Origin of the sequence: Rossellomorea sp. y25, from assembly GCF_038049935.1 — a bacterium.
In the GTDB taxonomy this organism is placed as follows: Bacteria; Bacillota; Bacilli; order Bacillales; family Bacillaceae_B; genus Rossellomorea.
Genome location: NZ_CP145886.1, coordinates 944,386 through 1,059,728, shown reverse-complemented (window position 1 = coordinate 1,059,728; position 115,343 = coordinate 944,386). Strand labels below are relative to the sequence as shown.

Genomic DNA, 115,343 nt, shown 5'->3' with positions numbered 1-115,343 from the left:
AGGTTTCATCCTATTGGGATTGATCATTGAACAGCAAACAGGGCAGTCTTTTACAGAATATATAGAATCTGAGATTTTCCATAAAGCAGGCATGGACCACTCTGGCTATTTTTCATTGGACTGCCTTCCTTCCAACACGGCAGTCGGATATATAGAGGAAGAGAATACATGGAGAACCAACCTCTATTCAATTCCTGTAAAAGGCGGGGCTGACGGCGGTGCGTTTATTACAGCATCAGACATGATGAGCCTTTGGGAAGCTTTATTTTCTTATAAACTGGTAAATGAAGAAACGACCGGGAAGCTGCTGACCCCTCATGTCCATGTGAATGGAGAAGTGCACTACGGGTATGGAATATGGATGAATCAAAGGAATGAGGAGATCTACAAGTTTCATGTGATGGGCTATGATCCCGGAGTCAGTTTCCGCGCCTCATTTTACCCTGCACTTGACTTGAAGCTGGCAATTCCATCTAATAGAGAATCTGGCCCGTTTGAAGTGACGAAATCGATTGAAGGTTATTTTGAAATCTGAGTGCATTAAAAATAGGGTTCCATCGTCCGGCTTTCCAGTAACAAAGAAGAACGATGGAGCCTCTTTTCTTCCAACAGCTTCAAGTGAAATATCTCATACCTCCCCATATTAAAATTATCGGAAATACGTATCCCGTGGTCTCAAGAAAAGGATGTAGTAATCCATAGGATACATGATGATCAGTACTGCATCAACTAACCCTAATAGGACCAACACCCGTTTTGTAAGGCTCATGGGTATTCCCCCTTCCCTCCTAATTATTTCAAATATTCAAGATTCCTTCAATTCTTTATTGCACAAAAAAGAGCTTATCCTTTTTTAGAATAAGCTCATGCATTAAGATTTACTAAACAACCTTTATTCAGCCGGTGACAACTCGCTCTCTGTCACCCATTTATGATTCTTTACCTCTTCCCCACCTGTTACTGGTGTGAAATCCACCATATACACCGTCGTCTCTTCAACGGAATCAATTGTCGCGGTCGCGCCTTCCATCCCTTTCATGTGATCGGCGTTTAGGACGACTTCATCCCCAGATGAATAACGTTCCTCACCATGATCGGCAATTTCTTCATGAATGATCCATTTATGATCTTCCACTTTTTCTCCGCCAGTGGTTGGTGTATAGGAAACGGTATAGACAAAGGTCTCGTAAGCACCTGTGATTGTGGCTTCGGCTCCCTTCATCCCTTCCATATGGTCATCTTGGATGATGGCTTTACTTCCTGCTGCATAGGTGGGATTCGCCGCTTCCTTCAAGCCTTCAGGTACTTCTCCTGAACTTGAGTGATCCATGTCATCATGGTCCATCCCGTCCATTTCTTCCTTCATCTCCTGGTCATTTCCGTCTTCATGTCCCATATCCTCTTCATTGTTGGAGCAGGCACCCAACAGGAGAAACAGTGCTGTAAAAAGTAATAGGATCGTTTTTTTACTATTTTGAGTCATGGTAGTCCTCCTCTCATTTATGAATTAAAGTTTATCCCGCAAAATTGCAAATTATATGGAGAAATGCGAGAAAATCATGAAAGATTTATGACAAATGCCTTCAGGCTTGAAGCATTGTGCATAGTTTTTTCATATTTTTTCGGTAAAATAAAGGAAATGACAAAATGAGGTTTTACTATGAAGAAAATTTCAACAAAGTTAGCCCTCTACTTCACGATTGCGGTTCTCGTGATGGAAGGGTTATTGATGCTCTATCTACATGACAATATCATCGATACACGGATCGAGGAAGAATTTCAATCGATTCTATCACGGGGGAACAGTCATCGTGATGTGTTAGAGGATCGTTATTCGGAAACGACGCTCCACCACATAGCCCTCATGGAATCCAAAACGGAAACGGAAGTTGTGATCACAGATCAAAACCATAACGTCATCATTGGTTCACGTGTATTAACGGATGGGATGCGTGAACTAATCCAAGTCACCCCTGAATCGTTGACCCGTGAAGGAAGGGTCATCGAATCAAATTGGAAGGATATGAATTATTTATCTACCGTTACATCCTTCGAAAGTGAACGGAACGAAGGATATGTCTATATGTTCAAAAGCGCCACACCGTTGCGGAACCTGATCAGCCAATTGAACAGCCATTTCCTTCTCGCAGGAATACTTAGTCTCATCATCTTAACGGGGATCCATTTTCTCCTATCGAAACTTCTGACGCGTCCCTTGTTAAAAATGAAGCAGGCGACGGAAAAATTGAGCAAAGGGAATTTTGAGGTGAAACTTCCGGAACTCGGTCAGGATGAACTTGGGGATCTATCGGATTCCATTCAGAGGCTGGCGACAGATCTAGAGACCATTCAACAGGAGCGTACTGAATTCCTAGCGAATATTTCTCATGAGCTCAGAACCCCCCTGACATATGTTCAAGGATATGCCAATGTGGCTCTTCGAGAGGACATCCCGGAATCTGAACGAAAAGAATATCTGAACATCATCCAAGAAGAATCCAAAACCATCCTGACGTTGATCGAAAATTTATTTGAGCTGGCAAAGATTGATGAAAACAATTTTTCCATTCAAACTGAAACCATCGATTCGGGCTCTTTTTATCAAAAAGTCATCAACAAGGTTGCTCCTGTTTTTAAAAGTAAGGGAATCGATCTCATTTTGACTGTGAAGGAGGATTTCCCGTTCCATGCCGATCCCATTCGACTTGAACAAATCGTCATGAACTTATTGGATAACGCCCTAAAACATTCGCCCCCGCATTCAACGACTGAAGTGACGGTTGAGCGAAACGAATCAGGGAATATGAACCTCCTAATTAACGACCAGGGAATGGGAATCCCACCGGATGAACTTCCACAGGTATTCAACAGGATGTACCGGGTGGAGAAATCACGTTCCAGGGAATTTGGCGGATCCGGTCTCGGGCTATCCATTGTCAAAGAACTGGTGGAAGCACACGGCGGTCAAATTTCAATACAAAGTCAACGAAATAAAGGAACATCGATCAACATTATTCTGTGATGCTTGGAGGTCAGTCTGGTGAATACCATTTTATTAATCGATGATGAAAGAAGGATGCTGAACCTGCTGGAGCTTTATCTGAAGCCTCACGGGTATGTATGCAAAAAGAAAAATAACGGCTATGACGCAATTCAGTCTGTTAAAAAACATTCCGTAGACCTGGTCATATTGGATATCATGATGCCTGAGCTCAGTGGCTTTCAAACCTGTGAAAAAATCAGGGAGTTTTCAAACGTCCCCATCATCATGTTAACGGCCAGGGGTGATAAGGATGACGTCATTAAAGGCTTAAACGCCGGGGCTGATGACTATATCACAAAACCCTTTGACGAAGGGGAACTGGTCGCACGTGTGAACGCTCAATTCAGAAGGATCAAACAGTATGACCAAGTAGAGGATCATCACTTGACCAGAGGGGCTTTTACGTTGGATGAAGACTCCTACACGTTAAAATATGAAAATGAAATCAGCCCTCTGACGTTAAAAGAATATAAAATCCTGCACTCCTTGATGAAGAACACTGAACGGGTATACACCCGGGAACAGCTCCTTCTCATGGTATGGGATATCCATTCCACGACCGATATCCGAACCGTGGATTCCCATATCAGGAATTTAAGGGAAAAGCTGAAAAAAGCAGGCTTCCCCATTGAACATCATTTGAAAACAATATGGGGCATCGGCTACCAGTGGAAAACATAAAAAAGATCAAAGGCTCCCTGTCCTTTGATCTTTTCTTATGTTCATTTCCTTTAGGCGATTTTCTTACATTCTTCTGCACATTTGAAGCAAGCATCGGCACATGCCTGACAATGATCATGATCATGCTTCTTGCATTCTTCCCCACATGCTTCACAAATCGCAGCACACACTCTGGCAAGCTCAGACGCAAATGGAGTCCCTCTTACTAAGGATTGTTCTAAGTATGCACACATATCCGCACATTCCCTATCGTACCGGATACATTCTTTCATCATGTTGAGATCTTCTTCCTTTAGACAAGAATCGTAACAATGATTACACGCCACCATACATTCATGGAGTGCGTTGATGGCCGATTGGTATTGTTCGTGTGACAATTTGAATTCCTCCTTTAAGATTAAGTATTTCCTACACGTTTACTATATCCCGTTCATTTTGCAATAAACGGATAAGGTACATTTTTTTATAAACAAAGAGGTTTATTTTTATTTGCATAACTTCTGCAAAAATAGGGGGTAAACAGGGGCATCTTGGAAGAACGCACCTTGTATTAGGTAAGGAACATACTTAATAAACAGGGACGGACCTCATGCTTTCTTATGAACGCACAAGGTCCGTCCCTTCTTTTGATTAACCGTCTTTTTTATGGAATAATGAATAAATGCTCGTTCCATTAATGCAAGTAACCAATGGAAGACCAGGTGGATGAGCTTGTTTAGTTCATCCCATACATATACTAGTTTTGATTTAAATCATGGAGGTATGGATGGTTGTTTGCACAAATCACTGAACGCAAAAACTTGAGTTCCAAACATCTTTTTATATACATCACCCTCACACTATGCGTGGCCGCTTCCCTCTATTTCGTCTACCACAATCATGAATGGTATGATCGACCGATTGCCGAAGTGATCAGTACGAAGATTGTGGAAACGACGGAAATGGAGGATATGAATGGAAATAAGGATAAGCTCTACTCCCAGCATGTCATAGCTGAATTGAAGAACGGGGTTCAAAAGGGAGAGATGATCACTTTAACCAATGAATATTCTTCCTCAGGGGCCACTGATCAGGAATATCACCCCGGGAACGAATTATTCGTAAGTATCGATTCATCTTCAGCAGGAACGACGGAGCTGGCCGGGAACATAGAAGACGTCAAGCGGGATACATACATGATGATCATCGGTTGGGTTTTTATCCTGCTCTTATTAGTGGTCGGGAAGAAGCAGGGGCTGTTCTCCCTGATCACCCTTGGAGTCAATGCCGTCATCCTGTCCTATGCCCTGGATATTTACCTGAACTCAGAGGATATAAGCCTGTTGGCAGTATGCAGCATCGGGGTGATTTTATTTACCGGTATATCCCTTTTATTCGTCAATGGCTTTAATGAAAAAACGTATGCAGCAGTTGTTGCGACCTTGATTGGAACGTTCATGACACTCTTGATTGCTTATGTTGTGGTCGGATTCACCTCCGGAAACGGTCTCCGTTACGAGGAGATGCAATTCCTTACCCGTCCATATGAAATGGTGTTCATGGCAGGGATACTCGTGGGGTGCTTGGGAGCGGTGATGGATGTCGCCATCACCCTATCGTCGTCCATCTTCGGACTGTACGAGAAGAATCCCGACATCTCCATCAAAGCGTTGAGGAAGTCGGGATTCGATATCGGCCAGGACATCATGGGAACGATGACGAATATTTTGTTCTTCGTCTATATCAGCGGGGCGATTCCCATGCTCATTCTTTTTTTCAAAAATGCTTCTCCACTCGGTTTCACCCTTTCCATGAATCTTTCACTGGAAATGGCGAGGGCACTGACCGGGGGAATCGGCATTGTACTAGCAATCCCGATCGCCATCTATACATCCATCTTTTTTGTTAACAGAAAGAAGGCTAGAGCATGACTGTACAACTGTATCTCGCAGCCATCCTTTTCATCTTAATGATCACGATTGGTGGAAAAAAAGGTGCACGCTCCTTTGTAGCTCTATTCCTGAACTTCGGCGTGCTTCTTTTCACCATCATTTTGATGAATGATCCAAATATGAATCCAATCATCCTCACGCTGATCGCCTGCACCCTGATCAGCTGCATATCCCTGTTTTTCATCAGTGAGATCAACATCAAGACGGGGACAGCCTTTCTTTCGACGATCATCACCACCGGCTTACTGCTCTTCTTCATCCTGATGTTGACGGATCAGGCGATGATCCAGGGATTCAGTGAAGAGGAAACCGAGGAAATCGGGGCGTTTTCCTTATTTGTCGGAGTGGACTTTGTGAAAATCGGGGCATCCATGATTATCATGAGTACGATCGGTGCCATCATTGATTTATCCATCTCGATTTCCTCGCCCATGCGTGAAATCGCCTATCACAACCCCACCATCAGCAGAAAAAATCTATTCTCCTCGGGGCTGAGCATTGGCAGGGATATCCTTGGAACCAGCACGAATACGCTGTTTTTTGCTTTCTTCGGAGGCTATATGGGGCTGCTGATCTGGTTCAAGGACTTATCCTACTCAATCGGGGAAATCGTGAATTCCAAAGTATTCAGTTCCGAAATGATCTTCATCGGTTCAGCGGGGATCGGTGTTGCCCTCGCGATTCCGGTCACTTCCTGGATCACGGCTTACTTTTTGGTGAAGCGGAGAAGCGAGTCGAATGACAGGATTGAACGGTGAGAATTTTTTCAGGATCGAAACTTCTACTAAAAAAGCAGATGCGAACCGATTCTTTCACGTCATCGAATAGATATGGTAAGATAGCACCTACACTGATAAGACTTTAGGAGAATGAGCATGAAAAAGACAATCGACCATATTGGAGTAGCTGTAAGAAACATAGAAGATACCATCCACTTTTACGAGAAGGTTCTAGGGGCCAAGCTGATCGACCGCTATCGAAGCGATGCCAAGGGTGTCGAAAGCGAAATTGCCATCATGGAGGTGGACGGTGCGAGAACCGAATTACTTGCGCCGACAAATAATGATACATCACCCATCGCACGGTTCATCAAGCAAAAAGGCAAGGGCGTCCATCACATCGCCTATCGTGTGGATGACCTCGATGCCGCTCTCGAAGAACTGAAGCATCAGGGGATCCGCACATTGGAGGATAGTCTTCGCATCAACAAGCATGGCAGGAGATTGATCTACTTGAACCCTGCTGATACGGAAGGCACGATCATTGAGTACTGTGATTATCCCGATGGGGAAAATATCTAGCCAAACAAAAACGCATTGGACTCCTCATGCGTTCAATGGGTTTTTTGTCACCTCAACGGCCACCGTCTGATATCGGGACATGGGGACAGGTTCCGTGTCCCAATTGTCTGTTTCACAGAACCTACTGCCTGGGACAACGAACCTGTCCCCATGTCCCTCTTAAAATGACTCTTAATTTTCGGGAATCCTACACGTCTCCCCTATTTCATCCTTTTCCCTCAAAATATTTTTACAATATTAGACAAAAACCATCAATAAAAGCAGACAGAAATGGAAGCATGTGTTAATACTTGTGTCTTTCTTTGTAGAATATTTATTGTTCTCAACTTTACATGCAATAGTTGTAGAAACTTGTAGGATAATTCAACTATTTGTTGACAGACTATTCTGATATATTTAATTTGTATCAAATATAAAGGAGTGGTGCTCTTGTTAAAAGTTCTATCTAAAGCTGGTTTATCTCTTGTTATAGCCGGGGGTGTTGCTGTGGCAGGCTTCCAAGCAGGTGATAGCCCTGCAAAGGAATCCAGCAAATATGATTTAAGTCTTGCCCATTATGTGGGTGCGTCTCCTGAACTGGCCGCAAAGGCGAAAGAGTTAGGGATTGATGTATCAAAAGCGGATCCCGCTGAAAAAATCGCTGGTCATGGTGCAAAGTTCCAACAAGCTGGGGATCATCATGTCGCTTATAAAGAGGCTACTGGTGATGTGCCAGTACTTGTTTTATTAGCCAAGTACAAAGATGGTGATGAGCCAATCGGTGACATGAAGGGTCAAGTTCCAGCGAAATACTATGAGGATTTAATTTTTGGAGATGAATATAATCCATATGAACTCGATGTATTTAAGCAATATGATAGCCAAGACGTACCGAAAGACCGTACAATGCAAAATGCTTACAAAGAATCCAGTTATGGGAAAGTTAACCTGGTACGTAAAGAAAATACTGATTTTGCATGGGTTGAGCTGCCAAAAGGTGCTTCCTACTATTTGGACCAGGAAGGTACATATGCTGAAAACGATGAATACGTAAATGGAAATGCTAATGGCGACGCCCACACAGGTGAATTCATCCGGGATCTTCTAAAGGCTGCAGACGATCAGATTGATTTCTCAAAGTATGCCGAAAATGGAGAAGTTCCAAATATCTTCGTTGTCCATGAAGGAACAGGGGCTGAATTCAGCCGTGACCCGGCACAGTTCTGGTCTCATAAATGGTCTCTATTAAGTGCCCTTTATTATGGGAAGTACTATGAAACGGGTAAAACTGCAGATGTCTATGCAGGTATGAGTCAAGGAGAATGGATAAATAAAACGGTTGTAGAAGATATGACGTACGATGGAGTTGTGGTTAATAACTATAACATCCAGCCAGGAATCGGCGGAAATGTTGCAGGATATGATATGGCCACGGACGGTTATAAAGATGAATTGAAACAAGGACCTTATCCTGCCCAAACCGGGGTATACGCCCATGAATTCGGACATGCCCTTGGCTTACCGGATTTCTATGACACTCTTTATACATCCGAAGGTGTTGGAAACTACTCCATGATGGCAGGCGGCTCGTGGATGCGTTTTCCAAATGCTCCAGCCTACTCTGGAAACTCACCGACACACTTTGATCCGTTCTCCAAGATTTTCTTAGGATGGGCAGAACCGAAAAATGTAGCACCTGAAGATGGTATTCAGAAAATCACCTTACCACCAATCAACAAAGCTTCTGCCGATAATGGAATCGTTAAAATGGAAGTACCGGGATCAAACGGTACTGAGTATTTCTTGTTCGAAAACGTTCAGCAAGACGGATTCAACAAAGGTCTAGTCCGTCAAGGTGAAGACTCACACGGTTTGGTAGCATGGCATGTGGATGAGAACATCATCAATCTTTATCAAACAGCGGGCTTCCGTCCAAACAATGTGGAGAACTGGATGAATAAGCGATTCCAGTATAATCAAACTCAAACAGCAAGTGACGGAACAGTTGTCACTCATTATGGTCTATCTGTTCTTCAATCGGATGGAAACTATGATCTCGAGAAAAACGTGAATCGTGGAGATTCCGGTGACTTCTTCAAAACCGGGGATAAACTGACACCAGTTTCCGGAAATGTTCACACGGGGTCGTATTATTTCTGGAAGGGCAATGGCTCAACGCCAGCTGATTCAGGAATTCATGTAACAGATATCGTAGAGAATGAAGATGGGTCCATTACTGCTAAATTCTACTACAGCACGAATGAAAAGAAGAGATAATAACGAAAGTTTTGAAACCTGAGCCCAAAATCAAGGGCTCAGGTTTTTTTAAGACAAAGTATCGTTCTTTTTGAAAGTAGAACCGTCCCTTATGACCATCAATACCCTGAGTAATAACGCCCATGTGCCGCTTCCTCAGCAGCCTCCGCATCCGCCTTCGTCACATGAACCGTCCCGAATGGATGCTGCGGTGGCGCATAAATCGAATACAGCTTAATCGGGGTATCACCCGTATTGATCAGATTATGCCACGTACCTGCAGGAATGACGATGGCAAAGTCCTCTTCTACTTCTCTCTCAAAATATAAATTATCCTGCCGATCTCCCATTCGAACGATCCCCTGCCCTTGTTCAAGGCGCAGGAACTGATCAAGATGAGGATGGATTTCGAGACCAATATCTTCGCCCGGATTGATGCTCATCAAGGTGAGCTGAAGATGTTTTCCCGTCCATAAGGCCGTTCGGAACGTATCATTCTGGACGGTGGCCTCGTCGATGTTCACCACAAACGGCGCAGGACCATAATCCTTCAATGTGAATCGCTGGTCCGCATCTGCCCCGAGATGACTCAATCGCTTCGCATGCTCCCATTCATCTTTACACGTATTCAGGAGAACTTCATACGCAGGTGAATGCTGCGCCTGCAGGCAGCCGATCCGAAACTGTTCATAGTCCTCTAATGCTGTTTGGTATCCTCTCTGCAGTCCCTCCCGGTAGGAACAAAATGGAATACTCTCGACCTGGTAAACAGGCTGACTTCCAGTAATGGAGGTATACAGATTGGTCAACTGCCACCAGTGTCGCTGTTCGTCTTCCATCATTTGAAGGAGGTTGTGCTGGTGATCCTGGTTCGGTGCAACACTCGCTAACCGGCCATAAAACTCCGCAGATGAAGCTTTTCCTTGGATTCCATTAAGGAGGACACCCACTAGCTGCTGGTGATTCTCCTGTCCGTTTCTCAGCATGGAGTCGTTATTATGAAACGTTGGATTCGCATAGGTATGATTTGGATAAGACATCGGAACATTGTACATACTGTTCATTCCTTTCAGGTTTTTACCACGTTATCATATGCGGTGCAGTAAGAGATGTGCTTCTACCCATGCCTACATTCCAGGTTAGTAATCCATCGATCGGGTATAGTACTATAACCTAGTTTGGAAAAATTAGTATTTTAAAAAATTTAAAATGAGGTGACAATCATGAATCATTGGTATTTTTCTTTCCTTGTTGGAATTGTCGTCTTCCTGGGATTGTATTTCATAGGAAAACAGGAGCTGTCCTTTATTCTTTTATATAGTTTTGGAGTATTTATTGGATTTTTTATTATGTACTTAATGAATAGGAGAAGAGAAAACAAGTAGCCGTTCAATCGTAAGCTACAGAAAAGGGTTCATCACGGCCCTAATTCTCGTTAGCATTTTTCGTGGCCAAAGCCTGCCCCATCACTATGTTATAATATTCTTACTATTCGTAACACATTAAGTAAGAGAAAGGAAGTTTGATTCCATGCTGCCATCTGAGCTAAGAACCAACATCAGGAACGGAAAGCACCAAACCCATACATCCGGTTTTTGCCAGGATTATGTCCAAACCAATCTCGTCGTTCTCCCTAAAGAATATGCTTTTGATTTTTTACTGTTCACCACCCGAAATTCTAAAGCCTGCCCCATCGTCGAAGTGCTGGAAGCAGGTCAATTCGAATCCAGATACGCGAAGGGTTCAGATATTCGAACGGATATACCCATGTATCATGTGTATGAGGATGGCCGGTTGGTTGAAAAGAAAACGAAAGTCGATGATGTCTGGAGAGATGATTTCGTCACCTTTCTCATCGGTTGCAGCTTTACATTTGAAAGTCAGCTGATCAAGGGTGAGATTCCTTTGCGTCATATCGAGGAGAATAAGAACGTCGCCATGTATACGACAAACATCCAGACGGAAAAAGCGGGTGTATTCCAAGGTCCGACGGTGGTTTCAATGAGACCGATTCCCGATCACCTCGTACAGAAAGCAACAGACATCACCTCGTTATTTCCTAAGATGCATGGGGCTCCTGTCCATATCGGCGACCCTGGTGAAATAGGCATTGGGGATATAACACAGCCAGACTATGGTGACTTTGTCGGGATCAAGGATGGGGAAACCCCTATGTTCTGGGCTTGCGGTGTGACGCCTCAAGCAGTAGCCCTCCACGCAAAGATTCCCTACATGATTACCCACGCTCCGGGATGTATGTTTGTATCGGACTGGAAGAATGAAGACTATTTGAATGAAGAGAAATAAGGTAGGGACGGACCTCTGGATAGAGGTCCGTCCCTTTGCTTATCCTGATGGGACACGGTGCCTGTCCCCCAGTCCCATGATGGCGCTAATGGCTCCCATTTTTGTACAGACTTCTGCCCCTACGCCATTGCTATTGCTGATGACTTTCTTTAGTTGTTCAATATCGTCCAAAAGGTCGAGGGGATTTTGGTGTTGATTGAATTGATGTAGGGTTGCCCCAACAAAGGCATCCCCCGCCCCTGTTGAGTCGATGGAATGAACGGGAACGCTTGGTACGACGGCTGATTGTTTTCCATTTGAAATCAGGGTCCCATCTTTCCCTAAGGTGACGGCTACCGCATGAGCCCCCACTCTATGGAGGCAGTTGACTCCGTCTGAAAGATTGGAGTATCCGGAAATGAGTTTACATTCCTCTTCACTTACTTTGACGAAGTCAGCATTTCTTACGCATGCCTCTGCCAGCTTAATAAAGGCACGCACGTTATCTTTCCATAAGTCTGCTCGAAAGTTCGGGTCAAAGGAGACGAATTTCCCTTCTTCTCTGACTTTCTGGATAAAGGATAAGTAAGCGGATTTAAAGGGATCATCCAGTAAAGCGGTGGCTGAGCCGAAGTGAATGATGGATGAGTCCCGCCAGCGGCTTTCATTCAGCTCTTCCTCTGTCAGATGGGCGTCTGCCCCTCTATTAAACACGAAATCTCTTTCTCCATCTTTTTTTAATGAGACGAAAGCAATCGTCGTTGGATGATTTCCATCTACGATAATCGAAGAATCATCCATGGTAAGATCCATCATGGTTTGTTTCAGGAAATGGCCAAATGGGTCATTTCCTACTTTGCTTAGGAATCGGGCCTTGCCACCAAGTGTGGTAATGGTCGCACACACATTGGCGGGAGCTCCTCCTGCTTGTTTAGAAAAGTGTTGTCCTTTAGTCAGGTCTGTATCAATGTCTGTACAAAAGAAATCGATGAGTAATTCTCCGATACACAGAATAGTGGGTTCATTCATTTTTCCAAGCTCCTTTAATCTCCTATTCCTTACTCCAGATAGAAGAGAGTTCAGTAAGGGATAGTTGTTCAACATTCGCCTTTCCTCCAATAGCCGTCAATGAAAGGGTCGTATCCGTTCCCTTCGGAAAGATAAGATTGGTGAAAGCGGAACGGCCTTCCTGTGCGAATACCTCTATAGAGGATGAATCCAGGAATAGCTGAAGAATGAGCTTATCCTCCATTAATTCCACATGCCCCTCCGAGATGCCGGAGAACGAATCCGAAAAGCCGTCTATTCCTGACTGCGTCCGATCGACAGATAACGTATTGGTGAACCTTTCATACCGAATACTCGTTTTCTCTTCTGCTGAATGATGGAGATCAAGGTTGATCTCCTTTGCATCATCCAGCTTTACAACCAGATTCAATTCCATTAATGCATGATCCACTTCAATCGAATGGCATTCCTCTTCCGAAAGCTTTATTTGCTCGCTGACCTTTGTTTCTTTTCTAATTTGCTTAAACTCTGTGACAGGTTTTTGCAAAAGACGGACTCCACTTAAAGTCGTAACCAGGGTCAGCTCTCTTGGAAGCGTCATGGCACCTCTCCACGTTTCAGTAGGAACCTGGTTTGCGTATCTCCAATTGTTCATCCATCCAAGGTAGATGCGCCTGCCGTCCTTTTCTTGAATATCGGACCAACTCACTCCTGCATAGTTGTCTCGTCCATAATCAAGCCAGAGAATGGTGTCCCCATCATGGCAGTTGGTAAACGTCTTTCCATCAAAGTCTCCTACAAAGTACTGGGTCCTTGACCCTTCCTTGTAATCGGGATTGTCGCCTATACTTACCAGCATCACCCATTTCATATGATCTGGATTTCCGTCCACCATGAGGGGAAACAGGTCCGGGCATTCCCATACTCCGAAATGTGCCCCTTCGTCCTGACCAAATTCACTTGCGAACTCCCAGTCGATCAAATTGGCGGATGTATACAGGGTAATGGTTTGACCGGTCGCGAGCACCATCACCCAACGTTCAGAGTCGTCATGCCAAAATACTTTGGGATCCCGGTAATCGGTGATGTCTTCATCAGACAAGACCGGATTCCCCCCGTATTTCTCCCACGTCCGGCCGTTGTCACGACTACAGGCAAGACTTTGCCTCTGCCTCGGGCGTTCGGAATCCGGATACGTATCAGCACTTGTATAAATGGCGACAAGTCCCCCACTCTCCCCTTCGAAGAACCCCGACGTATTCTTCCAGTCCACCACGGCACTTCCGGAGAAAATGGCACCGTGCCCGTCAGGATAAAGAGCAATCGGCAGTTCTTCCCAGTGAATTAAATCTTTACTGACTGCATGTCCCCAGTGCATCGGTCCCCACGTGGTTCCGTGTGGATGATATTGAAAGAACAGATGATATTCACCTTCAAAAAAGACCATCCCATTGGGATCATTCAGCCACTTTTCCTTTGGTGAAAAGTGAAATTGTGGCCGGTGTGCCTCTGAATATAGGTTTGTTTTTTCTCTAAACGGATTTGTCATAAGGATCCTCCTTTACCTTCGAAAGGCTGCACGCTTGCTCATGCAAGGTGCAGCCAGCAATTTGATTAAGATTGATTTCGGTCATACCCATCCTGCTTGATTTTCAGCCACTCTTGCAATCCGAGACGATCCAACTCTTTCAGGTAATCTGCCCATTCTTCATCGGCCTTCCCATTCGTGATCCATTCGGCCTTTTTCCGCTTCACATACGAAAGTAAATCGGTCTCGATCTTTGAAAGCTTATCTAATTCATCAAGGGAGAAGAATACTCGAGGATAGATATTTTCTGCCTTCATATCCGGTACCATGACATCCTTCATCAGCCCCAGTCTCCAGGCAGCATCATCCGGTTTCGTCGTAACAGCTCCATAGTATTCGTCCAGAATGGCCAGTGGCCCTCCAACAGACGTTTTTTCCCTTAACTCGACAGGCGCAGTGCCTTCCAAAGGTAGATGCTTCAATGAATTGGTTGCGGAATCCATTTCAAAGATGTTTTGCTGTTTATCATCTCCGTAGGTTCCCCAGTTATTTTGAACCGATTGAAGCGGATTATAGAACTGATCAATCCATTTCGCCGTCAATTCAAGGTTCTCGTTCGCACTAGTAATCACCATTCTGTTACGGTCGAATCCCATGCCGTTGGTTCTTGTCACATTCTTCGTTCCATCCGGTCCTTCAAGGGCAGGCATGAGGTCATACTTGTCATTCATCCCCGTGATATTGGCCTTATCCCATGTGAAGTACATTCCGTAGCGACCTTCTTTTCCCTTGGACAAGTAAGTATTCCAATCCTGTTCAAAGGCTTCTACGTCTATTAAGTCTTCTTTATATAGCTCATTCAAATAATTGATGGCATCCTTATACCCTTCATCCGCTGCCGTCAGCTTTACTTCTCCGTCATTCGTGACAACGGTGTGATCCCAGTTTTCCCCCAATCCGAACGAGCCGAATAAGAAGGACACATCTTCACCGCCATGATTGATGATGAATGACATCGGAATTTCATCTGCCTCTCCATTTCCGTTTGGATCCTGCGTCTTGAATGCTTTCAGGACTTGTTTTAGTTCATCGGTTGTTTTCGGCATCTCAAGCCCCAGTTTATTTAGCCACTCGACATTGATCCAAGGGAAGTCATCGACGGAGTGGATACTTTCTTTCCCTGAACCCAGCTCTTCAATCCAAGGGAAGGAATAGATATGTCCGTCCGGTGCCGTCATCATCGATCGATACTCAGGCGCATTGTCCAGGACCTTTTTCAGGTTGGGCATATGCTCATCTATTAGATCCTCAACCGGTACGATCGCCCCATCCTTTGCAAGCTTCAACAATTCGTAATCACTGTATCCCGCATTCATGATCGCGTCGGGAAGCTCGCCGCTTGCTATCGCCAAGTTCCGTTTTTCATTGAAGGTTTCTCCTGCTGTATAATTTGTCCAGTCGATCTTCACTCCGGTTTCTTCCTCCAGCCTTTTGAAAATCAGCTTTTCATTCGGATCATCCGGAGCGAGCGGTGAACTGGACGTCATCATCTTCAGTGTCACCTGTTCCTCCAACGGAAACTTCACATTTTCCAGTTCGTAATTCTCAGAAGAAGCACTTTCACTGTTGTTGCTGCATCCCGCTGCCAGGAGCATGCCTGACATCAGTAGTACCGACATTGTCTTCGTCTTTTTCCCCATTATTAAACCCCCATTGATAAAATATAGATTATTTTAAAGATCCCACCATAACACCTTTTTCAAAGTATTTCTGGAAGAATGGATACATAATGATCAGCGGCAAACTGGCCAATACGATGGATGAATACTTGATCATCTCAGAAATCCTTTGGAGTTCCGCTGCCGCCTGCTGGTCAGCGATCATTCCCGGCTGTACTTCATTCTGAATAAGGATGGAACGCAGGACGAGCTGAAGCGGGTACAGATCCCTGTCTTCAAGGTAGATCATCGCATCGAAATAGGAATTCCATTGTCCAATGAAAGCATAGAGGGCGATGACAAAGATGATCGGTTTAGACAATGGAAATACGATGTTCAGGAAGATTCTGAACTCCGATGCCCCGTCGATCCTTGCCGCTTCCTTCAGTTCATTCGGAATTGATTTAAAATACGTTCTTGCCAGGATGATGAACCAGACGTTGATGGCATTCGGGACAATGATGGCCCAGATCGTGTTCAGCATCCCTAAGTCCTTCACCACCATATAAGTCGGGATCAGCCCTCCGTTGAAGAACATCGTGATGAGAAAGAACACCATGATGAACTTGCGGCCGACGAGCCCATCAGCCGAGAGGGAATAGCCTGCAAAGATACAGACGCTCACGGTGATGAGGGTGAACCCAAAGGAATACAGAATGGAATTGATGAATCCTTTGACGATGGTCCCGTCTTCGAAAATCCGTTTATATCCTTCAAATGTCCAATCCGAACCGCTGATGAACAATCCTTTTTTCACAAGCACGTTCGGTTCAAGGACCGACGCCAGTAACACGTACATTAAAGGAAACAGAACGACGATCACGATTCCCCCAAGCAGGATATTATTAATGAAAAGAATGAATTTATCGGACCTGGTGTATTGGTTCATCTCGTTTCCCCCTTTCTATAAGAGACCTTCGCCTTCGTTTAATTTCTTTACAACCCGATTAACAAACACTAGTAAGATGACATTGATGACGGCATTGAATAATCCTACTGCGGTAGCAAATGAATAGTCTCCCGCCTGCAGCCCCCGCTTGTATACATAGGTCGAAATGATTTCCGAGGTTGGCAGATTCATAGACGTCTGTAAAAGGTAAGCTTTCTCAAATCCAATTGCCATGATCCCACCTGCAGCCAGGATGAACAGGACAGCCATGACAGGCTTCAGCGTCGGTAAATCAATATGCCAAATGCGTTGCAGCAGGGAAGCCCCGTCTACAGTGGCTGCATCATGAAGCTGCGGATCCACATTGGCGAGTGCCGCCACATAGATGATGGATGCCCACCCTGCACCCTGCCATACACCCGACCAGATATAGATGCTCCTGAATGCATCAGGGTCCGACATAAACGAAATCGGTTTATCCGTAAAGACGGACAGCATGGCATTAATCGGTCCCGTTGGCGATAGGAAGAGAAAGATCATCCCCGAGATGACCACGACGGAAATAAAGTGAGGGGCGTACAGGATCAACTGGATGTTCTTCTTCACACCTGCATTTCTGAGTTGATTCAGCATGAGCGCCAGAATCACAGGAATCGGGAACCCGATCAGAAGTTCAAACGAGCTTAGTTTCAGCGTATTGACCAGGATATCCATGAAATTAGGAGATGATAAAAAGGTCGAAAAATGCTTCCATCCCACCCATTCACTGCCCGCTATACCCCTGATCGGACTGAAATCCTTAAAGGCAATCGACGCCCCGTACATGGGAACGTACTTGAAAATGATCGTAAGAATGATAGCGGGTGCAAGAAATAAGTAAAGAATATAGTTTTTCTTCATATAATGAAGCTTGGTTTTCAATTTGCTATTGGTCCTTGGTTTTGAAATAGGCTGGGCTTCAGCCTTGGCAAGTGGTTGCAATCCTTTGACCTCCTTTGAAAAAAATCAATCAAACGTCTGACAGCGGTTTCATTAAAAGCATTGAATGATGTCACCTCCTGCATTTTTTGTTACTACCAATCTGTCTGTTGCTTTCACTTTACTAGAATCCCAGAATGAAAACGTTTACTATTTTCGGGTAAAAAGGTTTAATTTTTTTGGAAGTTTTTCATATAAAAAACCCCTGGCATCTGCCAGAGGTTTCTATTCCATATCATTCAATTCTTCATTAATCTTTCGAACGGCTTCTTCTGCAGACGTTCTTACATCCTTCCCTCCGATCCCCACGTCTTCGAATAAGGTTTTGACTGCATCGCTGACGACAGGATAGGCGGGGGTAACCGGTCTGTTCTTTGAATACTTCTGTGCTTGCTGTACGAAAATATTCTTAGGATATTCATTGAACTCGGGAAAGGCTTCTGCAACAGAATAACGGGCCGGAACATCCCCGGTGATTTCCACATACTTCTTTGCTCCTTCAAAGCTGGTGACGTAACGGATAAACTCCCACGCTTCATCAGGATAGTCGGTTTCAGACGATATGCCGAGGGACCAACCTCCATTCGGAACTGCCTGATACGTTCCCTTAGGAAGGGCTGTAATGCCGAAGTCCTCCCCCAATCGGAAGTCAGGATTCATCATCGAGAGGCTCTCCACCATCCATGAACCGAGCACCGTCATCCCAAGCTTTTCGGTTTCCAGTGCCTCAGGAGGCATCTCCACTTTGGCGACTTTATGGACTTGATACAGATCCTGATAAAACTGAAGTGCTTCAAGTGATTCCGGAGAGTTCAAATACCCCCTCGCCGTCTGATTATCCGGACCCAGTACGTCACCACCGAATTGCCAGAGGAGCGGCATCTTGAAGTAGGACGGGGACTCTCCATCAGGAAATCCCTGGGCCGGATCGATTCCCGTGACATCCGGGGATAACGCAGATATTTTCTTTGCTGCTTCAAGTACCTCTTCCCACGTCATCGGATCATTCGGGTTTTTGGATGGGAGCGGCACCCCGGCTTTTTCGAATAAATGAATATTATAAAAAAGTGCCACACTTGATTCTACAATCGGTGATAAGTAGATTTCATCCTCATACGTGATTCCCTTTAAAGTCGGAGAGGCCAGATCCTCTATGTGTCCACCATTTCTCATATAGCTGTCCAAAGATAGAAGAGAACCTGCACTGGCATAAAGGGCGAGGGTCGGCGTATCGATCGTCATGATATCAGGAGGGTCACCCGCTGCGATTTCGGTTCTAAGCTTCAACTCATAATCACCATATGCTATGGGGACCATCTCTACTTCAATTTCCGGATGCTCCTTATTGAACTCATTCACCAGCTCGTCATATGCCTGATTTTCGAGGTCCGTCCCCCTGTTTCTCCAGAATGTCAGGTGGATCTTAGACTCGTCATCCACTTTTTCTCCTACTTGTTCTCCTCCACCATCTTGGAAGGAGGTGAAATAGAAGACGATGTATACCCCGGCCGTACCAATGAGAATCGAAGCTGTAAGATAGATGGCAGTTAATTTGTATTTCATCGCGCCTCCCCCGCCCTATCCGCTATCATGGATTTTCGATAGTCCAAGGGCTTCTGCCCGAATCTCTTCTTGAAAACGGTGCTGAAATAGCCTGAATTGGAGTAACCCACAAGATGAGCAATCTCAATGATCTTTAACTGTTCATCCATTAATAGGGACCGGGCTTTGTCCATTCGAAGATTTACGAGATAATCACTGAAATTCTGTCCCACCTGTTCTTTAAACATCTCCGATAAATAGGCTGAATTGATATGGAATTGATCCGCAAGGGAGGTTAAGGAAATTTCATTGGCGTAGTGCCGATCCATATACTGTCTCACATTCTCCACGATGGCGGTGCCATTTGAGGAACGGCGGGTTTCACTCACTTTTTCCGTAATCGACCTTGCTGCCTCCAGTAGATTTTCTTTCACCCGGTCCCTGGAGGTCAGTTCCCATATACTCAATTGACAGTTCCATATCATTTTCTTCATGTCATCGGAATACAGATCGTATTTCCTTGCCATGGATCCAAGCATGAACAGCACCCGGTTCGCAACAAAGGAATACGACATCATCGATTGCTGGTCACATTCTGCAAGACTCGCGAGGAGGAGTTTCTTGAAAGTGCCGAAATCACCCTGCTCCATACTGTTTGAAAGCTTCCATTCCGCTTCCTCCGTAAACTCGATGGTCTGCTTATTCGTTGTCCCATCGATGAGCTGAGACTTGGCGCCTGCTGAACTTTGACTCCAGGAAAGAAGCGATGAAATATACCCGTTCTTCAACTGAGATAAGCCTCTCACCTCTTTGCCTAACCCGATGACCGTTTCAAGTTTCAGATACGTGCTGACACTGCGTTGAAGCTCACTAACAAAAAGCCGAGCTTGATTCTCACCTGAATGATGATGACAGAGGAAATGGATCATATTCGGATAGCTCGTATCATAAAAGGACAAAACCCCCTCATGCTCATAGGATAATTCCCTGCACAGCATTCTGAAAGGGAGAAACAGCTCCCTTACCTGCTCACCTTCTAAGCTTCGAATTTCGACGGTGATAAACTGCACGACCGCATCCTCTCCTGCGAGTTCATCCAGCTTCAACTGCCGCAGTCTTTCCCCGGTGATGTTCAATTCCGCCCATTCATCCTTCACCAGATGAAGCAGGTACTGCTCCCTCATTTCCTCTGCATGATGGTGAATCAATTGGGTCATTCTGTCCGTTTCGATCCTTCTTTTCTTCTCGGCTTCGATTTCATGCTTGCTCTTTCTGAGGGCAGTGGATAATTCCTCTGGATCGACAGGCTTTAGGAGATAATCTTTAACGCCTTCGACCAACGACGATCGGACATACTCGAAATCAGCATAGCCAGACAACACAATGACCTTGATATCCGGATACTCGGCCGATAACGTCTTCACCAGTTGAATCCCATCCATGACGGGCATTCTGACATCGGTCAGGACGAGATCTGGCTTTTCTTCTTCTACGACCTGCAGCGCTTCCTTTCCATTCGAAGCCTCACCGACAATATCGTATCCTTCCTCTTCCCAATTGACCTTCCACTTGAGTCCTTTCCGAATCTGGATTTCATCATCGACCAGGATCACCTTCAGCATGAATATCCCCCCTTCCACTCTTTATGTACAAGGCAATGGTAGTGCCTTGCTTCTCTTCAGATGCAATGTGATAGGTAAAATTTTCTCCGTAATACAACTTCAAGCGGCCAAGGACATTTCTCAGCCCGATGCTCCGTCCTTTGCTCTCCAATACATTCCTCGATTCATGGCGTTCAAGAATATGCTTCAATTCTTCCACGATTGCCTCAGGGATTCCGATTCCGTTGTCTTCAATCACAATCTCCACCCAGTCATCCACTTTCTTCGTGGATATGTGGATAGAGGCTGCCGTCTTCTCTATGAAACTATATTTCACCGCATTCTCCACGAGTGGCTGTATGACAAACTTAATGATTGGTAGTGAGGCAGCATCAGGATCCTCCTGGATGGAAACCGTCAGAGCCTCTTCATAACGCAGCTTGAGAATTTCTGTAAACCTCCGTATATAGGTCATTTCCTCCCCAAGTGTCACCATGTCTGTTTCCGTATTGAGGGAATATCTCATGATTCTCCCTAAATGGATCGTGACGTCAATCACCTCTTTGTTTTTCCCTTGCGCTGCCAGCCCTCCGATGATTTCCAGGGTATTATTGAGGAAATGGGGATTGATTTGCAGGAGCAGTGCCTTGTACTCCGCATCCCGCCTGCGGATGTTCGCTTCATATTCAGTTTCAATCAGAGTGTTCAACCGGTTCGTTGTCTGTCCGAACACATCCACCACATACCCAATCTCGTCATTTGCCGTCTTGATCGAAGGGATGAAATCCTTCGCTCTTTTAAAGTCCCCTGTTTCCACCAGCTTCATGGCACCCGTCAATTTCCCTAACGGCTTGACAATCGTAGAAGAAAGAAGATAAGACGCCATAATCGTCAATAAGAAAATCCAGCCACTCGTCAAAAGAAGGTTCCTCTGAAGCTCATCGATCTTCGCGAACAATTCAGACTTGGTAATTTCACTGACGAGCACCCAGTCCCCTACCTTTACCTTTTGATAGAAGATCATATACTCTTCCTTCTCATAAGGGATTTCAATCAAGCCAGAGCTTCCGATCCCCGTTTTCATGGACTGCAAACTTTCTTTTACCACGCTCTTTGGTGTATCGATGCTGCCCGTCAGCACATTTCTGCCGCGGCCATCCAGCAGGTAAACCTTCCCGTTTTCCCCCAGCTTGATCTTACTTAACGCTTTCTCAAGAAGGGAGGATGGAAAGTTGACTTTAATCACACCGGATAAATCGAGGGTGTTGATATCAAATAGAGGAAGAAGATAACTGTTTACTTGGTCAGCCATCAAATCATTATGGGAACGCAGCCAGCGCTGGTCTTCTTCATAAAAATCGTTGAACCAAATCGTCTTCTCAAGAGGAGGAAGATTTCCCGCAGTGCCCGTCCCGTCGTTCAGATAAACAGACACGGACATCGCCTTGGAATTATTAATCATCATCGAGGATAACTCGGCCTTCAACTGGTTCTTCATCAAAAGCCGTTCGGCACTCGTAGCCTCTCCATCCTTTTCCTCGGACTTAATCCATTCCTGAGTCGTCGGGTTCACCAATACCTGCTTCCCTAAATCTTCTGCCTGGGAGGTGATCGAATCAATATATAATGAATATTGCTCCATCATCTCGATCGTCGAATCCTTCGTCCGGTCCTCCATGATGGACGTAAACCAGTTGGGGATCAAGATGGATAGAACCAGAAAAGGAAACGTCAGAAGCAACGTAAAGATCATAAATAATCGGTTGCGAAGTGAGAAAAACATAGCGCCTCCATTAATCGAGGCAGAATGATTATATTCTGCTTCCGTTTCTATCAGTGTATTTTTTTGAAAACTCAAACTACTATTCTTCTTAATTTACCATAGTATAGGAGGTCTAAAAAGATGGAAAATAAATTAGGGGATGCTTGGTGGGCGGTGGCAGTTTTTCAGTATGAAGAGAATTACACCATAAAAAAACCAGCCATCACTGACTGGTTCTTCAACAATAATAGTACATTTTCAACAAAGTTCTTATATTGGTCGGTGGAACAAAGACGCTGTCCAGGAACTAGACAGAAGCATTCTCCGTCTTCAACGCCTTCTCACCTTTTACCGTAGCATCAGCTTTTCCTTCCGACTTTCCATTAGCTGTATTACCGGTTTTAAATAAGTTGCTCTTAAAAAATCCGAACGTTAATCCAACGGTAATGACAAACGTTATGGCCATCCCAATGAAGTAGAAGCTCCAGTGTTCTGGATAAACCGATAGGAAAGATAGGACTCCGCCTACTCCTACAGATGTTGCTTTCACTCCTTGTGCCGCCAGATACGCACTTCCGATTGCACTTCCGACCATTACAGCGATGAAGGGGTATCGGAATCGAAGGTTGATCCCGTAAATGGCTGGTTCGGTAACCCCTAGCCATGCAGATAGTGTCGCTGTTAAGGACACACCTTTTAATTTCTTATTTTGCTTCAGGATAAAGAACATCGTCAATGCGGCAGCCCCTTGAGCAAGTGTAACCGTTTCCCCGATCGGCCATAACGTAACATAGCCAAGCGTACCGGCCATTTGCAGGTTTACTCCTAAGAAAATATGATGCATCCCTGTAATAACCAGTGGCCCTGAGATAAATCCATATACTCCACCGGCAAATGCAGGTGATACTTCAAACAGATAAAGAATCCCATCCGTAATCCAGTTTGAACCTGTCATCGTAATCGGTCCGATGACACCAAATGTTAAAAGTCCCGCGAACACCAATGCAAGCGGTGCCACAAATAGCATTTGTAAATTATCCGGTATGAATCGCTTCAACTGCTTTTCAGACCAAGTTAAGATCAAAGTGGCAAAAATGACGGGTAGAACCTGTCCCTGATAACCGATCCTTGCAATGTCCCATCCGAATACGCTCCAATATTCAACATCCCCGGGGTTTTCTGCGTATGCATAAGCAGACATCAGTGAAGGATGGACCAATAACAGCCCCAGTACGATTCCCAATAATGGACTCCCGCCGAACTTCTTCGCAGCGGACCAGGCAATGAGTACAGGCAGGAAGGTAAACGCTGTATTAGCAATCACATTAATGAACTCTGCAAAGCCAGTCCAGCCAGTATGAACATCGAGGAGTGATTTTTCATCATAAAAGATTCCCGGATTTGCAAGCAGGTTATTTAATCCTAACAGTAACCCGGCAGCCACGATGGCCGGCAGAATCGGAATAAAGATATCCGCTAAGACCCGGACACCCTTTTGAAGGACATTTCCTTTCTCTGCTGTGATCTTCTTCATTTCATCCTTACTTACTTCATCAGCACCGGTTTGTTGTACAAATTCTTTGTAGACTTTATCAACCGTCCCAGGACCGATGATCACCTGAAACTGACCACTCGCTGAGAACGTTCCTTTCACGAGTTCATTTTCCTCTAAAGCCTCTTTATCTACCAAACTCTCATCTACTAACACCAAACGCAGCCTCGTCACACAATGCGACGCATTACTGACGTTCTCTGAACCCCCTATATTCTTTATAATGTCAGCAACATTCTCTTTAAAGCCCATCTCATGACCTCCTCATTTAATCGCTTACATAAATTTTCTAACTTGTTTAAACAAGTTCGTTATAGTACAGTATAAATTGTTATCAAAAGTTGTCAAGAAAAATTGTGAAAAGGAGTGTTGAAAGTTGGATATAAAAGTCACGCCGATGAGCCACTTTGGTTCCTATATGGCACTCACATACCAGGAGAGCGAAGTCCCTGAGAAAAAAGGTATTTATGTTAATTCAGTACGAGGTAAATCCAAGCAGCACCAGAATGCACTCAAGATCATACCTACAGTGAACGGGATCCCGGTTGAGTACACATATAAAGCCGATGAATTTAAAATCTCCCTTTCATTCGACGGCGGAGAATTACAGCTTTGCTTTGAAGATTCAGAGAGAATCTTTGCAAAAGGCACTGGAGAGAACGTTGGGCTCACACTCGATACCCAGCCTGTTTTCAACTTTGAATATAACTATCTATTAGGGAATACCGGTGAAGAATTCTGCCTCATCAACAGCTACAAGAATCTGACCAAGTACATGATCTTTGCACCGAACGGCTCAGTCAGCCTGCAGCAAAATGTATTCATGGACACGACCGGCAGTACGAATAAGGCGGATAACCTGTCCAGTATACACATTACCCAAAATGAAGGTGACAAAGACTTCCTTTGTGTCATCGAAGACGTCCCGACCCACGGGGCTGTTCCGGAAAAAAGAGAATACACGTTTGAAGCAGCTTTAGAAAAAAGCACGAATCACTTTTCTGCTTTCTTATCAAAACAGCCGGATGTCCCTGAAGGATATGAACAGACACTCAGAGAAGCGGCTTATCTGAACTGGACATGTATCGTGAATGAGCAAGGTCTTTTAAAAAGAAAAGCCATGTATATGTCGAATGCCAACTTCCCTGGTGTATGGAGCTGGGACAATGCCTTCAACGGATTGGCTCTTGCCGGTGTCGACGATGAGCTCGCTTGGGATCAGATCCAGCTGCTATTCGATCACCAGGACGATAAAGGTCAAATCCCGGGGTCCGTCAGCGATTCGACCATCCGCTGGAATTTCTCCAAACCGCCGGTACAAGGTTTATTCGTGTTGAAAATGATGGAGAAAATGTCGCTGTCCACCGGGCAATTGGAGACCATCTACTCTCAAATTAAGAGACATGTAGAATTCTATCTTCAATACAAGGATTTTAATGGGGATGGCATTTGCGAGTACCATCACGGAAATGACTCCGGACAGGATAACAGCACCGTTTTCAGAGACGCCAATATCATCGATTCACCTGATTTGACGGCGTTCCTGATTAAATCGATGGATATGCTGGCCGTTGTTTCGGGTAAATTGGAGCACGAAGAGGATAAGAGGTATTGGGAAAGGGAAGCGGAACGATATACGAAGAAGTTCTGTGAGTACTTTCTGGTAGATGACCTGCCCGTCGCCCGTTTTACCAGAGACGGAAAAATGATCGAGAGTCAAGGGAGTCTGCCATTGGTATCGATTATTCTGGCCGACAAACTTCCTGAGGCTCCTCGAAAAAAAATGATTGAAGTCTTGAGCAGTGACCGGTATTTAACCAAATGGGGAATCGCTTCCGAAGCAATCGACAGCCCTCTATATGAAGAGGATGCGTATTGGAGGGGACCGATTTGGGCACCTACCACCCTCCTGTTTGTAGAAGCATTTGAAGAGTGCGGAGAATTTGAACTGGCAACGGAAGTAGCACGGAAATTCCTGGACCTTTGCAAGCACGGGGGATTTGCGGAAAACTTCCATGCAGAAACAGGAGAAGGATTAAGAGACCTGGCCCATACATGGACATCCAGTGTGTTTATCCACTTAGCTGCAAAACTAGCAAAATAGAGAAAAAAAGTGTACGAGATGAAAATATCTCGTACACTTTTTTATTTCCGCTGTGTCTGATCAAAAAAGACAAAATTCCCTGGTGTATGTCTGGATTGAGTATGCTCGAACATCACACCATCTGCATTAAAGATGTGGCTCGTCACAACCACGACACTATTAAATCCATCCAGCTTCAAGTACTCCTCATCCGCTTCCGTTGTTCGTTCCACAACCATTTTCCTCTTTGCCGTGACCGCTCTCTGGTTCAACTCTCTTTCCAGAAATTCATAAATCGAATCTTCCGCGATATCGATTGTGAGACCTTTTACGACATCTTTCCGGAAATAATTGTAGTCCATGATCACCGGATTCCCCTCTAAATAACGGACACGCTTGAGATGATACACGTCAACACCGACCGGAAGCAGCGTGTGCTCATGAATCGATTCATCCACGGTCAATTCCTCAAACACAACCACTTTCGTCTGATGCTTCTTATGATTTCGGAGGGCAAACTCCTTGAACGTCTCCGTCTCCCCAAACATATATTCATTCTGCTTGAAATCCTGATAAATCACACGAGCCCCCTGGCCATGCTTCGTCTGCACATACCCTTCATTGACGAGATTCCCAATCGCTCTGCGCACTGTATTCCGTGAGCAATCATACTCTTTCACCAGCGTATTCTCTGAAGGAAGCAATTGCTGATACTCATAGACATTCTTTTCAATTTTTTGCTTTAAATCTTCATATATTTCTACGTACTTCGTTCTCGGCATAATAGCCTCCTATGTTACCTATCCGTATGTATGATGCTTAGTGGCACCATTATATCCTATTGTTCCTATAGAAGATAGTAACATAAGTTAAAGGGGAAAATCCTCAAGAAACAAGAGGACCGTACCATGTCTCCCTCTATTCTAAATGAGAAAGCTCCCTATTAATCAATCCATTATATTCTTCCCAATCCTTCTCATCATTCTTTATGAGTAGTTTTCTCATATCCATGGAATCAATCAATCTTAATTCTTCATCCCTTCGCATTTCCAAGTACTCAACCAGTCCATTGAACCCTGTGAGATGTTTATCTTTTCCGTAGCCATTCTTCATGTGATAGTCGGTGAAGAAGTCCCTCCAGCCTGGATCACGTTCTTCAAAAACCTGTTTAAAAGATTTACGGATGTCATCTTGATACAAATAGACCAGCAAAGGATTCAGAGGGTTAATCAAAGAGCCGATCTTGGATAAATGATGTTCCAGTCTGGGTACGCCGGCGTTATGTTTTGCAATAAATTTTGTAAATGGATTTTGTAGAAAACAGCATTCAAAAATATATACGGTGTTGCCAAAGTTCGTATCGTTAATAAATTCCTCCCAATAGTTGTATGACACTTTTTCATACGTTTCCAAATTCAATTCATACACATCATAAGAGGCTAAATCATCCGCGATAAGAGAGTTACCGCCATCCTCTTTCCCTAATTCGTGATATTGAATAAAATACCAGTCCTCTTTTTCTTTTGTATACTTCATGATTAGATCTTGCTCTTTTGGATATTTAGTTAAGAGCTCCCTGAATTGAGTATGATTTAAACAGGAAGTAAATTCGTAATCTGCAGGATGCCCTGGATTTCCCTCCTGATAAAGCTTTACATGTGATCCTGACTCCTCCAAATGATGTTTGATATAGGTAGCTGTTGTAGTCTTTCCTGATCCAGGTATACCTTCAATAATGATCAGCTTCGTATTCATGTCATACACTTCCCTTAGGTTTCTCTCTTTCTTGCCTTTTAGGCTCTACGTTTTCAATCTATTCCGCTCATTAGACATTCTTTATCTCGACCTATTTTTCCTTCTCAACCCCTAATTAAGAAATTTTCGGGACGGGTTTTATCTAATTTTAAAGAGATTAGGAGTTTTGGAGAGGCTGCAGGACGATTTTGGGATGATTACTTCGATGGAGTGTACCTTCGCGACAATAATCAATCCAGTTTGAACCACTTTCAATCCTGATTTCGGATTATCAATCCGGTTTAGGATTTAATGATCCGAAATTTGATTTATTAATCCGTTTTTCAATTAATTGATCCTCCGTGTCGAATTTTCTTTAGGCTCATTTGGGACTCAACAGGCGCTGCTTATTTGTGGAATATTATATTTTAATTTCAAATTCCCCCTTGCTATGAAACCCGTTTCATACTTTAGGCTAAAAGAAGAATGTGAGGTATCACATTCACCTTATACGATTGGCGTTACGTCATTCTGGCGGCGTGACAATCATAGAGGTAGAAGTGTTCATCAATCATGAACACTTTTTTTATTTCATTTAAAAAGAAATCACCCTAACCTCTCACCCTGGTAATCTATGCTACTATGGGAATAACAAGAAGGGGGATGAATCCACATGTCCATGTTCAATAAAGTGATTGCCAGTTTCGGCATTGGTTCCGCGACGGTTGATACAAAGGTGATGAATGTCCATATTCAGCAGGGTGAGATGCTCGCGGGAGTCGTTGAGGTAAAAGGCGGGAGCACGGATCAACGAATCGAGTCGATCCACCTGAAGCTGATGACGCTGTACGGCCATGAAGGCGGCGATCGACTGTCACCTGCCGTCGTGGAAATCCATCAGCTCAATGATCCCTTTACTATTTCAAAGGGAGAAAAGAAGCACATTCCGTTCTCATTCAAGGTACCTCTGGATACGCCGATCACGATGTTACATCCTGAAACGCAGAAGAACGTGCCACCGGTCTGGATCGATACGGGCGTCGATATCAAGAATGCTGTTGACCCAAAGGACAAGGATTACGTATCGGTTGACCCGACAACCGTACATGAAAATATTATTGATGCCATCAAGGTCATCGGATTTAAATTCAAGCAGATGGAGAGTCAGAACACCCCGGCATGGGTGAAAACGAACCGTCCTTTCGTACAGCAATATGAATTCACCCCATCCTTCGGGAAATACAGCCGAACGCTTGATGAACTTGAAGTCTACATCCTTCAGGGCGATCATGAAACCACCATCTACTTCGAAATCGACAAGCGCAGCAAAGGAACGATGGCTGCCTTGAAAGAAAAGTTCAACCTGGATGAACACAGAGGAAGCGTGACCCTCGACAATCAGGAGATCCTGGTTAACAGAAGCCGTGTGAGTGATACGTTTGAGGAGATTATTGATGATGTTCTTTAAATAAAATGGAGCCTGCCCCTCACCTCGTTTCACCGAGAAGGGCAGGCTCTTACTATTTCCGCTACTTTTTTACCTGGTAATGAAGCCACACCGAACCCTCACCGACAGGCTTCATCGTTTTCAATTCCAAACGGGTGACGCTTCCCAAATCGGTTAAATCCGGTGATTCGAAAAGGGATGGTGTAGCCGTTCCACCTATGGCTAAAGGGGCAATGACGAGGCTCACTTCATCAATCAATCCCTGTCTTAAAAACGCCCCATTGATCCCTCCGCCTCCACTAAGCCCCAATCGCCTGAAGCCTGATTCATAGAGTTTATGTAGCGCGAGAGGCAAATCGATGTAATCACCTCTGCCCGCTTGCAGGTAGGTAATTCCCTTACGTTCTAATTGTTCGATATAGTCCCCCGGAACATCCTCCCGGGTGATAACCAATAACCCTTCAGTCTGGAACCAGTCAATGCGTCCCTTCCCATCAAACACAATATACGCCTTTGATTTCCGGGGCTCATAAATCGGTTTCTCCAGTTCCACCCAATCGTTTCCCCACACAATCAGACTTTCACTACCTGATACCAACCCATCGCAATCCAATTCATCATACAGCTGATGCGTGATGTCATTCGCCTCCCCGTCTATCCCTGCTGCTGTCCATTCCATCACATTTCGGTTCGGAGCCGTTGTGATTTTCCCATCAATAGAAGAAAAGACGTTCAAAATGACTTCAGGTCTTTTCATTTGAAATCCCCCTTTTTACGTTCTATCTATCATGGTAAAAGAAATGTAAAAAGAATGTCAGTGTTTTTTCATTTATTAAAGAAATTTAACTTTTTTGTTTAAAATGTTTGAATATTGAGACAATGGTTAGTATAATAGAAAAAAGGTCAAGGAGTTGATTTTTCATGAAGAAGTATTTGCTAAATTCACCACAGTCCGAGGTACCCGGCATAGACTCTCTTTTTGCAGAAATGATTTTGGACAAGGCCCTGCTAACATTCCGGAAAGAGCAACTCGAACAGAAAATCGACCAATCTTTACGTGATCGAAACAAAGAAGAATTCCTGCGGCTGACGGAGGAGTTAAATCAGATCCGTAAAGATCACGAGGAAAAGGATGTAACGGTATAAAAGATTTATAGGATATAAATAAGCCGATTGGTTTCTAGTGATAATGAAGACAATGCTCTTGCTGGTTATGGCAGGGGCATTGTTTTTTTCTGATTGCACCGAAAACTGAGGTCTGACCCAGGCGTGCTGATGCTGTAATGTCCCAAAAAATCTATTTTCCACTACCGTAATCATGCCAGGTTGTCGAATTTTTTCTTTATAAAAAAAACCAAAAGGACGGTTACATGCCTCATCAGCAAGCGAACCGTCCCACTATTCAAATCAATCCAGTTCCCGAACCTCAATCGGAATCAATGTCCGTGCAATTTGCTCCCGATGAGCCTCGTATCTCTCCGGAAGCATCAAGCTATTCCCCATCGTTTCCTGGGATTCATCATGTGCAAACCCGGGAGGATCCGTTGCGATTTCAAACAGGATTTCACCGTGCTCCCGGAAATATATTGCGTTAAAATATTGGCGGTCCTGTACCGGTGTGACGCGGTATCCATTGTCAGCCACGACCTTTTGCCATTCCAGTTGGTCTCTGTCATCGACTGCACGCCAGGCAATGTGATGAACGGTGCCGACGCCTGCCTGACCGCGTCCGATCGGGGTTAATTTCAGGTCGATGATGTTACCGATATCAGCAGGTGAACGGAAGCGTTTGAAATCTCCTTCTTCCCCGACGAGTTCGAGCCCCATGACGTTTTCCAATAGATCAGCCGTTTGATTCGGTTGAGACGATAAGAGAGTCGCACCGCCGAAACCTTTGATGGCAACTTCAGGTGTCACCCCTCCATGCGTCCAGGTATTTGCTTCTCCTTCTTCCCGTTCCACGATTTCCAGGTGAAGTCCATGTGGATCATCGAACTCCAAATACTCTTCACCGAATCGTTCCATTTTCGTGAACGGAATACTGAACGTTTCGAGTCTCTCTTCCCAGAAGCCCATTGCGCCTTTTGGAACGACATACGATGTCACTCCCACCTGCCCGTCCCCGATCTTGCCTTGATAGGCACCAGCCCATGGAAAGAATGTGATGATCGTACCCGGCTTCCCGCCTTCATCCCCGAAATACAAATGATACGTACCCGGGTCATCGAAATTGACGGTTTGCTTTACCAGGCGCAGGCCAAGGACGCCAGAATAAAAATCTACGTTTTCTTGCGGATGTCCGACGATGGCGGTGATATGATGGATCCCCATTGTTTGTTTGTTCATTTCATTCACTCTCCTATTAAAGTTAATGTTATCGATAATGTAGATTCGTATTCTTTGATTATTATCTCGAATTCGAGATATACAGTTAAAAAATAAATCTCAATTTAAAATATCTTGAATATGAGATAATTATATATCGTATTTATTTTGAAGTCAACTTGTTTTCATGTTGGTTAGTCATGACCTCGTTACATAAAATGATTGAAAAGATGCAATTGATAAATATATCCTTTTTGTGTAAAATTACACTAAAAGGATGGTGACAGCTCTTGGATATTGTATTCATGATTTTATTAGGATTTCCGGTCCTTTCGATGATCGTCGGTATGGTTGGTTATTACCTCTTTAAAAACATCCTGGTCTCACCACTGGTGGTCTTTCTAGCGACGCTTGTTGCCACTTTTACTGTATTCAATGATTCGTTCCTGGTATGGGTTTTTGTGTATACCTGTTTAGCTTTTCTTTCAGGCTTAGTGGTTAAGATCTTTAAAGAAAACAAGGGGGCAATATGAAGAATTTTCTTTCTGGAATGTTGTTTAGTTTACTCTTATTACTCTCGTTTATTTTCATTCGGACGGTGGCCGGGCTGTGGGTATCTTTTGCATGGTCACTCTTTATCACGACCGCTGTTTTTCTTTTCTATGGAAGGAAGAAAAAATGGAGTGGAAAAGATATCGTTTTGATTTCTTTCGGTACCGGTCTTTTCTATATATTATTTGCTTCTTTGGAATAAGTTTAGTCCCACCCGAACCTATAAGGGATCTGGGTGATATCGTCATGCCTTATCTGTATGCTGGTGTGTTTGGGGGATGCACAATGATCGTGCTGGTTTTATCAGGATTGGTCATTAACAAACAGAGATAGCAGCCCTTCATTAGTGTCGAATCTTCTTTGTAGGCACCCACAGAAAAAGCTGAAGAATCCTATTCTTCAGCTTTTTTTCAAGATATTCACTTTACACCCTCTGCAAGCTCCCTCATGGAGTTCAACGTAGCAGTCAGTTCTAAGAACCACTCTTCATCCCCTGTTTCCAAGGCAAGGTCAATGAGGAACTGTATCTGCTCCTTATTTGTGACGTGTGCATCAGGGATTTTATTCACCTGTCTGTTTAACAGGGGAATGCTTTTTCCTTCAATGGTTTTATTGTCACTGGTCACGATTTTCGCTTTTACGGCTCCCCCTTTGGTATCAAGGTTCTCTATATAGCCGATGACCAATTCACCAGTAAGTAATTTCCCTTTGACCCAATCCCCAATTTTCAAAATAGATTGCTGGTTAGACATATACTTTTTCACCTTCTCAACTGTAATATTATTTGTTACATTTAATGTAAAAAGAAAGCCTTCTATGCTTTCTCTTGATTGATCATCTCGATGATATCTTTGATGGTATAGTCCTTTAAGTAATCACCCAGTTGTTCTTCTGCGCCAAGGAAAATCTGAAACAGGACATTTTTCATGTTCGCTCCTACGAGACACTTTTCGTTGGATGCTGTGCATTTCGGCTGCAGGGCGCCTTCTGATGTGATCTTGTAAATATCCCACAGATTGATATCGCTCAGTTCCCTTGCAAAAATGAATCCACCGCCCGTTCCTTCTTTAGACGTGATGAATCCTTGCTTTTTCAACAGACTAAGGACTTTGCGGATCCGGACCGGATGGACGCCGGCACTTTCTGAGATGGAATCGCTTGTAGACATGCGGTCCGTTTGCAGTGCCAGGTACGTTAAACTGTGGATGGCTAATGTAAAGTCGCTATTCATGGCCTGCCTCCTTCACGGATGTTACTGTAATGGTAACTTTTACAGTTTAGACTGTCAAGAATCCGGCTTTCGTTAATTGGCAAGCTTTTGCAATTCATTATATGAGAAGGTACGCACTTTCCTTGGCAGGAAGCTGCGGATTTCTTCATCGTTATAACCGACCTGCAATCTCTTTTCATCTAACATGATGGGTCTCCGCAGCATTTGCGGATTCTCCTTGATTACTGTATATAAATCTTGGAGTGGCAAAGAATCGATGTCTACGTTTAATTCCTTGAAAGCCTTTGATTGAGTTGAGATAATGTCTTCTGTTCCATTTTCCGTCAGGCGAAGAATCGACTTGATCTCATCAGGTGTCAACGGTTCTGTCAGCATGTTACGTTCCACGTAAGGTATTGAATGTTCGTCAAGCCACGCTCTTGCTTTCCTGCAGGACGTACAACTTGGTGTCAGAAATAAATTGACCATGTGTTTACACACTCCTTCTAAAATGTAATAAAAAAAGTAACAGTTATGATAAAAAATATAATCTTTATTTCCGAGTACACTGTAATAATAATATTTACAGTTAAGGATGTCAACCATTTTTATGAAAAGAATCCTCCCCATTGAGAGAAGGATTTCTCTTGCTGCATTATTTCCGTGATACAGCTCCTTTGGCCGAAACGGCAGCAAAGGTGATCGTGATGGCGCAAACGATTACGATAGCGATCACTCCCTGCATCAACTCCCAGAATACCCACCCATCAATGAGAGCGGTGCGCATGCTTTCAAATACATAAGTAGTCGGGTTGATGGTAGCAGCGATTTTTAACCACTGCGCTTCAATCAATTCATAAGGAACGAACGTCGTACTTAAGAAAATCAGTGGAAAAAAGATGAACGTCCCCGCCTGGGCTGCCTGGGCATTTCTCGTCCTCAGTGCAATCCCGACGGAGTAACCGGCAAAGGCAAGGCCCCAGCCGATTGCAATTAACAGGACAAACAATACGCCGGCAAACCCGGTTTTGACTTCCAAGCCGAGTAAGAAAGCCATTCCGATGATCAGAAGGGTTTGAACCAGAAGCTGAAGCATCCCGGCGATGATCGGCCCTAACACGATGGCAAGGCGAGATGCCGGTGTGAGAAGCAACCTTGAGAAGAAACCGGTCTCAATATCTTTCACGATGCTCTGCCCCGCTCCCCCTGCTCCTCCAATGGCAGCAGATACGATGGAAACAGGCAGGATGAAGGCGAGATAGTCTGCCCCTTCAAAGGTTGGAAGTTCAGAAATACCGCTCAATCCACCTTCATAAACAAGAAGGAAGAAAGCAGATATGATCAAGTTAGGAATGAATGAGAATGGGTTTCGGATGGTGGTTTTGATATTCCGGACCGTCATCAACCATGTATCCTTGAAAACGTTATTCCCCATGGCTCTTCACCCCCTCTTTCGCCTCAGTCGTCAATTTCAGGAAGATATCATCAAGGGTGGGGGAAGACAATTGAATATCGATGATCCCGAAGTTTTCTGTGTCCAGGATACGGACGACCTCGAGAAGCTGCTTTGTCCCTTCTTCCACATATACAAGGATCTTGTCTTGTTGAGCGAGAACGTCGACTCCTTCCATGTGCATCCCGATCAGTTCAACGCTTCGTTGGATGCCATCAGGATCTTTCAATGTGAGGGTAATTAAGTCTTGACCGATTTCTGCCTTTAATTCTTTCGGCGAGCCCATGGCGACGATTTCACCTTTATTGATGATGCCGATCCGGTCCGCCAGGGAATCCGCTTCTTCTAAATACTGTGTCGTGAGAAAAATCGTCGTCCCCTTCTCCTTATTCAGCCGGCGAAGTTCCTTCCAGATCGCCGCCCGGCTCGACGGGTCAAGTCCCGTTGTCGGTTCGTCCAAGAAAAGGATATTCGGTTCGTTGACCAGAGTGAGGGCAAGGTCCAGTCTTCTCCTCATCCCTCCTGAATAACCGCCGATCCTTCGCTCGGATGCTTCTGACAGATCCACGATCTCAAGCAGCTCCTGAGCACGCCTTCTTCCCTCTTCCTTCCCGAAGCCGAATATGTACGCCTGTAGTTCTACCATCTCCCGTCCTGTCAGATCGGGGTCCACCCCCGTCTCCTGCAGGGCAACGCCAATATGCCGGCGAACATGCTCCGGCTCCCGGATCACATCATAACCTGCCACTTCCACTTTTCCTGAAGAAGCATTGATCAGCGTCGTCAGAATTTGGACCGTCGTTGATTTCCCGGCACCATTGGGACCTAAAAAGGCGAAAAACTCGCCTTCCCCGACTTGGAATGTTATGCCTTTTACCGCTTGTACGTTTCCTTTTTTAAACGTTTTGGTTAAGTTCTCAACCTCGATCTTGCCATTCATGAGCATCCCTCCATTCTCTCTATTCCTATTCGAGGAGGGGGTTGGTTTATCCTTTAATATGTGCAGGGTGATGTGCTTGAATAAACGGGAGATTGGACTCGTAGAAATCAATCTTTCACCCAATTCTCTTTATAATCTTCAATATAACGTTCAATGGTGATGGGCTTTGTATGGGTTATTCTTTCAAACTCATGAGTCACCCCTTTTGCCAGCCCTAACTTGGTTGGAAAATGGATGCCGATGACTACATTCACGAAATCCTCTTTTTCCCCTTTTTTCAACATATACGATTTAAATTCCTTAACAGTCGGATTGGAATAGTGAACCTTCTCCCCAAGAATCGTCGTCATACGATCAGCGACTTCATAGAAATCAAGTGCTCTATCCCCGGTAATCACGTGGTTCTTATTCGTATGCTCCCCAGGATTTTGAAAAGCGTGGATAGCGATTTCTGCAAGGTCACGGGTGTCGACGAAGCTGGTTTTCCCCTTCCCTGCAGGTATGAAAATCCTTCTTCTTTCCTTGATTTCATCACCCAAAAAGTCTTGCAGGTTCTGCATGAAATATCCTGCCCTTATAAAGGTATACGGGATGCCAAGTTTTTTTATATGCTTTTCGTTTTTATAGTGATGGATGAAAGGCAGATATTGAACATCCTTGACGGATAAGTAAACGATATGCTTGATTCCCTTGTGTTTGATAGCCTCGAGAAACGTTTGAAACTCAAGCTTGTCTCCAGGTGGATAGATGAGAAAGACCTGATCCACATCTTCCAGTGCCCCATCAAATGTAGTGGGCTCGGCTAAATCCAATTTAGTGAAACGGTATCCGTCTCCAAAATTCTCTTCTGCTTTTTCAACATTTCTCACAGCACATTTCATGGAAATGCTTCTTTCTTTCAATTTCTTGGCAACTTCTATCCCCACTTTTCCATTGAAGCCCGTAACGAGTATCGTCAATTTCATCTCACTCCCATAGTATAAAATCGCATAAGTGTTATTCGTTCACTTTTTTTGCTTCTTTTATTCTTTTCTTCTGTGGACAATTTATCCTCTCCACCAAGGAACTTGAAGGCATTTATCAGCTATTTTCGATTTTACTTTTACGAACTCTAGAAATTTTGAATAAAAGCCATGTAACTTATTTGTAACTCCCAATCTTTACACTTTTGCTAGAAAGGGGCTGAATTTTTATGAAGATATGTAAACATGTTTGGGTTGTGACGATCGCTTTGGTGTTGTTAAGTGCATTCACACTGTCTCCAAGTTCATCTTTTGCTGCCGGCCAATTCTTGAATGGTTCCTATGGAGGAAAGCCTTACAAACTGTATGTCCCCGAGCAGTATGACGGAAGTAAGTCATACCCTTTATATGTCATGCTCCACGGATGTACACAAGATGCAAGTCAGTTCGCGACCGGAACAAAAATGAATGCACTTGCTGATGAAAAGGGATTTTTGGTCCTATACCCTGAACAAACCAGCAGTTCTAATTCAAATAAGTGTTGGAACTGGTTTGAGACGGCTCATCAGTCGAGGGGAAGCGGGGAACCTGCCATTATTGCCGGCATAGTGAACACTATAAAGGATGGTTATTCTATAAAGGATGAACATGTCTATGTTGCCGGACTATCTGCCGGAGCAGCCATGAGTGTCATCATGGGGGCTACATATCCAGACCTCTTCTCGGGGATCGGTGTGGGAGCAGGACTCGAATATAAAGCCGCTACCAGTACCACCGCAGCTTTTTCAGCCATGTCCGGTGGAGGCCCCGACCCTGTTAGACAAGGAAGGACGGCCTATCAGGCAATGGGAAGTAGAGCAGCCGTAGTACCCGTCATCGTCTTTCACGGAACTTCTGATTATACGGTCTACCCGGTTAATGGGGAACAAGTGATCACTCAATGGTCCGTCACGAATGACTTAGCACAAGACGCTTCAGAAGACGGATGGATGGATGACCAGCCTGAACGAACGGTGAATGGAACCGTATCGGGGGGGAGAAATTATTCTGTGAATGAGTATGAAGGCGGGGACGGGAAGGTTTGGATGAAGAAGGTCAATGTTCAAAACATGGGGCATGCCTGGTCTGGAGGAAGTTCGCAAGGAAGCTATACAGACCCTCAAGGTCCCGATGCCAGCAGGATGATGTGGGAATTCTTCCATTCATTCTCAGAGGAAAATAGTGAAAATGATGAAGTTGCCCCCATCACATCAGCCAGTCCCAAGGGAGGAACATACAGTCAGCCCATTCAGGTGGAGTTGCTGACAAATGAAGAAGCAGACACCTATTACACGACAGACGGCTCAGTCCCTTCTTCCCAATCCACCTTATATACTGGAGCAATTGACATCTTGGAGGATACAACCCTCAAATTTTTCAGTCAGGACAGCTCCGGTAATGTTGAAACCATAAAGCAAGAAGAATATGTCATCGATGATAGCGCCCCAAGTGAACATGTAACTCTCTCTTCCCTATCAGGGGAAGATGGGTTTGCAGGCCGCTTCACAGCCGATGGCATAGGAACCGGTGATATCAAAGTCGGGGACAAAGGAATGTACAATACAGACACTTATAGAGGACTCCTATCATTTGACACCACTGTACTGGGAGACTTGCCCATAGACACCGCCAAGGTCCGCCTTTACACCAAATCCTTTACAGGTACGATTTCCTCCATATCCATGGACATAAAAAGCGGAACCTTTGGAACTGCCGCCATTGAACAAAGTGATTATTCAGCCAGTGCAAGTCTGAGTAACCTTGTTAGCTTTCAACCACCTGCCGTTTCCAGCTACATCGATGTAGAGCTTCCGGCGTCCGCTCTATCGCAACTCAATCGCAATGGCAGGACTCAATTCAAACTGAAGGCCACAACAGCCGCCGGTTTTAACGCAAATTCCATTGAATTCTATGGAGGTGGAAATGGTGATTTGTCCCCGGTTTTATTGATAAACGGGCCGAACTAAACGATACATTCGTTAGTGCTGATTATAGTAAGATAGGATCAGTCGTCCCTGAACGACTGATCCTTTCTTTGACATTATGAATAGTGACTGGTTCCTACCTTGACAGAACTCTTCCCCTTCACCAGCTTCAATGTAGCCACGATTAAAAAGCTCACAATCACCAGTAAGAGCCATGAGCTTACCTTCCCCAGATGAACGAGACTCCAGGCATCGGTTTGGTTTGGATATTCCCAGGCTCCAAAGAAGGTTGCGATGTTTTCGGCAATCCATATGAAAAAGCCGATGAGTACAAATGAAAGGGCAAGGGGCATACGGTAGCATGTTCCACCAACCTGGTATTTAACCCAGGATTTCCAAAAGACGATTATGACAAGTCCTGATAACCACCATCGGATATCGATCCAATAATGATGGGTGAAAAAATTCAAATAAATTGCAGATGCAAGGGGGACAACGACAATGAACGGCGGCCACTGAACCAGTTCAACCTTCAACCTCCTCCACGCCTGGCAAAGGTAACTTGCCACACTCGCGTACATGAAACCGCTGTATAAAGGCACTCCGAATACTTTTGAATACCCATCCTCAGGGTACCCCCAGGAACCCATATGGACCTTGAACAGTTCAAGGGCCAGACCAATCAGGTGGAATAAGGTGATCACCTTCAATTCATCCCGTGTTTCCAGTCCTGATCGCACCATCACCCGCTGCATGAACAGACAGATGATGAGCAGCCAGTCATACCGCGACAGAAAGGGAAGCGATATGATTTGTGTAAGAGCCAATGAGGCAAAAATAACGACGGGAAACAAACATGAAAGGGCCTGCTCCCTACCAAATCGAACGAGTTGTATTAGTGCTCTCATCATGTGTTCCTCCTATGTTTTTAAAGCCTCTCCTTTATTCAACTTGATTGTCTTCATCACCTTGATATTCCAAAATATCTCCCGGCTGACATTCTAAAGCCTTGCAAATTCCCTCCAGCGTCGAGAATCGCACCGCCTTTGCCTTTCCATTTTTTAATATGGAGAGGTTTGCCATCGTGATTCCAACCTTTTCCGAGAGCTCTGTTACACTCATTTTCCTCTTAGCCAGCATCACATCAATATTGATGATAATTGTCATTGTTTTCACCTCAGACCGTTAAATCATTTTCAGATTTGATATCGATGGCATTTTTCAGTAACTTCTGTAAAACAGCCGCAAAGACCGCAATCACCGCTGCACCGAATATAAAGATCATCCCGATCAATATGATACCAGGGGCATCATCAACCTCCGCCAAGATATAAAAGAGCGGCATCGCTGATACATATATAAGACTGATGGCAATGGCACTTTTCTTTATATTCTTTAACGCTTTTACGGATAATTCCGAGAACGCGTTGTTCTTGTCAATAAAGCTTAAAAGTTTGAAGGCTTGGAACAATGCAATGAAAAACGGTATAGCGGAAATATACATAACGACTAGAATGCCATATACCACATACGCAAGCCTCGAATCACTTTCTGCCACATCCATGGCTAACCAAGGTAATCCCAAGACGCACAAAGCAACAATTGGAATCCCGATAAGAAATAGAGCGATCTTTAAAAAGAGTGTTTCCCGTTTCATTAAAAGCACCTCGCTTATTGATTGTTAATTTAAATCTACCCCCAAATTTATTGTTTATCAATAAATATTTATTTATTTTTAATAATTTTTATGGTCATCAGATAATTTCTAAGACAAAAAAATGGGATCTGCCCACCCTGCACGCTTACACTCAACGTGTGGAGGACAAACCCCAATAACCATTTAAATAGTAAAATCGAACAAATGGGCATTTTCTCATTGAAACCGGCCAGCAGCCACATTTGTCTTTTACACCGACCTGATACGAAATCAGTAAGAGAGGAATGAAGATGAACCAGGGACAGACCCCCTTGGCTCTTATTCCACTATAAACCATGGGACCTATCCCTGTGATCTAGTTATTTCTCTTGGACAGGTAACACAACCGAGGAGTAAACGGAACCATTTATTTCAATATCCATTCTCCATTGCCCACTTTCAGGAAACCACAGCGTCACTGGCTGTTCCTTCTCCCGGGAATGCGGTAACGCTATCGGTGCTTTTTTTCCGTGTCCATCGTGAGAAAATAGAAGGCGCACTTTATCTGCACCTACGGCTTTTTCAGGAAGTATCAGATTCGTTTCAAAGTTTTCTTCCTCCACCACAAATGAATTGTATTCGATGCTCCCCTTCTCATCACCCAAATACAAATGACCATCTGAAACAAAGTCCGGGCTAGTATGCCATTTCGCCCTCTCTTCCCCTGAAAAATGGAGAAATACGAAGAGCAAGACAAAAGCCAAACAAGCCACTTGAGCTTTCCAAAATCCATTCACAGTTTTAAATGAGTTCATCATTTCCGAGTAAGGAGCCACTAGCTTTAATATAAGGAACGCCACATTAAGAAAGAGCAGCGCCAATGCGATAAATAAAAACACGAAATTCCCCCTTCCTGATCCACATGATAAGATAGGTCATTTATTATTTACGTTATTCTAAAGAAAGACCACAGATGCAATCCTGTTGGTTTCCACGCTTGCTTATTGATAGACGACCAGTTTTCTGGCTATATAAAACCGATCCCCAATATGATAAGCCATCATGTCTGCGGGACTTTCTTTTTGATCATCAATTTTAAAAAGGAGCGTGCCTTCCGGAAGACCCCTGGCTTCCCCATTCTCATCAACAGGGCCTTCTACCTCTGCTTTTATCACACCCATCTGTTCTGCTAATCGCTCTTCCTCTATTGGTTCATAGGTAGTGATATACTTATTACCTCTCCACATAAAGTGAGGGTCGGTGATTTCGTCCTGGTTGCCGCAAGATGCTACGAACAGGATCAAAATCCCCATTATAAAAAGGTGTCGTTTCACTGATTCAATTTTTGTGTTCTTCCTATTAATGTGGTATGAACAGGATCTACCTTGTTAAAATCTTGATTGGCAAGGTACATAATGGAATGCAGACTCGCTTCCTTTTTCTCACTGTTGCAAAAAGTAAGGGTGCACTCGCCGTCCCTTATTTTTACTTTTCCACTAGATTGTTCAATCAGTTCAAAGTCTAATAGGCTGCTTACTAAGGCAGGGTCTTCACAGAAGGGCATGTGAATCTCCATCGCTTGGATAGATGGGTGTTTTTCTTCAGTGACCACTTCCCGCCTTTTTTGAAGTTCGATCCGAAACTTCCAGGGAGTGAATATGAATGTTCTTCGTTCGCCTTCATTTACCTTCCACTTTAGTTCTTTCGCTCTTTCTATGACCTTTGAATACTCAGGATCCTTAACCAAGAAGCCGATATGGTCGAACATATCCCTTTTTCCGTGTCCAAATGTCAGATTGGTTTGACCTTTGACCATCTCGATGATTCTAAATCGAATGTCTTTATCCCGGAAATCCTCCCAGTTTAAAGGAGGATTGAATGTGTGCATTTCCCCATTGTATCGACCGACTCTTAACGTGGTTTCAAATCCTGACTCCTGATAAAACCTTTCCATTTCCTCCACTTTGTCCGTCCACCAGTGATAATGAAATAATTGCATTTCATGTCTCCCCCCTGTTTTCATTCATCCAACCGACAGCTTACTCAACCATCTCTCTTATAGGGATTAACCTTGCTTCACCGACCGTGCCCTCTTTTACATAGTCTGTTTCTTTATGAAAAGCATCAAAAATCTTATGGAAATCATTCGAGTGATTGTTAATGCCTTGAGCTTATTATTCTACTAACCTTCCTTTTCAATGAGGGCGAGCCAGTTACAGTAAAAACCAACTAACAAGGCTTAACAATACGATGAGCAGACCGATTGTTTTTTTATAAAACTGTATAGCGTACCCAACTAAGAAAAGAAGAAGGGCTGCCCATTTAAAGTGATAATACTCCGGGATATCTTCTGCAATGTACCCGATCCAGGTAGCAAAAGCCAGAAATAATACCAAAACCGGCATCAGAATGTTTGCAGCCGCCCAGAGAAATTTCATCTTGAACAACCCCCTTTCAATATATTGAGCCGGTTTCACGGCTTATGAGCCTCTGTTACCTTTTATGAATTTTGCATTTTAATAGGTAAGTAAACTGCTACGTCTTCCTCGCCATTTTCCAAAGGATGATAGGTCTCCACAATATAGGAATCCGGTTTTCTATTATATCCCCGGTCATCCATCCACTGTACAAGTTCGCTATGAAGCTTGCCAATGTGATGGATTTTTCCTTTCGCCGTAACATATTCTTCTTCCAATTCGATATATTCCATCCCGACCGGAACGTTTGTGAATGATTCGCCCACCATGATTCCGACATAATAGATGCCTTCCAGATGGTCCGAAGCTCTCTTAGGTTCATAAAGGGCGATTTCAGGACCCTGCTCGGCTTCGATTTCATGTAACCTCTCTAGAAATTGCCGGGCAAGCTTCGGTACCTCCGTGTTAAAATCAGTGAAAGCTCCTTCTCCTTTTAATCCTACTACTCGGAAAGTCTTTTTCATCTTTTCAGCATTCACAACAATCTCTCCTTTTGATTAAGATAGTTTCCATGCCGGAATGAACGAATGGAAATTAAAGAAATAACTCATCGGTATATGGATGACGGTGTATATGGCAAGAGTGAGCAAATAGGCAAAAACCATTGAGGAACCGGTACTTGAAGGAATGAGTAAAGCAAGAACATCCCCACTGGAAATGGAACCAATACGATCAACCACATCGGGCTTCCCAAAGCTTCAGTCAATGCCCCGAGTGATACGACAGAAAAGCCGATAATCAATGCCTGCCAAAAAGGCAAACCATTTCTAAGAACGAAGCTTGCGATGTAATAAGAAAGACCATTCAAAGATACTGCCAGAAAAAAATCAAAAAGATATTTCATGTTTACCCTCTAGTATAGTATTACCCCTCAATATTTTAACATAATTTTCCTGGCGTGATGATAAAAAAGCTTCCCACCTAAAAGTGAGAAGCTCATTCTTTACCTGATCCGTTGAATAAATTTCTGACCAACCAAATACCCGCCTGCCAGCACGAAGAAAATCAGAAGCAGGCCCGCAAACCCATCGGTAAACCCCGTTCGTTCAATGGCAAATCCGAATAGCGGAAAGCTGATCATGATGACGAAGCTCTCCATTAATCCGATCAGCGAAAGGAAAGTAGACCTGATATTGCTTTGCAGAAAGTTTTGCACGAATGAGCTGAAGATCGGTTCGAACAGACTCAAGAGCTGTGCAAGGATCAGGAACGATATCAGGATCGCCCAGTCCGTGGCGAAAATGAACAGGATGAAAAAGAAGAGAAAAATACCTAAGCCATAATATAAAATATTGAAGAACTTAAATCGCGCCTCCACCCTGTAAGCGATCTTCGCCATCAGGACACCAAGGAGCCCTTCGATTGTAAACACCGCTCCCACCACGACAGGCGAATACCCTAATTGAATGAAGTATTCCTGTCCGTAGAACACCATGATCACCATGACTGCACTCGCTAAGATAAATAGCACAACAGGCTGGTGAATGACCGTGTTATTTCTCCAAACGGCAACCCCTAATTTAAATTGATGAACCCACTGGTTATACCATCTTCCGCCGATATCCTCCGTCTTTTCACGTTCCGGCTCCTTCATGAAAAACAGTGGAATTACAGCAAGGACATGGGTGACGATGGTTGCACCATATACCCATTCCCAGCTGATCTCTGCCATGAATCCCCCTAGGAATTTGGCAAGGCTCAATGATAAAAGGGAAATGGCCGTCATGCTTCCGATTATCCTCGTGTAATCCTTCTCACGCTTTTCATTCTTCAACGTGTCATAAGCAAACGCCTGCTCGGCACCGGAATGAAAGGTCACCATGAGACCCATGGATAGAAAGGCCAGGGTAAACATCGAAAACGTCCCGCTCATCAGCATGAACAAGGCATAAAGGAGACTGAACACATTCCCGATCACCAGGCTGACCTTCCTCCCATACAAATCTGCGATCATCCCGGTCGGAACCTCAAACAGGACAATGGCCAAGTGGAGAAACGCCTCCAATATGCCGATTTCACCGAAGGTCATCCCCTTATCGCCAAGGTAGATGACCCACAACGCTCGGTCAAAGAACAACTGGGCAAAAAAGAGATAAAAATAAAGCAGATATATATTGTTTTTTGTTTTAATCATGTCATTTCGTCCTCTCATAAACATAAGGTTAATAGAAAAGCGGAGGCGGCTCGTTCAGAGGCGACAAGCATAAGATGAACATGCCGGAAAGGCGCTTTTTGCCTTTTTGGCCAGTTCATCTTATGACCTCGAGCCTCTAGCCGCCGGAGCTAGATCAAAAAAAGCCACAGGGAATCATTCCCCGTGGCTTTCGCTATTTTCAGGAATTCATACGTTCGTTCGCATTATTGAAATTCAGCTAAAAAAGGACATACTTGTCCCGAGGACAGCTGAAATTCCAAAAATAGACATCATGAAAACAAGATATTTCTTCTCGGCTTTGATGTCTACAGTGAACGAATGCATGAATATTCCCTCCTTTATGTTTAAGATTCTTTTTTATTATATAGTTCTTTCTGGTTCTGGACAAGCTGACTTCTTCTGATCCTTATACCGGTTGCTCTCGAAATCCTAACTATATATAATGAATTCATACTAATTTGGAGGTTTTTGTTTGCTAAACAACTGTTTATTACTGGGATGAAAACTTTCTTAATGATTCTATTCATTAGGAAAGTACCATTTATAAACCCGATAACTTTAATGAAAGAGAAGGAGACTATAAATGGATATCTTCATTAGACAAGAACGCCCTGAAGAATATAGCATGACAGAAGAAATGACGAAACAAGCATTTTTACATGAGGAGTATAGCGACAAGAAAGAGCATCTGCTTGTAAATAAAATTAGAAAATCAGATGCGTTTATTCCTGAGCTTTCATTGGTCGCCATCCATCAAAGCCATGAAGTGGTCGGCCACATCCTACTTTCTAAAATCACCATTGTCGATCATGATAAAGTGGCAGATTCTCTGGCACTGGCTCCCGTGTCTGTAGCACCCTCCTTTCAAAAAAAGGGTATTGGAAGCCAATTGATACGTGCAGCCCTGCAAAAGGCTAAAGAGATCGGTTATCATTCCGTGATTGTGTTAGGGCATAAAGACTATTATCCGAAGTTTGGCTTTAAACAAGCGACATTATGGAAGATCAAGCCTCCGTTTGAAGTGCCTGATGAAGTATTTATGGCTTTGGAATTGACGGAGCATTCTCTTAGAAATGTACAGGGTGTCGTTCATTATTCGAAAGCTTTTTCGGAATAAAGTTAATAAGAGGCTGTCCCGGGAAAAGGACCGGAACAGCCTCTTTTTTAGAGTTATTATTTTTTCTTCACTTAAATTTAAGGATCTGACCCAGTAAACTCCCATCGAAACCAGCCAACTTACGATAAAAACCAACTTATCATTAACAGTACGAGGAAAACCTCAACTATTATCTCTTGATTCCGCTTGAATGATCAGAAAACCTTCAGTAATTAATCCTGTTCCAACCACTTTCAATCCGAAATCAGAATAATTAATCCTGTTTCAAACTTATTGATCCTTCATTCAATGAATCAATCCTGATTGAAGGTAATTAATCCCTCATGTCGAATTTTCTTTTTTTCTGTAACCGAAATTCCAGATTAAAGTTGTTTCATGGAAAATACCCGGATTACTTAATCAAGAACCAGGCATTCGCCTCATAGCTTAACAGCATCAATAATTAAAGAAGGAAACGCCAGCTTTTCCCCCTCGTTTCTAGGATCGAACTTCTTAGAACGAAAAATCACCCCGTCAGCCCCGTCCCAATGATTTTGATGAAACGTTCCTTCTTCATCAAAATACTCAAGTAATGTCACTTTAAATCCCGCCGTTTCAAACATTTTCGTCAACGTATGATAATTGTAAACGATCTTATGACCCGCAGCCGGGTGATCCTTTGGACCTGGTCCTCCAACCTGTACAATATGCTGATAAGATTCATTGGGAAAATAGCCATCTGGGACGGCGCAACGAATATATCCGGAAGGTTTCAGATATTTGATACACAGTTCAGCAGCCTCTAATCCTTCTTCGTATGTAAGGTGTTCCCAGACATGTTCAGCCAAGATGACATCTACAGAACTTTCAAGGAACCTGTTTTTCCATTTACTTTCGTCTAATAAGTTTAAATCCTCTTCCTGTGTATGGATCCAGCCAGGATTATTCACATATTCTCCTGCGCCGATAACGATCTTGAGTTCATTCATTGACTAGTACCTCACTTCATTTTGTACGTAATTTAATAGATCGGTCTTTAACCTTGGTTTTGCTTTTCCAGCAATTCAATGATTCTATCTAATTTCTTATGGAGATCATCTGAAGCCTGAACCTCTTTCTTACGATTGATGATAAGCCTTCTGATGAACAGGGTGAAAGATACGGCTCCCACCAGCAGTAATGAAAAGATGACCAACTGATAGAGTAAATCTCCGAGATTCATAACGAATAACACCTTCTTTTTGGATAATCATACCATAAAGATTGGAGTCTGCCCCCGGCAACCATACAAAAAAAGGAGCAGCAGAAGCCACTCCCTTTTAAAAGAATATTAGTTTCTAGGATCTACATAATCCGGATAATCCGTGATGATCGCGTCGACGTTCATGTCGAATAGGAAGTCTGCTGCTTCTTGACTGCGTACCGTCCATGATCCAATTTGCATCCCTTGGGAGTGGACTTCCTTCACGACTTCTTCTGTCACGATTCCATAGCTTGGGTTGAACCACTCCGCATAGGTTGAGATTTCTTTTAATGCTTCCTCTGTTGTAAGTGCACGGTTAGAAGTTAAAACACCGACCGGAACATGAGGAAGCAGCTCGTCCATTTTTTTCATAGAGTCAAAGTTAAAGGATTGTAAAATGATTTTTTCGTTTTGCGCCTTGTCGAGATTCCGTTCTATTAATGCTTCTGCCACTTGTTCTTCAATACCAGGATAAAGTTCTGGAGCCTTTAATTCGATTAAAATCCCAACCTTACCGTGGTAACGATCAAGAATTTCTTCAAAGGTCGGAATCGGTTCTCCTGCAAATGCTTCTCCCTTCCAACTACCTGCATCAAGACTTTGAAGCTGTTCAAGGGTTAAGTCCCCCACTTTTCCCGTTCCATCTGTGGTACGATCCACCGTTGTGTCATGGATGACGACCAATTCACCATCTTTGCTTCGTTGAACATCGATTTCAATGTAATCCGCCTTCATATCAACTGCCACATCAAAACCGGCGATCGTATTTTCTGGTGCATAACCTGCTGCCCCGCGGTGTGCTACATTATCCACCTGTTTTCTTTCCCCTGCTGTCGGTTCTTCTGCAAACGCCTGGCTGAACGGGCTGAATAACAATGAAAATGCAACCCCTGTACCGATTAATAATTTTTTGTTCATCTTCTTCATCTCCAATCCTGAATATGTATTTCTACTTTATTGTAGGAAAGAGATGTTGAGTTGATGTGAAGGTAACAATACAGCTTGATATAGATTGTGTGAACAAAATCCGACCTTTTTTCTTACGTATTTTTACAAATTGATCAGATATAGATGAGCTATTGAGCCATATTACTTATAAATGGGGATGTGATGCCGATCATCCCTGGATTCTGTGATCGGATGGGCAGTAGAAATCCGACCTTCATCCATAATTGATCCTGTTTGAACCACTTTCAATCCTGAATGAGAATAATCAAACCTGTATAACAATTATCGATCCTATTTCCAATTAATTAATCCTTTTTTGGATTAATTGATCCTCCATGTCGAATTTTCTTTATTGCGGAACCCTAACAACTCCAATAAAAACAGGGTCTGATCCTCAGTCCGTGAAATTTTTCATCATCCCTCACCTAACTCATCGAACCGTCGTCTCCAACTCCTCATTCCTCATTTCGATGATATATTCCTTAGCCACATGTTCCCTTCCGCCATGCTGTTCGTACCAATCCCTGATCCGTTTAAGATGCTCTTCGTCATTCCTGATGCTGGTTTCAATCCTCATATAATCGTCGCGACTGTCGTATTCCCAAATCGCAAAGATCTCAACGGTCTCTTCAGCATGATCCTTCATCCAGCGGCCAACCAGTCGCGATCCGTGTTTAAGCTGGTTCGGCAGATTGGTGTAATTGAAATGAGCATTGAACGTTTCGACGAACTCTTTTTTGACTAGATAGAACTTTCTTCTATAGAACATGATGGCCCCCCTTTAAATAAATGAGCGTCTTATCATTTCCTTGCCTTGATCATCATCGTAGTAGGAAATTTCCTCGCCTTATATAATGAGTAATAGCGATCAGAAACTTCCTCTTCCACTGAGTCAAAAGCTGCTGATACGTCGCTTTCAATAACCGATTCAACCGTAAATCCTGCTTTGATGACTTCATTTATATATGTACTCAGTTTTCGTTTAGGGATGACGACAGGTGCATCTTCGCCTTTAAAGTTCGGGTACGTAGTGATTCCCTCTTCCTGGTAAGAACCCTCCAGATAGATTTGGCCACCTTCACTTTTCATATGGGGGTATAAGGGATGATCCCAACTAAAGATCATTGAACCACCTGTTTTCAAATAGGAGTGAATCAACCTTAAAGTAGATGACAGGTCTGTTGTCCAGCCAATCGCATAAATCGAATAGACAATGTCAAAATAATCCTTTGGCAGCCCGATGTCTTCTTCCATGGGCGAACAGGATAAATTGGCATTTAACCCCTTTAACGTTTCTTTTGCCGTCTCGATTTGAGTCTCTGACAGGTCAACGCCCCATATTTCACGGGCACCCATATCCTTCATATAAAGTAATGAGTGTCCGCTGCCACATCCAATATCAAGCACCTTTTTGCTGGTGATTTCATCAAACAGCCTCAATTCGTCTTCCGTCTGTGTAAACGGTCCGTAACTCGGCAATGCATCCTTTCCATTAAAATGGCGGGCGACTGTATCCCAGCTTTTTTTATTTTGTTTCAGAATATCCAGCATCTTAACATCCCCTTTGTCTTCTATTTTGGTCCATGAATGAAACAAGACATCACCCTTTACTTATTGAAATCTCATGTTTCTGTCGTTGGTCCCACAACATTTCTTCATCAAAAGTTGCTTGTAGATGAGCCACTACTATCTCGGTCGTCGTGTTAACAAACTGAGACACTTCATCGGGTGTTAAATAATCAAACCTATATTCCGGATCCAATGCAAAAGCATACGAATCACCTAAATAAAATTCTGTAATTCGTCTAATCTGTTTTGAAATCTGTTCTTCAGGAAAAATATCCAGGTAATCCGGGAAACTCTTAATCTGTTGAAATACATGATGAAAAATCGTATCCCTATTCTCATGTAAATACACAAAATCCGAACCATACCAATCACCTTTTATCTTTTTAGTATAGTCAGACGTTCCCAGTATGTCTTGATACATAGGCTCTTTCTTTTTTTCCCTATGCATCCGACTCCATTCCACATCCGTTACGAGGTGAAGATAATACCCTAAATAAAATGAAAACCTCGGACTGGTAAAATCAACTCTATCTTTCTTTATGTACTGATCCAGAAACAAACCTGGATTGATCTTCCCATCGACTTTAAAATGGGTTACTCTTTTGTCAGGAAAAAATTCTCCCGTCACTTGATCAGGCAAACCACAATCCGGCCCAATATTCCCTACTGCAAACTCTTTTTCAGATACCAGTAACCCCTTATTCAGCAGGTTCTCTGCAATCCTGAAATGTACCATCCAAGTCGCCATATTCGTAGTCCCCTTTTTATTTAATTATGTAATCCGCACTCCCTACCGGATCCACCTCATCCATGTAGTAATCTTCAGCCAACCAGTATCTTATTTTATACTTATCAAGCCTTGCTTGATCGTCACCGAGATAGAGGTCACGGCCCAATACTCTTTCAACTCTTAATTCATGAGAGCAATCAATATAGATCATAAAATCAATATATCGTCTCCATTCTTTCCTTTGTAAGAAGACACCCTCAATAAGGATGATGGCAGAAGGGGCAAGATGGATGGGTTTTGTAATGACTGTAACCGTTGAAGAGTGATAGAACGGGAGGGTAATAGAGCCGCTGTTAACATGAAGCTTTTTGAACAGCTCTGTTTCGATTAATCCAATGTCCCATTGGAGAAAGTAATATTCGAACCATTCATCATTCCCGGTTTCATATCGCTTATGTGCTTCAACAATATGATCATCAAGGTGGAAGATGGAAGCCTCATGATTTGAAAGCTCCAATGCATGTCGAAGCTCTTTTGCAACCGTGGTCTTACCTGCTCCTCCTAAGCCATCGATACCTACAATGAAACGACGGTTTTCCGAGAACTCTTTTTGATATCGGGATAGCAACGTTTCTTTTATTTGAACAATTGACATCTTATTCCCCATTTGGTTCAACAACATATTTATCCCCATCTCTAAAAATATAAGCAGGAGACGAACCTATTACTTTAAATGTAGCCTCACTCATAACAATGCCCGCTTCCTCTGGTAATGCAATGACAGAAAATCCATATTTGTTTACGTATTCTTTAACTAAGTCATCGTTACTAGTTTCATAATGGCACCATACTGAATAATTTTCTATGTAGTTGAATCCTTCAAAGGCTTTCATATTTGTCTGGTTTGAGTCCATATGGGAAGATGTTAAAATATCTCTGCCAAAAATAATTGCCCCGGCACTCCCTCCGTATACAATCCCCTTATTGTCTACATATTCTTTTAAAATCGTATCAAAGCCTGTCTCACGTATGGTATTCAACAAATAGAATGTATTGCCTCCGCCGATATAAATGGAGGAGAATTTCCTTAGATCCTCTGGAGACACAGCCTCTAAATCAGTCCACATTTCTATTTCAGTAATGCCTAGAGGTTTAAACACACTATGTATCCATTTGGAACAGTCTTTATAAGGAATTTCCCCCTGCATCGCGATTGGAATATATAGCAACGGCTTATCAAGATCTAATGCCTTAACAAATTCCTTATCTATTATTTCTGTCTGTTCCTTATCTCCTCCGCCAGACAGGAATAAGTTAACCATGTTTACCTGCCCCCTAATCATCGTTTTTCAACTATTCCCCTCTACCAATTATTTCAAATTACCCCTTTTAACTCAATGATTATTTTCGTAAAAAAGAAGCTTAACCAATTCTTGATCAACCTCCGTTCGTATGAAAGGTCAGCCGGATATTTCTTTCATGTTACTGAATTAGCATAAATTACTATTACTTTTCGACAACCTTTTTGTTTATTCTTAACCCCATTTGGATATTGAATAATAAGACATTAAATGAATGAAAAGAGGTAGGGAAACATGCGAATAAATGATGATCAAGTAAAAGGAAAGCGTAAGCAGACAAAGGGAGATTTGAAGAAAGGTTTGGGTAAACTTACAAACGATGATTCTAAAATTGCGGAAGGCGAACGCGACAAAGATAAAGGAAAGGTTCAGGAAAAGTTTGGCGATGTGAAGGAATCCTTTAAGAAAAGTTGGTAACTGAAATCAGGCGGCTGTACCCTCTGTTGGTTTAAGCCATACTGCATACAAACCTTGAAAGGACGATACTTCTGCTTACTAGGAAAAAGCAGAAGTATCGTCCTTTTTCATTCCCACCATCAGTCCGGCAGAATCATTTACAACTATCCATCTCAGCTTTTTCAAACCAGCCAAATGCCACTTCCGCTTGAATGATTTCATGATCTGGTGCTACCAGGAAAAGGATAAATGACCCTCCTGGTGGAAAGATGAATTTACCATCTTCATCACTGGCCAACGTACTTCGCGGGGGGACAATCCGCCTAAAGGCCATTACCCCTTTTCTTGGAAGCCCTTCAACATCATCCGCATATGCGATTTTCACTTCGGGCTTAGGGAGGGGAGGTCAATGGATGGTGATGGACCCCATTGACCTCTATAAGCCCCTAGATTGAAAGGTTTACACACTACTTTCATTCAAATCAAGCCAAAAAACGGGATGTTCTAAGTAAATAGTGGTGATGAAGTACCTTTCATTTTCTCCGTATCGATCCCAGCCTCTTTCAATTTCACTTCCGCCTCACCTTCAATGATATCCTTGAAGAGCTGCAATGTTTGATCAAACCCAACATGGTTGTCCATCATAAAGCTCATCTTGTGCTCGATGTCCAGCCATGTGGAGAGATCCGCTTCGTTATGCTGAATTTGGGCTTCTAATTTATCCAGCGCATTGGCTACTTTGGCTTCGTATGTCGTTTTCTCTTCAAATTCGAACCACAAGGTGTATAGTTCATTTCCTAAAGCGTTCCCTAACATTTCCTTTATTTTCTCGATGGATTTCCTTTCATTGATTGCCTTTTGTTCCTTCGCTATTCGATCGTTCATTGTATCGAATGCTGGAATATCACCTGCTTCAGCCTCAACCAGATCGTGTATGATGATCATTTTTAATAACTTAGCCGAATCCACCTTCTGAGTTAAGTAAGGTTCGATCAACATCGCCATTAGGGAAACCCTCCATGTATGCTCCGCGACGCTTTCTTGTCTGCCATTGGACAGCCAGCTGTGCCTCATCTCAGATTTCAACTTTTCTCCAAGTTTGATGAGATCTAATATATTTAATAGATTATTTTTCATTTAAGCTCACCTCTTCATTGAATTTCAACTACCTACCCCGTGATAATCCCTTCTCCAACCCCAAAACGGATCAAGCCTTCATAAGGGTCTCCCGTAATATCAAAAAGCTTACAAAACGCCGGCTCTGTCTTGTATCCTTGGTTTTTGAGATGTATCACCTTTTGTTTAAGAGCAGGATATCTTTGCAAAAGTTCATGTTCAATCAGCATATGGAGATACGCATGTTGCTTATGTACTGGTTGGGCTTGGCCAAACAACTCAAACTCAAAACCACTAAAGATAAAATTCGCCTTCACGACTTCTTTACCATTAATCGTTTTCCTCTTGATTGTAAATCCATTGTTTTTGCTGTATAACGTTAGGATCAATTCCTCAAACGGCTCAAATTCCTGTACTTCCATAATGATGTCCAGGTCTGAACTCCCAATGTCTACCCCAATTGGCACGGTACCGCATAGAACAGGATTGTAGATATTCATGGCATTCAAAATATCCAGTTCCATGATGACTGCATATGCCTTTTGTTGCCTGTCCGTCCCCTTTTTCATACGTGCGAATAAATCTATCATCGGTACACCATCCCTGCCTGACGATCTTAAAATGCAAAGATACCAACTCTTTTTATCCGAGGAATCTTTTATCTTAATCAGGGCATTTTATTTACATGACTTCATCCCATTTAATACAGAAAGAAAAGATACACGTTCAGCTTAGAGCTTTTTCAGGTTAGCACACAAAAACAAAGCTGCTGCCATTATTTTACTTTCAAGAAACTCATACATCCTCTTTAGCCAACACCAGCTGAGTTGGACGCTGATTACCCGTCACCACTCTTACATATTAATAAATAATTATTTTGGACCAATACCTTTCCAAAAAAGGTCAACTAAAGCTTGTGCTGTTTTTTGGGGCCCTCCTAATTCCTCTATTAAATCCTTTTTGTTTCGAATCATTGCCACTGTAGAAAATGCATGTGCAAGCAATAATGGGTTTGTTACTACTATTTCACCTTTTTCCATAGCCTGCTTGAATATATCTTCCAGCGCTTTATGAACTTCCTTCTCGGCATCTCGAATTTCCTGAATATGATTCTCTGTTAGTGAGAAAGCAGCTTCTTTTAATAACGTTTCAAAATCAATGTGGGGTCTCATTAAATGATCGAGTGTGACTTCATATAATTTTTGCTTCAAGCCATTAGAACTATGTAAAAGTTTCTCTGTTTGTATCGTGATTCGTTGGAACATACTTGACACAGCGACTGAGAATAAGTTTGCTTTGTTTTTAAAATAATAGTAAACGCTAGCTTTGGTCACACTACAAGCCTCAGCCACCTGTTCCATGGAAACACCCTCATATCCATATGTTAGAAACAGATGAGCAGATGTCTTTAAGATTTTCTCCCTCGTTAGATTGTTCTCAATTTTTATTTTTGGTCTTCCAGGTTTTTTCTTCGGTAACTCACTATTCATAGGTACCTCCTTGATGTTCAAAAAAAATACAATATAAAACATTTGATTAATTAACCTTCAGGTATATATAATTAATAAAAGTATACTGACTCAATCTATTGTAATAAATTTAGTAAAAAAAACAAATATGGAAATAAGCCTCTAGATGAAGAAGGGACAATGAATAATGATATGAAAAGAAAAATATTTTATTTCTTAATCGGTATCTCTTTGCTTTTTGTAGTAAGTTTTCTTGGTTTTTATACATGGTCACAACAGACGTATGAACCGTCTCAGACACTCTACACCCTCATAAATAAAGATGAAATCAACTATGAGAAGGATTGGATCATTTTTAATCCAACTGAAAATAATCATGTAGGAATTGTGGTGTATCCTGGTGCAAAAGTTGAACCTGAAGCTTACAGCTACTATGGTAAGCAATTAGCAGAGAAAGGTTATTTAGTTGCTATCCCTAATGTGAACCTTAATTTTTCATTGTTTGATACTAACAAAATGCAAGAGATAATGGACAGCCATACATCCGTCCAAAATTGGATAGTGGGTGGACATTCATTAGGCGGCGTCTCAGCTTCAACATTTGCTTATGATCATCCAAGTGAAATTGATGGTGTGATTTTGTTAGGATCTTATCCTAGTGAAACAACTGATTTCTCCAATAAAAACATTCCTATGCTTTCAATATACGCTGAAAAAGATGGGTTATCGACGATAGACAAAATAACTGAGACAAGACATCTCTTGTCAACAGAAGCTGCCATGTATGAAATAAAAGGTGGAAACCACAGCCAATTTGGCATTTACGGAAAACAAAAAGGTGACAATCAAGCTTCTATTTCTGTCAAGCAGCAACAAGATAGCATGGTAAAGGCTACTATTAATTGGTTAGAAAAGAATGATTTGAAATAATCAAGAAATGAAAAGAATTCGTTTGTGATTCAAACAAATAATGGTTATCACAGTTGAAATATTTTTTCTCAACCGATAGTTTTGTTCTGGCTTGGGGTTTCGATTAATTGTGCTGGCGCTCAAGTTCACATAAATGTTTTATTTGTCTTTTATTTAAAGAATACAAGAATGGAGGGAATTCCAATCGATACATTTCTATTTAGCTTTTTCTCAATTGCTTACATCGGGATTCTGTTAATTGGAGTGATCTATCTAAGAACTTACAAATTAAAAAGTATAGTTTTTTTATTGCCGGTTGTTGTCGGCCTTATCTATGACAACGGAATCATAGCAATAGGTCAGTTCATAGGGGAAGGATTACTATTAGAACGATTAAACCTCGCACGATTTTGGATACATGCATTTTTTACCCCTCTTCTTGTGTTGTTTTCCTGGAAAACATTGGAGCAAGGAGAAGTATTGTGGGCTCAGAAACCTTTCAGTACATTTTCTGCTTATGCATTGACTTTTTCATTGGTATTATTTGAACTTTTTACTGAGGTAGCAGGACTTCATGTAGTGGCGAATATGGAAAATGGTGTCCTAAGCTATAGCTCTGACGAACCTTCAAATGGCCCGCCCGTAATGGTACTAATCGTATCTCTTGTATTGCTTGTGTCTTCAATCATCATTTGGAGTAAACAAAAATGGAAGTGGTTTTTTGCCGGTAGCCTTGCAATGATTATCGGAAGTGCTGTAAGTTTACCGATTGAGAGCGGAGCCATCACAAATTTCTTTGAACTAGGTTTAATAACCTCCTTACTCGGTACTGCAATCTTCCAAAGTAAGACCTTACAAAAAGACGCCCTCTAAGAACGGAAGGAACATGAGTTGAAAATGGCATTTATGAGTAACTCGAAAACCTTATAATCTAGAAATCTAAATACTTTATAAAAGGTGATTTATGAATGTTAACAATTCAGACATACATTTCAAAAAAAGACTGTAAAGAGATGACCTTAAATGGTGCTATCTATCATGATTTTTCACCTCTTGACGAGCCTTTGTCAAAAGAGTATGGAAACAATCAATTAATCAAGTCAGATGGAATCTCAATCTTTGGTGCTGTTACGATTTCCATCTATCAAAAACCTCTTTCTACCTTTAATGAATGGGATGATGTTGATGAATTATGGCTTTCACTTCTTGAATCTTTGAAACACTGCTTGAAATATGGTCATGGTATTAGCGGCTTCTCGATGCGAACATTGGATTGGGAAATGAAATTAATGAAAGAAGATTCAAACGACTCTATATTATTCACTTGGAATCATTGGGATCCAAGTTGGAATACAGTTTATGAAATGATCACAGTTTGTCTTCCCAAAAAAAAATTGGTGGATAGCTTATTGGCTGAAGGAGCATTTTATGTTGAGTTTAGGAAGTCTTTATCTGACAGTGGTCCCAGCAGTAAAATAAAGAGATTGATTGATGAGATTAAATCCCTCAGCTAATATATTATGACTATCCATTAATTCGAGTAGCTTTGATTAGAGGAATTATAGGTTAATGTTCTGAAGAAATCATTTGAATGATAATGAAGGAGAGCAGCTACAAAAAGATGAATGTAGCTGCTTTTCTTAAAGAAAAAGGTAATGGCCCTTTCAAATCCATCTATAGATTGACCTTAATACAGCGGGCTTCATTCGATCATAAAGAAAGTATAGTAGAGTTACTTTTTCCTGCCAATATAAAGCAAGTGAGAGGAAATACCAAGGATATAAGGGTCTGTTGCCTTCTCGATAATTAAATCAATTAATTTCCTTACTTCTCCTTCTCCTTTTTCTCTCCAGTACTCCCAATGGCCATGATTCAAAACCGTTCCTGCATTGGAACCTATCAGCTCGATGGTTTCAAATCCGTTTGCTTCCATAAAAGGATTGATGTCTTCTATATTAAAATAATACGCGCCAGTAAAACGTCCTTCATCTGCGTGATTAAAGCAGCCTGATTGGGAAAATTGTAAAATGGTATCCATATCATTGTTTGGTTTCCAATTGTCAGGAGATAAGAGCGATGTAAGGATGTGTCTAATTCTAGGCATAAAGGCAACAAAGACCAATCCATCCTTTTTCGTCACTCTTTTTAATTCTTGCATTGCCTTAATACGGTCATTTTCTTCCTGCAGATGGTACATAGGGCCGAGCATCAATGAGGAGTCGAACTGTTCATCTTTAAACAGATAAAGGTCTCTGGCATCTGCAGCATGAAACCCTTCAAATTGTTCGTCTAAATCAAGTTCTTTCGCTTTATCTTTTGCGATTTCAACTAATCTTGGGGTCAAATCGGTCAGTGTTACCTGATAACCAGCTTTGGCAAGTTCCATTGAATATTTCCCCGGTCCTGCACCATTATCAAGTACATTGCCTGTTTGGGGCATATATTTTCTTATATAATGCCAATTCACCTGGAATTCTACTGGTTCACGTTCAAGTCTTCCCCACTCATCGAATTGATTGTAATACTGAATGATCTTACTCATGTTTTTCACCTATATTCCACTTTTTACCTATATATTCGGTGCAACTTGGGTCGAATCCTGCTTACACTATATACAATGATCACGTTTTTTTACTGACCTGCCTTTTTAACCCACTCTTTCCCATGCTCACGAATAAACTTTATATCTTTTTGATAGTGCTCATGGTGCCCTTCATCGATCATTTTTTTAAAAGCAAGGTCACCTTCACCGGCTTTCCTTTTCATGTAGGCACATAATCCTTCCAAGCGCAGCAATACCATCTCCAAATAACCTTCTTCCATTCCCTCCATACCGTAGGATTCAAAGAACAATCTCACTCTTTGTTTTATACGGTCGGCATCATGTGTTGGGTCATAGTGAACAGCTTCACCCGCTTCGGTATGATAGTGCCTGCTTAAAGGAACGCAGGTGTAGAGAGTATAAGCGATGTCCCAAAGTCTCGAACCTGGGGCCGCAACATCAAAATCAATAATACCTACTGGTTTTTCCTGGTTAAAAATAATATTGTAAATGGCAAAATCATTGTGACACACTACCTCTATGTTAGCCGGTGTATTGTCCATGGGTTGCCATTCATCAATAAATGGAAAGTCACTCACAGCATCATGGTAATGCCGGAGCATCTTCGCTATTCCTTGTAAAGCATTATTAGACCACATGTATTCTTTTAAAGGATAATTACCGGCTTCTCCTGCTATAAATGATAATATCTCTCTATCTTTTTCATCTATTCCTAAAAACTTCGGTGCATAATCAAAACCTTTACTTTCTAAATGCTGCAATAACCTATGGATTTTAACACTATCAGACTTCAATTCCCGCCTGACCGTATCTCCCGAACGATATACGTCCGAGACATTCCCTCCTGTTAGCATTTCTTCGTTTTCATTCTGACTCTTCATTTAAATTCCCCCAATTTAGGGACGCTGTGATTGTGTCAATCGAGATGTATTTTTGCCCATAAATAAAAGCAGATATACAAAGGTATCTGCTTGGCAATGGGAATATAATTGTCCACACCATGTATCCCTTGAATGATTTCAGATAGACAAATAAACGCATCCTTAAGGATCAAGGAACGCCGCTGTCTCTATCCAATTAACGAATCATTTCGAGGTATTCCACATGTGTACGATAGATTCCCCTTTCTTTACATCTCTACATTAGATAATAACAAATATTGCTAACTTAGCACAGGAAATGTCGAAGTTTTTCAATAATTATTCTCCGGAAGCGTCGGGGCGGTTCCGGAGCTGCTGCCATAAACCTCAACATGAAATGTGGTTTTGTAGATGAATAACAAATGTACGAGGGACCAAAAGGACCTCAGCATGTTTTACACTTGACTATTTCATTTACACGTGGCTGCCTAAGCTCTCGCATCGTGTTCCTACATGATCACTTCGAAATGAAATATTTCTCCCGAAAAACCGGACTAAGCTCACTCCACACATCAAACTTATTTCCATCTAAATCATAAAAAACAAAATTCCTTCCAGAGTGTCCCCTGTTTTCAATCGTGCCAACCCGAATCCCATTATCTATAAAATCCCCATGCAGTGTTTCTAACGCTTCTAAACCATTCACTTCAAATGTTAACGAGAAGCGTTCTTCCCCATAAACATCTATGAAATTCGCACTTTGATTTTCTTTTGATTTAACAAGGAAAATACTTTGGTTTGCAAGATTCAAGATGGCTTTATCTTCATCTTTATAGCTTAATACTGCATCTAATTTGTGTATGTACCATTCAGATGAAAGATCCACATTCGTTACTGGAAGATAGGTTGTGCCAACCCTTAATAATTTTTCGCTCATTTATACTTCCCTCCCGCGATCAGATATAGTAAACATTCTCTTTTCACATGGGTTTACCCTGCTGAAATTCCCATATTTTTCATAACCGTTTTCTCCCGATCTTGACTGATAGCGTAGATTCTTCTTTATATTCTCCAGATTCACAAGTATCGAGCATGACCTCCCTCACATCACGTTCAAATAGCGAGACGTCACTTCCAAGAAAACGCTTAGAACCATAGGATGTGGAGTACAGGTTCCCTAATAGTGACTCAATCGTCCAAGTGATTTCGTATGTCGGTAAAGTATGAACTTCTAGGTCAAATTGAGAATGGGATATGACTTCTTCATGACTGGTAACGGGATGAGTATAGGTTGAATTTCCAGCCTTTCGATCTTTTCCATACCATTTTTCGATCACTTCATTAAACCTTACTTGCCAAGGCTTCAACGTTTGATTGGGGTTATAATGATCAATGATCGCCACCCCGCCACCAGGAGGAATCATATCAAATAATTCCTCTAATACCTTTGGCCTGTCCATCCAATGAAATGCCTTAGCTATCGTCACGAGAGAAAAATGCTCATGATTCTCAAGGCTGTACTGCTCCAAAGTTCCATTGAACCAATGAATCTCCCCCATCCTTATTTCTTGATGGAGTCGCGTAGCTTCTTCAATCATTTCCGGTTCAACATCTATACCAACTATTTTATGACACCAATCAGAAAACCTCATGGTGAGCTGCCCTGTGCCGCAGCCTAAATCAAGGAGGTTCTGCTCCCCATTTAAAGAGAACGCTTCAACCAGGAATCGTATCAAAGAAGAAGGATACATTGGTCTGTATTTCGAATAATATCCTGCAGAGCCTTTAAATAGGTCTTGTCCGTACTTGTTCAAGTTTGTAATCCTCCCATCGCTCTCTATATGCTTCCAGCGAATCTTAACCATTGCCCTCTTTACTAAAAAGAATCTAAAACTACCTTTCCCCAATACAAAAGGCTCATTGTGAAAAATACAATTACAAACGTAGTTAAAATTTTTGGTAAGCTTTTGTAAAAGTATATTGATGCTAGTCCAATAATTATATGTAGGATAGCAAAAAGGGTAATACTCACCTTTCGTCTCCCCTTACTAAATTAATTAATCTATTCAGTTACTAAATAAAGGTTATTCCTTTATCTTTATCACCATTAATCATATACAGTTTCTTTACTAGGATCTCTCAAGAATTCGAACAGCATGTTGATCTGAGTATCTGTATTTCTCCCGATTGATAGCTCCGGTAAATTCTCTTCTTCAAAAAAATGAACTCCTTTTGTTTCAATTCCACTTCTTTCCTGTCCACCAGTCACCTTGCACTGAATAAATATTTTATAGTAATGGTACGGTTGCGAGGGATGGGGATGCTTGTTCATATCGAGAAGTGCGAGTAATTTTACAGGGGTTACATCATATCCTGATTCTTCTCTTATTTCTTTGACGATGTTTTCACTGGGGGACAGTCCTACATCACAAAATCCACCTGGGAGAGACCATTTATCATCAACTTTCTCTCTTACCATTAGGATTTTGTTATCCTTGAATACGACACCGCGCACATCTACTTTCGGTGTCTGATAACCTGATTCGTTCGTAAATAATTCCCTTATTTTCATCATCTCTAAGTCCGTGTATTCCTGTATGATCTCCGCACTGATCGTTCGTAATTCTTCATATCTCTCAATATCGTAAACATCCTTTGAAAAGGACAGCCCTGATTGAGATAATGCTTGGATCCTTTTTGCCCATTCTAACCATTTATCACTCATCTTACTTGCACCACCTTAACCATAAACTATCGTTGCACCTTACTTCATGCTTCTCATTTCTGACTTACTCAAGAGTTTGAAATTAGGGTTATTTAGTTAAGCTCATTTTGAGCAATGAAAAAATATCAAATTACCAACCTGATCGATATCGAAGAGAAGTAATATGCGCTACATGATGTCGCCCATGCCAAGCGTAGATCCCAATATTGATACCTAACGTGACAATACCTGATTCTGGATGATGGAAAGTTTTCCCTAATTCATCTGATTTCATAGAACGCAACAGACAAACCCATCTACTGTGTAAAGCCTCTATTAGTTTTAATGAAATGTCTATTGGTAACTTCGAATCAGGGAGCTCAGCCCATTTCCCTTCTTCATACAATCTAATGGTGGGATTGTTCTCTGTGAGGGCCAACTTAAAACGAGTGTAGCTATTTAAATGACTGTCGGCAATGTGATGGATTACTTGACGAATGGTCCACCCTTCAGAACGGTAAGGTGTATCTAACTGCTCATCTCTTAAACCCTTCACGGCTTCTGTTAATTGAAGAGGTAATTCTTCAATCTCTATTATCCACTTCTCTAATTCTTCGGTTGTAGGATCACCTTCATAATTAAACTTTCCTATCGGATAACGTAAATCCATTTAAACGACTCCTCCCTATTCAGAGTTGTACCATTTTGATTACATCTCTTTATTGAATTCAATAACTTACGCCTAAGATTTTTGAAGATCTAATGCAGTATACAAGAAGGTGAAAATTGGCTTGGATGTAGAGATAATTATATAGCGAATTTCCCACCATGATAACAATAGTAATTTTCAGCTTTGAGATTTTTAATCTTGGTCAAAGACTGTTCTGCTTGCTCAACATTTAAACAAAAGTGTGGATTAGCAATAACTAATTCATGTTTCTCCGTAACAGATGCATCACCTGTAATGACGCTTTTTAAACTTGGAAAATACAATGAGATATGACCTGAGGTATGTCCCGGTGTCGCTACTACTCTACATTGGTTATCTAAAATCATATCACCATCATGTACCTTTTCATCAATTGAAACATGCTTCAAATTCTTTAATTGCTGAATAAACCATTTACCAAATTCCATTTCTTCTTCTGGCATATTTTCTAACATTTCTTCGGCTTGAAGTAATCTCTCTGACTTCATTTCACCGCTAATGTATTTTGATTCGATTTCACTGGCTATAATCTTTATCCAAGGATACTTTTCTTTGAATTCATATAAGGAACCTATATGATCATCATCATAGTGAGTAATGATGATATTCTTTAAGCGCTTCATTTCAAAGCCATTTTTCAAAATTTCATTTTCGATTAAAGGTAAGAAATTTGAGTACCCTGTATCGACCAACGTTAGTTCATTATTCAATATAATTAAACTGGGATAAATATAATTTTTTTGTCCATTGAATTCAAATTCAATGGGTAGTTCTATTATCTTCATTTTTCTCCCTCCATACTGCTCGATAGTATATTCCTATTCTATAATTTAAATTACAGTTTGGAATCGAATTAATCTACTCGAAGATCAGTGGGATTTTCACTTTGATAGAACTCTATGTTCCAACTTGAATTGGAACGTGTGTATCTATTTCTTTTTGGTCCTTTGTGTAATATGTAGTCATGAAAAACCATAGATCAACTGCCTTATCCTCGGCTATTCGTGGTTTCACCATTAATGTCTCATAATAAACTCTATCATTTCACTAAATGCTTTTTGTGCTGATAATTCATTATAATCAGGAGAGTACGGGTCACTAAATCCGTGTTTTCCATTAAATTTATGTACATCGATATTTTTCATATGCAAGGTTGAGATCAACTCGTCGACATTGAAAGATTGTTCTTCTTGTGGAAAAAATAGCTTTGTAGGACATTTTGGTGTTATTTCTACATAATTTCTAATACGGGAACCATAGTATCCAATTATTCCATTGATGTGTTCTCCCTCACTACACAACCAGGCAATAGTTGCCCCCACACTGAATCCAATGATAAATATTCGTTGATACTCATCTTTAACCTCAGAAATAATATCTTTTATTTTGTATAAAGGATCAGGGAATCCAACGTTTTCCATAAAATGATAATAAGCATCTTTTTCTTCTGAATAATGAAAAGGTGTATTTCGTTCTAAAAAGTTAGGACAAATCACGTCAAACCTTTGTCTTGATAATCGTTCACAAAAGCCCTGCATATGTTGGTTAATTCCATAAATTTCGTGTATGACAATCATTAGAGTATCTGATTGATTATGTATTGAAATCATTTCATTCCTGCTCCGGTGCTTCAAACACCTGACGCAATTCAATCTGACCTTCCCCATGTCCTTGCGGGTCCGGCATTCGCATGGCCCACTCGATGGCTTCTTCCCTCGACTTCACATCGAGGAGGAAAAAACCGGCAACTAGATCATTCGATTCAGTAAATGGACCTTCCGTCACAACCGGCTTTCCTCCTGGTTCTGGATACGAAAGGCGAATCCCATTTGAACTGGGATGAAGCCCTTTAGCCATAACCCGCACGCCTGCCTTCACTAATTCCTCATTGTACTTTGTCATGGCTTCCATGAGCTCAGGGCTTGGAAGATTTCCGGCTTCCGAATTCTTCGATGCTTTGACAATTATCATAAACAGCATAAAGGTTCCTCCTTTTATAAAGGCAATCTGATAAATCTACCCGATATCTATAAAATCGATCCTTTTAAATCTTCTATAAATCGGGGATATCCTCAAGTAGACTGGTTAATGGTTCAATAAAAGGGACCAGAGCAAGCTGCGGAATGGTTCTGACGCACCTAAAGTAATGCAAAATGAAGTAGTTAAATGGGACAATATTGATTAACAATCTCCAAAAGACGCTCTGGTTTTTCTGATGAAACACACTCAGACAATCTTGCCGCAGCTATGATGGGCGCCCATTGAAAAACCTCATCTTTAGACAAACCGCTTCTCTCACAATAAAGACGCATATACATATCAGCCAATTCCACTGAAAACCGGGAATACAAGAGATACGTTCGATATACGTCAGCACGTATATCCCCTGCACTGGAATCAACCCAGTCGATAATGGTGACGTTATGATCTGACATAATTAAGTTGAATAAATGAAAGTCCCCATGACAAAGTTTTTCGTCGAAGGTCATTGAATCCAGTTTTTTAATTAAAGTAGATTTAAGTTGAATATCCAAACCTGGTGCACTTTCTATTTGTCTACTTAATTTTTCAGACATCGGCTCAATAGAATCCGCTTTGATTTTATGTATTTTCATTTGTATATCTACAGAAATGTTCATATAATATTCCGCTTTTTCCATGTTGTCTGTTAGAAAATCCCCTATAGTTCTCCCTTTTATATGCTCCATTATGATTACCTGTTTACCATCTATTTTGGTTACATCAACTATTTTCGGCACAGAGAGTCCACAAGAATACGCATACTTTTGCTTATGAGCTTCATTAGTGGATTCCTTATCTGGTAAAGAGTCATTATAAACTTTGAAGACCTTGTTCTCATAAAGAAATACATTTGCTGTATTTCCGATGGCAATAGGAGTTCCTAAATTCATTGTTTTCACTCCTTTTACTTTTTAAAAGAAATCCACCATCAGCCCAATTCATGAAGCTGGTCTAATCTTACCAGTGTACTTGAAGTTTATTACCATTTGGGTCATAAAAGTGGAAAAAGGCATGACCATTATCTTCTTTTATATCCTCGACCTTTACTTGATGATCCATTAAGTGTTGATGAATTTCAGATAATTCCGGACTTGTAAAGCCAATGCTAAATTCTGGTTCATGATCAATTGTAAAATGTACAAATGTTTCATCTTCAGTAGGAACTAAGATAAGTAAGAAAGGTCCTTCATTTACTTTTATAATCGCATGTTCCTCCGTAATGTTTACTAACTGGAGCCCTAATACATCTTTATACCATTGTGCAGACCGTTCTAAATCTTTTACAGGAATTCTAATATAATGTACTTGTTCAATAAATGATTTACTCATACTCTCCTCTCCTTCATTTATATACTAAGTAACTCTCCAGCTCATCTTTTTGACGTACATGATGACGAAAATGCATTCCGACCAAATCATACCATTCCTTTGCATTCAGCCAGCCGAATCCTCCATGTTCAACTTTATTTTCCGGGTGAATATCATCCACTTTCGTTTCCCAATGATTCAATCGTTGGATTAATTGTTCCATCCTGCTAATGAGTTCTTCCTTGCTGTCTGAATTATTTGGAGGAGAATTCAGTTCATCTGGTAACCTTATTTTGATTGGTGGAAAACCTCCGTTCTCAAATAATTGCTCACCAAACTGGGTTTTCCCAAAGGGCTGTTCCCCATTCGATGCAGCACATTCTTCCATACTATCAAGATACTCATGGGCAACAACCATTAAATGGTCATACATCTGTCCAATGGACCATACCCCTTCTTTCGAAATATACCTTAGCTGTTCTATTGAATAATGGTTAAGGTCACCTTTGAACGTAATAAGCAGTTTAATGTCACTCATATAAATACTTCCTTTCGTTTAATGAAAAATGATTTTTGCCTATTGCTGTATATATTAGTGATGACAGATACCTTTAACACTAATCTTTTTTCTCCTATTTAATAGATAATTGAAGTTCCTTCACAACCAAATTCCCAAACGTTTGGATATCCTCGATATGATCAAAATTCTTATTCTGATAGGTATATAGACTGTTATACATCCTTACGGCAACAGCATTATATCGGGGAATGACAAGGCAGGCACATCCTGACGCCCCAAGAATTTGGTAACTGCCTTCAGGTAAGTCTGTTCCTAATTCATTGTAGTCCCACGACACTTGGTTATCTTTCAGCCACCAGAACAAACCGAACTTAGGTAGATTCTCACCCATTTCACCTGGACTTTGGATGGTGGTAGAAAGGTCAAATACTTCTTCCGGCAAGATTTGTTTTCCATCCATGAATCCTTTATTCAAATGTAAGCTTCCCCATAAAGCCAACTCTCTGCTATTAACATATAAGTTTCTTTCATCCCCAACATTTGACCCAATCCTAATGGAAGGCTGACTATCTGGCGAATGTATGTCACATACTAAAGAGCTTTTTCCCTCGGTCGCCCATTCTGTACTTTTCCAACCCAAAGGTTTAATAACCTTCTCAGGAAGAATTTGGTTAACAGTCTTGCCGGTAGCTTTCCTGACGATCTTAGCTAATAAGTCTGGTCGTTTACCCTCAATGTTGGTTCCTGAATCAAATACCCTCTGGACTGTATCATTCTTAATCTTTAAACCAGTAGATCTGGTTACCAAATGTCTAACTGTAGTCTCGCCTAAGATTTCTTTATCCAATTCTTTAAAATAATCACTGAGCTTATCCTCAAGATCAATGTGTCCTTCAAACACAGCCAATGCAGCCGCTAAACCAACATATGTAACCCTGGTTGAATATACGTTAAATTGTGAGGAGCGATCTATATTCCTAGCTCCCGTTTCAAAATGATGGGTACCAGAATACCACTCGTGTACTATCTCGTTATCCTTTATTATGACTAACGCTGCCCCAGAAGCATGCATCTTATCTTTCGTTTCTTCAGTATAGTTGGTTATATCTTCAAAGGCCGTCTTATTGGAAATTCCATTCAAATTTTTCACCTACTTCTTTTTGTTCGTCTCTTAAATAAGATACTTAAAAAAACAATATATCCTTGTTAATCCATGTCTTTTTCTAATATCTTGCCCTCAAGACCTATAATGGTGGTCGATGCTATTATTTAATTCCAATTATTTCAAATCAATGTTAGAAACTCAATAACTAATCCCCATAAAAAAACTTATCCTATTGCGGATAAGCTTCATCCGTGTATGTCATCTGTTCATATGTATTTGCTCATTTATTGAATAAGAAAAAATCCTGTTGCCAATGACAACAGGATTATGATCAATGTTTATGATAAATGACCGTAATGGGAAAGCTGTTCTTCAGAAATGACTTGTATTCCGTTTCTTTTGAGTAAAGCAGTTGTGACTCCATTTCCAACAATTTTCTTACTTATAAATTCACCATTATAAATCATTGCACTTCCACACGATGGGCTGTACTCTTTCAGAACAACTACATTTGCATGAACTTCTTTGGCCTTTTCTAAAGTAGCATTAGCCCCTTTTAAGTACAGTTCCGTAACGTCTCTTCCTGACTTCTCCACTACTTTAGCTTTCCCATCCAATACATCTTCCCCATGACCACCTACTATTTCAGCAGGTTCTCTGGGGGTTGAAAATCCACCAAGCAATTCCGGGCATACAGGTATTGCCTTCTTCTCTTCTATTAGTTTACTGATCTTATGATTTAAACTATGCGTACCGTTATATCTTACTTCCAATCCTGCTAAACATGAACTCACTAATATCATTGATAACACCTCAATTTAATAGCATCTAATGACATTGTACAACTTACTCCCTGTAATTGAATAACGTATAGCCTTGATTTATTTTTTTAAAATATAATTAACGTATTACTTTATACCCCACAGTCTTCGAACATCCACCAATTCCTTCTCTTTAAATTCCATCCTATAAATATCGGGTTTGGATGTGCTATGTAAAAAATCCAAGTCATACTTACAATCGAAATATCCCATCATCAAGGTCATAACAGCCCCGTGAGATCCTATTACGATATGTTTATCTCTAAAGGTTTCTAATAGTTCTTTTAAAACGTTAATAGCCCTTTTTTCACAGTCAGCATTTGATTCTGCTCCTTCTAAAGCGAAATTTGAATCCCCGAACGACTTCTCCAACAGTGGAACCAATTCCTTATCAGAAACTCGATTATCTTCAGAAGAAAACATCCTCTCTTTTAGACCTTCATATACGATAACTTCTTGCCCTATTTGTTCAGCTATCTTTTCGACAGTTAAGATTGAACGTATATATGGGCTAGAAACAACTGCCTCAATCTTCTCCTCTTTCAATATCTCAGTTACCCTCTTAGCATCCAAATGACCTTTTGGAGTTAACCCCCTTGTTCTTTCATTTCCTTCCTTTGATGACTCACCGTGTCTCACCATATAAACAAACGTACTCATCATGTACTTACCTCCACTAAGGTTCGATTGATAACATTGTTGCAATTTAATGGACTGAATCCTTGGGGTCAGGCAATAAAACTAGACTCTGTTAGAGGTAAATGTTGATATTTGATGCCTCCCTGAATTCTTAGTAAAATTAGTATAAGAACAAATATTCTGGAGGACGTAAGTTTGAGCAAGGCGCTCAGTAACCTTCTAAATCATCAACAAATTACCACACACCAAGAAGGAACAATCAGAAAAACGGAATAAATGTATTAGATAAATGAAATTCCGAGGTGTTTTAAATGTCAAATCAAAAACTATTTACACCCATATATATAGCAGATACCCCTTTTGTAAACGGGCAACTAAAACCAAAGAAAGCCAAGAAATATGATTTCAAAATTCATACCAGCGAGCATTTAAATAATAGTGTTTATCACTATGTTTATAGTAAAGCAGACAAATTGATTCATTGTTTCTATGTTGTTGAGGACTGGCAAGAGCCTGATAGGCTATTATTCATCGAAAATAATGAACTATACGATGAATTCACTAAACAATTTGGAAGTGAAGGTGAAGGGGAACTGGGCGGTATGGATGTCTACTTGGATACCAATTCCTTGAAAGATGTGCCCATTAGATTAACTGAAGCTATCATAGCTGGCACTTATTATGAAGAAACTCCGCTTTGTCATTTGTATGGACAAGGTATGTGGCACGACAATGCTTATGTTGTTGCCAACCGAATCGGTCTGGAAAAACTTCGAGAAGCTATTGATATCGCTTTGAATAATGGGGAATTTAGAACGTGCTCTTCGACATCAGATAATGAAGGATATGATTTATTCATATCTTGTGTTCCAGATAACTTCAATTGGGATTCCATTGATATGCCTTACAACGATACCGACTATTTTGAGAAAACAAAACCTCCAGTAGTAGCTTTTAATAAATATAGGTTAAAATTAAAATAGTTAGATCTCACTTAACGAATGAGAAAATAGTTAAGAAAGATTGGGAAACCTTTATATTTCGGTTTCCCAATCTTTTTTAATTTATCAACATTAACATTTAACACAGCCAATAATTTAAAAACATTCCTACTCTACTGTTCTTCTACGATAAACTTTCAGTGTGATGACATTTAGTATGATCGTAACGATGAGAAGAATTGCTGAAACATAAGCCACGGCATACATGGTGTCCATAAGAGCAGTCCAATCCTCAACCGTTACTTTATAGTAGGTATAAAATATCTGGAAGCATAGTGAAATACCACAAGCACAGATACTGATAGTGGAAAGAACAACCCAATTTTCATTCTGCTTTTTATCCCGGGTTAGATTAAGAATTGGGAGTATCCAGGCAATGAGCCCAAGCAAGAGGCTTCCAAGATTAAGTAAACCAAACATATATACAATCTCCTTTTTCTTATTGTTTATTAGGCGTATAACTCGATGAAATAGTTTCTACAACCGCATGGAAGATATATACAAACCAAACCTACTACCAATTATTTCAAAACTATGCACCATACTCAAGAATTTCCCCTAAAAAATAAGCCTATCCTTGTTTGGATAAGCCCATGGCAAGATGCTCTAGCGGACTAAATCAGCTTTCCAGCAGTAGTCCTCTTTGTTGATATAATTCACTAATTTCTTTTATTTTGAAAGGAACATCTTCAACACTTATAACAGTAGATGCAAATTCTTTTATTGGATGCTGTCCCACACAAACACTGTGCTTTGCGTTTTGAAACAGTTGTAAATCATTTTGGTCATTTCCGAATGCAATAAACTCTCCTGGATGGATGCCTAATTGTCTCATACCCTCTACCTTATGTATTCCTAACGGGCTTATATCCATGAGTTCTTCATCCCCGTGTTCGTATATTTGTACAGATAGCTTCTCGAGTTGTTGTTTGATAGCTTGATCTCTTGTAAATAATACGATTTTGGTGATCTTTAATAATTGAGCCAATGGCTGATTTTCAGCACGCTTATCAGGATCAAGATTACGAAATATAGGATGATGACGATCTCCTGTGTAGCTGTAGTTCCAGTCACTGTCTATCAGATAAGTCAGTTGGTTGGTTTCTATTATATTTTTTATTTGATTTACTGTTTCTGCTGTGAAAGTACGGGTCTTAATCACCCCATTTGCATACGTAAAGGCACCATTCCCACCAACCATCCGATAATGCCGGAAATCTTCAGGCAGAACGGGTAATAAATCACGAATGGGCCTGGCTGAAGCAAATACAATTTCGTGTCCCTGTTGCTTACAAACGTTTAACGCATCACATATCTCTTTGCTTAAGGGTTTTCCTTTAAAACAAATCGTCCCATCTAAATCGAATACAAAAATCATCTTTTTTCACCTCTGGCGTGTTGGCATTATGTCATATAGCTTATTAATCTATCAAAAGAATCAATCTCGCCATATGGTTTGATATCGGTATCATTCTTAATCCTGTTAGGGTTGAACCATATGCCCTTAATATGTGCATGTTGACAGCCGCTAATATCCTTTTCTAAGTCATCTCCTACGAATAAGACATCCTCCGGTTGAACATTCAGCTTACTTAATGCTAAATCAAATATGCGTTTGTCTGGTTTACTCATTCCCACTTCTTCAGAAATAATGATTGTGTCGAAATAATGAGTTAACCCGGAGTTCATTATTTTCGCTTTTTGTCTCTGAGTGAAGCCGTTTGTAATAATCCCAACTTTAAGGTGATGCTTTATAGTATTTACGATAGTAAGAGTATGCTGGTTAATAGAAAAACAACGAGGAAAATGATGATTCCAAAAATCTTGGATGTCATGGCGCGGCAATCTATAATGTGGCGGGAACTTATCAAATAATGATTCCAAAACGTTTATTTTATTATTATCGCCATAGCTTCCTTTGTCGTATTCTTTGAACCTATGCAACATTTCGTCTTTTGCTGGATGTGGAACTCCCTCATAACACTTTTCTAAAATAATCGAAAACATTTTATCTACTGCCAGATCCCTGTTAAGTAAGGTATCATCCAGATCAAATAGGATTGCTTTACAACCTGTCAACTATCTTTACCGCCTTTCTCTCATTAGATAATCCTCACGTTTTCTTACCAATTCTAGAGTGTCTTTTATCAGCCGCACTAAGTATCAATAAAAGAGCAAAAAAATAAACAACACTTCCTATAATCATCTTTGTCCCATTACCTAATGGGAATAAAAATGACATGAAAAATAAACATAATGGACTACATAATATTAAAGATAAACCTATTGTAAATGCTACTTTCTCAGGTAGAGCTTTAATTCCGTCTAACATATTTTTAGTCTTTATACCGAGAAGTGAAAAACGGTTCGTCGAATTTCTTTTCATTTAAGAAACAAACCTGCTAGAAGGTCGGATGAACCAAATGTGCCCTCTGCCTCACTGCCTTCATTCATTCTTCTAAGTTCTAACGGCTCGAACTCGCTGAAGATTTTGGCTAGCGATTCTTTTGTGTATCCCAGTCCACCCATTAACGTACCTTTTTTGTACACTTCTACATCCGATAGCTCTGCTCCACCCAAGCTGCCTCCTACAAGAAAACAAGTGATCCCAAAGTGTCCTTTTTCTTTCAAACCCTTTTGTAGTAATTCAATATAGGTAATCCTTCTATGAGGGGCTAGATGGTGAAAACACCCAGAGTCATAGATGAAGTCGTATTCTCCCTCATGAACCTTCAATTCAAATATATTGTCATGAATGAAATTGATCGAGAGCCCCCTTTCATCTGCACGCTCTTTTGCCCATTCCAGTGAAGTGATCGATAAGTCCACAGCATCGACCTCAAACCCATTTTCAGCTAAGAAGACGGCATTCCTTCCCGCCCCACATCCGAGATCCAACACCTTTCCTGGGGTTATGATTCCTTCCCGGAGGTAGCTCACTAAATTTTCGTCAGGTGAATTCACGAAAATGGGGATTTCCTTATCTCGATTTGCATAGAATTCATCCCAAAATAGGGTTGGATCTCTTAGTAGAGAATCCAGCGTCTTCATTAAACCAGAGTAATTTGTAATGATTTCATTCATCGTAAACTCTCCTATCAATATGTAATACTTACATTATACAAAAGAAAATATCTCCCTTTATTTCTACTATTTTACAATTTGGTTATTTCATAGAAAGAAACTTACCTAAACACACCCCCTGATTTCAATCTTAACCACTATATGAGTCTCATTTTCAGTTTAAAAGACACTTTTAATAGGAGGGTAACCATTATGCACAAGGCATCACACAGAGGCTGTATACCATCATTTGGCAGACACTCAATTAACATCCCCATGCACAATGTTACGTTTATTACATTCATGTAACAAAAAATCACCAAAGCAGTAGAACCCTTCCCGCGCTTCCTACCATTCGTATCCTGTAAGAGGGATTTTAGAAATGGGACCGTGATTTTGTCACAACTCCACATCTAACTATTCAACTTTCCACAATTTCTTATCCATTACTTTAATGACATCGAATTTACACAACGAAGCGAAATTGAATTATTAATATATTTATACCCAACAAGAATCATTAAGAATTCGTCCTATCCGGAGGTTATTTCTCCTGAATAATAGAGAATACGACCTAGTCCACACAAAGTTATTTATAGTATGATTGACTATATAATTACATTTATTAACAAAAGGGGATGATAATAGTGAGAGGATTCCTTCTATGTTCAGTAAAGTATGTGGTGGCGTGTTCACTGGTTCTTTCTGCTGGTGCTGCCGTAGGGATAACGCAGACTTTCGCAGCAGAGAATGACGGTACAAATGTCATAGAAGATGGCGGCGGCCAAGGGGGAGTCACCTGGCAGGAATCATATCGAAAGACTGTAGGCAGCTACACTATCATCGTGTATCGAAGTGGAAATGGCGGGAATCAGTGGAAAGAAGTGACCTATAATAAGTATGGATACATCGTTAAGGTTGTGTATGGCACATATTAAGGGAAAAAGGATGATGGATTCTGGATCCACCATTCTTTTCTTTGAGTGATGCGCCGGGACGGGACTACGATCTCCCATCTTTTTACACTAAGAAATCAAATGTATAGCCAACCGTTACAAAGATGATGAAGAATACAAGGCCTAAGAGTTTAATGACGTACTCTCTTTCAGCTTTATTCATTCTCCATTGAATAAAGACATCGAATCCCAACATTAAGAAAATGACCATCACCCCGACCAGTTCTGCTTTGAAAAACACGACCCATATAAAAAAGACCGTCCAACCGATTCGCATAACCCGAGTGTGAGTTGTACCAAGTCCTTCTAAGCCGGATTTCCTGTTATTTGGGATGTTCCACCATCTCCTGACAATCTTCTCAACGATAAAGTACGTTGCCAAGGAGATGACAATATAAACGATAAAACTGTACATGTGATACACCTCCAAATTTCTCCGTCTGCCCGCTAATGATGCAGAACCTCCTTACATTATTCAACCCGGAGACTTTAACGAAACGACTCCGCCATCTTAATCATGTCTTTCTTGGATAAGGTGACGACAGATCCCCCTGGCATGTACTCCATTTCATATTTAATGGTATCCCCTTCAATCCATATCAGGCGGCTGACCTTCGCCGGACCTTCAGATTCGTAATAGCTTCCTTTGGATTGACCGACTTTCACTTCGTCCTGGGACAAGGTCAGATATTCACTCGGATCAATGGATTGAAACGACAGTCTAATTGTTTGCTTTTCTTTTCCCTTCAAGGTCACCATTTCTATCTTTCCTGAAGAATCCTCACTTGTTTTGGTTGTGACCTCCGTTACTTCAAATGGGGCCTTTGTGAGAAACTTGTATTCTGTGCCAAGGGATTCAGGACGATCTTTGGCCTGATATTGATAAAAAGGGGCACTGGCGTTATTTCCGTCAAAGAGTCCCAATTGTGTTCCACCGAAATAAACGAATAAAGAGAGGCATGCCGCAACGAATAGAAAGGACATCAAAGGAGCCAGGATTGGTTTTTTATTGTAAGTGAACGATTTGGACCTCTTCGAATGAATCTCATTCAAAATGTTTTTCCTCATCTTATTCGTGAAACCATGCCCTTTGAAGGTTTCTTCTTTCATCAGGCCACGGAGTTGTTTAAGCTCATCCATTGTTATACACCTCATTCCGTTTAATCGTTGAACCGAGCAATGCCTTCCCTCTTGTCAATCTGGTCTTCACCGTATTGGTGTTCAAATCCATACAGGCCCCGATCTCGGAAAGCTTCATCTCTTCAAAATAATAAAGAAAGATGACCTCTCTATATTTGATGGGCAGGGATAGAACGTGTTGGATCAGCTCTGAATTCTTTTCCTTCTCGATCACGGTTTGTTCCGGCGCCCCCATCTTTCCTTTGACCATTTCATTGATTTTATTCGATATACTGACCATACGTGTATCCCACCGCCTTAAATAATCTTTGCAATGATTGACGGCCACGCTGATGATCCATGTTTTAAGGGTGGAATCCTCGCGAAAGGTATCCATCTTTTGATAAAACTTGATGAAAATCTCTTGTGTCAGATCTTCCGCCAGGCTATGTTCCTTCACATAGGAATAGACAATGTAATAGACATCATTTCCGTATTCCGTCATGGCTTTCTCAAGTAGTCGATCCTTCTCGGATTTAGAAACATTTCCGGATTTCAAACACTCACCTGCTTTGTATGTATCTTCACTAAATAAGACGTTTCTTAATTAGAAAAAGTTTGGATTATTTCACAATTTGTCATAAAAACACGCCTGACGAGACCCCTCGACAGGCGCAAAAGCTGATTACATGTTCATACTTTTTCCTTCTTGATACCTGTTTGTGATCCCTATGCTTGCGAGGCTTGAGGCAATCAGGAATTGCGCCGAGTAATAGGTTGTCATGATCAGGACATCCGAATAAGGGATGGCTGCAACGAACATATTCCAGGACAGTATGGAGTCCGAGATGACAAACAGGATGCTACCGACAGTTGCCCATAGGTTACCCGTCAAGATGGCAGTCAGGGCCATCAGGGATATGACCAGCATGTAGGAAACGACCGGAAGCACGAGCCCATCATTTCCATCTGTTTGGAGCGCGGTAATCAGCTGGCGGCCGATGAAGAAGGAATACAAGGCAATCGGTAATAAGGCCGCCAGGCGCGCTTTGTTGAAACGGGACATTCTGATAAAGCCCATTAAATAGAAGACGTGCCCGATGAGGAAGGCCCCGAGCCCGGCAACAAATGACAAGACAATAAACCCGTCGCCCAGCATGCAGAAAAAAAGGCCGATGATGATGAGACGCATGGCTGGTGCCGCTTTGGCGGGCAGCTGACGGAATGCGTAAAAAATGATGAGTGCCATGGGGATCAGCTTGAAGACGATTTTTAATGTCAACGGTTCTGAAGGAATAATCCATATGTAGAGGGCAGCCATGATTCCGATTAAGATGGGGAGCATTGATTTTTTCAATGAGATTCACATCCTATTTATGCACTTTGTACTTGTTCCTAAGGCATATATACTCTTTCTGAAGAGGAAATTCCTTCTTTTGAGAGATTTATAGAAAAAGGGCCAAACGAGTAAAGGTCTGGAATCCGCCCTTTTCTACAAGGGGCAGACCTGTAATGATTCCGGTTTGAACGACTTTCAATCCTGATTTGGGATAATGGATCCTTTTTCGGATTTGTTGAACCTGAGTTTGATGTATTGAACCACTTTTTCACATAATTGATCCTTCGTGTCGAAATTTCTTGATAATTGCTCTCTTCACAGTTAAAGGGGATTGAAAATAATAAAGAAGCCGTCAGCCGTCAATGGAAAGTGGATTGCTCACTACGATTGGGCTAAAATTCTTCCTCCTCCTGACTGGATGTGAAAATAAAAAAAGGATGCATCCCCTTAACTGGCTGCATCCCACAATCGTCAATAGTGATGGGTCATTCCCTCAGCGTTTTGAATATGGGGCATAGGAACCTCTCCCCCGACTGAGCTTATCCTTTTCCGCCAAGTTTAATAAGGCATCAAGTTCTTGACTGATGTGTATGGTGATGTGGCTATTTAGACCGTTTTGAATAACGGATTGATTCAACTTCTCTTTCATTTCATCTATAAGCTGATAGATGGAAGGTTGTTGCATGTTCATTTGGATCCTCCAGCTTCCAAGGCTTCGGCTTTACGTGCTCTCCCCTTCTTCCCTCATTTGGTTTGGGATGAATGGGAAACCTATTAGAAATCCATCCTATAGAAGAGAGAAGGGAAGCACAGGCTACCGTCATTTTCGCCTTCTTACTATAATAGTAGTATATAACCATTTATTAGGTTAAGTAAATGTAATCATTTTTAATGTATAATGAAGAAAAACTTAATAGGTTGGAGCGATTCAGTCATATGAATATAGACCAAATCAAGTACGTCCTGGAAGTCACGAAAGAGCGTTCGATCACGAGGGCTGCCAGGAAGCTGCACTTATCTCCGTCGGCTGTCAGCCAGTCCATCACTCAACTTGAACGGGAACTCGGAGTCACGATTTTCAACCGGTCGAGGCAGGGGACGGTTCCGACGCCAGAAGGCAAGAAAATCATCCATACAGGGATCGATATTCTTGGGAAACTCGATGAACTCCAAAATGAACTCTCGGACACCACAGCTCCGGTTTCATTGAAAATCGGGTGTGGGCCAGCATTGACTTATGTGGTCTATGACGCCTTTGTCCTGTTCAATCAGGAATTTCCCCATGTGAACATTGAAATCATTGAAATGGATCAGGACGAAGTATGGGAAGCATTTTCCTGCAAGGAGATCGATCTCGTCTTTTCTCCTTTTACAAGGGAAGAATTACAGAAACAGACCGCTCACGTTCCCATTGGGTTTGAACGATTGTATACGGGTGAGGTATGCGTTTGTGTGAGTAAGCACTCTCCCCTCTATCATCAGAACCTCCTCTACCCAGAAGACATACGGAATGAAAAAATCGTCATCTATAATTCCAAGCGTGCCAAGTCCCTTAATGAGCAATATACCAAGAATAACCCTACGCTTTTCACTTCGAACAATATCGAGGTATTGAAGGCCGCCGTGTTGGATGGAAAAGCAATCTGCATCATTTATGACTTTACCTTTAAGAATCATCCTGATGTCTTGAATGGAAACCTGGCTATCATTCCCTTAAATAAGGAATCGGTTAAAGGGTATGATTTCTGGGTCATGTATCCCGCTAAACAACCGCTCTCCTTGGAAGCTAGGGATTTCCACCACAAGGTCAGGGAATTGATTCACCGATAAAAAACAAACAGCTGCAATCCTTACAAGCAGCTGTTTGCTATTCAATGCGTACTATTCCATCTCTTTCTTGAATTCCTTATTGCTTCTCATCGTATCAATCGGGCGGACAAGCCTCTCGATATCGCCTCTTTTTGATTCTAGGAAAGGCGGGAGGGACAGCTTTTCTCCTAAGGTTTCATAAGGTTCATCTCCCATGAATCCTGGTCCATCCGTGGCAAATTCAAACAATATATAAGGAGAGACCCGAACATATAGGGATTCAAAGAAGAAGCGATCAACATAGCCTGAGGTACGGAAACCCATTCCCTCGATCCGGTCGATCCACTGGTTCAGCTCTTCACGATCCTCTACGCGGAAGGCAACGTGGTGAACGGATCCATACCCTTGCTGGGATTGAGGCATGGACGTATCGTGCTCGACAATGACCTGTCCACCATTCCCCCCTTTGCCCACCTCGAATAAGTGGAACGCACCCTCGCTTCCTACTTCCTTGAACAAGAGAACTTCTTCTAGCATCCCTTTAAAGAAATCAAACTCTCGGATCCGAATGAAAACAGGTCCAAGGCCAGTAATCGCGAACTCAAGAGGAATCGGTCCATCCTGCCACGGAGTGCCGGATGGGACCCCTTCGTTTCCTTCATCTGAAATCAGCTGATACTGCTGATCATCGAAGTCTGTGAAGGAGAGTGTATTCTTGTTGAATTGCACACTGATCCCTGAGTGTTCTATGTTCAGGCGTTCGAATCTCTTCACCCAGTAGTCCAGTGCTGCGTTGCTTGGCACACGGAGCGAAATCTTCGAAATTTCATTTGTTCCATGAGTTCCTTTCGGGGTGTTACGGAAGTCAAAGAACGTGATATCCGTTCCGGCACTTCCCTTATCATCGGCAAAAAAGAGATGATACGTCTGGATGTCATCTTGATTCACCGTTTTTTTCACTAAGCGCATTCCGAGTACATAGGTGAAGAATTCATAAATCTTCTCCGCACTGCTCGTGATGGCGGTGACGTGATGGATTCCTTTTAATTCATTCATAGCTGATTCTCCTTCTCACATTTATTTATTTCACGGTCATGAAAGCATACACGATAAAGAAGCAGGCAAGTTCGATAAAGACCACGGTCTCTTCGACTGGCAGTAAGAAACTCCCTGACCAAAAAACAGCAATCAGGCCCAGCAAAGTGAAGAAATGTTTCATCCCTAAACGTGTGTGTGCATGCCTGTACTTATGAAAAACCGCCGTCGTTCCAATAAAGTATAGGAACGTGGCGCCAAATACCAATGAGACAAACAACCCTTTATTCAGGGAATAGAGAAAGCCCACTTGAATCATGGCAGCGATGACACTCATCGCCATGAAGATGACCAGATGACCGTAAATGATCACTTGTCCCGATGTTTCGCTTTCTTTATCGATCTTCTTCTCCACATTCTCGAAATACTGCCACCACATGGCCATGACGAGGGTAAAGGAAATGAATAAGACAAAAAGTCCTTTTCCTAAATGATCCACTCCGTTGACAATCGCCACAATGCTGACAATGAATTCACCAAACAGGATGATCGTGAGCAGGCCGAACCGCTCCAGTAAATGGGGCGTATTGATCGGGACCTTCTTCAAATGTTTCCGACCGAGTAAAGGAATGACAATGTCAATCGCGATTCCCAAATATAGAACAAAGTATCTGAACCACGAATCAAAAAAGACTGATCCGAGGGAGAACAATCCCCCGATGAGGAACCCGTATCCAAGGTACTGGGCGACGACTTTCCGCGGCCCCGCTTCCACTCGTGCTACAATGAGATACTGGACAGCTGCCACGAAACGGATTCCCAAATATCCAATTAAAAAGGGGAGGAAATATGCATCAAAATCAACCGAGAGACTGGCAGTCATTAAGATGACGAACATCATCTGGAAGATCATCCATAAGCGGTCTTTCACTGTATCTTCCCCGTAGCGGTTGATGTAAAGGGTTTGACCCACCCAAGCCCACCAGATCGGGATAAAGATGAGGACAAATTTGATAAAGTATTCCGGATGGATATGTCCGTCTTCTACGTGAACCAGTGTGTGTGTCACTGTTGCAATCGCCGCTACGAAAATCAAGTCATTAAATAATTCGATCCAATTGACCTTTTTATGTGGCACCTAGTATCCCTTCCCCTTATACAATTCCACAAATTCCGTGAATCCATGAATGAAACTCTGAAGATGAGTAAGGGTTCTTTCGTCCTCGAGTCTCATCGTTTCCTGGTTGATCTTCTTGTGTACTTCCCCCACCAATACTTTCGGAGCACTCATGACATTCACATTCATGGCGACCAGGGTCTGACGCAGCTGCATTTGCGACAACCCGGTCCCGCCGCTTCCTGGAGTGGCACCCGCCACCGCTGCCGGCATTCCATTCAAGACCGCTTGCCTCGGTGGACGAGAAGCCCAGTCCAGCGCATTCTTCAAGCCCCCTGGGACCCCGGAATTATATTCAGGCGTGATGATCAATACGCCGTCCGCTTCTTTCAGCTTTTCCCTAAAGGTGACGACCTCTTCAGGATCTCCTTCTTTTTCCAGATCTTCATTGAATAAAGGCAATTCCCCTATCTCTACAAAAGACATCTCCCATTGGTTGTTTGCTTCCTCTGCTATCACCTGCAGGAGCTTCTTGTTAAATGAATCCTTTCTCAGGCTTCCGCACATGGCGGCGATCTTTATACGTTTATTCATGATTATCTCTCCCTATCATCTATGTTTATTTCTTTCCACCACTTAGACGCTTCCCTGAACTCAGACTTCATTAGTTCATGTCCGTGATCGGTTATATGCATGGAAACATCCGCACCCAAACGACTGAGATGAGCCTTCAATTGAAACGCCTCTCCCGGCAGGGTAATTTGATCCACTGCGCCAGCTGTCATAAAGATGTCCCGCCCCCCCAAATCACTTTTCTCAAATGATTGCAGGGGGTGACTTGGATGAAACAGCATCGCAGTGCGGAACAGATCAGGACGGTGTAGCAGCAGGCTGATCGCCATATTGGCGCCGTTCGAATATCCGATAAGGTGGAAGGATTGCTTGTCTATTTGATACGTGGTGGCTGCTTCTTCGATGAAGTTGAGAACATCCCCTGTTTTCTCAAGGAGGGAGCCTTCGTCCATTCCACCGTCTTTCGTACGGGCGAAATAACGGAACTGCCCATTTTCAATAGTCTCTCCCCTCACTCCCAGAACCGAAAGAGACGGATCCACTTGACCGGCGACAGGCAATAAATCGGTTTCCCGGCCACCCGTTCCATGTAATAGGATAAATACTTGATTGGACTCTTCACTGTCATGAAAAAAATGTTTCATATCTATCAATCCTTTCCTTTAAAAGGGGAAGGTAAAGGCTTTAAGTTGGATTCGATTTCTTGTCTGCGATCTTCCAGGAACGTTGGAAGGGATAAACGTCCCCCCAGCTCATCAATGGATTCGTCCAGATCAAAGCCCGGGCCATCGGTGGCAATCTCAAACAGGATTCCGTTTGGCTCTGTGACGTAAAGGGACTGGAAATAATAACGGTCGACGAATCCCGATGTCTTGAATCCATCCGCCTCCAGATGTCGAACCCACTCCCGCAGTTCGTCCTCCGTTTCGACCCTGAAGGCCACATGATGAACGCTGCCCCTGCCCTGTCTTTCGTCGGGGAGGTCCTTCCGCTGTTCCACATGGAGTTCAGAGCCATTGCCTCCTTCACCCGTTTCAAAGACGTAGACAAGATGGGAGTCGTCGTCACCGGCTCTGTATTCTCCCGATGACCTGTACCCCATGAGCTCAGTCAGAACCTGAATCGTAGGCTCCAAGTATCTAACCGTAAGCTTAACTGGACCCAGACCTGTAATTCCATATTCTTCTGGGATGCCACTTCCTGTCCATGCTTTCCCTGCCTCTACCCCTCTATCATTCTGATCAGAGATCAAGGTCATCTCGTGCCCCTCTGAATCCCAAAAAGGCAAGACGGCATGCCCGAAACGCTCGGTGACCGGTGCATACACAACACCGTATTCCTCAAAGCGGTTCTGCCAATACGTAAGGGCATCGTTGGTTTTCACTCTTAACGACATGCCGGAAATACTGTTTGTACCGGGATGCTTCCTCGCCATATTCGGTATTTCGAAGAAGCTCAGTTCCGTTCCGGGATTTCCTTTTTCATCACCGTAAAACAAATGATAATATGAGGTATTATCCTGATTGACGGTTTTCTTCACTAATCTCAGTCCCATGATCCGTGTGTAGAAATCCAGGTTTTGCTTGGCATTCGCCGTCAATGAAGATACGTGATGGATTCCTTTCAATTGCATAGACATGACCTCCTCAAGATTTCAATATTTGTATGATTTGACATTCGGCGCCCTTGTTTCTAAACTAGATACACAAACCGTTTAGGAGAATCTTACAATGGGCAGCGAACGCGATACGAATAACTCTAAAAAAAATAAGCGACTGGGATTGATGATCTGGTTTCGCCTTTCCCGGGTCTACAACCACAGCATCCGCCGGAATAACGAGCACCTGAGAGAGTGGGGCCTCACAAGCGCACAATTCGATATCCTGATCCAAGTCGGGATTCATAACGAAATCACCCAGAAAGAACTCGGCGAGAAACTGTTTGTCACTAAAGGGAACATTACGCAGCTCCTTGTAAAAATGGAGAAGCTGGGGTGGGTCCAGCGCAAACAGGATTGGAAAACGAAAACGATTTCCTTGACCGATCAGGGTCAGAAACTCTACGATGAGGTCGTCCCTGATCAGGAGGACTTCCAGGCCTCCCAGTTCTGCGGACTCGATCCAACCGAGCAGATGCAACTGATCGATCTTCTGAAAAAAGTCCAAAAGCATATGGAGTCAACTGAAGAAAACTAGAACGGCATTGATTCAAGCGATCAAGCCGTTCTTTTTTTATGTGCACATGAAACCTGGATGACAAGTTCTATCATCATTCCCTTTGATTATCAGTTTATAACTAAACTAACAAAATGTCAATGATAGGGAGTCCTTATATAGTTGGGAAATCATGAATATTTCTTCAAGGTCACAACTAGTATAAAATCAATTATCATTAATGTAAATTTAACTAAATTTAATATTCATTAACTATAACTTAACTAAATAGGTCGGGCAGGGCGATGGTTATAGAAGAGGGACGAGTTCAATATGAGTGATCGAAAATGAAAAAAGAGGCTGTCAATCTTATATCGACAGCCTCTCTTTCACTTTTAAAAGTTATTTTGAGAAACGTTCATCCCTTCTCAATTCAATTCTGCAACGATATCATCTAATGTTTTCCCATCCATTTCTGTCTTGGCTGCAGGAGGATGTGGAACATCCGGATTCTGCACCAGATAGTTGTCGATGATATACTGCAAATCGGTCTTGTCCACGTTGCCATCGTAATTGATATCTGCCGCGCGGTGGTCGGTTCCAAAATGCTTCTGGACCTCGATGGCATCCATCACGTCGATGACATCATCCTGGGTGACATCCCCCGCTTGGATTTCTGCGTAGAAGATATAGGTCATTCGTCCAGTCGGCTCACCGTTGAATTCGTCCTCCAAGTGGCTGACGGTTGCATGACGCGTAAAGTGCCCAGGGAGGGTAATCTTGATATCATATTCTTCATCCGTAACGGGTAGCTCTTTAAAGGTGTATCTGGCCCCGCGATTGATACCGCCATCGCGAACATTCCCCGCTTGATCCGACAAGCTCACCTTGGCTCCTACAGAAGACATACCAAGGCCAGGTCGGAACCAAACGCCATCGGTGAATCCTTCCGGTAAAAACCCGCCTTCAAGTTGGGAATGGGTCGGAAGGATGTTGACTCCCTTGCCAAACGATCGAATGATGGTGGTTTCCCCATTTGAAGAAGTCACTTCAGATTTCGTCAATTCAATTGGATAGATCCATTTTTTATACGTATCCGGTGTTTGTTTCACGTTTACTTGAATGTCCAGCAGGTTCATCCCGTTTGGTATTTCTTCATTCAGTTCTCCGCTTACCGTCAAGGTCACTGGGATGGTCGTTCTGGATCCCGACACAACAGAATCGTTTGCTTCTATTACGATCTCTACTTCGTGCTCATCTGCAAATGCTCGAAGCTCCTCACTGATGGTTACGTCAAAGCCTTCGTAGACAGAGTTGTCATAACGGACATCAAAGGTGCCCCCAAGAATCGAAGTGTGATGAGAGGAAAGGTGCAAGGTCATGGATTCCCCGTATTTTACATCGCTCTTGGAAGAAGTCAATTTCGCATACGGCGTCCCTTTCTTAATCAGATCATACGTTTGATCCGGATGATCCTTCATCCCATTCACGGCCTGATCATAGTAGTTCAGGGTGAATTTCCCTGTCTCTTTTCCTTCAGGCAGTTGGAATTCAGCTTCAAAGTTTCCTTCCCCGTCTACGTTAACAGGTGTCATGCTGTACGGACTTGAGGACAGTACACTGACTGTATTTGTAGACTGATCAAAGGTTTCCCCGTATTCTTTCATTTTGTCAATCTGGTCATTATGGATGTTTCCATTTATCACAAGGCCCTCATCGCTGACTTCGTACACCCCGCCCCTTTGCTCGGTCTTTACTTCCGGCAGTGTGTTTTCAATAAACAGATTGTCGGATTTTCGATAGGTCTTCCCATTTGAATCCGTCCCGACGATTTCAATCTCATAATTTCCTGGGGGAGCCAATGTTTTTGAGTAGGCTACTGGATTGTCGGCATTTCCTGTGAACGGATAGTACAGGCCTACAAATCCAAACTCAATTCCATAGAGATAGTCTTCAGGTAAATAAAACGGGAACGAATCGATCACCCCAAGACCTTCTCCTGTATCTGCATCCTTCAGAACAATATCCACTGTTTCCATTCCGTTATTCAGGGAGAAGGTAATCGGTGAGTATCCCATATACCCATTATTGAAATCGCGTCGAGTCGTGAAAGAAGTAAAATGGGCCGTCACTTCTTTGATTCCTGTATCCAACAGACGGAACCCTACCGGCAGCTGGTACACCTCATCCGGCTTCTCTCGATTCGTGAACGTCACCATCCCTTCATAAAATCCCGGATTAGCCGTTTTCGGAATGTTCAAGAACACATTCTGATCCTTGTCTTTTCCAGCTTTCACATTTACAGCTTTAGGAAACGACAGGCTGACTCCATTTTCTTTCATGCTTTGGTTACCATCGATCCCATTCTCTTCAAACGAGATGGCAAACTTTTTCTGCTCATCACTGTTATTATGAAGGGTTACGGATAAACGTTCAGATAGATTTTCCCCTGTTTGACTTATCCCCCCAAAACTCAGGTCACCGCTGTGCTCGACAATCTGATCCACCAAATGACTTGTATGATCGTGCGTTTCATCTTCATGGGCTTCCTCTGAATCCGGAGATGCCGTCAGGATCTCATGCTCCACTTCGATTTCCACATCAGCATGCATGGCTTCATAGACATCAATCCGCCCGGCACCCCGTTCAAACACACTCGTATCCCCCTTCACTTCATCCGCTGTATTCATCAGGGCCGTTTTTACATCTTCCGGCTTTAAGTCCGGATTTTCCTGAAGAAGTAAAGCTGCTGCACCCGCTACGTGTGGCGCTGCCATCGACGTTCCTGAAGCCCGTTTGTAGGCAACATCATAATTGCCTATATACTCGCTTCCCTGCATATAGCTTGGGACGGAGGAATAAACACCGACACCCGGCGCAACGATTTCCGGCTTGATGTCATGGGTCATTCTTGACGGACCGCGAGAACTGAAACCGGCCAGGTGGTCACCTTCAGACTGAACCTCTTCGAAATGGCTGAACGAGAATCTAGTGTCTTCTTTTAAAGATCCTAGTAAGGCTTGTCCATCTTCATACGTTAAAGAAAATCCAGGAATGAATGCCACTTCTTCCCCAAAATAATATGGGATATGCCCTTCATCCGGATTGGTATTGAAAATAAGCGCTGCCTTCGCCCCATGTTGTTTGGCAATATAAATCTTTTCATTCACACCGTTGGATCCCCTGGAGATTAAGACCACTTTTCCTTCTACATCTTTTCCTTCGTAATCAGCATCCCGTCCTACCCCTACGTATGTGATGGAGGCTTCTGTGCCCAGGAGTCCATCCAGGGAACCAAAATCTTTCCCAAGTAAACGAATATTGGTAAGATCCATGCTTTCTGATCTATTTACAAGAGTTCCCTCCGCTTGGGAAGTCGTAACAGAATAATCACTTGCCCCTACAGTAATTCCGAGACTCGCTGTCCCAGGTGCGCCCAACGTATACTGGTCATCCCCGGTGTTCCCTGCTGCCACAATGGCGACTGTCCCTGACAGCATGGCATTGTCGATGGCTATTGAAGTAGGATCCAAAGGACTGATGGAGGAACCGCCAAGTGACAGATTGATGACATCCATCCCATCTTCCACGGCCTTCTCGATTCCTGCCATGACTATTGACATCGCCCCACTGCCGTAAGGACCTAATACCTTATACGCATAAATATCTGCATCGGGGGCCACTCCTTTGACCCCATTCCCATCCTGATTCCCAGTACGACCGGCAATCGTCCCGGCTACGTGGGTGCCATGAGAGGTGTAATAAGGGGTCCCCCCCAGTGGATGGTACTCCAATAGGCCGGAATCCAGCCACTCTTCATACGTCGTTTCCATTGGGTCATCATCATTGTTGATTAAATCATATCCACCTTTGTAGGCTTCTTTTAAATCCGGGTGATGGTAATCGATTCCCGTGTCCAGTACCCCGACTTTAATTCCTTTACCGGTATAGCCTTCAGCGTGGGCTGCCGGGGCAGAGATCTGAGATAGGCTATCCATCGCAGGTGAAGAATCCGTGATTTCCCCGCTAAAAGGAACGGGATCCACCTTTATCTCCGCATCTACATAAACCGCTTTGACTTCATCGTATGTTAGTAGCTCCTTCACTTCACTCGCCGGCAGTTTCATCGCGACCCCGTTAAAGGCCTGACGGTATTCCGTCCCGATTTGAATGGTAGACTTCCCTTTGGCTTTTGCCTGTTTTTTCGTTACCTTTTCTTTAAATTGATGATGGACTTTATGCACCTTTTCTTTGGCAGCCTGAAGAGAAACCTTTTCTCCCTTCAGCTCCTTCTTCTTCACTTCCACCTCTGCAGGATCTTGTGAAAACTGAACAATGACCGCAATCTCTTCATCTGAATGAACATTAATCTCCGGAGAAACGAATTTCTCCCCGGCTTGATTCTGCCCCTCATGAATACGTTCGCGATCCTCCTGGGTGGCGTGTTGCAAATACTGTTCCAGCTTGTCCTCTGTCGTTGAGCTTCCTTCTGCAAACGCTGGTGAAATCCCCGATACTAGTAAACTGGTTGCCAAGAAGCTTGTTGTTACTGCATTGAATGGTTTCAATTCCATCCTTCCTTTCTCGAACTTTGTTTCGTGTTGAAGCGAACCTCTCTTCGACAGCAAACGTCTTTCTATCTGCCATCACTTTTCATCCCATATAGACAATGGATTATCCTCACAGAAGCTATGTATAATGTCGGTCGATGATGAAGTTGTAGATTTTCGAAATGAGTAGAGATGTAGAGTGATAGAAGCTGAAGTAAGGAGTGATTCGTACGCAATCTAGTGATGTTAGTTGAATTCTATAATGGTTTAACGAATGGGACAATTGGGGTTTTATCCCTCTCTTCTTCCCTATGGAAATGCGGTTATCATAGACTTCTCTACTCACTTATCGCTGAGAAAGAATCTTTTTTAGTCGTATAGCCACTTTGAGATTGGGGTTATAAAAAAGACGCAAGAACCTCTCATGATGAGTGGTCCATGCGTCTTTCATTTGAATGAAGTTGACTGTTGAATGATTTCTCCCCCAGGACTTACACTATACTGAGCAATCGAGTTGGATGCTGATTCTTCTCTCAAAAGCCCATCTTTATAGTTAAACGTTATCTCCCATGCCTTTGAAGAACTACTGAAGTTTGTTTCATTGGAAAGGAGTTCCACGTCATCCATACTGATTTTCTCCCGGCTTGTTTCATTATGTTCCTTTACATCTTTTTCAAATTGTTCATAGGCAATAGCTTCGGCTTTTTCACTGTCAATGCCTCCCGTCCCATCATTCGCACAGCCTAATAATGAAAGGACTGCCATCAAGCTAACGAGGAGCACCATCATTAGTTTCAAATGAAATTTTCCGTTACCCATTGGATCCACCACCTGAATGGTGATTCGAATTCATCGCTTGATGAGAGTGCCGGGCGGACTTTTCGTAGGCTTCATCCCTTGGATTTCGGGACGTATTCTTGATGCTATCTCCGTAAAACTCCATCTTCCTGGAACCGATCCAAATTCTAATAGCAAAGTAAAGGATTAGAATTCCGACGAAAATAAAAAAATACATCATGTTGTTTCCCCCTCCTTACTTTTTATGTTGCCTTAATGTCAATTATTTCAAATGTTTTGGTGTTGGACAACAGCCTTTTAGAAATAGTCGCCTAAGAAAAAATGATTTTCTCATAAAAAAAAGACTCGTTTTATCGACGGGTCTTTTGGCTGCATCATTTCAAAGGAAAAAAATATTTCTCCATTTCCCTTTCAGAGATAATCATTCTCGTGGATAAATCTGTCGTTCGTAAAACAAATTCCTTGATGCCAATATACTCCGATTCAGCAATCAAATAGAAGTGGGACCCTTTTTTAAACCCTCTGAAATCGCTTTTTAATTGATATCTTTTCAGCATTGTCTTTCGTAACTCCTTGGCTCATTCCAAGCCAGTAATCCCCATAGATTACTGGCTCTTCTCCACCTGATACGACTCCGGATAGATCGTTTCGATTTTTTTTATAAAATAATAATGCTTATATAAAGCGAGACCGATTAAGATGATCCGGACAAACAGGATATCCACGAATACTACTGAAAGCAGAATAAAGAAATCAGCCGTTACGTTGATCCTGATCTTCTCTTTCCGGGTCATCCCCTTCTTTTGAAGGAGGGCGAGAACATATTTATCATATATGACTGTGCTCTTAAACCAACGATCGATCCGCTTGGAGCTTTTTGCAAAGCAAAACGCGGCAAATAAGTAAAACGGGCCACCCGGCAGAACCGGAAGCACAGTGCCGGCAATCCCGAACACCAGGGATATCGAGCCAAGCAGCATAAACAGGATGCTCTTTATCTTTTTCAGTGTCATGATTGATTTCCCCTACCATCGCTAGATTAATAGACATTCATTATCTACTTTATTTTAACCTTCATTGTACTATAACTATAACAGGAAGGTCCGGGTAGTTGTTTAGGGGATTTATGTTAATTGTGTGGCGATTGATGGGTGGACTTGGAAGAGAGACTGACCCATAATTAAAAAAGTGATCACTCACTTTTTTATTGACTTTCCCTAAAAAGGAAGTAATATTAATTGTGAGTGATTACTCACTCCTTTTATATTTTTCTTAAACGGAGGTTCAAACATATGAAGATCTTCAAAAACAAACTGGTGCTGGCCTCACCTCTCATTGCATTGGCCATTATCTTTATTTTCTCCCTGACCCTGTTCCCATCGGTTCAGCCCCAACCGAAGAATTTGCCGATTGCGATTGTAAATGAAGATCAGGGTGTGCAGATGCCAGATCAACCAAAGATGAATATGGGCGAAACACTGCTTGAAAAGATCCAAACGATGTCAAAATCAAATACGGATGAAGACCATGCCGTGAAATGGATTGAAGTAAAAAGTACAGAAGCTGTACAAAAAGGATTAGATAACCAAGAGTATTACGCAGCACTCGTCATTCCGGGGGATTTCAGTGCGAAGCAGGCTTCTTTGCGTACACCGGATCCAACTTCCCCTGAAGTGAATATTTACATTAACCAAGGGATGAATACAATGGCTGCCACTGCTGCCGGACAAATGGTGAATGGAGTCGTCGACAATATGAACAACAATGTTCGCGGGCAGCTCCTTGATGGATTTGAGAAGCAAGGTGTCACCCTGACGCCAAAACAAGTCTCAAGCCTGGTTAATCCGATTACGAAAAACGTGACCAACGTGAATGAAATCGGGACGAATAGCGCAAATGGAAACGCGCCTGTGTCACTATTCCAGCCTCTCTGGATGGCAAGCATGGCAAGTGCAGCAATCATCTATCTCGCTGTCACCAAAGTATCCGCCTCCAATCGAAAAGAAAAGCTTGCAGCAAAGTTCCTCCAAATCCTGATCGGTGCGGTAGTCGCCCTTGTCGTCGGATTTGGTTTAACCTGGATGGCTGAAGGGCTGATCGGATTCACTATCCCGGATATGACCGATACCGCCTTGTTCCTGAGTCTCACGTCATTCAGCTTTTATCTCATGATCTCAAGCATTCTTTCACTGATCGGACTTAAGGGCATGCCCCTCTTTGTCTTAATGCTATTCTTCGGAGCACCACTGCTTGCCATGGCTCCTGAAATGATGTCGTCGTTTTATCGCGATTGGTTTTATTCATGGCTCCCAATGCGATTCATGGTAGAAGGTTTACGTGAATTGTTCTTCTTCGGAAAAGGATTGACGTGGAGTTCACCTGTTTCGACGCTTGTATGGATTGGGTTGGGGAGCATGCTTGTGATACTGGCCACTGCCTTAAAACCCAGTGCTGGTGGAGAAGCGAAACCTCAAGCAAGTATAGAAGGTTAGTTGGAAAATGGTCAGGGCTTTTAGATGCTGACCATTTTTTTATTGTATTTTTAATTTGAAGAGCTGCTGGAATAATTGTTCATTTTCACTTTATCTATTTTCATAGCGTGTTCAGATACATCCAGAGGTCTCATTGGATTTAACCTTTCTCCTCCTTGTTTAAATACAAGAATCATACACCCTCACATATGTTATAATTATCCAATAACCGAGAGGAGACCCATCCATGTCCAATGATGTCCTGTTCAGCATTTTCCCGCTATTGACCCTTTTGTTTTACCTGGCTCCCATTATATTCATCATCTGGTTCTTGATGAAGTTCCTGAAGATCCAACAAGAGAAAAACCGGATCCTGCAAAGCATTTCTGACAAGCTGGATAAGAAGTTGCAGGATTAGTAATGGGCGTGAAAAACCGCCCATTTTATTTACGTTTCACACTATAACACCTCATCGCTTTCGGGACCCCTTCGATCTCAAATACGCCATTCATGATTAAATGCCTTACTCGATACTCAAAATATCCGTCACCGATATATTGTTCCACATGGCCCAGCACTTCACCTATCAGTCGCGCTGATTTCATGAACCCCTGATTCTCCAACTCTTTATGCAGTTTTTCAGCTGTATGGATGATGTACTCATCATAATAATCTTCCCGGACCCTTTTTATTTCACCATTCTCCCAGATTCTCAATACTTCCTGTGTGGCAGACAGCTCTTGCCACTCCTCTTCGTAAGCTATTCTTTGTTCTTTATTCAATGGAGCAGATTCTTTTTCATATATGAGCCCTACCTTCTCTGGGGGAAGTTCTCCAGTGTGCAAGGTATGGGAATGGGTTGTATTCATGATATACAGATCGTTTTGCTTTTCTTTTAATAGATACAGAACATATCGCATGGCCGTTTGTTCGTGAGCATTTCCACCGACCCAAATCGTAATGGGAATATGATCAGGAATCGCCTCAATCTCCGATATCGTTTCATTGAACCTTTCAAGGAATTCCGCTAGTTCATCACCTTCAAAAAGAATATGATTTTCGAGCCATTCATAACGGTAATGAAGCCCTCGTTCTTCATGCAGTTTCCATACGGGACCGATGGAGAACACATCCGAAAAAGCGAGCACCTTAGCGTCTCCTACATCCCTTTCTTTTAAGGCCACTTTCAAACTCCCGGATGCAGAATCTCCAAACAAGATATGGACGGTTTCATAGTTTTTTACCGTCACAGCCTGACTTCTTTTATACTCCACAAAATTGTGATAGGTGTTCTTCAGATCTTTTAACAGCTGGGCTTGCTCTGTTTCTTCCGCCATATTGATTCGTAACAGTATGTGGAATAGCAGGGATTTCACTTCGTCCTCTGTTGAATGCTCCACTAGTTTTTTTATTTGATCAATCAATTTATTTCACCGCCTTAACATAGAAAAACTATCCATATTTTGTAATGATATCAAAGAGCTCAACGTTAAATCAGATGTATCGATAAACCAAATCGTTTATGATTCTTTTAATAAAGCCCGCTCCCATTAAAGCCATCAAAAACCAGGATGGTGACGGATCTTTCCTGGAAACACAGACATGGAGGAACATCCCTGCCTTTCAAAACAATAGAGTCATAGAATTAGATACGAAAGCGATCACGTATAGTGATCCAATCACACTGGAATATCTTCTGGATGTATTTAAAAAAGCGTTCCTTGAAGAGTTGAATTGATCTTACACTATATGAAAACCACATGGATTGTTGGAGTCCATGCGGTTTTTTTATTTCCCTTGTCTAGTCGATCATAACGAAAAAGGCCAAGGGGACAGGCACCTTGGCTCCAACCCAAGACCTGGACCGAAGTACCCCAAATGACACCGGCCCTTCAACGCGTTATCAGGGAACGCGAATCAAGACCCAGAAAATCTATGTTAAGATGAGTGTAACTTCATCAACTTAGGAGGCTGCTAACATGAATAGAAGAGTAATCATATTATCGATCCTGCTAATCTTCCTGATCATTGGAATAGCCGTGTTATTTATATAAAATACATAAAGCTACATCCACTTATCCGAAATAAGCACCAAAATGGAAATGAAACTAGTAATCTCTCCATCCTGGGACAAGGTGCCTGTCCCCACTGTCCCACCTCAAAAGCCAAGGTCCGTCCCTCGCTCCGGTAAAGCATTAACGCAGTGAGGGACGGACCTTTGTTGTTTGTTTGACGCTTTTTACTTTTTCTTCTCCCCCATGGACTGGAAAGGATAGGATGACGGAGGTTCCTTTGCCCGGTTTGCTTAGGACTTTGATGGTGCCTTTCATGCCTTCGACGAGTTGGAAGGCGGTCATCATTCCGAGGCCTGTCCCGTTCTTGCCTTTCATGGAGAAGTAGGGTTCCCCTAGGCGCATGAGTTGTTCCTTGGTCATCCCGACTCCTGTATCATTAATGACAATGAACACTTTGTCTCCTTCTTGATAGCTAAAGATTCGCAGCGTACCACCCGTTTCCATTGCTTCAAGGCCGTTTTTCATGACGTTGATGAGAACCTGTTGCAGCTTGTTGGGATCGCCTTTGATTGAAAGGTGATGAAGGATGCTTGCCTTTAAGATGATCCCTTTTTTGACAGCAAGGGGCATGATGATCTCCTTCGAACGGTTGATCTCATTCCGGATCCCCACTTCCATCTCAAGCTCCGGGTGAGGCCTGGCAAAGTTCAAGTATTGGTTGATCACCTCTGTGGCACGGTCGATTTCACTGACGGCCACCTTGGACAGTTCGCTATTGGTGCTTACATTGGAAGGATCTTCATTAATCAGCTGAAGAAATCCCTTTACCGTTGTCAAAGGATTCCGTACTTCATGACTCATGCTGGCTGCCAAGTGACTGACCACCTGCATTTTCTCATATTTAATCGCTTCCAACTGAAGAGTATAAATCTTTCGGATGATTTCACATAAGTAAAAGACAAAGAATGTAGAGCCGCTCAGGACAGCCGTATAGACCAGGAACGAGCTCGAATAATCGAAATCAAAGATCATTGACGGGATCCATAAAGAAAGAACCGAGTAACCGAACGACATCAACGTATACCAGTATACCCTCGTCTTCCATGCTTTGTTCTCCCATATCGGACGCATATACAAAATCACAAACGTGAAGACAATCGCCATGATCACCGTAACCACTAATCCCGGACCCATCATCGGAGCACGGATCGCAATCATCGTGACAGCAAGCCAAGGTAAGACCCGCTTCCCACCGTATATCCCCCCTAATAGAAAAGGGATGAACCGCAAATCATAGACAAATCCATCTTCAAATTGAACGGACAAAGCCAGACTAAGCAACAAGAGAAGTGAACTGGCCAAATAGATCGAAAGTGGTTGAATGTGAAGCTTATGTACTTTATTTCTAGAAAGATAATTAAAGTTTAAAAGTAGAATAACGATCAAAATGACAAGAAGGTTCAACAGTAAACCAGTCAGCAAATCAGAATGATTCATCGCCATTGCTTCCCTACTTTCGATTATTTTTTTAATATTAACAAAAATCACTCATCAATAACTATTATAACGGAAATGGATGGAATTTGTTTCATCATTAATAAGTCCCGACTTAATGTTTTTCGACAGAGAGCGAAAGCCACGGGGACAGGTCCCTTGTCCCCGTTATAAATCAGGGCCTGCCCCGGCACGTTAGAGAATTATCCCAAGGGGGCAGGTCCCCATCATATACCTTTGATCATATTATTCGTTTACTAGTTTCACAAACCATATTTCCACCTGTAGATGACCCATAAAGGTATGGGAACCTGACCCACCACTGTTCAATTTAAAGAACGCCCCCCTGTCTTTAAAGCACCCTTCGTATACAAAAAAAATCACTATAATTTCCAATTATCCAAACTTTTGAACCAATGTAAAATTTTATTGACAACCATAATCATCATTAGTATATTTAAAACATCATTGAGAATGATTATCAATATTAATTAGAAAGTAGGAAAACAAATTGAAAAAAATACTCATCCCCTTCCTGCTCATGGCAATCTTCATTCTTCATGCTTGTGGCAGCACCGAGACGGCAAAGACTGAACAAAAGGAAGAGAATGCTAATCAGAAATCAGCATCAGAAACCATTACATATCAATCAGAAACCGGCCCTGTTGAGGTACCGGCAAATCCTACCCGTATTGTGGCGCTTTCGAACGCTCCAAACGTACTTGCCTTGGATGGTGAAATTGTCGGGGTCGATGAATGGACGAATATGAATCCCCTGTTTCAAGAGAAACTGGAGGGAATTGAAGTGGTATCAGAGGAAAACATCGAGAAAATCGTTGAGCTGGAGCCAGACCTTATCATCGTGGGCTCACACTCGAAAAATATTGATAAGATGAGTGAAATCGCTCCTACAGTTGCATATACGTGGGGGAAATTGGATTACCTGGAACAGCAAATCGAAATCGGTAAGCTACTCAATAAAGAGCAGGAAGCAAAAAATTGGGTTGAAGATTTCACTACCCGTGCAGATGAAGCAGGGAAAGAGATTAAAGAAAAGATCGGTGAGGATGCCACTGTATCAGTCTTTGAATACGATACGAAATCGGCTTATGTATTCGGGAACAACTGGGCGCGGGGCACCGAATTATTATATCAAACAATGAAACTGGAAATGCCTGAAAAAGTGAAAGAAAATGCATTAGGACCAGGCTACTATGCCCTAAGCACTGAAGTCCTTCCAGAGTTTGCAGGAGATTATATCGTCCTTAGTAAAAACCAGGACGGTGACGGTTCATTTATGGAAACACAGACATGGAAGAATATCCCTGCTGTTAAAAACAATAGAGTCATAGAATTAGATACAAAAGCGATTACGTATAGTGATCCAATCACACTGGAATATCTTCTGGATGTGTTTAATAAAGCGTTCCTTGAAGAGATGAACTAATCTTACAATATATGAAAATCGCATGGATTGTTGGAGTCCATGCGGTTTTTTAATTTCCCTTGTTGCACTTATCCTTTTAACACGCTGGAATTCTCAAACAACCATTTCCACTAATCTTCCAGATCATCTACCTGTTCTTCTTCACACCACTTAATAAAACCGCCTCAATACAACCTTCACAATCTCCCACATTGACATATCCACAACAGTGAGATATCCTTGATTTAATCATAGATAAAAAGAGTCTTTAATATCTTCAATAACTCAGAAAGGAAGAAATCATGAAATACTCAAAAGCCACAAATTACGCATTACACACAATGGTGCATTTACTAACGGTACCGAAAGGAAGTACGATCGGGGTTCAAAGTTTGGCAGAAATGCAAGATCTTTCACCGACCTACCTTTCGAAAATACTGACCAAACTTGCAAAAGGCGGTTTGGTTGAATCGACACCGGGGGTTAATGGAGGATATAAGGTGTCAAAGAAGAATGATGAGATTTCGTTCCTCGATGTCATAAAGACTATTGAAGGAGAATCTAATTTATTTTATTGCTCCATGGATCATCGTGAGGGCTGCCTGATCGAGAATGTGATGATCGAGGCTGAGCAAAACATGAAAGACGATCTGGCGAACAGATTTCTCATCGATATTGCCAAAGAGATCGATGAAAAATCCAGGAAAGAAAACTCAATTTAAGGAGCTGATGAAATCATGTTAGATTGTGCTGTAATCGGGGGAGGTCCAGCCGGGCTGAACGCTTCCTTGGTCCTTGGCAGATCCCGGCGAAAAACGGTTTTATTTGATGATGACAAACCAAGAAACTCCGTTACCAAGGAGTCACATGGGTTTATCACCAGGGATGGAATAAATCCCTCAGAGTTAAGACGAATTGCCCGTGCAGAACTCGGAAACTATCCGGACGTTACAATCATAGAACAGCGAGTAGGAAAGGTCACGAAGGATCACCAGCGATTCACAATTGAAACAGAGGCCGGGGATGTTTATCATGCCAAGAAAGTAATCTTAGCTACTGGACTTAAGGAAACGTTCCCTGAAATAAACAGCCTCAAGCAGTATTATGGAACTTCTGTTTTTAGCTGTCCTTTTTGTGATGGATGGGAGTTGAGGGACCGTCCGCTGGCTGTCATTGCAGAAAATACGAGGGCTTTTCATATGACAAAGGTTGTTTACAACTGGTCCAGCGACCTGATTGTGTGTACAAATGGAAACAAGGTACTATCCATAAATGACAAGACGATTCTTGAAAACAAAGGGATAAGCGTGTATGAACAGAAGATTTCTTCCCTTATTGGTGAGGATGGTTATTTGAAAAAGATCTCGTTTGAGGATGGAATCACAGTCCGGCGAGAAGGAGGGTTCGTTGTACCGGAAATGGAGCAAGCATCTACCATCGGGGAAGAACTGGGGTGTGAATTCACTGATCAAGGCGCAATTATCACGGATGCAACCGGCCACACCAATGTGGAAGGGTTGTTTGCATGTGGCGACACCTCCATCATTGCCCCCTCTCAATTAATTATCGCAGCCGCTGCAGGCAGCAAAACAGCAATAGGAGTCAATGCAGCTTTATTTGAAGAGATTTTCTAAACTCAAGGAGGAGTATACGACAAAAAAATTATTTGGCTGTTTTCAGTAGAACGGTCACAAAATACCGTAGATTGATATTTTTTTGAGTCAATTGTGGATATTATATATCTGTAATATATTTTTATAATAATTAAGCCTGCCCTCCATTACCTGGGGGCAGGCATATTTAAAGCGTTAGTTGAAACAAATACCCTACCTACAACGGCAACCGAATCACAAACTTCGTACCATTGCCTTTCTCACTGAAAACATCAATCGTCCCCTCATGCATGAGCACCAATTGCTTCACGATGGAGAGTCCGATACCGAATTCACCGTATGGATTATTCGTCCTGGACAGGTCCGCTTTATAAAACCTGCGCCAAATCGATCGGATTTCTTCGGGATCCATGCCGATTCCTGTGTCTTCGATTTCGATGACGGTTTCTGTCCCGGAAGTGGAGCCGCTTAACGTGATCGTTCCTCCAGAGGTGAATTGGATGCTGTTTTTCGTAATGTTGATCAATATTTGAATGAGCCGGTCATAGTCAGCGTGTATTATTGCATCAGGATCTGCAAGGATATTGATTTCGTTCCCCTTTTCTTCAGCCTGCAGGTCGAGCTGTTCCTTGATGACTTCGAAAACATCCAGTAATGGTAAGGTGACTTTCGTGATCGCTACCTGGTTTGCGCGGATTTTTTCATAGTCCAGGTTTTCGTTCACAAGTCTGATCAACCGCCTCGTTTCCTCGCTGACGAGACCGAAGCTTTTCTCTTTCTGTTCTTCGGGGATCATGTCGTTCCTGATTCCCTCAATGACACCGCGAATCGTGGTCAGCGGTGTTCTCAGCTCATGTGACACATCCGCCATGAACTGCCTTCTCCGGTTCTCGAGGCTGTCGATTTCCTCTTTGGATGCCCGGAGTTTCGTGACCATATTATTAAAGTCTTCAGCAAGATCGCCGATTTCATCGAAGTTGGAGCTTGGGACGTGAACATCGTAATGACCGGATGACACACGGGAAGTGGCATCCCTGATCCGCTGAATTCTTTTCACATGGAGCTTTGATAAGAACAAGCTGATCAAGAGAGAAATCGCCAGTGACAGGAGGACGATATACAGGAGATATCGATTGATTTCACTCAGCATTTCCCTCGAGCCGCTGATCGGTGAAATTAAGATCAGTCCGCCAGCCAGCTGATCATTGATGATCCTTGGCATGATGACGAGGGATACAGCCTGGTCAAAACGTCCGAAATCTTTTTTCAGCGGGACGGTTTCACCCCGTTCGATTTTTTGCCACTCTTCTTTGGAGAGCTCGATCCGCGGGTACACCCCTCCCCTGGAGAATGATACCTCTCCTTGGCGATTGAACGTGATCACATCGATGTTCCGGGCATGAAGCAAGTTGCTGTATTCCTCCAGATAAAGAGGTCTTCTCGGGCTTGGTCTTTCAAGGTCTGATAAAATTTTCTCCCCATACGACCTCAGTTCCGTGACCTTATTCTCGTAGACAAGATTTTCGACATACTGGGAAAACAGGAGGCCGAGGATCATGAAGGCGATTATGAGTACGCTTGTATGGCTGAGAAGCAGCTGATAAAGATATCTAAATTTCATCCCCGGCCGCCGTCTCATCGAATTTATACCCTACTCCCCAGACCGTATGCAGGTACGGCTGTTCCTTGCTGCCGATTTTGTTGCGAAGCCGCTTGATATGTACATCGACCGTCCGTTCGTCCCCGTAGAAATCATACCCCCATACGCGTTCGAGAAGCTGTTCCCTCGAGAACACTTGACGGGGATGCCGTGAAAGGTAATAGAGCAATTCAAATTCCTTTGGCGTCAGATTGGTAAGGGGAACGCCTTTCAGAAGGACTTCACGTGTTTCCTTACTGATTTGGAAGTCTGCCGTCGAAACATCCTGAGTTCCTGTCCCGTTGTTTTTCTCTCCTTGATACCGCCGCGAGACAGCACGTATCCTTGCCATCAGAGCAAGGGGTGAGAAGGGCTTGGTCACATAATCGTCGGCACCGAGTTCGAGCCCGAGCACCTGATCCGATTCACTGTCTTTCGCCGTCAGCATGATGACCGGGACCTGTGACCCTTCCTCCCTGATTTTCCTGCAAATGGTGACCCCGTCCATCCCCGGCAGCATCCAGTCCAGGATGACAAGATCCCAAATCCCTTCTTTATAACGCCGGTACCCTTCAGCCCCGTCGTGGACAAACTCTCCTTGTATGCCTTCTTTTATAAAAAACATCTCAAGCATCGACGTGACACTCTTATTGTCTTCTACTACCAGCACGTTCATCAACATCGCTCCTTTCCCGACTTCTTTCTATTTAAATTATAGTCGTTTTTACCCCTCGGTTCTAATTATTTCCTCATAACGAAAAACCCCGCTCACCTGGCGGGGATTTCCATCCTTATAATGTGGCACTTTGGGATTCGGCTGCTGGTTCCTCACTCTGTTCTGCCTCATGCACCGATCCATGAGGACCTTTTCCATGACCCGGACCACCGTGATGGCCCTTGCCGCCCTTTAGGAAAAAGAAGCCTTCTTCTTTATTAAAAGGGAAAAAATCCAGTTTCTTCGCTTCGTCGGCATGATCGGTCATGATTTCTTCCATCAGTTCTTTCGACGTCTTACCTTCTGTTTCAACGCCCAGTTCTTTAGCTGCTTTTAAAATGGAAGCTTCGAAAATTTCTTGTTTCAATTCATGATGGTCTTTTCCTTCTGTCTCAATTCCAAGGTCTTTTGCCTGCTTCAGAAGTGCTGCTTCCCTTACTTCATCAGAAAGCTCATCCAGGTCCTTGCCCTCGGTTTCCACTCCAAGTTCTTTCGCTTTCTGTTTTACCAGCGCTTCCCTTACCTCTTGAGAGAGCTCTTCCTGGTCTTTTCCGTCTGTTGCAATCCCCAGCTCTTTCGCTTTTTCGTTTAGTTCCGCCTGACGAATTTCATCCATGACGGCATGGTGATCCTTTCCTTCTGTTTCAATACCCAATTCTTTTGCTCTTTTTTCGAGTTCAGCATCCATGATCTCTTTCGCGAGTTCCCGGGTATCCTTATCAGTGGTGTCGATTCCAAGTTCTTCTGCTTTTTCCTTCAACTGTTCCTCATTCAGATGGAACATCCCGTTTCCACCGCCGCGATGTCCGCCAAATGCCGGCTTGGTCTCTTCGCTTACAACAGCCGAGTCATTCGTCTTCGCTGTGTCCTCCTCGGCAGCAAAGGCTGGAAGAGCCCCCAGGATCCCGACAGATAAGGCACCTGTCAGTACATACGTTAGGGTTTTCTTATTCATTTTTATTTCCTCCTTTAATGTGTTACAGGTATCGAACCCATCTATGTAGCTGACGATGAAGTCGGGATTCGATCCCCTGCCCTGTCATTTTCTCCAGAAGTTATGACCAAATCATGAACAAATAGTTGCCGGATCATGAACTTTTCAATAAATTTTCGATTTGGTACTCCTCTTTTTGTTCCTCAAGCCAGGTGCCATACTCCGTTTGAAGTGCCTGATCAAACAGAATATCCTTTATTTCCTCTTTATGATCGTCGAGAACCGCTTCCTTCGCGTCTTTTTTGTCCGTCAACTTGATGATATGATAGCCAAATTCCGTTCTAACAGGCTCACTGATTTCACCCTTCTTCATGGCAAACGCTTTATCATCAAATTCTGTCACCATTTCACCTTTTGCAAAAAACCCTAGCTCTCCGCCTGATTCAGCGTTGGACGTATCAGTGGAGTATTCTTTCGCAAGCTCAGCGAAATCCCCTCCGTCATCAAGCTTGTCCTTCACTTCCTTGGCCGTTTCCTCATCCTCTACAAGAATATGGCTTGCCTCTACCTGCTCTTCCTCGGCAAACGAGTCTTTATTCGCTTCAAAATATTCTTTAATCTCATCATCCTTAATTGAGATTCTGTCCTTCAACAATTTTTCCGTTAACAAAAACGATTCGACATTCTTTTTGACACTCTTAAGACTCACTCCGCTCGAGGCCAATGCCTCATTGAATGCCTCTTCTCCCCCATACGAATCTTTCATTGACTCCAGTTCCTCATCGATCTCACTGTCCTTGACTGTGATTGCCTTCTTGTCACTCTCAAGCTCCACAATCTTCTCGGCAATCAGTGTATCCAGGGCCGCTTCACCATACTGATCCACAAGCGTCGTATACAAGTCTTCTTTACTGATCGACTTACTTCCCACCTTCGCCACCACTTCACCCTTCGAAAAGCCAAACATAACAAGCATCGTGCCGACGACGACAATGCCCCCTATGACACTCCATAACGTGATCGAACGCTTTTTTTTATCCACTCACCCGTACTCCTTTATCTTCAATTGTTTGTATTTGGTTCAGTTGTTGTTTCTGGTGCCCGGTTTCTGGTGCCTGGTACAATTTGGACGGTTTGTACCTGGTACAAATCACCCGGTCTGTGCCTGGTACAAATCAACCCATTTGTGCCTGGTACAAATCAACCGATCTGTACCTGGTACAAATCACTCCATCTGTACCTGGTACAAATCACTCCATCTGTACCTGGTACAAATCACTCCATCTGCGCCTGGTACAATTCACTCCATCTGTACCTGGTACAAATCACTCCATCTGTACCAGGCACCACACACCCTATCGATTAATTAACCATCGCATTACTAGTCAAAGTTAAACTGATCGTTATTTCTTCTCCACCCCGGAAAATGGTCAAATCAATCTGATCTCCCACCTTCAGGTCAGCGTACAACTGCCTTCTCAAATCGGCCACATCCGCTACTGCTTTTCCATTCAGCTCCGTAATGACATCGCCCTCTTTGATCCCGGCTTCTGCTGCCGCTGATGTGTCATCAATATTGGCGACAATCACACCCGACTCCACTTCCTTAGGCAAATTCCCCAAGTAGTTGCGTGGAACATCAGAAAGATTCGTCATTCCGATTCCAATATACGGGCGTTCCACTTTCCCCGTTTTGATGATTTCACTTACGACCGGCAGGAAATCCTTACTTGGAATGGCAAACCCAAGGCCTTCCACACCGGAGTTCGAGATCTTCGCACTGTTGATCCCGATCAATTCACCTTTTGAATTCAGAAGTGCCCCTCCGCTGTTACCCGGATTGATCGCCGCGTCTGTTTGAATGACATTCAATTCAGATTCACCTTTAGATGTCTGTACTGGAATCGTACGATCAACGGCACTGACAATTCCTTGTGTCACCGTCCTTGATAAATCGAGTCCGAGAGGGTTCCCGATCGCGATCACCTGTTCACCGGCGCGCAATGCACTGGAATCTCCCACTTCCAACAGGTTGTCTGTATATTTCCCATCGATCTTCAATACGGCAAGGTCCGTCAGTGGATCTGCCCCAATCAGCTCCGCATCGGTCTTCTGGCCATCATAGAGAGACACTTCAATCTTGGATGCCCCTTCAATGACATGGTTGTTGGTGATGATATACGCACTGTCCCCCTCCTTCTTGAAGAGAACGCCTGAACCTGTCCCTGCTTGAGCTTCTTGAGATGCACCCATGCCATTCTGCTGTTGATAATTGACGATTCCGACAATCGATTCAGAGGCATCTTCCACAATATTCGCCACATCGCCGCTACCCGTTGATACCGTTGTAGGATTGATCTCCGAATCACCCGAAGACTCCACCTTGCCGTTGTCCCCTGCCGATTGTTCGATGCCCGGCTGAGCCAGGTTCTGATAATAGTCGGTTTGAGGCAATACCGTCAGTGTCAGGACCGAACCGATGATCCCGGCACCTACCGTGTTTAGAAACCCCCGCCCTTTAAAAGGCTTCTTCGGCTTCGGGCTTCGTTGCATTTCTTCTTTCTTCACGGATTCCATATTGTCTGATTCTATATGTTTCATTTCTTCATTTTGATTATGTTCTAACATTTTATTTCCTCCTCGATTGATTTTGCTCGGTTGAACTTTGCTGTTGATTTCATCTTAGAGGGTAAATGTTACGAAACTATTAACAATCTATGTACAGCGTGGGAAGTTTTTTATATTCAAGGAGTACTTTAATAAAACAAAAAGGCCTGCCCCGGCACGTTCAACCTTCAACGTGCCGCGGGTCAGGCCCCACTATGCTATTAAAGCCACTCTTGTAAAATAGATGTCACTTCAAAGTATCATCAACCGGTAGAGATCAACGCTAAAACTCTCAATCAAGAATCCATCTATAGTAAACGATCATTTAAACGCATACTCTATAATCGGCAACTACACCTGTCTCCATTTTTCATTAATTCCCCCACCTTCTTTTCCAACACCGGAACCCTTAGACGACCATACAAGGATTCCGATCCCCAGCATCAACAGCATAACCCCCATCCAAGAAACGACACTCAAGTATTCACCCACGATGAAAACTCCCAAAAGCGCTGCCGTCAGCGGCTCCGCCAACGCAAGGGAAACGGCGGTTGAAGAAGAAACATGGATAAGCCCTCTGGCAAACAATAAGTAGGCGATCCCGGTTGCCATGATCCCAAGATGAAGGCTTACCCCTGCACCTCGAATACTCCAAATCCAAGACATATCATACAGGAGTAAAAAAGGGGATAAACAAACAGCACTCGATGTAAATACAACGGCAACCACTGATAATGCCGAGCGGTTTTCAACCAGCTCCCGGCTGACAAGTGTGTAAATGGCAAAAGATAGCCCGGCTCCCAGAGCCATGATTAGTCCCATGGAATCGACATGTACGGACTCGTTATTGATAAACAGCAGCAGGCACCCTAAGATGGATAGGAATGTGGAACACCACCAAATGGAATCCGGACGTTTTTTTAAAACGAGCCATTCAATGACCCCCGATAAGATAGGTGCGCTCCCAATGGCTACAACCGTTCCGATTGCCACCCCGGTCCGGGTGACGGCCGTGAAAAACAGCGGCTGATAGAATGCCATACTCAGAGAAGCCAACACCACTCGCTTTACCGGCCAATTGGTCACGTTCAACTTGCCAGTCGCAAGGACAATTCCCATCAAAAACAGCCCCCCGACTGCTAAGCGGGCAGCACCGATGGCGATCGGATGTGCCGACTCCGGTGCGAATGCCTGGGTTGTACCCGTGGTTCCCCAGAGGATGCCGGCAATTAAGATCAATAAAGGACCCTTCATTCTGCTCACCTCAATAAAAAAAGATAAAAGGAGTATCTAAACTTAGGATAGAGAATCCACTTAGAAATCTCTTTACCAAGTTTGATATCCTTTTATCCCTTTTTAAGGATTCTATATTGCTGCGGGGATATCCCCCTATGTCTTACAAACCATCTCGTGAAGGAAGAAGAATTCTCAAAGCCCAACTCCTCACTGATCCGGGACATTGACCATTCTGTTGATAGCAGCAGATGATCAGCTTCTTTCAAACGTAGTTCCGATATATACGCTTTCGGGCTCTTACCATGTTTTTTCTTGAACCACGCCGAATAATAGGACGGATGGTAATGTTCCAATTCCGCCAATGTCTCTAACCTGATCGGTTCCATGAAATGTCTATGAATATAGTCAATTGAAGGGGAAGAAGATTGTTGAAGCTTGGTCGTCACATACCTGGCCAAGCTTATCAACGACATCCTATTTTCCGGGTTCCCCGCTTCCTCCAACAGTAAATACCGGATAGAAACCCACTGCTCATCAAGCTGCATATACATGCTTCCTGTATCCCCCGGTAAATAGTTCAGGGGGATATCCAGAATCAAAAACTCATTCCGGTCCATCGACCTGTATTGATGATCAGACATTGGAGGCAGATAAAAACAATGGTCCGGATCAAGATGAAGTTCTTGCCACTTCGTTTGGATATCCAGGGAACCTTGTAAAGGAAAAAGAAACTGACCAAACTCATGCTGATGAGAATGAAACTCTTTTGAATAGGACCTTTTCTCACAAACTACACGTTCCATCACACTCTACCTCCTTCCGGGCAATGGGGACAGGTACCGAGGTTCCTGAAACAGCCTTCTTGCGAAAATTGTATCACAAATGTTTTAAGAAGGGGTTAATGAAAGAGGAACCATGGAGGCAACGAATAAGCGGACCCTAACAGGTTAATAGGATATTTCAAATATGTTAAAATAAACCAAATAATCTATTTTCAATAAGGAATTGGAGCTGTAAAAATGAAGAACCCAAAAATGTTTACCGTGGCAGCCTTATTAACTATGTTATTCGTCTTCATGTCTGCATGTAGCGATGCACCTGAAGAGGATACTTCTAATCAGTCTGGATCTGATACGATACCAGCAAGTACAGATGATTCTTCTTCAGAAAGCACAATGGAAGCCGATAACAACGAGGAGAATCAATCGGAAGATATTAATGGAAGATCATACTCCCAAAACAAAAATAGAGGGAAGAACAGAATTTCTGAACAAACTGGACAACATCCAAAAAGAACTTGATGCCATGCCAGAAAAGAAGGATTCAGATAAAGGTGTCACAAACGCGATGAAAAACTATTATGGAGTATCCTACGAAAAGTTTGATGATGCATTGAATGAGATCTACACCCTGCTGAAAAAAGAGCTGTCTCCAGAGGTCATGAAGGAATTACAAGCGGAACAGTTAAGATGGATCGAACAGAAAGAAACGAAAGCCGAGAAAGAAAGACTGAAGTATGAAGGCGGGACGTTTGAAAATGTGGCGTGGTACATCTCTTTATATGAGTCGACGAAGGATAGATGTTATGAGTTGGTGAATGAGTATATGACCGACTAGAAACACGGAACCATGGGGACTGATACCTTGTCCCCTCTCCCTGGCCAGTTAAAAGTAACTCTAATTCCCAACCACAATCTCCCCTTCCCCCTCAGGAATTTCAAAACCATTCAAATAGGAAGTCAACAGTCCTTCCGAAATCGGGAACGCATTCGCATCAAAGCGCTTGTTCCGTATTGTAAGCCTTTCAAGTAAATCATCAGGATGGACCTTTAAATAAATCAGTTTCCATTTCCCACCTGACTTTTCTATTAATTGTTTGTATCGATCCCTTCTTCCACGGTCCCAAAAACTGAAGTCGATGACCACCTGTTGTTTATCGTGAATGAGCTTTACTAATTCATTGCGCAATTTACTTTCTGCCACTTTCTTGTATTCCTCCATCTTTTCCATAGGGAAATCAATCCCATAACGACCATGAGTCGCCCATATTTCTTCATCAATTGAAAGACGCACAAAGCCGTTCTTCTCTAAGTGCTGCGAGAATGTCGTTTTACCGGAGCCAGCCACACCACACATCATTACCACTAGAGGGGTGCGATCATCCCGTTCACGATAAATCGTTTCAAAATGAAAGTTGTTGAACATAGGAACACTCTCCCGATTTTTAAGTGGTAGACCTTTCTTATGCACCTTTCAGTTGAAAATTCAGCTTATCCATAATCGTGCCTATAATCTGTTCCTTATGTTTTTAAGGATTATATATACCAAAAAGCTGCCTCCGGGTCCGTCCCCATGCTACCCTAAGCTCAAATAATGACTCGACCTCGAATAAAGCTCCCCCTTTGAAAACCCAATCGCCCGATAAAATGCATCCCCCTGTTCTGTGTCTGTATGAAGCACCAATGTATCATAATGGTTTCTTGCTTCGTCTATGATCCTTTGCACCAGCATGTTTCCTACACCACTTCTTCTAAACTCTTTGCTGACATAAAATCTTCTCATCCTGCCAATGCATTCACCAGTTGAAAAAGGATCCTTGTTTAATCCGCCTATAGCAACCAGGATGCCATTTTCATTAAACACGCCGAATATACCTTCTCCTGCACGGTTGAACGTGTTATTTCCATTTCTATAATCATTCACTAATCTTTCTACAAAACGAAAACCCTCTTCTTTGCTATGCTCTACTAAATGAGCTAAATCAACATCTAACAGATTGTTAATAAGCTTTAGCTCATATGTCCCCATATCCCTCACCTCGACCCATGATTTGAAAAAACGCTGAATTCAACTACTACTAATTATATGACTTCCTCAACGATCGATTCCCCTTCACTTTGGTCACGATCCATCCATCTCCAGCTTTCATGCAGTCTTATTCGGCCATCCGGTAGAATTTCAGGAACAGAAGTACATTGACCTCCCCTTATATCATTATGAACGTTTACATGGTTGTATCTAAACGTTAAGCCACCATCCTCTTTCACGATGCCAATCAGGGTTCCTTTCATAATGTCTCCGCCACTATATGTTGCTGAAAGGATATCTCCATCTTGCTTATATTCAAAAACTGTTTTTGAAGAAACTTCACCGTTCGTCGTATTTTCAATGGATACAAACGTGCGTCCATCGTAATTGATCATTGATAGTCCCCCTTAATTTCTCATTTTCAAAGCCCTATGGTTCTGGTACGACCTCTTCTCTCAAAAGCGCTTGCGATAAATGGAGCCATGGGGTTTGTCCATTTGGCCCCCTCTGCTTTAATTGTACCAAATATTCCCTTGTTTACTATCAGAATATTTTTTATAAAAGCCTTGTTCTCAGCGCTTCCCTCATAAGCTTTAACGTTTGGATTAAGAGTTTCTATCAATTTGTTTACATAGGTTTCATGTAGAGGAAAATGTGTTAAAGTCCTCCATATTCTTCTATATAAAAAGGATGTGTGAGGCAATGAAAAAAATATTGCTGCTACTTGCAGCAGGAGTACTAATACTGGGAGCCTGCGCCGATCCTTCGGCCACAGAGGAAAGTGAGAAGAAAGCGCCGACTTCCGAACGGGACGAATCAAACACGGAAAAAACGGAAAACGAAGAACCGAAGGAGACCGAACAGCCCTTCAAACCGTTGGAACCGTCTGAAAATGCTGTGTCTTTGAAGGAAAGCTTATCAGATATGGAACAGCAGGAAATTCCTGATATGCAAGCGGCGCTGGGTGGAAATCCCGAGCGTTCGGTCCCTGCGGGTGAAACGCTGGCAAAAGGGGTGAAAGATCCATCCGATGGACCATTAAAGGATCATCGATTGGTTGCCTATTATGGAACGCCAGATTCTGAAAATATGGGGATTCTGGGCGAGTTGGAGCCTGAGGAGTACATGAAGAAGCTAAAGGAACAGACGCAGGCCTATTCAGACGCTGATCCCGACCGTCCGGCGGTCCCGACGATCGAGTTGATTACGACAATGGCCCAGAGTGAACCGGGTCCTGATGGAGACTATGTGCGAATGACATCCGAAGAAAATATTGAAAGGTATGTGGAGCTTGCCGAGAAGCATGACGCACTGGTGCTGCTCGATGTTCAGCTCGGAACGGACACCGTTATGGAGCAGGTGAAAATGATCGAGAAGTGGCTCAAGCACCCGCATGTTCACCTGGCGATCGATACGGAATTCCACGTAGCTGAAGGGGAGAAACCCGGAGAGGATCTAGGGCAAGTGGATGGAAAGGAAATCCAGAAGGCAGTCGAGTATGTATCGGAACTTACGGAAAAGAACGACCTCCCGGATAAATTCGTACTCGTCCACCAATTCACCGGTGACGTACTGACAAATAAAGAGGTGATCCAACCGACAGACAACGTCGAAGTCGCCATAAACTTTGACGGCTGGGGAGCATCCGCGGACAAGCAGGCCCTGTACGGGAAATACATACGTGATGAACCGAAACAGTATGGGGCATTCAAGATCTTTTATGATAAGGATGTGCCGGTTTTGGAGCCGGAAGATGTGTTGAAGATGGAACCCAGCCCTGCGATTATTAACTATCAATAATCTTATAAAACACAGGGACGGCTCTCTTGCTCGGAGGCGTAAGAACCGTCCCCGTGATACCCTTAGGCAATAGCAAAGCAGATGCAACCTTTATATTTTTCCTGATTCAAGTCTTGAGTTTACTAATTGGCTCTAATAATAGTAGAGAGTTCGCCCATCAAGTGATTATCCTTTAAGAATCGATCCCGATTGGCCTACTTTCGACCCGGATCAGAAATAATTAATCCCATTTAGAATTTATTAAACCTGAATTTGAATTATTGGTCCATTTTTCAATTAATTGAGCATTCGTATCGAATACCCAGACTTGGTGGTCATAAGCCAAACCCACACCAAATGTTTACATATACAATAAATGTAAAAAACAAATACATACTTCCAAGTGCTTAGTGGAAAAATACTTTTGTGCTTAAACATTCACTTTGAAAGGTGGCACATTATGATAAGGAGGATGATTATGGGTATTTTAAGTGGAAATCCACAAGAAGAGCCATTGCATTATGGTGAAGTATTTGGAACTTGGAACTATCTGTTGACGGCTAAAGCCACTGTGGCAGGATATCAGATGCAGCTTAACCATGCCGGAGATGATGATCTTAAGAAATTACTGAAGGACAGCATCGAGGGTGGGCAAGAAGAAATCAAGCAAGTAGAAAAACTTCTGAAGGAAAATGGGATTGGGTTGCCTCCAACACCTCCAGAACCTCCGCATGCCTGCCTGGATGATATTCCGACTGGTGCCCGCATGCCGGATCCTGCCGTTGCAGCGGGGTTATCAGCTAATATCGCTTCAGGCCTAGTTGCATGCAGCACAATCATGGGACAAAGCATACGTGAAGATGTGGCGATGATGTTCGGCCAATTTCATATACAAAAAGCCCTAATGGGTGCTAAAGTACTTAAGTTAAACAAAGAAAAGGGATGGTTGATCCCTCCACCCCTTCACAAAAACAAAAATGAACATTGTGAGTAATCACTGAATTGGAAAGATTCTCATGTTGGCTTGTCATTTCAAGTCAACCTGAGAATTTTTTTTCAATTCTTGAATCAATGGAATAGTAGTCAGGTTATTTCATCATTGGAGGCATCGGCACGGTATCATGTACATATTTAGGGGCAGGGGCCAGTTTAGGTTTCGACCCGAATGGACCAGGTTCACTGATGTATTGGAAATTCGCTTTCCCGTCCATGCTAGGTCCGCTCGCCCATCGTCCTTCGGCACTCGCTTCCCCTCTGGACAGGTTATAAAGATCGTACGAAACAGCCTGCTTCTCAAGCTCCCTCGGGAACGTCGTCGGTACGACAATATCCCCTTCACGCTCTTCAAGTTCTGCGATGGCTGCCGCCCATTGATTCTGATGAGCAGTGTCACGGGCAATCAAGAAGGAAAGCGTATCACGGACACCCGGATCATCACTCAGTTCATACAGTCTCACTGCCTGTAACCGGCCCATTGATTCTGCCGTTAAGTTGGCACGGAAATCGGCCAGGAGGTTCCCGCTGGCGCCGATATAAGAAGCTGTCCACCGATTTCCCACACTGTCCACCGGCATCGCACCCAACCCGCTCACAATCACATGCTGTGGATTCATTCCACCCATCACTGCCCCGAGCACCGGATTACTCTTATACATCGCTTCCTGTTCAGACACGGGGGCACCGTCCAGCAGGCGGGCAATGAGAGTGGCCAATAACTCTACATGGGCCATTTCCTCTGTCCCGATATCCAGGCACAGGTCACGGAACTTCTTGTCCGCCCGACCGTTGAATCCCTGGAATAAATATTGCATCATAACAGAAATTTCTCCATATTGTCCACCTAGAATTTCTTGCAGCTGGTTCGCATAAGCCGGGTTTGGCCGGCTTGGTTTAGCCTCATACTGAAGCTCTTTAATATGATAAAACACAGTCTCATCTCCTCTGTCTATCTCTCTCTTTTACAACACCCTTCCACTTTATGTAAATGCAGGGTGTCCCGTGAACAAAAAGAAGAAGGGACACGAATCCCTCCTCCTTCTTAACGTTAAGGCTTCAAGATGACTTTGATGCAGTCGTCTTCTTTCTCATTAAATAGTTGATACCCTTTTGCCGCTTCCTCAAGCTTAAGTATATGTGTGATGATGGAAGTGGAGTCGATTTCCCCTTTGACGATTTGTTCATAAAGGGGGGCCATATACGCTCTCGCAGGCGCCTGTCCCATCTTCAGGGTAATATTACGGGCAAAGAATGCCCCAAGGGGGAACATGTTGTAAAGCCCGCCATATACCCCGGTCAATTGAACAGTCCCGCACTTCCTGACAGCCTTGGTGGCGATTTGAATTGGACCGATTGTTCCACCCTGAAGCTTCAATTTCTGTTCCATATATTCAAGTGGGGACTTCTTCCCGTCCATGCCGACACAATCGATCACGACATCCGCCCCGCCTTTTGTCAACTCTTTTAACGTTTCCCCCATATCATCGTATTGGGTGAAATCAAAGGTTTCCGTATGGTTCATCTTCTTTGAGTGACGTAAGCGATACTCGAAATAATCGACCGCGATGACCCTCTCTGCACCCTTTTTCCAGGCAAACTGCTGAGCCATCAATCCGACCGGACCACATCCGAGGACAATGACCGTGTCCCCTTTTTTCACACCGGCATTCTCCACACTCCAGTAGGCCGTGGGAAGTACATCAGATAATAAAAGGATCTGTTCATCCTCCAGTTCACAATTCTCCGGTACTAAAAAAGGGGTGTAGTTCCCGAATGGAACTCGTAAGTATTCCGCTTGTCCCCCGGGGTAATTCCCGAATTTCTCCGAGTAACCGAACAATCCCCCAGAGTCATAATGGGGATTGGAATGATCGCATTGACTTTCTAAATGGTTATGACAATATTCACAAGTCCCGCAAGCCACCGTGAAAGGGATGATGACGCGATCCCCCTTTTTGACTTTCGTGACATCTTTCCCGACTTCCTCTACGATTCCCATGGGCTCATGCCCAATGACATATCCGATCGGGAGTGGAAAGTTCCCCTGGTACAGATGTAAATCAGATCCACAGATGGCCGTTGATGTGATGTTGACTATGACGTCTTGTGGATCTTGTATCCGCGGGTCCTCTACCTTCTTGACGGCTACGGACTTCTTTCCTTGATATGTGACGGCTTTCATAAACGTCCTCCAATCGAGATTCTATCCATTTCCTTACTACTGAAGATGTTTTGGGGGAGTGTTGACGGAAGAGTTCTGTTTGATCTCTTTAAATATATCTTCCCCTCCCACTTCCTGACTGACTGGCCTCGTCGTGGAAGGTGGGACATCGAGCATATTAATCAGTCTCTGTACTTGTGCCTGAAGTTTTTCAAAATCTTTCATCGTCACCGGCTTTGCCTGGGGCATCAATTCCACTCCGACTTGTCCATTCGGCTCAAGTGTCGCCCATTTCACATCCGAAAGCTTACTGACTCCCTGCTGTCTTAATTTCATTTCAAGTTGATCGACTGTCATTCGTAACTTTTTAAAGTTCTTTTCGTTGATGACGCCATTTTCCATAAGAAGTTTGGATTTCCCGGTGATAAACTGTTCGACACGATCGGATTTCACCTGCAGATATTCCATTACCATGAGGGTAAGGACAAGAGTCAACCCGACACCTATCGTGGTCCAGATATTCTTGCCGGCTACCGGTTGAATGAGTAATGATCCGATTCCGATCATAATGACCGTCTGTGCCAATGTCATCTGGGAAATTGACTTTCTGCCGGCCACCCTTAATAATAAGGTTCCTGCCAGTACGATAAGCACGGCTTTCCAAATCCAATCCAAATCCATTTAACATCTGTCCCTTCTATCGCTAAAAACCCTCTTCAGGTGAAGAGGGAAAAAGGTTTGTGCCTGATTAATTTTCCCTACAGGCATAAAATTATTCGAACCAAAAGTTAATGCCGTTTCCGATTTGCCGGTAAAGCGATCTCATCAAATTGTTCAACCAATTTTCTTAAAGCTCCTTCCAGCTCTTTCCCCGCCATCGCCTCTCCATGTCCGGTGACAGCTACTTTCGGATTCAAATTGGATAATGTTGCGACCGATTCTTTGGCCGCTTTCCAATCCATCGTGAAATACCTCGGCGGACCGCTGATTTCTTTCGTTTGAAGGACAACCCGGTACAGGGATTCCTGCTTCACTGTCACAAAGGCGTCCCCGACGATTAATACACCATCCAACTCCCTATAAAGGGAAATGTGCCCTGGCGTATGACCAGGTGTATGAACCCATTTCCATCCTTGCATAAAGGGGACTTCACCACTTTCAGGAAGAACGTGAAGACGATCGGACACATCGATTCCATGATGGGGATAAAATGGGGACAACTCACTGACCAAACCGCCATCCACAGTAGGATCCCCTTTCGGATAGTTCCTTTCGCCGTTAAGATAAGGGATTTCCCGTTCATGGGCATAAACTGGAACGTCCCATTCCTCTAAGAGCGGCTCCAGGGACCCGACATGGTCAAAATGGCCATGAGTCAACACAATGGCTTGCGGTTTACCCCTATGGCCAAACCGCTCTTCCGCCGCTTCCATGATCTTCTGCTTAGAGTGAGGCATCCCACAATCAATCAACACCCACTCCCTGCTTCCCGGAATTCCGTAGAAACAGACATTCACAATCTGATTGGTCCAATAATAAAGATCTTTACCTACTTCCCTCCCAGTCCCACTTTTCACACTAAAGAAAGGGAGATGTGTGTCAGAAAAATCACTGTCTAATGGTTTCATGTTGACCCTCCTTGATTTGTAGTAGAAGTGGGGGATTTTTCAGATTGAATAAAAAACAGCACACTCAGAAACATCCCAATTCCTAAGATACCTGCGCCGATAAAACTCTCATTCAATAGAGAATTCATCACCAAGGCCATCAGAGGGGGACCGGCAGCCACTCCGATGAACCGGGATGAGCTGTAGAAAGAAGAGATCGTCCCCCGCTCCTCTTTCTCGATGTTTTCGGTAATCAGAGCATCCATTGTAGGCAGCAACGCACCAATCGAGAGACCCATGAAGCTTGAGACAGACAAAAGAAGAATCAATCGCTCGTCGACAAATCCTATCAATGACACACTGACACTGATCAGAATCAAGCTCACCGTCATGATTACCTTCATGACCTTTAGCTCACCTTTGATCTTTCTACCTGTAATAAAAGAAGCGATGCATAGAGTCAGTAAAGGAATGGCCAATACAAACCCTTTTTTCACCCCATACAGTCCATGTGTTTTCTCCAGGGAATCAGATAGGAAAAACAAGACGGCAAACAAGACCAGCATGATATAGATCCCTACGAGAAAAACAGTAAAGATCCATTTCCCTTCCTGTTTAAAAATCTTCTTTGTATTCTTGATGAATGTTTTCAGTGCGACAGGCTTCTCTTTCTTCTTAGGAACTTTAATGAAGAAGATGACGAGTACAATTGAAATAAGACTAAAAACAGAAATAGAGAAAAAAGGAAGATACCATAAATAAGCGGCAAACATCGCCCCCATTATGGGACTTAACACTTTGCCGAATGTGTTGGATGTTTCAATCAATCCAAGACAGGAACTCGTTTTCTTATCATCATCTTTATACAGATCACCCACCAGCGGTAAAATAATCGGAGCCGCACCAGCTGCCCCAATCCCCTGCAGAACACGGCCGATGATGATCCAAGTAAAGGGATCATCCATTTTCCATGAAGCGAACCCAGCAACCAATCCCCCCAATAACGCAATGAGTAAACTGGGGAGGATGACCACCTTCCTTCCGAAGCGATCCGACAGATATCCAGCCACCGGAATCAGAAAGATCGAAGCAATGGAGTAACTTGTAATAATCATACTCGTTTGAAAAGAAGTGATCCCCACCTCTTTTTCAAAAATGGGCAGTACAGGGATCAGCATGGAATTCCCCAAGGTCATCACCAAAGGAATCGAGGCCATACTTACCACGCACCAATTACTGATCTTCTTG

General features: G+C 42.8%; 127 protein-coding genes and 1 pseudogene (2 of these 128 only partly in view). 33 read left to right on the top strand and 95 right to left on the bottom strand.

Features of this window, described 5'->3' with window-relative positions; genetic code table 11:
* Positions 1 to 535, top strand: the 3' portion of a protein-coding gene (locus AAEM60_RS05295) for a serine hydrolase (RefSeq protein WP_341357612.1). It extends 488 nt beyond the left edge of the window; 535 of the gene's 1,023 nt are visible here — the last part of the coding sequence; the start codon falls outside the window, past its left edge; its stop codon occupies positions 533 to 535.
* 357 nt (positions 536 to 892) lie between these two features.
* Here the strand turns inward: AAEM60_RS05295 and AAEM60_RS05290 are convergent, their stop codons facing one another.
* Complete coding sequence (locus AAEM60_RS05290; protein WP_341357611.1) at positions 893 to 1,483, bottom strand: YdhK family protein; 591 nt, start codon at positions 1,481 to 1,483, stop codon at positions 893 to 895.
* 177 nt (positions 1,484 to 1,660) lie between these two features.
* Here AAEM60_RS05290 and AAEM60_RS05285 point away from each other — a divergent pair, with 177 nt between their 5' ends.
* Together AAEM60_RS05285 and AAEM60_RS05280 are read left to right on the top strand one after the other, a co-directional pair.
* Positions 1,661 to 3,022, top strand: coding sequence for a HAMP domain-containing sensor histidine kinase (locus tag AAEM60_RS05285; RefSeq protein ID WP_341357610.1), 1,362 nt, complete (start codon positions 1,661 to 1,663; stop codon positions 3,020 to 3,022).
* A gap of 18 nt (positions 3,023 to 3,040) precedes the next feature.
* A complete protein-coding gene (locus AAEM60_RS05280; RefSeq protein ID WP_299745791.1) occupies positions 3,041 to 3,724 on the top strand; it encodes a response regulator transcription factor in 684 nt (227 codons plus the stop codon).
* A 50-nt stretch (positions 3,725 to 3,774) separates the two neighbouring features.
* On the opposite strand, the gene AAEM60_RS05275 is transcribed toward AAEM60_RS05280, so the two are convergent.
* Positions 3,775 to 4,101, bottom strand: a complete 327-nt coding sequence (locus AAEM60_RS05275) for a four-helix bundle copper-binding protein (RefSeq protein WP_299745788.1) — start codon at positions 4,099 to 4,101, stop codon at positions 3,775 to 3,777.
* A 393-nt stretch (positions 4,102 to 4,494) separates the two neighbouring features.
* On the opposite strand from AAEM60_RS05275, the gene AAEM60_RS05270 reads away from it, so the two are divergent.
* The 4 genes from AAEM60_RS05270 (at position 4,495) to AAEM60_RS05255 (ending at position 9,212) form a co-directional block, all read left to right on the top strand.
* Positions 4,495 to 5,634: a YibE/F family protein gene (locus AAEM60_RS05270; RefSeq protein WP_341357609.1), complete on the top strand. Its 1,140-nt coding sequence runs from the start codon at positions 4,495 to 4,497 to the stop codon at positions 5,632 to 5,634.
* A complete protein-coding gene (locus tag AAEM60_RS05265) occupies positions 5,631 to 6,413 on the top strand; it encodes a YibE/F family protein (protein WP_341357608.1) in 783 nt (260 codons plus the stop codon). The genes AAEM60_RS05270 and AAEM60_RS05265 overlap by 4 nt, the downstream gene beginning before the upstream one ends.
* A 117-nt stretch (positions 6,414 to 6,530) precedes the next feature.
* Complete coding sequence (mce, locus tag AAEM60_RS05260) at positions 6,531 to 6,956, top strand: methylmalonyl-CoA epimerase (protein WP_341357607.1); 426 nt, start codon at positions 6,531 to 6,533, stop codon at positions 6,954 to 6,956.
* Between the two features lie 429 nt (positions 6,957 to 7,385).
* Positions 7,386 to 9,212: a M6 family metalloprotease domain-containing protein gene (locus AAEM60_RS05255; RefSeq protein WP_341357606.1), complete on the top strand. Its 1,827-nt coding sequence runs from the start codon at positions 7,386 to 7,388 to the stop codon at positions 9,210 to 9,212.
* Positions 9,213 to 9,310: 98 nt separating this feature from the next.
* Here the strand turns inward: AAEM60_RS05255 and AAEM60_RS05250 are convergent, their stop codons facing one another.
* On the bottom strand, positions 9,311 to 10,246 hold the full coding sequence (locus tag AAEM60_RS05250) for a cupin domain-containing protein (RefSeq protein ID WP_341357605.1): 936 nt from the start codon (positions 10,244 to 10,246) through the stop codon (positions 9,311 to 9,313).
* Between the two features lie 475 nt (positions 10,247 to 10,721).
* Between AAEM60_RS05250 and AAEM60_RS05245 the strand changes: the two genes are divergently transcribed.
* The gene (locus AAEM60_RS05245) at positions 10,722 to 11,498 is read left to right on the top strand and encodes a putative hydro-lyase (RefSeq protein WP_299745771.1); all 777 of its coding nucleotides are present in this window, start codon (positions 10,722 to 10,724) and stop codon (positions 11,496 to 11,498) included.
* A gap of 39 nt (positions 11,499 to 11,537) precedes the next feature.
* Here AAEM60_RS05245 and AAEM60_RS05240 read toward each other — a convergent pair whose 3' ends face one another.
* The 9 genes from AAEM60_RS05240 to AAEM60_RS05200 form a co-directional block, all read right to left on the bottom strand.
* The gene (locus AAEM60_RS05240) at positions 11,538 to 12,506 is read right to left on the bottom strand and encodes a carbohydrate kinase (protein WP_341357604.1); all 969 of its coding nucleotides are present in this window, start codon (positions 12,504 to 12,506) and stop codon (positions 11,538 to 11,540) included.
* A gap of 22 nt (positions 12,507 to 12,528) precedes the next feature.
* Entirely contained in the window at positions 12,529 to 14,034 is a 1,506-nt protein-coding gene (locus AAEM60_RS05235) for a glycoside hydrolase family 32 protein (protein WP_341357603.1), read from the bottom strand.
* 65 nt (positions 14,035 to 14,099) lie between these two features.
* Entirely contained in the window at positions 14,100 to 15,713 is a 1,614-nt protein-coding gene (locus AAEM60_RS05230) for an ABC transporter substrate-binding protein (RefSeq protein ID WP_341357602.1), read from the bottom strand.
* Positions 15,714 to 15,741: 28 nt separating this feature from the next.
* Positions 15,742 to 16,620 (bottom strand): carbohydrate ABC transporter permease, encoded by an 879-nt coding sequence (locus AAEM60_RS05225; protein WP_341357601.1) that lies wholly within the window; start codon positions 16,618 to 16,620, stop codon positions 15,742 to 15,744.
* A 15-nt stretch (positions 16,621 to 16,635) separates the two neighbouring features.
* Positions 16,636 to 17,520, bottom strand: a complete 885-nt coding sequence (locus tag AAEM60_RS05220) for an ABC transporter permease subunit (protein WP_341357975.1) — start codon at positions 17,518 to 17,520, stop codon at positions 16,636 to 16,638.
* A 303-nt stretch (positions 17,521 to 17,823) separates the two neighbouring features.
* Positions 17,824 to 19,161 (bottom strand): sugar ABC transporter substrate-binding protein, encoded by a 1,338-nt coding sequence (locus tag AAEM60_RS05215; RefSeq protein ID WP_341357600.1) that lies wholly within the window; start codon positions 19,159 to 19,161, stop codon positions 17,824 to 17,826.
* Positions 19,158 to 20,762, bottom strand: coding sequence for a response regulator transcription factor (locus AAEM60_RS05210; RefSeq protein WP_299745755.1), 1,605 nt, complete (start codon positions 20,760 to 20,762; stop codon positions 19,158 to 19,160). Before AAEM60_RS05210 ends, AAEM60_RS05215 begins: the two co-directional genes overlap by 4 nt.
* Entirely contained in the window at positions 20,737 to 22,599 is a 1,863-nt protein-coding gene (locus AAEM60_RS05205) for a histidine kinase (protein WP_341357599.1), read from the bottom strand. Before AAEM60_RS05205 ends, AAEM60_RS05210 begins: the two co-directional genes overlap by 26 nt.
* Positions 22,600 to 22,810: 211 nt before the next feature.
* Entirely contained in the window at positions 22,811 to 24,307 is a 1,497-nt protein-coding gene (locus AAEM60_RS05200; RefSeq protein WP_341357598.1) for a PTS transporter subunit EIIC, read from the bottom strand.
* Positions 24,308 to 24,431: 124 nt separating this feature from the next.
* Here AAEM60_RS05200 and AAEM60_RS05195 point away from each other — a divergent pair, with 124 nt between their 5' ends.
* Entirely contained in the window at positions 24,432 to 26,159 is a 1,728-nt protein-coding gene (locus AAEM60_RS05195) for a hypothetical protein (RefSeq protein WP_341357597.1), read from the top strand.
* A gap of 41 nt (positions 26,160 to 26,200) precedes the next feature.
* Here the strand turns inward: AAEM60_RS05195 and AAEM60_RS05190 are convergent, their stop codons facing one another.
* Positions 26,201 to 26,920, bottom strand: coding sequence for a UTRA domain-containing protein (locus AAEM60_RS05190; protein ID WP_299745743.1), 720 nt, complete (start codon positions 26,918 to 26,920; stop codon positions 26,201 to 26,203).
* 136 nt (positions 26,921 to 27,056) lie between these two features.
* Positions 27,057 to 27,893: a hypothetical protein gene (locus tag AAEM60_RS05185; protein ID WP_341357596.1), complete on the bottom strand. Its 837-nt coding sequence runs from the start codon at positions 27,891 to 27,893 to the stop codon at positions 27,057 to 27,059.
* A gap of 652 nt (positions 27,894 to 28,545) precedes the next feature.
* Between AAEM60_RS05185 and AAEM60_RS05180 the strand changes: the two genes are divergently transcribed.
* Positions 28,546 to 29,340, top strand: coding sequence for a sporulation protein (locus tag AAEM60_RS05180; RefSeq protein WP_299745737.1), 795 nt, complete (start codon positions 28,546 to 28,548; stop codon positions 29,338 to 29,340).
* A gap of 61 nt (positions 29,341 to 29,401) precedes the next feature.
* On the opposite strand, the gene AAEM60_RS05175 is transcribed toward AAEM60_RS05180, so the two are convergent.
* Complete coding sequence (locus AAEM60_RS05175; RefSeq protein ID WP_299745734.1) at positions 29,402 to 30,076, bottom strand: RibD family protein; 675 nt, start codon at positions 30,074 to 30,076, stop codon at positions 29,402 to 29,404.
* Between the two features lie 164 nt (positions 30,077 to 30,240).
* On the opposite strand from AAEM60_RS05175, the gene AAEM60_RS05170 reads away from it, so the two are divergent.
* Positions 30,241 to 30,465, top strand: a complete 225-nt coding sequence (locus tag AAEM60_RS05170; protein WP_282137216.1) for an IDEAL domain-containing protein — start codon at positions 30,241 to 30,243, stop codon at positions 30,463 to 30,465.
* 261 nt (positions 30,466 to 30,726) lie between these two features.
* On the opposite strand, the gene AAEM60_RS05165 is transcribed toward AAEM60_RS05170, so the two are convergent.
* Positions 30,727 to 31,665, bottom strand: coding sequence for a ring-cleaving dioxygenase (locus tag AAEM60_RS05165; RefSeq protein WP_299745727.1), 939 nt, complete (start codon positions 31,663 to 31,665; stop codon positions 30,727 to 30,729).
* A 269-nt stretch (positions 31,666 to 31,934) separates the two neighbouring features.
* Between AAEM60_RS05165 and AAEM60_RS05160 the strand changes: the two genes are divergently transcribed.
* A complete protein-coding gene (locus AAEM60_RS05160) occupies positions 31,935 to 32,177 on the top strand; it encodes a DUF2651 family protein (RefSeq protein ID WP_341357595.1) in 243 nt (80 codons plus the stop codon).
* Entirely contained in the window at positions 32,174 to 32,398 is a 225-nt protein-coding gene (locus AAEM60_RS05155) for a hypothetical protein (RefSeq protein ID WP_341357594.1), read from the top strand. Before AAEM60_RS05160 ends, AAEM60_RS05155 begins: the two co-directional genes overlap by 4 nt.
* A gap of 217 nt (positions 32,399 to 32,615) precedes the next feature.
* Here AAEM60_RS05155 and AAEM60_RS05150 read toward each other — a convergent pair whose 3' ends face one another.
* From AAEM60_RS05150 to AAEM60_RS05125, 6 genes are all read right to left on the bottom strand, one after another.
* A complete protein-coding gene (locus tag AAEM60_RS05150) occupies positions 32,616 to 32,948 on the bottom strand; it encodes an IDEAL domain-containing protein (protein ID WP_299745718.1) in 333 nt (110 codons plus the stop codon).
* 62 nt (positions 32,949 to 33,010) lie between these two features.
* A complete protein-coding gene (locus AAEM60_RS05145; RefSeq protein WP_341357593.1) occupies positions 33,011 to 33,427 on the bottom strand; it encodes an Rrf2 family transcriptional regulator in 417 nt (138 codons plus the stop codon).
* Positions 33,428 to 33,499: 72 nt separating this feature from the next.
* Positions 33,500 to 33,895 (bottom strand): transcriptional regulator SpxA, encoded by a 396-nt coding sequence (gene spxA / locus AAEM60_RS05140; RefSeq protein ID WP_299745713.1) that lies wholly within the window; start codon positions 33,893 to 33,895, stop codon positions 33,500 to 33,502.
* A 166-nt stretch (positions 33,896 to 34,061) separates the two neighbouring features.
* Complete coding sequence (locus tag AAEM60_RS05135) at positions 34,062 to 34,841, bottom strand: ABC transporter permease (protein WP_299745710.1); 780 nt, start codon at positions 34,839 to 34,841, stop codon at positions 34,062 to 34,064.
* The gene (locus AAEM60_RS05130) at positions 34,831 to 35,799 is read right to left on the bottom strand and encodes an ATP-binding cassette domain-containing protein (RefSeq protein WP_341357592.1); all 969 of its coding nucleotides are present in this window, start codon (positions 35,797 to 35,799) and stop codon (positions 34,831 to 34,833) included. Before AAEM60_RS05130 ends, AAEM60_RS05135 begins: the two co-directional genes overlap by 11 nt.
* Before the next feature lie 107 nt (positions 35,800 to 35,906).
* Positions 35,907 to 36,758 carry an SDR family oxidoreductase gene (locus AAEM60_RS05125; protein WP_299745704.1) on the bottom strand — a complete coding sequence of 284 codons (852 nt, stop codon included), beginning with the start codon at positions 36,756 to 36,758 and terminating at the stop codon, positions 35,907 to 35,909.
* A 233-nt stretch (positions 36,759 to 36,991) separates the two neighbouring features.
* On the opposite strand from AAEM60_RS05125, the gene AAEM60_RS05120 reads away from it, so the two are divergent.
* Entirely contained in the window at positions 36,992 to 38,767 is a 1,776-nt protein-coding gene (locus AAEM60_RS05120) for a PHB depolymerase family esterase (protein WP_341357591.1), read from the top strand.
* 74 nt (positions 38,768 to 38,841) lie between these two features.
* Here AAEM60_RS05120 and AAEM60_RS05115 read toward each other — a convergent pair whose 3' ends face one another.
* The 10 genes from AAEM60_RS05115 to AAEM60_RS05070 all read right to left on the bottom strand — a co-directional run bounded on the left by AAEM60_RS05115 (position 38,842) and on the right by AAEM60_RS05070 (position 44,972).
* On the bottom strand, positions 38,842 to 39,633 hold the full coding sequence (locus AAEM60_RS05115) for a DUF817 domain-containing protein (protein WP_341357974.1): 792 nt from the start codon (positions 39,631 to 39,633) through the stop codon (positions 38,842 to 38,844).
* A 34-nt stretch (positions 39,634 to 39,667) separates the two neighbouring features.
* Positions 39,668 to 39,892, bottom strand: coding sequence for a helix-turn-helix transcriptional regulator (locus AAEM60_RS05110; protein ID WP_299745698.1), 225 nt, complete (start codon positions 39,890 to 39,892; stop codon positions 39,668 to 39,670).
* Positions 39,893 to 39,902: 10 nt separating this feature from the next.
* A complete protein-coding gene (locus tag AAEM60_RS05105) occupies positions 39,903 to 40,382 on the bottom strand; it encodes a DUF2975 domain-containing protein (RefSeq protein WP_299745695.1) in 480 nt (159 codons plus the stop codon).
* A 359-nt stretch (positions 40,383 to 40,741) separates the two neighbouring features.
* Positions 40,742 to 41,260, bottom strand: a complete 519-nt coding sequence (locus tag AAEM60_RS05100) for a hypothetical protein (protein ID WP_299745692.1) — start codon at positions 41,258 to 41,260, stop codon at positions 40,742 to 40,744.
* 102 nt (positions 41,261 to 41,362) lie between these two features.
* Positions 41,363 to 41,665 carry a hypothetical protein gene (locus tag AAEM60_RS05095; RefSeq protein ID WP_341357590.1) on the bottom strand — a complete coding sequence of 101 codons (303 nt, stop codon included), beginning with the start codon at positions 41,663 to 41,665 and terminating at the stop codon, positions 41,363 to 41,365.
* 26 nt (positions 41,666 to 41,691) lie between these two features.
* Positions 41,692 to 42,360, bottom strand: coding sequence for a hypothetical protein (locus tag AAEM60_RS05090; protein WP_341357589.1), 669 nt, complete (start codon positions 42,358 to 42,360; stop codon positions 41,692 to 41,694).
* A 214-nt stretch (positions 42,361 to 42,574) separates the two neighbouring features.
* Complete coding sequence (locus AAEM60_RS05085; protein WP_299745684.1) at positions 42,575 to 42,799, bottom strand: hypothetical protein; 225 nt, start codon at positions 42,797 to 42,799, stop codon at positions 42,575 to 42,577.
* A gap of 62 nt (positions 42,800 to 42,861) precedes the next feature.
* Positions 42,862 to 43,317 carry a GyrI-like domain-containing protein gene (locus AAEM60_RS05080; protein WP_341357588.1) on the bottom strand — a complete coding sequence of 152 codons (456 nt, stop codon included), beginning with the start codon at positions 43,315 to 43,317 and terminating at the stop codon, positions 42,862 to 42,864.
* A 68-nt stretch (positions 43,318 to 43,385) separates the two neighbouring features.
* Positions 43,386 to 43,682, bottom strand: a complete 297-nt coding sequence (locus AAEM60_RS05075) for a hypothetical protein (protein WP_341357587.1) — start codon at positions 43,680 to 43,682, stop codon at positions 43,386 to 43,388.
* Positions 43,683 to 43,781: 99 nt separating this feature from the next.
* Entirely contained in the window at positions 43,782 to 44,972 is a 1,191-nt protein-coding gene (locus tag AAEM60_RS05070; RefSeq protein WP_341357586.1) for an MFS transporter, read from the bottom strand.
* Positions 44,973 to 45,576: 604 nt separating this feature from the next.
* Between AAEM60_RS05070 and AAEM60_RS05065 the strand changes: the two genes are divergently transcribed.
* Positions 45,577 to 46,110 (top strand): N-acetyltransferase, encoded by a 534-nt coding sequence (locus AAEM60_RS05065; protein WP_299742595.1) that lies wholly within the window; start codon positions 45,577 to 45,579, stop codon positions 46,108 to 46,110.
* A 419-nt stretch (positions 46,111 to 46,529) separates the two neighbouring features.
* Here AAEM60_RS05065 and AAEM60_RS05060 read toward each other — a convergent pair whose 3' ends face one another.
* From AAEM60_RS05060 to AAEM60_RS05025, 8 genes are all read right to left on the bottom strand, one after another.
* Positions 46,530 to 47,078 carry an SAM-dependent methyltransferase gene (locus AAEM60_RS05060; protein WP_299742592.1) on the bottom strand — a complete coding sequence of 183 codons (549 nt, stop codon included), beginning with the start codon at positions 47,076 to 47,078 and terminating at the stop codon, positions 46,530 to 46,532.
* A 47-nt stretch (positions 47,079 to 47,125) separates the two neighbouring features.
* A complete protein-coding gene (locus AAEM60_RS05055; protein WP_341357585.1) occupies positions 47,126 to 47,311 on the bottom strand; it encodes a DUF4083 domain-containing protein in 186 nt (61 codons plus the stop codon).
* A 108-nt stretch (positions 47,312 to 47,419) separates the two neighbouring features.
* Entirely contained in the window at positions 47,420 to 48,250 is an 831-nt protein-coding gene (locus tag AAEM60_RS05050) for a glycerophosphodiester phosphodiesterase family protein (RefSeq protein ID WP_341357584.1), read from the bottom strand.
* Between the two features lie 460 nt (positions 48,251 to 48,710).
* On the bottom strand, positions 48,711 to 49,049 hold the full coding sequence (locus AAEM60_RS05045; RefSeq protein ID WP_299742584.1) for an NIPSNAP family protein: 339 nt from the start codon (positions 49,047 to 49,049) through the stop codon (positions 48,711 to 48,713).
* A gap of 32 nt (positions 49,050 to 49,081) precedes the next feature.
* Positions 49,082 to 49,831, bottom strand: a complete 750-nt coding sequence (locus AAEM60_RS05040) for a class I SAM-dependent methyltransferase (RefSeq protein ID WP_341357973.1) — start codon at positions 49,829 to 49,831, stop codon at positions 49,082 to 49,084.
* Between the two features lie 49 nt (positions 49,832 to 49,880).
* Positions 49,881 to 50,597, bottom strand: a complete 717-nt coding sequence (locus tag AAEM60_RS05035; protein WP_341357583.1) for a zinc dependent phospholipase C family protein — start codon at positions 50,595 to 50,597, stop codon at positions 49,881 to 49,883.
* A 16-nt stretch (positions 50,598 to 50,613) separates the two neighbouring features.
* Complete coding sequence (locus AAEM60_RS05030; protein ID WP_341357582.1) at positions 50,614 to 51,234, bottom strand: kinase; 621 nt, start codon at positions 51,232 to 51,234, stop codon at positions 50,614 to 50,616.
* Between the two features lies 1 nt (position 51,235).
* The gene (locus AAEM60_RS05025; protein WP_341357581.1) at positions 51,236 to 51,901 is read right to left on the bottom strand and encodes a Type 1 glutamine amidotransferase-like domain-containing protein; all 666 of its coding nucleotides are present in this window, start codon (positions 51,899 to 51,901) and stop codon (positions 51,236 to 51,238) included.
* Between the two features lie 273 nt (positions 51,902 to 52,174).
* Here AAEM60_RS05025 and AAEM60_RS05020 point away from each other — a divergent pair, with 273 nt between their 5' ends.
* Positions 52,175 to 52,357 (top strand): CsbD family protein, encoded by a 183-nt coding sequence (locus AAEM60_RS05020; protein WP_341357580.1) that lies wholly within the window; start codon positions 52,175 to 52,177, stop codon positions 52,355 to 52,357.
* Between the two features lie 133 nt (positions 52,358 to 52,490).
* Here the strand turns inward: AAEM60_RS05020 and AAEM60_RS05015 are convergent.
* The 4 genes and pseudogenes from AAEM60_RS05015 to AAEM60_RS05000 all read right to left on the bottom strand — a co-directional run.
* Positions 52,491 to 52,727: pseudogene (locus AAEM60_RS05015) on the bottom strand (DUF6143 family protein); the annotation flags it as partial.
* Between the two features lie 113 nt (positions 52,728 to 52,840).
* On the bottom strand, positions 52,841 to 53,473 hold the full coding sequence (locus AAEM60_RS05010) for an HD domain-containing protein (RefSeq protein ID WP_299742574.1): 633 nt from the start codon (positions 53,471 to 53,473) through the stop codon (positions 52,841 to 52,843).
* A gap of 32 nt (positions 53,474 to 53,505) precedes the next feature.
* Positions 53,506 to 54,042, bottom strand: a complete 537-nt coding sequence (locus AAEM60_RS05005; protein WP_341357579.1) for a DUF4269 domain-containing protein — start codon at positions 54,040 to 54,042, stop codon at positions 53,506 to 53,508.
* 282 nt (positions 54,043 to 54,324) lie between these two features.
* Complete coding sequence (locus AAEM60_RS05000; protein ID WP_299742568.1) at positions 54,325 to 54,984, bottom strand: TetR/AcrR family transcriptional regulator; 660 nt, start codon at positions 54,982 to 54,984, stop codon at positions 54,325 to 54,327.
* Positions 54,985 to 55,101: 117 nt separating this feature from the next.
* Between AAEM60_RS05000 and AAEM60_RS04995 the strand changes: the two genes are divergently transcribed.
* From AAEM60_RS04995 to AAEM60_RS04985, 3 genes are all read left to right on the top strand, one after another.
* Complete coding sequence (locus AAEM60_RS04995; protein ID WP_299742565.1) at positions 55,102 to 55,851, top strand: alpha/beta fold hydrolase; 750 nt, start codon at positions 55,102 to 55,104, stop codon at positions 55,849 to 55,851.
* A 168-nt stretch (positions 55,852 to 56,019) separates the two neighbouring features.
* Positions 56,020 to 56,703, top strand: a complete 684-nt coding sequence (locus tag AAEM60_RS04990) for a hypothetical protein (RefSeq protein WP_299742562.1) — start codon at positions 56,020 to 56,022, stop codon at positions 56,701 to 56,703.
* 95 nt (positions 56,704 to 56,798) lie between these two features.
* Entirely contained in the window at positions 56,799 to 57,344 is a 546-nt protein-coding gene (locus tag AAEM60_RS04985; protein WP_299742559.1) for a hypothetical protein, read from the top strand.
* Positions 57,345 to 57,562: 218 nt separating this feature from the next.
* Here the strand turns inward: AAEM60_RS04985 and AAEM60_RS04980 are convergent, their stop codons facing one another.
* The 15 genes from AAEM60_RS04980 to AAEM60_RS04910 form a co-directional block, all read right to left on the bottom strand.
* Positions 57,563 to 58,372, bottom strand: a complete 810-nt coding sequence (locus AAEM60_RS04980) for a class I SAM-dependent methyltransferase (RefSeq protein ID WP_341357578.1) — start codon at positions 58,370 to 58,372, stop codon at positions 57,563 to 57,565.
* Positions 58,373 to 58,461: 89 nt separating this feature from the next.
* On the bottom strand, positions 58,462 to 59,274 hold the full coding sequence (locus AAEM60_RS04975) for a phosphotransferase (protein WP_299742552.1): 813 nt from the start codon (positions 59,272 to 59,274) through the stop codon (positions 58,462 to 58,464).
* A gap of 496 nt (positions 59,275 to 59,770) precedes the next feature.
* Positions 59,771 to 60,190, bottom strand: a complete 420-nt coding sequence (locus AAEM60_RS04970; RefSeq protein WP_341357577.1) for a VOC family protein — start codon at positions 60,188 to 60,190, stop codon at positions 59,771 to 59,773.
* A 79-nt stretch (positions 60,191 to 60,269) separates the two neighbouring features.
* On the bottom strand, positions 60,270 to 61,067 hold the full coding sequence (locus AAEM60_RS04965; RefSeq protein WP_341357576.1) for a class I SAM-dependent methyltransferase: 798 nt from the start codon (positions 61,065 to 61,067) through the stop codon (positions 60,270 to 60,272).
* A gap of 293 nt (positions 61,068 to 61,360) precedes the next feature.
* Complete coding sequence (locus AAEM60_RS04960) at positions 61,361 to 61,978, bottom strand: NUDIX hydrolase (RefSeq protein ID WP_341357575.1); 618 nt, start codon at positions 61,976 to 61,978, stop codon at positions 61,361 to 61,363.
* 130 nt (positions 61,979 to 62,108) lie between these two features.
* Positions 62,109 to 62,627: a YfiT family bacillithiol transferase gene (locus tag AAEM60_RS04955; RefSeq protein ID WP_341357574.1), complete on the bottom strand. Its 519-nt coding sequence runs from the start codon at positions 62,625 to 62,627 to the stop codon at positions 62,109 to 62,111.
* A 137-nt stretch (positions 62,628 to 62,764) separates the two neighbouring features.
* Entirely contained in the window at positions 62,765 to 63,451 is a 687-nt protein-coding gene (locus tag AAEM60_RS04950) for an MBL fold metallo-hydrolase (RefSeq protein WP_341357573.1), read from the bottom strand.
* Between the two features lie 231 nt (positions 63,452 to 63,682).
* Positions 63,683 to 64,276, bottom strand: coding sequence for a dienelactone hydrolase family protein (locus AAEM60_RS04945; protein WP_299742537.1), 594 nt, complete (start codon positions 64,274 to 64,276; stop codon positions 63,683 to 63,685).
* Between the two features lies 1 nt (position 64,277).
* Positions 64,278 to 64,646 carry a YciI family protein gene (locus AAEM60_RS04940; protein ID WP_299742534.1) on the bottom strand — a complete coding sequence of 123 codons (369 nt, stop codon included), beginning with the start codon at positions 64,644 to 64,646 and terminating at the stop codon, positions 64,278 to 64,280.
* A gap of 182 nt (positions 64,647 to 64,828) precedes the next feature.
* Positions 64,829 to 65,578 (bottom strand): aminoglycoside phosphotransferase family protein, encoded by a 750-nt coding sequence (locus tag AAEM60_RS04935; RefSeq protein WP_341357572.1) that lies wholly within the window; start codon positions 65,576 to 65,578, stop codon positions 64,829 to 64,831.
* A gap of 67 nt (positions 65,579 to 65,645) precedes the next feature.
* On the bottom strand, positions 65,646 to 66,017 hold the full coding sequence (locus AAEM60_RS04930; protein WP_341357571.1) for a VOC family protein: 372 nt from the start codon (positions 66,015 to 66,017) through the stop codon (positions 65,646 to 65,648).
* Positions 66,018 to 66,030: 13 nt separating this feature from the next.
* Entirely contained in the window at positions 66,031 to 66,534 is a 504-nt protein-coding gene (locus tag AAEM60_RS04925) for a DinB family protein (RefSeq protein ID WP_299742525.1), read from the bottom strand.
* Between the two features lie 94 nt (positions 66,535 to 66,628).
* Positions 66,629 to 67,657, bottom strand: a complete 1,029-nt coding sequence (locus AAEM60_RS04920) for a serine hydrolase domain-containing protein (RefSeq protein ID WP_341357570.1) — start codon at positions 67,655 to 67,657, stop codon at positions 66,629 to 66,631.
* A 302-nt stretch (positions 67,658 to 67,959) separates the two neighbouring features.
* Complete coding sequence (locus tag AAEM60_RS04915) at positions 67,960 to 68,424, bottom strand: DUF523 domain-containing protein (protein ID WP_299742519.1); 465 nt, start codon at positions 68,422 to 68,424, stop codon at positions 67,960 to 67,962.
* 105 nt (positions 68,425 to 68,529) lie between these two features.
* The gene (locus tag AAEM60_RS04910) at positions 68,530 to 69,102 is read right to left on the bottom strand and encodes a histidine phosphatase family protein (RefSeq protein WP_341357972.1); all 573 of its coding nucleotides are present in this window, start codon (positions 69,100 to 69,102) and stop codon (positions 68,530 to 68,532) included.
* 290 nt (positions 69,103 to 69,392) lie between these two features.
* On the opposite strand from AAEM60_RS04910, the gene AAEM60_RS04905 reads away from it, so the two are divergent.
* A complete protein-coding gene (locus AAEM60_RS04905) occupies positions 69,393 to 70,064 on the top strand; it encodes a hypothetical protein (RefSeq protein ID WP_341357569.1) in 672 nt (223 codons plus the stop codon).
* 126 nt (positions 70,065 to 70,190) lie between these two features.
* Here the strand turns inward: AAEM60_RS04905 and AAEM60_RS04900 are convergent, their stop codons facing one another.
* From AAEM60_RS04900 to AAEM60_RS04885, 4 genes are all read right to left on the bottom strand, one after another.
* Entirely contained in the window at positions 70,191 to 70,502 is a 312-nt protein-coding gene (locus AAEM60_RS04900) for a hypothetical protein (protein ID WP_341357568.1), read from the bottom strand.
* A gap of 199 nt (positions 70,503 to 70,701) precedes the next feature.
* Positions 70,702 to 71,460 carry an HAD-IIB family hydrolase gene (locus AAEM60_RS04895; RefSeq protein ID WP_341357567.1) on the bottom strand — a complete coding sequence of 253 codons (759 nt, stop codon included), beginning with the start codon at positions 71,458 to 71,460 and terminating at the stop codon, positions 70,702 to 70,704.
* A 26-nt stretch (positions 71,461 to 71,486) separates the two neighbouring features.
* Positions 71,487 to 72,143 carry an HAD-IA family hydrolase gene (locus AAEM60_RS04890; protein ID WP_341357971.1) on the bottom strand — a complete coding sequence of 219 codons (657 nt, stop codon included), beginning with the start codon at positions 72,141 to 72,143 and terminating at the stop codon, positions 71,487 to 71,489.
* 321 nt (positions 72,144 to 72,464) lie between these two features.
* A complete protein-coding gene (locus AAEM60_RS04885) occupies positions 72,465 to 73,166 on the bottom strand; it encodes a class I SAM-dependent methyltransferase (protein WP_341357566.1) in 702 nt (233 codons plus the stop codon).
* Positions 73,167 to 73,792: 626 nt separating this feature from the next.
* Here AAEM60_RS04885 and AAEM60_RS04880 point away from each other — a divergent pair.
* Entirely contained in the window at positions 73,793 to 74,083 is a 291-nt protein-coding gene (locus AAEM60_RS04880) for a hypothetical protein (RefSeq protein ID WP_341357565.1), read from the top strand.
* Positions 74,084 to 74,165: 82 nt separating this feature from the next.
* Here the strand turns inward: AAEM60_RS04880 and AAEM60_RS04875 are convergent, their stop codons facing one another.
* The 5 genes from AAEM60_RS04875 to AAEM60_RS04855 all read right to left on the bottom strand — a co-directional run bounded on the left by AAEM60_RS04875 (position 74,166) and on the right by AAEM60_RS04855 (position 77,250).
* Complete coding sequence (locus tag AAEM60_RS04875; protein ID WP_341357564.1) at positions 74,166 to 74,516, bottom strand: DUF4181 domain-containing protein; 351 nt, start codon at positions 74,514 to 74,516, stop codon at positions 74,166 to 74,168.
* Positions 74,517 to 74,590: 74 nt separating this feature from the next.
* Entirely contained in the window at positions 74,591 to 75,241 is a 651-nt protein-coding gene (locus AAEM60_RS04870) for a hypothetical protein (protein WP_341357563.1), read from the bottom strand.
* Complete coding sequence (locus tag AAEM60_RS04865; RefSeq protein ID WP_299742496.1) at positions 75,234 to 75,779, bottom strand: sigma-70 family RNA polymerase sigma factor; 546 nt, start codon at positions 75,777 to 75,779, stop codon at positions 75,234 to 75,236. The genes AAEM60_RS04870 and AAEM60_RS04865 overlap by 8 nt, the downstream gene beginning before the upstream one ends.
* Positions 75,780 to 75,905: 126 nt before the next feature.
* On the bottom strand, positions 75,906 to 76,577 hold the full coding sequence (locus AAEM60_RS04860) for a lysoplasmalogenase (protein ID WP_341357562.1): 672 nt from the start codon (positions 76,575 to 76,577) through the stop codon (positions 75,906 to 75,908).
* 475 nt (positions 76,578 to 77,052) lie between these two features.
* Positions 77,053 to 77,250: an aspartyl-phosphate phosphatase Spo0E family protein gene (locus AAEM60_RS04855; RefSeq protein ID WP_341357561.1), complete on the bottom strand. Its 198-nt coding sequence runs from the start codon at positions 77,248 to 77,250 to the stop codon at positions 77,053 to 77,055.
* Between the two features lie 245 nt (positions 77,251 to 77,495).
* On the opposite strand from AAEM60_RS04855, the gene AAEM60_RS04850 reads away from it, so the two are divergent.
* Positions 77,496 to 78,389 carry a LysR family transcriptional regulator gene (locus AAEM60_RS04850; protein ID WP_299742491.1) on the top strand — a complete coding sequence of 298 codons (894 nt, stop codon included), beginning with the start codon at positions 77,496 to 77,498 and terminating at the stop codon, positions 78,387 to 78,389.
* Between the two features lie 51 nt (positions 78,390 to 78,440).
* On the opposite strand, the gene AAEM60_RS04845 is transcribed toward AAEM60_RS04850, so the two are convergent.
* Genes AAEM60_RS04845 through AAEM60_RS04825 form a run of 5 tightly spaced genes read right to left on the bottom strand, consistent with a single transcriptional unit; the run spans position 78,441 to position 82,726 of the window.
* Entirely contained in the window at positions 78,441 to 79,424 is a 984-nt protein-coding gene (locus AAEM60_RS04845) for a ring-cleaving dioxygenase (protein WP_341357560.1), read from the bottom strand.
* A gap of 25 nt (positions 79,425 to 79,449) precedes the next feature.
* Positions 79,450 to 80,541: a low temperature requirement protein A gene (locus AAEM60_RS04840; RefSeq protein WP_341357559.1), complete on the bottom strand. Its 1,092-nt coding sequence runs from the start codon at positions 80,539 to 80,541 to the stop codon at positions 79,450 to 79,452.
* A complete protein-coding gene (locus AAEM60_RS04835) occupies positions 80,542 to 81,114 on the bottom strand; it encodes an NADPH-dependent FMN reductase (RefSeq protein WP_341357558.1) in 573 nt (190 codons plus the stop codon). It abuts the gene before it with no gap.
* Between the two features lie 2 nt (positions 81,115 to 81,116).
* Positions 81,117 to 81,737 carry an alpha/beta hydrolase gene (locus AAEM60_RS04830; protein WP_299742479.1) on the bottom strand — a complete coding sequence of 207 codons (621 nt, stop codon included), beginning with the start codon at positions 81,735 to 81,737 and terminating at the stop codon, positions 81,117 to 81,119.
* A gap of 5 nt (positions 81,738 to 81,742) precedes the next feature.
* Positions 81,743 to 82,726, bottom strand: a complete 984-nt coding sequence (locus tag AAEM60_RS04825) for a ring-cleaving dioxygenase (RefSeq protein WP_341357557.1) — start codon at positions 82,724 to 82,726, stop codon at positions 81,743 to 81,745.
* A 97-nt stretch (positions 82,727 to 82,823) separates the two neighbouring features.
* Between AAEM60_RS04825 and AAEM60_RS04820 the strand changes: the two genes are divergently transcribed.
* Positions 82,824 to 83,288, top strand: a complete 465-nt coding sequence (locus tag AAEM60_RS04820; RefSeq protein ID WP_341357556.1) for a MarR family transcriptional regulator — start codon at positions 82,824 to 82,826, stop codon at positions 83,286 to 83,288.
* Between the two features lie 386 nt (positions 83,289 to 83,674).
* Here the strand turns inward: AAEM60_RS04820 and AAEM60_RS04815 are convergent, their stop codons facing one another.
* From AAEM60_RS04815 to AAEM60_RS04795, 5 genes are all read right to left on the bottom strand, one after another.
* On the bottom strand, positions 83,675 to 87,814 hold the full coding sequence (locus tag AAEM60_RS04815) for a S8 family serine peptidase (RefSeq protein ID WP_341357555.1): 4,140 nt from the start codon (positions 87,812 to 87,814) through the stop codon (positions 83,675 to 83,677).
* Positions 87,815 to 88,243: 429 nt separating this feature from the next.
* The gene (locus tag AAEM60_RS04810; protein ID WP_341357554.1) at positions 88,244 to 88,615 is read right to left on the bottom strand and encodes a hypothetical protein; all 372 of its coding nucleotides are present in this window, start codon (positions 88,613 to 88,615) and stop codon (positions 88,244 to 88,246) included.
* On the bottom strand, positions 88,608 to 88,814 hold the full coding sequence (locus AAEM60_RS04805) for a hypothetical protein (protein ID WP_341357553.1): 207 nt from the start codon (positions 88,812 to 88,814) through the stop codon (positions 88,608 to 88,610). The genes AAEM60_RS04810 and AAEM60_RS04805 overlap by 8 nt, the downstream gene beginning before the upstream one ends.
* Before the next feature lie 154 nt (positions 88,815 to 88,968).
* A complete protein-coding gene (locus AAEM60_RS04800; protein WP_299742462.1) occupies positions 88,969 to 89,151 on the bottom strand; it encodes a hypothetical protein in 183 nt (60 codons plus the stop codon).
* A gap of 48 nt (positions 89,152 to 89,199) precedes the next feature.
* A complete protein-coding gene (locus AAEM60_RS04795; RefSeq protein ID WP_262371814.1) occupies positions 89,200 to 89,607 on the bottom strand; it encodes a YbaN family protein in 408 nt (135 codons plus the stop codon).
* Between the two features lie 285 nt (positions 89,608 to 89,892).
* Here AAEM60_RS04795 and AAEM60_RS04790 point away from each other — a divergent pair, with 285 nt between their 5' ends.
* Together AAEM60_RS04790 and AAEM60_RS04785 are read left to right on the top strand one after the other, a co-directional pair.
* On the top strand, positions 89,893 to 91,086 hold the full coding sequence (locus AAEM60_RS04790; protein WP_341357970.1) for an ABC transporter permease: 1,194 nt from the start codon (positions 89,893 to 89,895) through the stop codon (positions 91,084 to 91,086).
* 226 nt (positions 91,087 to 91,312) lie between these two features.
* Positions 91,313 to 91,483 (top strand): hypothetical protein, encoded by a 171-nt coding sequence (locus AAEM60_RS04785; protein ID WP_299742456.1) that lies wholly within the window; start codon positions 91,313 to 91,315, stop codon positions 91,481 to 91,483.
* Positions 91,484 to 91,508: 25 nt separating this feature from the next.
* Here AAEM60_RS04785 and AAEM60_RS04780 read toward each other — a convergent pair whose 3' ends face one another.
* Positions 91,509 to 92,489 carry a DUF1835 domain-containing protein gene (locus AAEM60_RS04780; RefSeq protein ID WP_341357552.1) on the bottom strand — a complete coding sequence of 327 codons (981 nt, stop codon included), beginning with the start codon at positions 92,487 to 92,489 and terminating at the stop codon, positions 91,509 to 91,511.
* A gap of 98 nt (positions 92,490 to 92,587) precedes the next feature.
* Between AAEM60_RS04780 and AAEM60_RS04775 the strand changes: the two genes are divergently transcribed.
* Complete coding sequence (locus AAEM60_RS04775; RefSeq protein ID WP_299742451.1) at positions 92,588 to 92,803, top strand: hypothetical protein; 216 nt, start codon at positions 92,588 to 92,590, stop codon at positions 92,801 to 92,803.
* A 457-nt stretch (positions 92,804 to 93,260) separates the two neighbouring features.
* Here the strand turns inward: AAEM60_RS04775 and AAEM60_RS04770 are convergent, their stop codons facing one another.
* On the bottom strand, positions 93,261 to 94,583 hold the full coding sequence (locus AAEM60_RS04770) for a HAMP domain-containing sensor histidine kinase (RefSeq protein ID WP_341357551.1): 1,323 nt from the start codon (positions 94,581 to 94,583) through the stop codon (positions 93,261 to 93,263).
* A 502-nt stretch (positions 94,584 to 95,085) separates the two neighbouring features.
* Between AAEM60_RS04770 and AAEM60_RS04765 the strand changes: the two genes are divergently transcribed.
* From AAEM60_RS04765 to AAEM60_RS04755, 3 genes are all read left to right on the top strand, one after another.
* On the top strand, positions 95,086 to 96,021 hold the full coding sequence (locus tag AAEM60_RS04765; protein WP_299742446.1) for an iron-hydroxamate ABC transporter substrate-binding protein: 936 nt from the start codon (positions 95,086 to 95,088) through the stop codon (positions 96,019 to 96,021).
* Positions 96,022 to 96,302: 281 nt separating this feature from the next.
* Positions 96,303 to 96,722, top strand: a complete 420-nt coding sequence (locus tag AAEM60_RS04760; RefSeq protein WP_299742443.1) for an Rrf2 family transcriptional regulator — start codon at positions 96,303 to 96,305, stop codon at positions 96,720 to 96,722.
* Between the two features lie 15 nt (positions 96,723 to 96,737).
* Positions 96,738 to 97,634, top strand: coding sequence for an NAD(P)/FAD-dependent oxidoreductase (locus tag AAEM60_RS04755; protein ID WP_341357550.1), 897 nt, complete (start codon positions 96,738 to 96,740; stop codon positions 97,632 to 97,634).
* A gap of 196 nt (positions 97,635 to 97,830) precedes the next feature.
* Here AAEM60_RS04755 and AAEM60_RS04750 read toward each other — a convergent pair whose 3' ends face one another.
* The 4 genes from AAEM60_RS04750 to AAEM60_RS04735 form a co-directional block, all read right to left on the bottom strand.
* The gene (locus tag AAEM60_RS04750; RefSeq protein ID WP_299742440.1) at positions 97,831 to 99,234 is read right to left on the bottom strand and encodes a HAMP domain-containing sensor histidine kinase; all 1,404 of its coding nucleotides are present in this window, start codon (positions 99,232 to 99,234) and stop codon (positions 97,831 to 97,833) included.
* Positions 99,224 to 99,928, bottom strand: a complete 705-nt coding sequence (locus AAEM60_RS04745; protein WP_341357549.1) for a response regulator transcription factor — start codon at positions 99,926 to 99,928, stop codon at positions 99,224 to 99,226. Before AAEM60_RS04745 ends, AAEM60_RS04750 begins: the two co-directional genes overlap by 11 nt.
* 115 nt (positions 99,929 to 100,043) lie before the next feature.
* Positions 100,044 to 100,922 (bottom strand): hypothetical protein, encoded by an 879-nt coding sequence (locus tag AAEM60_RS04740; protein WP_341357548.1) that lies wholly within the window; start codon positions 100,920 to 100,922, stop codon positions 100,044 to 100,046.
* A 133-nt stretch (positions 100,923 to 101,055) separates the two neighbouring features.
* On the bottom strand, positions 101,056 to 101,943 hold the full coding sequence (locus AAEM60_RS04735; protein ID WP_341357547.1) for a peptidylprolyl isomerase: 888 nt from the start codon (positions 101,941 to 101,943) through the stop codon (positions 101,056 to 101,058).
* A 69-nt stretch (positions 101,944 to 102,012) separates the two neighbouring features.
* Here AAEM60_RS04735 and AAEM60_RS04730 point away from each other — a divergent pair, with 69 nt between their 5' ends.
* Positions 102,013 to 102,267, top strand: a complete 255-nt coding sequence (locus AAEM60_RS04730) for a hypothetical protein (protein WP_341357546.1) — start codon at positions 102,013 to 102,015, stop codon at positions 102,265 to 102,267.
* Here AAEM60_RS04730 and AAEM60_RS04725 read toward each other — a convergent pair.
* The 3 genes from AAEM60_RS04725 to AAEM60_RS04715 form a co-directional block, all read right to left on the bottom strand.
* Positions 102,264 to 103,529, bottom strand: coding sequence for a trypsin-like peptidase domain-containing protein (locus AAEM60_RS04725; protein ID WP_341357545.1), 1,266 nt, complete (start codon positions 103,527 to 103,529; stop codon positions 102,264 to 102,266). The two genes, AAEM60_RS04730 and AAEM60_RS04725, sit on opposite strands and share 4 nt — an antisense overlap.
* Before the next feature lie 330 nt (positions 103,530 to 103,859).
* Positions 103,860 to 104,762, bottom strand: a complete 903-nt coding sequence (locus AAEM60_RS04720; protein ID WP_341357544.1) for an EamA family transporter — start codon at positions 104,760 to 104,762, stop codon at positions 103,860 to 103,862.
* Between the two features lie 92 nt (positions 104,763 to 104,854).
* Complete coding sequence (locus AAEM60_RS04715; protein ID WP_299742687.1) at positions 104,855 to 105,547, bottom strand: AraC family transcriptional regulator; 693 nt, start codon at positions 105,545 to 105,547, stop codon at positions 104,855 to 104,857.
* 415 nt (positions 105,548 to 105,962) lie between these two features.
* Here AAEM60_RS04715 and AAEM60_RS04710 point away from each other — a divergent pair, with 415 nt between their 5' ends.
* A complete protein-coding gene (locus AAEM60_RS04710) occupies positions 105,963 to 106,361 on the top strand; it encodes a lysozyme inhibitor LprI family protein (RefSeq protein WP_341357543.1) in 399 nt (132 codons plus the stop codon).
* Between the two features lie 60 nt (positions 106,362 to 106,421).
* Here the strand turns inward: AAEM60_RS04710 and AAEM60_RS04705 are convergent, their stop codons facing one another.
* The 3 genes from AAEM60_RS04705 to AAEM60_RS04695 form a co-directional block, all read right to left on the bottom strand.
* Positions 106,422 to 106,949, bottom strand: a complete 528-nt coding sequence (locus AAEM60_RS04705; RefSeq protein WP_299742416.1) for an ATP-binding protein — start codon at positions 106,947 to 106,949, stop codon at positions 106,422 to 106,424.
* 150 nt (positions 106,950 to 107,099) lie between these two features.
* Positions 107,100 to 107,552: a GNAT family N-acetyltransferase gene (locus AAEM60_RS04700; RefSeq protein ID WP_299742414.1), complete on the bottom strand. Its 453-nt coding sequence runs from the start codon at positions 107,550 to 107,552 to the stop codon at positions 107,100 to 107,102.
* A gap of 53 nt (positions 107,553 to 107,605) precedes the next feature.
* Positions 107,606 to 107,947 carry a n-acetylglutamate synthase gene (locus tag AAEM60_RS04695; RefSeq protein WP_299742411.1) on the bottom strand — a complete coding sequence of 114 codons (342 nt, stop codon included), beginning with the start codon at positions 107,945 to 107,947 and terminating at the stop codon, positions 107,606 to 107,608.
* Positions 107,948 to 108,254: 307 nt separating this feature from the next.
* Between AAEM60_RS04695 and AAEM60_RS04690 the strand changes: the two genes are divergently transcribed.
* Positions 108,255 to 109,352 (top strand): hypothetical protein, encoded by a 1,098-nt coding sequence (locus tag AAEM60_RS04690; protein ID WP_299742408.1) that lies wholly within the window; start codon positions 108,255 to 108,257, stop codon positions 109,350 to 109,352.
* Between the two features lie 457 nt (positions 109,353 to 109,809).
* Complete coding sequence (locus AAEM60_RS04685) at positions 109,810 to 110,325, top strand: DUF3231 family protein (protein WP_299742405.1); 516 nt, start codon at positions 109,810 to 109,812, stop codon at positions 110,323 to 110,325.
* Between the two features lie 94 nt (positions 110,326 to 110,419).
* Here the strand turns inward: AAEM60_RS04685 and AAEM60_RS04680 are convergent, their stop codons facing one another.
* From AAEM60_RS04680 to AAEM60_RS04660, 5 genes are all read right to left on the bottom strand, one after another.
* On the bottom strand, positions 110,420 to 111,259 hold the full coding sequence (locus AAEM60_RS04680; protein WP_299742402.1) for a manganese catalase family protein: 840 nt from the start codon (positions 111,257 to 111,259) through the stop codon (positions 110,420 to 110,422).
* A gap of 116 nt (positions 111,260 to 111,375) precedes the next feature.
* The gene (locus AAEM60_RS04675; protein ID WP_299742400.1) at positions 111,376 to 112,509 is read right to left on the bottom strand and encodes a zinc-dependent alcohol dehydrogenase; all 1,134 of its coding nucleotides are present in this window, start codon (positions 112,507 to 112,509) and stop codon (positions 111,376 to 111,378) included.
* A 36-nt stretch (positions 112,510 to 112,545) separates the two neighbouring features.
* A complete protein-coding gene (locus AAEM60_RS04670) occupies positions 112,546 to 113,169 on the bottom strand; it encodes a DUF421 domain-containing protein (protein ID WP_341357542.1) in 624 nt (207 codons plus the stop codon).
* Positions 113,170 to 113,276: 107 nt separating this feature from the next.
* Positions 113,277 to 114,116, bottom strand: coding sequence for an MBL fold metallo-hydrolase (locus tag AAEM60_RS04665; RefSeq protein ID WP_341357541.1), 840 nt, complete (start codon positions 114,114 to 114,116; stop codon positions 113,277 to 113,279).
* A protein-coding gene (locus tag AAEM60_RS04660) for an MFS transporter (protein ID WP_341357540.1) crosses the window boundary here: on the bottom strand, positions 114,113 to 115,343 show its 3' portion. The gene runs 17 nt beyond the window's last position; the window shows 1,231 of its 1,248 coding nt (coding positions 18–1,248); its start codon lies off the right edge, out of view; its stop codon occupies positions 114,113 to 114,115. Before AAEM60_RS04660 ends, AAEM60_RS04665 begins: the two co-directional genes overlap by 4 nt.

Coding starts and splice junctions, on each gene's coding strand:
- AAEM60_RS05290 (WP_341357611.1), bottom strand. CDS start 1,483: ATGACTCAAAATAGTAAAAAAACGATCCTATTACTTTTTACAGCACTG.
- AAEM60_RS05285 (WP_341357610.1), top strand. CDS start 1,661: ATGAAGAAAATTTCAACAAAGTTAGCCCTCTACTTCACGATTGCGGTT.
- AAEM60_RS05265 (WP_341357608.1), top strand. CDS start 5,631: ATGACTGTACAACTGTATCTCGCAGCCATCCTTTTCATCTTAATGATC.
- mce (WP_341357607.1), top strand. CDS start 6,531: ATGAAAAAGACAATCGACCATATTGGAGTAGCTGTAAGAAACATAGAA.
- AAEM60_RS05250 (WP_341357605.1), bottom strand. CDS start 10,246: ATGTACAATGTTCCGATGTCTTATCCAAATCATACCTATGCGAATCCA.
- AAEM60_RS05245 (WP_299745771.1), top strand. CDS start 10,722: ATGCTGCCATCTGAGCTAAGAACCAACATCAGGAACGGAAAGCACCAA.
- AAEM60_RS05240 (WP_341357604.1), bottom strand. CDS start 12,506: ATGAATGAACCCACTATTCTGTGTATCGGAGAATTACTCATCGATTTC.
- AAEM60_RS05235 (WP_341357603.1), bottom strand. CDS start 14,034: ATGACAAATCCGTTTAGAGAAAAAACAAACCTATATTCAGAGGCACAC.
- AAEM60_RS05230 (WP_341357602.1), bottom strand. CDS start 15,713: ATGGGGAAAAAGACGAAGACAATGTCGGTACTACTGATGTCAGGCATG.
- AAEM60_RS05225 (WP_341357601.1), bottom strand. CDS start 16,620: ATGAACCAATACACCAGGTCCGATAAATTCATTCTTTTCATTAATAAT.
- AAEM60_RS05220 (WP_341357975.1), bottom strand. CDS start 17,520: ATGAAGAAAAACTATATTCTTTACTTATTTCTTGCACCCGCTATCATT.
- AAEM60_RS05215 (WP_341357600.1), bottom strand. CDS start 19,161: ATGAAATACAAATTAACTGCCATCTATCTTACAGCTTCGATTCTCATT.
- AAEM60_RS05210 (WP_299745755.1), bottom strand. CDS start 20,762: ATGCTGAAGGTGATCCTGGTCGATGATGAAATCCAGATTCGGAAAGGA.
- AAEM60_RS05200 (WP_341357598.1), bottom strand. CDS start 24,307: ATGGGCTTTAAAGAGAATGTTGCTGACATTATAAAGAATATAGGGGGT.
- AAEM60_RS05190 (WP_299745743.1), bottom strand. CDS start 26,920: ATGCCGAGAACGAAGTACGTAGAAATATATGAAGATTTAAAGCAAAAA.
- AAEM60_RS05185 (WP_341357596.1), bottom strand. CDS start 27,893: ATGAATACGAAGCTGATCATTATTGAAGGTATACCTGGATCAGGAAAG.
- AAEM60_RS05180 (WP_299745737.1), top strand. CDS start 28,546: ATGTCCATGTTCAATAAAGTGATTGCCAGTTTCGGCATTGGTTCCGCG.
- AAEM60_RS05175 (WP_299745734.1), bottom strand. CDS start 30,076: ATGAAAAGACCTGAAGTCATTTTGAACGTCTTTTCTTCTATTGATGGG.
- AAEM60_RS05170 (WP_282137216.1), top strand. CDS start 30,241: ATGAAGAAGTATTTGCTAAATTCACCACAGTCCGAGGTACCCGGCATA.
- AAEM60_RS05165 (WP_299745727.1), bottom strand. CDS start 31,665: ATGAACAAACAAACAATGGGGATCCATCATATCACCGCCATCGTCGGA.
- AAEM60_RS05155 (WP_341357594.1), top strand. CDS start 32,174: ATGAAGAATTTTCTTTCTGGAATGTTGTTTAGTTTACTCTTATTACTC.
- AAEM60_RS05150 (WP_299745718.1), bottom strand. CDS start 32,948: ATGTCTAACCAGCAATCTATTTTGAAAATTGGGGATTGGGTCAAAGGG.
- AAEM60_RS05145 (WP_341357593.1), bottom strand. CDS start 33,427: ATGAATAGCGACTTTACATTAGCCATCCACAGTTTAACGTACCTGGCA.
- spxA (WP_299745713.1), bottom strand. CDS start 33,895: ATGGTCAATTTATTTCTGACACCAAGTTGTACGTCCTGCAGGAAAGCA.
- AAEM60_RS05135 (WP_299745710.1), bottom strand. CDS start 34,841: ATGGGGAATAACGTTTTCAAGGATACATGGTTGATGACGGTCCGGAAT.
- AAEM60_RS05130 (WP_341357592.1), bottom strand. CDS start 35,799: ATGAATGGCAAGATCGAGGTTGAGAACTTAACCAAAACGTTTAAAAAA.
- AAEM60_RS05120 (WP_341357591.1), top strand. CDS start 36,992: ATGAAGATATGTAAACATGTTTGGGTTGTGACGATCGCTTTGGTGTTG.
- AAEM60_RS05115 (WP_341357974.1), bottom strand. CDS start 39,633: ATGAGAGCACTAATACAACTCGTTCGATTTGGTAGGGAGCAGGCCCTT.
- AAEM60_RS05110 (WP_299745698.1), bottom strand. CDS start 39,892: ATGACAATTATCATCAATATTGATGTGATGCTGGCTAAGAGGAAAATG.
- AAEM60_RS05105 (WP_299745695.1), bottom strand. CDS start 40,382: ATGAAACGGGAAACACTCTTTTTAAAGATCGCTCTATTTCTTATCGGG.
- AAEM60_RS05090 (WP_341357589.1), bottom strand. CDS start 42,360: ATGCAATTATTTCATTATCACTGGTGGACGGACAAAGTGGAGGAAATG.
- AAEM60_RS05085 (WP_299745684.1), bottom strand. CDS start 42,799: ATGAAATTTCTCTGGGCGGCTGCAAACATTCTGATGCCGGTTTTGGTA.
- AAEM60_RS05075 (WP_341357587.1), bottom strand. CDS start 43,682: ATGAAATATCTTTTTGATTTTTTTCTGGCAGTATCTTTGAATGGTCTT.
- AAEM60_RS05070 (WP_341357586.1), bottom strand. CDS start 44,972: ATGATTAAAACAAAAAACAATATATATCTGCTTTATTTTTATCTCTTT.
- AAEM60_RS05065 (WP_299742595.1), top strand. CDS start 45,577: ATGGATATCTTCATTAGACAAGAACGCCCTGAAGAATATAGCATGACA.
- AAEM60_RS05060 (WP_299742592.1), bottom strand. CDS start 47,078: ATGAATGAACTCAAGATCGTTATCGGCGCAGGAGAATATGTGAATAAT.
- AAEM60_RS05055 (WP_341357585.1), bottom strand. CDS start 47,311: ATGAATCTCGGAGATTTACTCTATCAGTTGGTCATCTTTTCATTACTG.
- AAEM60_RS05050 (WP_341357584.1), bottom strand. CDS start 48,250: ATGAACAAAAAATTATTAATCGGTACAGGGGTTGCATTTTCATTGTTA.
- AAEM60_RS05045 (WP_299742584.1), bottom strand. CDS start 49,049: ATGTTCTATAGAAGAAAGTTCTATCTAGTCAAAAAAGAGTTCGTCGAA.
- AAEM60_RS05040 (WP_341357973.1), bottom strand. CDS start 49,831: ATGCTGGATATTCTGAAACAAAATAAAAAAAGCTGGGATACAGTCGCC.
- AAEM60_RS05035 (WP_341357583.1), bottom strand. CDS start 50,597: ATGGCGACTTGGATGGTACATTTCAGGATTGCAGAGAACCTGCTGAAT.
- AAEM60_RS05030 (WP_341357582.1), bottom strand. CDS start 51,234: ATGTCAATTGTTCAAATAAAAGAAACGTTGCTATCCCGATATCAAAAA.
- AAEM60_RS05025 (WP_341357581.1), bottom strand. CDS start 51,901: ATGGTTAACTTATTCCTGTCTGGCGGAGGAGATAAGGAACAGACAGAA.
- AAEM60_RS05020 (WP_341357580.1), top strand. CDS start 52,175: ATGCGAATAAATGATGATCAAGTAAAAGGAAAGCGTAAGCAGACAAAG.
- AAEM60_RS05010 (WP_299742574.1), bottom strand. CDS start 53,473: ATGAAAAATAATCTATTAAATATATTAGATCTCATCAAACTTGGAGAA.
- AAEM60_RS05005 (WP_341357579.1), bottom strand. CDS start 54,042: ATGATAGATTTATTCGCACGTATGAAAAAGGGGACGGACAGGCAACAA.
- AAEM60_RS05000 (WP_299742568.1), bottom strand. CDS start 54,984: ATGTTTTATATTGTATTTTTTTTGAACATCAAGGAGGTACCTATGAAT.
- AAEM60_RS04995 (WP_299742565.1), top strand. CDS start 55,102: ATGAATAATGATATGAAAAGAAAAATATTTTATTTCTTAATCGGTATC.
- AAEM60_RS04990 (WP_299742562.1), top strand. CDS start 56,020: ATGGAGGGAATTCCAATCGATACATTTCTATTTAGCTTTTTCTCAATT.
- AAEM60_RS04985 (WP_299742559.1), top strand. CDS start 56,799: ATGTTAACAATTCAGACATACATTTCAAAAAAAGACTGTAAAGAGATG.
- AAEM60_RS04980 (WP_341357578.1), bottom strand. CDS start 58,372: ATGAGTAAGATCATTCAGTATTACAATCAATTCGATGAGTGGGGAAGA.
- AAEM60_RS04975 (WP_299742552.1), bottom strand. CDS start 59,274: ATGAAGAGTCAGAATGAAAACGAAGAAATGCTAACAGGAGGGAATGTC.
- AAEM60_RS04970 (WP_341357577.1), bottom strand. CDS start 60,190: ATGAGCGAAAAATTATTAAGGGTTGGCACAACCTATCTTCCAGTAACG.
- AAEM60_RS04960 (WP_341357575.1), bottom strand. CDS start 61,978: ATGAGTGATAAATGGTTAGAATGGGCAAAAAGGATCCAAGCATTATCT.
- AAEM60_RS04955 (WP_341357574.1), bottom strand. CDS start 62,627: ATGGATTTACGTTATCCGATAGGAAAGTTTAATTATGAAGGTGATCCT.
- AAEM60_RS04950 (WP_341357573.1), bottom strand. CDS start 63,451: ATGAAGATAATAGAACTACCCATTGAATTTGAATTCAATGGACAAAAA.
- AAEM60_RS04945 (WP_299742537.1), bottom strand. CDS start 64,276: ATGATTTCAATACATAATCAATCAGATACTCTAATGATTGTCATACAC.
- AAEM60_RS04940 (WP_299742534.1), bottom strand. CDS start 64,646: ATGCTGTTTATGATAATTGTCAAAGCATCGAAGAATTCGGAAGCCGGA.
- AAEM60_RS04935 (WP_341357572.1), bottom strand. CDS start 65,578: ATGAATTTAGGAACTCCTATTGCCATCGGAAATACAGCAAATGTATTT.
- AAEM60_RS04930 (WP_341357571.1), bottom strand. CDS start 66,017: ATGAGTAAATCATTTATTGAACAAGTACATTATATTAGAATTCCTGTA.
- AAEM60_RS04925 (WP_299742525.1), bottom strand. CDS start 66,534: ATGAGTGACATTAAACTGCTTATTACGTTCAAAGGTGACCTTAACCAT.
- AAEM60_RS04915 (WP_299742519.1), bottom strand. CDS start 68,424: ATGATATTAGTGAGTTCATGTTTAGCAGGATTGGAAGTAAGATATAAC.
- AAEM60_RS04910 (WP_341357972.1), bottom strand. CDS start 69,102: ATGAGTACGTTTGTTTATATGGTGAGACACGGTGAGTCATCAAAGGAA.
- AAEM60_RS04905 (WP_341357569.1), top strand. CDS start 69,393: ATGTCAAATCAAAAACTATTTACACCCATATATATAGCAGATACCCCT.
- AAEM60_RS04900 (WP_341357568.1), bottom strand. CDS start 70,502: ATGTTTGGTTTACTTAATCTTGGAAGCCTCTTGCTTGGGCTCATTGCC.
- AAEM60_RS04895 (WP_341357567.1), bottom strand. CDS start 71,460: ATGATTTTTGTATTCGATTTAGATGGGACGATTTGTTTTAAAGGAAAA.
- AAEM60_RS04885 (WP_341357566.1), bottom strand. CDS start 73,166: ATGAATGAAATCATTACAAATTACTCTGGTTTAATGAAGACGCTGGAT.
- AAEM60_RS04875 (WP_341357564.1), bottom strand. CDS start 74,516: ATGTACAGTTTTATCGTTTATATTGTCATCTCCTTGGCAACGTACTTT.
- AAEM60_RS04870 (WP_341357563.1), bottom strand. CDS start 75,241: ATGGATGAGCTTAAACAACTCCGTGGCCTGATGAAAGAAGAAACCTTC.
- AAEM60_RS04855 (WP_341357561.1), bottom strand. CDS start 77,250: ATGAACATGCAACAACCTTCCATCTATCAGCTTATAGATGAAATGAAA.
- AAEM60_RS04850 (WP_299742491.1), top strand. CDS start 77,496: ATGAATATAGACCAAATCAAGTACGTCCTGGAAGTCACGAAAGAGCGT.
- AAEM60_RS04845 (WP_341357560.1), bottom strand. CDS start 79,424: ATGAATGAATTAAAAGGAATCCATCACGTCACCGCCATCACGAGCAGT.
- AAEM60_RS04835 (WP_341357558.1), bottom strand. CDS start 81,114: ATGAATAAACGTATAAAGATCGCCGCCATGTGCGGAAGCCTGAGAAAG.
- AAEM60_RS04830 (WP_299742479.1), bottom strand. CDS start 81,737: ATGAAACATTTTTTTCATGACAGTGAAGAGTCCAATCAAGTATTTATC.
- AAEM60_RS04825 (WP_341357557.1), bottom strand. CDS start 82,726: ATGCAATTGAAAGGAATCCATCACGTATCTTCATTGACGGCGAATGCC.
- AAEM60_RS04820 (WP_341357556.1), top strand. CDS start 82,824: ATGGGCAGCGAACGCGATACGAATAACTCTAAAAAAAATAAGCGACTG.
- AAEM60_RS04810 (WP_341357554.1), bottom strand. CDS start 88,615: ATGGGTAACGGAAAATTTCATTTGAAACTAATGATGGTGCTCCTCGTT.
- AAEM60_RS04805 (WP_341357553.1), bottom strand. CDS start 88,814: ATGATGTATTTTTTTATTTTCGTCGGAATTCTAATCCTTTACTTTGCT.
- AAEM60_RS04800 (WP_299742462.1), bottom strand. CDS start 89,151: ATGCTGAAAAGATATCAATTAAAAAGCGATTTCAGAGGGTTTAAAAAA.
- AAEM60_RS04795 (WP_262371814.1), bottom strand. CDS start 89,607: ATGACACTGAAAAAGATAAAGAGCATCCTGTTTATGCTGCTTGGCTCG.
- AAEM60_RS04785 (WP_299742456.1), top strand. CDS start 91,313: ATGTCCAATGATGTCCTGTTCAGCATTTTCCCGCTATTGACCCTTTTG.
- AAEM60_RS04775 (WP_299742451.1), top strand. CDS start 92,588: ATGATTCTTTTAATAAAGCCCGCTCCCATTAAAGCCATCAAAAACCAG.
- AAEM60_RS04770 (WP_341357551.1), bottom strand. CDS start 94,583: ATGGCGATGAATCATTCTGATTTGCTGACTGGTTTACTGTTGAACCTT.
- AAEM60_RS04760 (WP_299742443.1), top strand. CDS start 96,303: ATGAAATACTCAAAAGCCACAAATTACGCATTACACACAATGGTGCAT.
- AAEM60_RS04755 (WP_341357550.1), top strand. CDS start 96,738: ATGTTAGATTGTGCTGTAATCGGGGGAGGTCCAGCCGGGCTGAACGCT.
- AAEM60_RS04750 (WP_299742440.1), bottom strand. CDS start 99,234: ATGAAATTTAGATATCTTTATCAGCTGCTTCTCAGCCATACAAGCGTA.
- AAEM60_RS04745 (WP_341357549.1), bottom strand. CDS start 99,928: ATGAACGTGCTGGTAGTAGAAGACAATAAGAGTGTCACGTCGATGCTT.
- AAEM60_RS04740 (WP_341357548.1), bottom strand. CDS start 100,922: ATGAATAAGAAAACCCTAACGTATGTACTGACAGGTGCCTTATCTGTC.
- AAEM60_RS04725 (WP_341357545.1), bottom strand. CDS start 103,529: ATGTTAGAACATAATCAAAATGAAGAAATGAAACATATAGAATCAGAC.
- AAEM60_RS04720 (WP_341357544.1), bottom strand. CDS start 104,762: ATGAAGGGTCCTTTATTGATCTTAATTGCCGGCATCCTCTGGGGAACC.
- AAEM60_RS04715 (WP_299742687.1), bottom strand. CDS start 105,547: ATGGAACGTGTAGTTTGTGAGAAAAGGTCCTATTCAAAAGAGTTTCAT.
- AAEM60_RS04710 (WP_341357543.1), top strand. CDS start 105,963: ATGGAAGATCATACTCCCAAAACAAAAATAGAGGGAAGAACAGAATTT.
- AAEM60_RS04705 (WP_299742416.1), bottom strand. CDS start 106,949: ATGTTCAACAACTTTCATTTTGAAACGATTTATCGTGAACGGGATGAT.
- AAEM60_RS04700 (WP_299742414.1), bottom strand. CDS start 107,552: ATGGGGACATATGAGCTAAAGCTTATTAACAATCTGTTAGATGTTGAT.
- AAEM60_RS04695 (WP_299742411.1), bottom strand. CDS start 107,947: ATGATCAATTACGATGGACGCACGTTTGTATCCATTGAAAATACGACG.
- AAEM60_RS04690 (WP_299742408.1), top strand. CDS start 108,255: ATGAAAAAAATATTGCTGCTACTTGCAGCAGGAGTACTAATACTGGGA.
- AAEM60_RS04685 (WP_299742405.1), top strand. CDS start 109,810: ATGGGTATTTTAAGTGGAAATCCACAAGAAGAGCCATTGCATTATGGT.
- AAEM60_RS04675 (WP_299742400.1), bottom strand. CDS start 112,509: ATGAAAGCCGTCACATATCAAGGAAAGAAGTCCGTAGCCGTCAAGAAG.
- AAEM60_RS04670 (WP_341357542.1), bottom strand. CDS start 113,169: ATGGATTTGGATTGGATTTGGAAAGCCGTGCTTATCGTACTGGCAGGA.
- AAEM60_RS04665 (WP_341357541.1), bottom strand. CDS start 114,116: ATGAAACCATTAGACAGTGATTTTTCTGACACACATCTCCCTTTCTTT.